General features: G+C 69.9%; 105 protein-coding genes, 1 tRNA gene and 1 pseudogene (2 of these 107 only partly in view). 75 read left to right on the top strand and 32 right to left on the bottom strand.

Going from position 1 to position 113,913, the window contains the following annotated elements; genetic code table 11:
• Positions 1-123, bottom strand: the beginning of a protein-coding gene (locus ABZW60_RS23060) for a hypothetical protein (protein WP_355479898.1). Its footprint begins 672 nt before the window's first position; the window shows 123 of its 795 coding nt (coding positions 1-123); it begins with the start codon at positions 121-123; its stop codon lies beyond the left edge, outside the window.
• Positions 124-374: 251 nt separating this feature from the next.
• On the opposite strand from ABZW60_RS23060, the gene recA reads away from it, so the two are divergent.
• The 7 genes from recA to ABZW60_RS23025 all read left to right on the top strand — a co-directional run bounded on the left by recA (position 375) and on the right by ABZW60_RS23025 (position 9,165).
• On the top strand, positions 375-1,448 hold the full coding sequence (recA, locus tag ABZW60_RS23055; protein WP_355479897.1) for a recombinase RecA: 1,074 nt from the start codon (positions 375-377) through the stop codon (positions 1,446-1,448).
• A 2,041-nt stretch (positions 1,449-3,489) separates the two neighbouring features.
• Positions 3,490-4,050, top strand: coding sequence for a regulatory protein RecX (locus tag ABZW60_RS23050; RefSeq protein WP_355479895.1), 561 nt, complete (start codon positions 3,490-3,492; stop codon positions 4,048-4,050).
• 383 nt (positions 4,051-4,433) lie between these two features.
• On the top strand, positions 4,434-4,763 hold the full coding sequence (locus ABZW60_RS23045; RefSeq protein ID WP_355479893.1) for a GNAT family N-acetyltransferase: 330 nt from the start codon (positions 4,434-4,436) through the stop codon (positions 4,761-4,763).
• A 10-nt stretch (positions 4,764-4,773) separates the two neighbouring features.
• Complete coding sequence (locus ABZW60_RS23040) at positions 4,774-5,166, top strand: MmcQ/YjbR family DNA-binding protein (RefSeq protein WP_355479891.1); 393 nt, start codon at positions 4,774-4,776, stop codon at positions 5,164-5,166.
• Between the two features lie 196 nt (positions 5,167-5,362).
• A complete protein-coding gene (locus tag ABZW60_RS23035; RefSeq protein ID WP_355479889.1) occupies positions 5,363-5,728 on the top strand; it encodes an antitoxin in 366 nt (121 codons plus the stop codon).
• Positions 5,729-7,012: 1,284 nt separating this feature from the next.
• The gene (gene rny / locus ABZW60_RS23030; protein WP_355479887.1) at positions 7,013-8,674 is read left to right on the top strand and encodes a ribonuclease Y; all 1,662 of its coding nucleotides are present in this window, start codon (positions 7,013-7,015) and stop codon (positions 8,672-8,674) included.
• Positions 8,675-8,709: 35 nt separating this feature from the next.
• A complete protein-coding gene (locus ABZW60_RS23025) occupies positions 8,710-9,165 on the top strand; it encodes a GNAT family N-acetyltransferase (protein ID WP_355479886.1) in 456 nt (151 codons plus the stop codon).
• On the opposite strand, the gene ABZW60_RS23020 is transcribed toward ABZW60_RS23025, so the two are convergent.
• The 5 genes from ABZW60_RS23020 to ABZW60_RS23000 all read right to left on the bottom strand — a co-directional run bounded on the left by ABZW60_RS23020 (position 9,162) and on the right by ABZW60_RS23000 (position 12,996).
• Entirely contained in the window at positions 9,162-10,100 is a 939-nt protein-coding gene (locus tag ABZW60_RS23020; protein ID WP_355479884.1) for a neutral zinc metallopeptidase, read from the bottom strand. The two genes, ABZW60_RS23025 and ABZW60_RS23020, sit on opposite strands and share 4 nt — an antisense overlap.
• A 38-nt stretch (positions 10,101-10,138) precedes the next feature.
• Positions 10,139-10,429, bottom strand: a complete 291-nt coding sequence (locus ABZW60_RS23015) for a hypothetical protein (RefSeq protein ID WP_355479882.1) — start codon at positions 10,427-10,429, stop codon at positions 10,139-10,141.
• A gap of 68 nt (positions 10,430-10,497) precedes the next feature.
• Positions 10,498-11,661 carry an acyl-CoA dehydrogenase family protein gene (locus ABZW60_RS23010; RefSeq protein ID WP_355479880.1) on the bottom strand — a complete coding sequence of 388 codons (1,164 nt, stop codon included), beginning with the start codon at positions 11,659-11,661 and terminating at the stop codon, positions 10,498-10,500.
• Positions 11,662-11,706: 45 nt separating this feature from the next.
• Positions 11,707-12,282, bottom strand: a complete 576-nt coding sequence (locus tag ABZW60_RS23005; protein WP_355479879.1) for a DUF1707 domain-containing protein — start codon at positions 12,280-12,282, stop codon at positions 11,707-11,709.
• Positions 12,283-12,303: 21 nt separating this feature from the next.
• The gene (locus ABZW60_RS23000) at positions 12,304-12,996 is read right to left on the bottom strand and encodes a type 1 glutamine amidotransferase (protein WP_355479877.1); all 693 of its coding nucleotides are present in this window, start codon (positions 12,994-12,996) and stop codon (positions 12,304-12,306) included.
• Here ABZW60_RS23000 and ABZW60_RS22995 point away from each other — a divergent pair.
• The 7 genes from ABZW60_RS22995 (at position 12,977) to trxA (ending at position 19,028) form a co-directional block, all read left to right on the top strand.
• Positions 12,977-13,912 (top strand): FHA domain-containing protein, encoded by a 936-nt coding sequence (locus ABZW60_RS22995; protein WP_355479875.1) that lies wholly within the window; start codon positions 12,977-12,979, stop codon positions 13,910-13,912. The two genes, ABZW60_RS23000 and ABZW60_RS22995, sit on opposite strands and share 20 nt — an antisense overlap.
• Positions 13,913-13,929: 17 nt before the next feature.
• Complete coding sequence (gene dxr / locus ABZW60_RS22990; RefSeq protein WP_355479873.1) at positions 13,930-15,141, top strand: 1-deoxy-D-xylulose-5-phosphate reductoisomerase; 1,212 nt, start codon at positions 13,930-13,932, stop codon at positions 15,139-15,141.
• On the top strand, positions 15,138-16,445 hold the full coding sequence (locus tag ABZW60_RS22985; RefSeq protein WP_355479871.1) for a M50 family metallopeptidase: 1,308 nt from the start codon (positions 15,138-15,140) through the stop codon (positions 16,443-16,445). Before dxr ends, ABZW60_RS22985 begins: the two co-directional genes overlap by 4 nt.
• A 30-nt stretch (positions 16,446-16,475) precedes the next feature.
• Positions 16,476-17,624: a flavodoxin-dependent (E)-4-hydroxy-3-methylbut-2-enyl-diphosphate synthase gene (ispG, locus tag ABZW60_RS22980; RefSeq protein ID WP_355479870.1), complete on the top strand. Its 1,149-nt coding sequence runs from the start codon at positions 16,476-16,478 to the stop codon at positions 17,622-17,624.
• A gap of 100 nt (positions 17,625-17,724) precedes the next feature.
• Entirely contained in the window at positions 17,725-18,282 is a 558-nt protein-coding gene (locus ABZW60_RS22975) for a nucleosidase (protein WP_355479868.1), read from the top strand.
• A 51-nt stretch (positions 18,283-18,333) separates the two neighbouring features.
• Complete coding sequence (locus ABZW60_RS22970; RefSeq protein WP_355479866.1) at positions 18,334-18,696, top strand: MerR family transcriptional regulator; 363 nt, start codon at positions 18,334-18,336, stop codon at positions 18,694-18,696.
• Positions 18,693-19,028: a thioredoxin gene (gene trxA / locus ABZW60_RS22965; protein ID WP_355479864.1), complete on the top strand. Its 336-nt coding sequence runs from the start codon at positions 18,693-18,695 to the stop codon at positions 19,026-19,028. Before ABZW60_RS22970 ends, trxA begins: the two co-directional genes overlap by 4 nt.
• Here the strand turns inward: trxA and ABZW60_RS22960 are convergent.
• On the bottom strand, positions 19,025-19,384 hold the full coding sequence (locus ABZW60_RS22960) for a nuclear transport factor 2 family protein (RefSeq protein WP_355479862.1): 360 nt from the start codon (positions 19,382-19,384) through the stop codon (positions 19,025-19,027). The genes trxA and ABZW60_RS22960 overlap by 4 nt on opposite strands.
• Before the next feature lie 118 nt (positions 19,385-19,502).
• Here ABZW60_RS22960 and ABZW60_RS22955 point away from each other — a divergent pair, with 118 nt between their 5' ends.
• The 7 genes from ABZW60_RS22955 (at position 19,503) to ABZW60_RS22925 (ending at position 26,256) form a co-directional block, all read left to right on the top strand.
• Positions 19,503-19,667, top strand: coding sequence for a CopG family transcriptional regulator (locus tag ABZW60_RS22955; protein WP_355479860.1), 165 nt, complete (start codon positions 19,503-19,505; stop codon positions 19,665-19,667).
• Positions 19,664-20,308: a VOC family protein gene (locus ABZW60_RS22950; RefSeq protein ID WP_355479858.1), complete on the top strand. Its 645-nt coding sequence runs from the start codon at positions 19,664-19,666 to the stop codon at positions 20,306-20,308. Before ABZW60_RS22955 ends, ABZW60_RS22950 begins: the two co-directional genes overlap by 4 nt.
• 59 nt (positions 20,309-20,367) lie before the next feature.
• Positions 20,368-21,609 (top strand): MFS transporter, encoded by a 1,242-nt coding sequence (locus ABZW60_RS22945; RefSeq protein ID WP_355479857.1) that lies wholly within the window; start codon positions 20,368-20,370, stop codon positions 21,607-21,609.
• 49 nt (positions 21,610-21,658) lie between these two features.
• Positions 21,659-22,483, top strand: a complete 825-nt coding sequence (locus tag ABZW60_RS22940; protein WP_355479855.1) for a GNAT family N-acetyltransferase — start codon at positions 21,659-21,661, stop codon at positions 22,481-22,483.
• Between the two features lie 10 nt (positions 22,484-22,493).
• A complete protein-coding gene (locus tag ABZW60_RS22935) occupies positions 22,494-22,853 on the top strand; it encodes a DoxX family protein (RefSeq protein ID WP_355479853.1) in 360 nt (119 codons plus the stop codon).
• 88 nt (positions 22,854-22,941) lie between these two features.
• Positions 22,942-24,705 (top strand): proline--tRNA ligase, encoded by a 1,764-nt coding sequence (locus ABZW60_RS22930; RefSeq protein ID WP_355479852.1) that lies wholly within the window; start codon positions 22,942-22,944, stop codon positions 24,703-24,705.
• Positions 24,706-24,861: 156 nt separating this feature from the next.
• Positions 24,862-26,256, top strand: coding sequence for an FAD-binding oxidoreductase (locus tag ABZW60_RS22925; RefSeq protein ID WP_355479850.1), 1,395 nt, complete (start codon positions 24,862-24,864; stop codon positions 26,254-26,256).
• Here the strand turns inward: ABZW60_RS22925 and ABZW60_RS22920 are convergent.
• From ABZW60_RS22920 to ABZW60_RS22910, 3 genes are read right to left on the bottom strand one after another with little or no spacing between them, the layout of a single operon-like run.
• Positions 26,220-27,443, bottom strand: coding sequence for a sigma-70 family RNA polymerase sigma factor (locus ABZW60_RS22920; protein ID WP_355479849.1), 1,224 nt, complete (start codon positions 27,441-27,443; stop codon positions 26,220-26,222). The two genes, ABZW60_RS22925 and ABZW60_RS22920, sit on opposite strands and share 37 nt — an antisense overlap.
• The gene (locus tag ABZW60_RS22915) at positions 27,440-27,829 is read right to left on the bottom strand and encodes a YciI family protein (protein WP_355479847.1); all 390 of its coding nucleotides are present in this window, start codon (positions 27,827-27,829) and stop codon (positions 27,440-27,442) included. Before ABZW60_RS22915 ends, ABZW60_RS22920 begins: the two co-directional genes overlap by 4 nt.
• 24 nt (positions 27,830-27,853) lie before the next feature.
• Complete coding sequence (locus tag ABZW60_RS22910) at positions 27,854-28,651, bottom strand: GNAT family N-acetyltransferase (RefSeq protein WP_355479846.1); 798 nt, start codon at positions 28,649-28,651, stop codon at positions 27,854-27,856.
• Between the two features lie 108 nt (positions 28,652-28,759).
• Here ABZW60_RS22910 and ABZW60_RS22905 point away from each other — a divergent pair, with 108 nt between their 5' ends.
• Positions 28,760-29,536 (top strand): TSUP family transporter, encoded by a 777-nt coding sequence (locus ABZW60_RS22905; protein WP_355479845.1) that lies wholly within the window; start codon positions 28,760-28,762, stop codon positions 29,534-29,536.
• Positions 29,537-29,538: 2 nt separating this feature from the next.
• On the opposite strand, the gene ABZW60_RS22900 is transcribed toward ABZW60_RS22905, so the two are convergent.
• Positions 29,539-30,027 (bottom strand): GAF domain-containing protein, encoded by a 489-nt coding sequence (locus ABZW60_RS22900; protein ID WP_355479843.1) that lies wholly within the window; start codon positions 30,025-30,027, stop codon positions 29,539-29,541.
• A gap of 100 nt (positions 30,028-30,127) precedes the next feature.
• Between ABZW60_RS22900 and ABZW60_RS22895 the strand changes: the two genes are divergently transcribed.
• Together ABZW60_RS22895 and ABZW60_RS22890 are read left to right on the top strand one after the other, a co-directional pair.
• Entirely contained in the window at positions 30,128-30,643 is a 516-nt protein-coding gene (locus ABZW60_RS22895) for a hypothetical protein (protein ID WP_355479841.1), read from the top strand.
• Between the two features lie 9 nt (positions 30,644-30,652).
• The gene (locus ABZW60_RS22890) at positions 30,653-31,411 is read left to right on the top strand and encodes a class I SAM-dependent methyltransferase (RefSeq protein ID WP_355479840.1); all 759 of its coding nucleotides are present in this window, start codon (positions 30,653-30,655) and stop codon (positions 31,409-31,411) included.
• Here ABZW60_RS22890 and ABZW60_RS22885 read toward each other — a convergent pair.
• Positions 31,395-32,513, bottom strand: coding sequence for a cytochrome P450 (locus ABZW60_RS22885; RefSeq protein ID WP_355479838.1), 1,119 nt, complete (start codon positions 32,511-32,513; stop codon positions 31,395-31,397). The genes ABZW60_RS22890 and ABZW60_RS22885 overlap by 17 nt on opposite strands.
• Positions 32,514-32,634: 121 nt before the next feature.
• On the opposite strand from ABZW60_RS22885, the gene priA reads away from it, so the two are divergent.
• From priA to ABZW60_RS22845, 8 genes are read left to right on the top strand one after another with little or no spacing between them, the layout of a single operon-like run.
• A complete protein-coding gene (gene priA, locus ABZW60_RS22880; protein WP_355479836.1) occupies positions 32,635-33,372 on the top strand; it encodes a bifunctional 1-(5-phosphoribosyl)-5-((5-phosphoribosylamino)methylideneamino)imidazole-4-carboxamide isomerase/phosphoribosylanthranilate isomerase PriA in 738 nt (245 codons plus the stop codon).
• Entirely contained in the window at positions 33,369-35,672 is a 2,304-nt protein-coding gene (locus ABZW60_RS22875; protein WP_355479834.1) for an HAD-IB family hydrolase, read from the top strand. The genes priA and ABZW60_RS22875 overlap by 4 nt, the downstream gene beginning before the upstream one ends.
• Positions 35,669-36,868, top strand: coding sequence for a zinc-binding dehydrogenase (locus ABZW60_RS22870; RefSeq protein WP_355479832.1), 1,200 nt, complete (start codon positions 35,669-35,671; stop codon positions 36,866-36,868). Before ABZW60_RS22875 ends, ABZW60_RS22870 begins: the two co-directional genes overlap by 4 nt.
• Positions 36,869-36,901: 33 nt before the next feature.
• Positions 36,902-38,482 carry a lactate racemase domain-containing protein gene (locus tag ABZW60_RS22865; protein WP_355479831.1) on the top strand — a complete coding sequence of 527 codons (1,581 nt, stop codon included), beginning with the start codon at positions 36,902-36,904 and terminating at the stop codon, positions 38,480-38,482.
• A complete protein-coding gene (locus tag ABZW60_RS22860) occupies positions 38,482-39,414 on the top strand; it encodes a lysophospholipid acyltransferase family protein (protein ID WP_355479829.1) in 933 nt (310 codons plus the stop codon). The genes ABZW60_RS22865 and ABZW60_RS22860 overlap by 1 nt, the downstream gene beginning before the upstream one ends.
• Positions 39,411-40,001: a hypothetical protein gene (locus tag ABZW60_RS22855; protein WP_355479828.1), complete on the top strand. Its 591-nt coding sequence runs from the start codon at positions 39,411-39,413 to the stop codon at positions 39,999-40,001. The genes ABZW60_RS22860 and ABZW60_RS22855 overlap by 4 nt, the downstream gene beginning before the upstream one ends.
• 46 nt (positions 40,002-40,047) lie before the next feature.
• Positions 40,048-40,809: an imidazole glycerol phosphate synthase subunit HisF gene (gene hisF, locus ABZW60_RS22850; RefSeq protein ID WP_355479826.1), complete on the top strand. Its 762-nt coding sequence runs from the start codon at positions 40,048-40,050 to the stop codon at positions 40,807-40,809.
• Between the two features lie 2 nt (positions 40,810-40,811).
• Complete coding sequence (locus ABZW60_RS22845; protein ID WP_355480501.1) at positions 40,812-41,348, top strand: MarR family transcriptional regulator; 537 nt, start codon at positions 40,812-40,814, stop codon at positions 41,346-41,348.
• 20 nt (positions 41,349-41,368) lie between these two features.
• On the opposite strand, the gene ABZW60_RS22840 is transcribed toward ABZW60_RS22845, so the two are convergent.
• From ABZW60_RS22840 to ABZW60_RS22830, 3 genes are read right to left on the bottom strand one after another with little or no spacing between them, the layout of a single operon-like run.
• Positions 41,369-42,922 (bottom strand): right-handed parallel beta-helix repeat-containing protein, encoded by a 1,554-nt coding sequence (locus tag ABZW60_RS22840; RefSeq protein WP_355479824.1) that lies wholly within the window; start codon positions 42,920-42,922, stop codon positions 41,369-41,371.
• Positions 42,919-44,292 carry an O-antigen ligase family protein gene (locus ABZW60_RS22835; RefSeq protein ID WP_355479822.1) on the bottom strand — a complete coding sequence of 458 codons (1,374 nt, stop codon included), beginning with the start codon at positions 44,290-44,292 and terminating at the stop codon, positions 42,919-42,921. Before ABZW60_RS22835 ends, ABZW60_RS22840 begins: the two co-directional genes overlap by 4 nt.
• Positions 44,293-44,296: 4 nt before the next feature.
• Positions 44,297-45,931, bottom strand: a complete 1,635-nt coding sequence (locus ABZW60_RS22830; protein WP_355479820.1) for a Wzz/FepE/Etk N-terminal domain-containing protein — start codon at positions 45,929-45,931, stop codon at positions 44,297-44,299.
• 163 nt (positions 45,932-46,094) lie between these two features.
• On the opposite strand from ABZW60_RS22830, the gene ABZW60_RS22825 reads away from it, so the two are divergent.
• Positions 46,095-46,601, top strand: coding sequence for a MarR family winged helix-turn-helix transcriptional regulator (locus ABZW60_RS22825; protein ID WP_355479818.1), 507 nt, complete (start codon positions 46,095-46,097; stop codon positions 46,599-46,601).
• Entirely contained in the window at positions 46,601-48,187 is a 1,587-nt protein-coding gene (locus ABZW60_RS22820; protein WP_355479817.1) for an MFS transporter, read from the top strand. Before ABZW60_RS22825 ends, ABZW60_RS22820 begins: the two co-directional genes overlap by 1 nt.
• On the opposite strand, the gene ABZW60_RS22815 is transcribed toward ABZW60_RS22820, so the two are convergent.
• From ABZW60_RS22815 to dacB, 5 genes are all read right to left on the bottom strand, one after another.
• Positions 48,184-49,440: an MFS transporter gene (locus tag ABZW60_RS22815; RefSeq protein WP_355479815.1), complete on the bottom strand. Its 1,257-nt coding sequence runs from the start codon at positions 49,438-49,440 to the stop codon at positions 48,184-48,186. The two genes, ABZW60_RS22820 and ABZW60_RS22815, sit on opposite strands and share 4 nt — an antisense overlap.
• Entirely contained in the window at positions 49,437-50,021 is a 585-nt protein-coding gene (locus ABZW60_RS22810; RefSeq protein WP_355479814.1) for a helix-turn-helix domain-containing protein, read from the bottom strand. Before ABZW60_RS22810 ends, ABZW60_RS22815 begins: the two co-directional genes overlap by 4 nt.
• 143 nt (positions 50,022-50,164) lie before the next feature.
• Positions 50,165-51,109, bottom strand: a complete 945-nt coding sequence (locus tag ABZW60_RS22805; protein ID WP_355479812.1) for a GNAT family N-acetyltransferase — start codon at positions 51,107-51,109, stop codon at positions 50,165-50,167.
• Positions 51,106-52,056, bottom strand: coding sequence for a GNAT family N-acetyltransferase (locus ABZW60_RS22800; RefSeq protein ID WP_355479810.1), 951 nt, complete (start codon positions 52,054-52,056; stop codon positions 51,106-51,108). The genes ABZW60_RS22805 and ABZW60_RS22800 overlap by 4 nt, the downstream gene beginning before the upstream one ends.
• 40 nt (positions 52,057-52,096) lie before the next feature.
• Positions 52,097-53,650 carry a D-alanyl-D-alanine carboxypeptidase/D-alanyl-D-alanine-endopeptidase gene (dacB, locus tag ABZW60_RS22795; RefSeq protein WP_355479808.1) on the bottom strand — a complete coding sequence of 518 codons (1,554 nt, stop codon included), beginning with the start codon at positions 53,648-53,650 and terminating at the stop codon, positions 52,097-52,099.
• A gap of 147 nt (positions 53,651-53,797) precedes the next feature.
• Between dacB and ABZW60_RS22790 the strand changes: the two genes are divergently transcribed.
• The 4 genes from ABZW60_RS22790 (at position 53,798) to ABZW60_RS22775 (ending at position 58,647) form a co-directional block, all read left to right on the top strand.
• Positions 53,798-55,096, top strand: a complete 1,299-nt coding sequence (locus ABZW60_RS22790) for a family 43 glycosylhydrolase (protein ID WP_355479806.1) — start codon at positions 53,798-53,800, stop codon at positions 55,094-55,096.
• Between the two features lie 80 nt (positions 55,097-55,176).
• Positions 55,177-57,282, top strand: coding sequence for an alkaline phosphatase family protein (locus tag ABZW60_RS22785; RefSeq protein ID WP_355479804.1), 2,106 nt, complete (start codon positions 55,177-55,179; stop codon positions 57,280-57,282).
• Between the two features lie 13 nt (positions 57,283-57,295).
• Positions 57,296-58,060, top strand: coding sequence for an MBL fold metallo-hydrolase (locus tag ABZW60_RS22780; protein WP_355479802.1), 765 nt, complete (start codon positions 57,296-57,298; stop codon positions 58,058-58,060).
• Complete coding sequence (locus ABZW60_RS22775) at positions 58,057-58,647, top strand: VTT domain-containing protein (RefSeq protein ID WP_355479800.1); 591 nt, start codon at positions 58,057-58,059, stop codon at positions 58,645-58,647. Before ABZW60_RS22780 ends, ABZW60_RS22775 begins: the two co-directional genes overlap by 4 nt.
• Here ABZW60_RS22775 and ABZW60_RS22770 read toward each other — a convergent pair.
• On the bottom strand, positions 58,633-59,274 hold the full coding sequence (locus tag ABZW60_RS22770) for a TIGR03085 family metal-binding protein (RefSeq protein WP_355479798.1): 642 nt from the start codon (positions 59,272-59,274) through the stop codon (positions 58,633-58,635). The two genes, ABZW60_RS22775 and ABZW60_RS22770, sit on opposite strands and share 15 nt — an antisense overlap.
• A 93-nt stretch (positions 59,275-59,367) precedes the next feature.
• On the opposite strand from ABZW60_RS22770, the gene ABZW60_RS22765 reads away from it, so the two are divergent.
• The gene (locus ABZW60_RS22765; RefSeq protein ID WP_355479796.1) at positions 59,368-61,224 is read left to right on the top strand and encodes an ABC transporter ATP-binding protein; all 1,857 of its coding nucleotides are present in this window, start codon (positions 59,368-59,370) and stop codon (positions 61,222-61,224) included.
• Positions 61,221-63,017, top strand: coding sequence for an ABC transporter ATP-binding protein (locus tag ABZW60_RS22760; RefSeq protein WP_355479794.1), 1,797 nt, complete (start codon positions 61,221-61,223; stop codon positions 63,015-63,017). Before ABZW60_RS22765 ends, ABZW60_RS22760 begins: the two co-directional genes overlap by 4 nt.
• A 64-nt stretch (positions 63,018-63,081) precedes the next feature.
• Here the strand turns inward: ABZW60_RS22760 and ABZW60_RS22755 are convergent, their stop codons facing one another.
• Positions 63,082-63,408 carry a Fe-S cluster assembly protein HesB gene (locus tag ABZW60_RS22755; RefSeq protein ID WP_355479792.1) on the bottom strand — a complete coding sequence of 109 codons (327 nt, stop codon included), beginning with the start codon at positions 63,406-63,408 and terminating at the stop codon, positions 63,082-63,084.
• Between the two features lie 92 nt (positions 63,409-63,500).
• Between ABZW60_RS22755 and ABZW60_RS22750 the strand changes: the two genes are divergently transcribed.
• Positions 63,501-64,367 carry a GNAT family N-acetyltransferase gene (locus ABZW60_RS22750; RefSeq protein ID WP_355479790.1) on the top strand — a complete coding sequence of 289 codons (867 nt, stop codon included), beginning with the start codon at positions 63,501-63,503 and terminating at the stop codon, positions 64,365-64,367.
• Here the strand turns inward: ABZW60_RS22750 and ABZW60_RS22745 are convergent.
• On the bottom strand, positions 64,364-65,449 hold the full coding sequence (locus ABZW60_RS22745) for a dipeptidase (RefSeq protein ID WP_355479788.1): 1,086 nt from the start codon (positions 65,447-65,449) through the stop codon (positions 64,364-64,366). The genes ABZW60_RS22750 and ABZW60_RS22745 overlap by 4 nt on opposite strands.
• A 60-nt stretch (positions 65,450-65,509) precedes the next feature.
• Between ABZW60_RS22745 and hisI the strand changes: the two genes are divergently transcribed.
• The 12 genes from hisI to ABZW60_RS22685 all read left to right on the top strand — a co-directional run bounded on the left by hisI (position 65,510) and on the right by ABZW60_RS22685 (position 74,773).
• Positions 65,510-65,842, top strand: a complete 333-nt coding sequence (gene hisI / locus ABZW60_RS22740) for a phosphoribosyl-AMP cyclohydrolase (RefSeq protein ID WP_355479787.1) — start codon at positions 65,510-65,512, stop codon at positions 65,840-65,842.
• Complete coding sequence (locus tag ABZW60_RS22735; RefSeq protein ID WP_355479785.1) at positions 65,839-67,329, top strand: anthranilate synthase component I; 1,491 nt, start codon at positions 65,839-65,841, stop codon at positions 67,327-67,329. The genes hisI and ABZW60_RS22735 overlap by 4 nt, the downstream gene beginning before the upstream one ends.
• Positions 67,326-67,856: a Trp biosynthesis-associated membrane protein gene (locus ABZW60_RS22730; protein ID WP_355479783.1), complete on the top strand. Its 531-nt coding sequence runs from the start codon at positions 67,326-67,328 to the stop codon at positions 67,854-67,856. The genes ABZW60_RS22735 and ABZW60_RS22730 overlap by 4 nt, the downstream gene beginning before the upstream one ends.
• Before the next feature lie 68 nt (positions 67,857-67,924).
• Positions 67,925-68,170 carry an HGxxPAAW family protein gene (locus ABZW60_RS22725; protein WP_355479781.1) on the top strand — a complete coding sequence of 82 codons (246 nt, stop codon included), beginning with the start codon at positions 67,925-67,927 and terminating at the stop codon, positions 68,168-68,170.
• Between the two features lie 13 nt (positions 68,171-68,183).
• Positions 68,184-68,990 carry an indole-3-glycerol phosphate synthase TrpC gene (gene trpC / locus ABZW60_RS22720; RefSeq protein WP_355479779.1) on the top strand — a complete coding sequence of 269 codons (807 nt, stop codon included), beginning with the start codon at positions 68,184-68,186 and terminating at the stop codon, positions 68,988-68,990.
• 76 nt (positions 68,991-69,066) lie between these two features.
• On the top strand, positions 69,067-70,278 hold the full coding sequence (gene trpB, locus ABZW60_RS22715) for a tryptophan synthase subunit beta (RefSeq protein ID WP_355479778.1): 1,212 nt from the start codon (positions 69,067-69,069) through the stop codon (positions 70,276-70,278).
• Entirely contained in the window at positions 70,271-71,095 is an 825-nt protein-coding gene (trpA, locus tag ABZW60_RS22710) for a tryptophan synthase subunit alpha (RefSeq protein ID WP_355479776.1), read from the top strand. The genes trpB and trpA overlap by 8 nt, the downstream gene beginning before the upstream one ends.
• Before the next feature lie 7 nt (positions 71,096-71,102).
• A complete protein-coding gene (locus ABZW60_RS22705) occupies positions 71,103-71,762 on the top strand; it encodes an SCO family protein (RefSeq protein ID WP_355479774.1) in 660 nt (219 codons plus the stop codon).
• Positions 71,759-72,232: a MauE/DoxX family redox-associated membrane protein gene (locus ABZW60_RS22700; RefSeq protein ID WP_355479773.1), complete on the top strand. Its 474-nt coding sequence runs from the start codon at positions 71,759-71,761 to the stop codon at positions 72,230-72,232. Before ABZW60_RS22705 ends, ABZW60_RS22700 begins: the two co-directional genes overlap by 4 nt.
• Positions 72,229-72,936, top strand: coding sequence for a thioredoxin domain-containing protein (locus ABZW60_RS22695; protein WP_355479771.1), 708 nt, complete (start codon positions 72,229-72,231; stop codon positions 72,934-72,936). Before ABZW60_RS22700 ends, ABZW60_RS22695 begins: the two co-directional genes overlap by 4 nt.
• Positions 72,937-72,987: 51 nt before the next feature.
• On the top strand, positions 72,988-74,055 hold the full coding sequence (gene lgt / locus ABZW60_RS22690; RefSeq protein WP_355479769.1) for a prolipoprotein diacylglyceryl transferase: 1,068 nt from the start codon (positions 72,988-72,990) through the stop codon (positions 74,053-74,055).
• The gene (locus ABZW60_RS22685) at positions 74,048-74,773 is read left to right on the top strand and encodes a VIT1/CCC1 transporter family protein (protein ID WP_355479768.1); all 726 of its coding nucleotides are present in this window, start codon (positions 74,048-74,050) and stop codon (positions 74,771-74,773) included. Before lgt ends, ABZW60_RS22685 begins: the two co-directional genes overlap by 8 nt.
• Here ABZW60_RS22685 and ABZW60_RS22680 read toward each other — a convergent pair.
• Positions 74,734-75,783: a 1-aminocyclopropane-1-carboxylate deaminase gene (locus ABZW60_RS22680; RefSeq protein ID WP_355479766.1), complete on the bottom strand. Its 1,050-nt coding sequence runs from the start codon at positions 75,781-75,783 to the stop codon at positions 74,734-74,736. The genes ABZW60_RS22685 and ABZW60_RS22680 overlap by 40 nt on opposite strands.
• A 25-nt stretch (positions 75,784-75,808) precedes the next feature.
• Between ABZW60_RS22680 and ABZW60_RS22675 the strand changes: the two genes are divergently transcribed.
• On the top strand, positions 75,809-76,549 hold the full coding sequence (locus ABZW60_RS22675) for a hypothetical protein (RefSeq protein ID WP_355479764.1): 741 nt from the start codon (positions 75,809-75,811) through the stop codon (positions 76,547-76,549).
• On the opposite strand, the gene ABZW60_RS22670 is transcribed toward ABZW60_RS22675, so the two are convergent.
• A complete protein-coding gene (locus ABZW60_RS22670; RefSeq protein ID WP_355479763.1) occupies positions 76,521-77,351 on the bottom strand; it encodes an aminoglycoside phosphotransferase family protein in 831 nt (276 codons plus the stop codon). The genes ABZW60_RS22675 and ABZW60_RS22670 overlap by 29 nt on opposite strands.
• A 240-nt stretch (positions 77,352-77,591) precedes the next feature.
• Here ABZW60_RS22670 and gltB point away from each other — a divergent pair, with 240 nt between their 5' ends.
• The 13 genes and pseudogenes from gltB to ABZW60_RS22605 all read left to right on the top strand — a co-directional run bounded on the left by gltB (position 77,592) and on the right by ABZW60_RS22605 (position 95,654).
• Entirely contained in the window at positions 77,592-82,115 is a 4,524-nt protein-coding gene (gltB, locus tag ABZW60_RS22665) for a glutamate synthase large subunit (RefSeq protein WP_355479761.1), read from the top strand.
• Entirely contained in the window at positions 82,115-83,581 is a 1,467-nt protein-coding gene (locus tag ABZW60_RS22660; RefSeq protein ID WP_355479759.1) for a glutamate synthase subunit beta, read from the top strand. Before gltB ends, ABZW60_RS22660 begins: the two co-directional genes overlap by 1 nt.
• A 93-nt stretch (positions 83,582-83,674) precedes the next feature.
• Positions 83,675-85,228, top strand: coding sequence for a metallophosphoesterase (locus ABZW60_RS22655; protein ID WP_355479758.1), 1,554 nt, complete (start codon positions 83,675-83,677; stop codon positions 85,226-85,228).
• Positions 85,229-85,339: 111 nt separating this feature from the next.
• Entirely contained in the window at positions 85,340-86,791 is a 1,452-nt protein-coding gene (gene pyk, locus ABZW60_RS22650) for a pyruvate kinase (protein ID WP_355479756.1), read from the top strand.
• Between the two features lie 1,129 nt (positions 86,792-87,920).
• A tRNA-Leu gene (locus ABZW60_RS22645) sits at positions 87,921-88,003 on the top strand.
• A 32-nt stretch (positions 88,004-88,035) separates the two neighbouring features.
• Complete coding sequence (locus ABZW60_RS22640; protein ID WP_355479754.1) at positions 88,036-88,809, top strand: helix-turn-helix domain-containing protein; 774 nt, start codon at positions 88,036-88,038, stop codon at positions 88,807-88,809.
• Positions 88,810-88,824: 15 nt separating this feature from the next.
• On the top strand, positions 88,825-89,412 hold the full coding sequence (locus ABZW60_RS22635; protein ID WP_344197031.1) for a response regulator: 588 nt from the start codon (positions 88,825-88,827) through the stop codon (positions 89,410-89,412).
• 337 nt (positions 89,413-89,749) lie between these two features.
• Positions 89,750-90,991, top strand: a complete 1,242-nt coding sequence (locus tag ABZW60_RS22630) for a branched-chain amino acid ABC transporter substrate-binding protein (RefSeq protein WP_355479752.1) — start codon at positions 89,750-89,752, stop codon at positions 90,989-90,991.
• An 85-nt stretch (positions 90,992-91,076) separates the two neighbouring features.
• Positions 91,077-91,430, top strand: a pseudogene (locus ABZW60_RS22625) (branched-chain amino acid ABC transporter permease); the annotation flags it as partial.
• Complete coding sequence (locus tag ABZW60_RS22620; RefSeq protein ID WP_355480500.1) at positions 91,404-92,393, top strand: branched-chain amino acid ABC transporter permease; 990 nt, start codon at positions 91,404-91,406, stop codon at positions 92,391-92,393. The pseudogene ABZW60_RS22625 and the gene ABZW60_RS22620, both read left to right, overlap by 27 nt.
• Entirely contained in the window at positions 92,390-94,105 is a 1,716-nt protein-coding gene (locus ABZW60_RS22615) for a branched-chain amino acid ABC transporter permease (RefSeq protein ID WP_355479751.1), read from the top strand. The genes ABZW60_RS22620 and ABZW60_RS22615 overlap by 4 nt, the downstream gene beginning before the upstream one ends.
• Positions 94,102-94,938, top strand: a complete 837-nt coding sequence (locus tag ABZW60_RS22610; protein WP_355479749.1) for an ABC transporter ATP-binding protein — start codon at positions 94,102-94,104, stop codon at positions 94,936-94,938. The genes ABZW60_RS22615 and ABZW60_RS22610 overlap by 4 nt, the downstream gene beginning before the upstream one ends.
• Positions 94,938-95,654: an ABC transporter ATP-binding protein gene (locus ABZW60_RS22605; protein WP_355479747.1), complete on the top strand. Its 717-nt coding sequence runs from the start codon at positions 94,938-94,940 to the stop codon at positions 95,652-95,654. Before ABZW60_RS22610 ends, ABZW60_RS22605 begins: the two co-directional genes overlap by 1 nt.
• Positions 95,655-95,681: 27 nt before the next feature.
• Here ABZW60_RS22605 and ABZW60_RS22600 read toward each other — a convergent pair whose 3' ends face one another.
• Positions 95,682-96,422: a DUF554 domain-containing protein gene (locus ABZW60_RS22600; protein WP_355479745.1), complete on the bottom strand. Its 741-nt coding sequence runs from the start codon at positions 96,420-96,422 to the stop codon at positions 95,682-95,684.
• Between the two features lie 124 nt (positions 96,423-96,546).
• Between ABZW60_RS22600 and ABZW60_RS22595 the strand changes: the two genes are divergently transcribed.
• The gene (locus ABZW60_RS22595) at positions 96,547-97,137 is read left to right on the top strand and encodes a GNAT family N-acetyltransferase (RefSeq protein WP_355479743.1); all 591 of its coding nucleotides are present in this window, start codon (positions 96,547-96,549) and stop codon (positions 97,135-97,137) included.
• Here ABZW60_RS22595 and ABZW60_RS22590 read toward each other — a convergent pair.
• A complete protein-coding gene (locus ABZW60_RS22590; protein WP_355479741.1) occupies positions 97,100-97,519 on the bottom strand; it encodes a hotdog fold thioesterase in 420 nt (139 codons plus the stop codon). The genes ABZW60_RS22595 and ABZW60_RS22590 overlap by 38 nt on opposite strands.
• Before the next feature lie 74 nt (positions 97,520-97,593).
• Between ABZW60_RS22590 and polA the strand changes: the two genes are divergently transcribed.
• A complete protein-coding gene (polA, locus tag ABZW60_RS22585; RefSeq protein ID WP_355480498.1) occupies positions 97,594-100,296 on the top strand; it encodes a DNA polymerase I in 2,703 nt (900 codons plus the stop codon).
• On the opposite strand, the gene ABZW60_RS22580 is transcribed toward polA, so the two are convergent.
• Positions 100,293-100,766: an NUDIX domain-containing protein gene (locus tag ABZW60_RS22580; RefSeq protein WP_355479739.1), complete on the bottom strand. Its 474-nt coding sequence runs from the start codon at positions 100,764-100,766 to the stop codon at positions 100,293-100,295. The two genes, polA and ABZW60_RS22580, sit on opposite strands and share 4 nt — an antisense overlap.
• 249 nt (positions 100,767-101,015) lie before the next feature.
• Between ABZW60_RS22580 and ABZW60_RS22575 the strand changes: the two genes are divergently transcribed.
• The 3 genes from ABZW60_RS22575 to ABZW60_RS22565 are packed head-to-tail and all read left to right on the top strand — an operon-like array spanning position 101,016 to position 104,690.
• Positions 101,016-102,767, top strand: coding sequence for an extracellular solute-binding protein (locus ABZW60_RS22575; RefSeq protein WP_355479737.1), 1,752 nt, complete (start codon positions 101,016-101,018; stop codon positions 102,765-102,767).
• On the top strand, positions 102,764-103,702 hold the full coding sequence (locus ABZW60_RS22570; RefSeq protein ID WP_355479735.1) for a carbohydrate ABC transporter permease: 939 nt from the start codon (positions 102,764-102,766) through the stop codon (positions 103,700-103,702). Before ABZW60_RS22575 ends, ABZW60_RS22570 begins: the two co-directional genes overlap by 4 nt.
• A 4-nt stretch (positions 103,703-103,706) precedes the next feature.
• A complete protein-coding gene (locus ABZW60_RS22565) occupies positions 103,707-104,690 on the top strand; it encodes an ABC transporter permease subunit (protein WP_355479733.1) in 984 nt (327 codons plus the stop codon).
• On the opposite strand, the gene ABZW60_RS22560 is transcribed toward ABZW60_RS22565, so the two are convergent.
• Complete coding sequence (locus ABZW60_RS22560; RefSeq protein ID WP_355479731.1) at positions 104,676-105,947, bottom strand: polysaccharide biosynthesis protein; 1,272 nt, start codon at positions 105,945-105,947, stop codon at positions 104,676-104,678. The two genes, ABZW60_RS22565 and ABZW60_RS22560, sit on opposite strands and share 15 nt — an antisense overlap.
• Positions 105,948-106,039: 92 nt before the next feature.
• Between ABZW60_RS22560 and ABZW60_RS22555 the strand changes: the two genes are divergently transcribed.
• Positions 106,040-108,730 carry an alpha-(1->3)-arabinofuranosyltransferase family protein gene (locus ABZW60_RS22555; protein WP_355479729.1) on the top strand — a complete coding sequence of 897 codons (2,691 nt, stop codon included), beginning with the start codon at positions 106,040-106,042 and terminating at the stop codon, positions 108,728-108,730.
• On the opposite strand, the gene ABZW60_RS22550 is transcribed toward ABZW60_RS22555, so the two are convergent.
• The gene (locus ABZW60_RS22550; protein WP_355479727.1) at positions 108,628-109,674 is read right to left on the bottom strand and encodes an acyltransferase; all 1,047 of its coding nucleotides are present in this window, start codon (positions 109,672-109,674) and stop codon (positions 108,628-108,630) included. The two genes, ABZW60_RS22555 and ABZW60_RS22550, sit on opposite strands and share 103 nt — an antisense overlap.
• A complete protein-coding gene (locus ABZW60_RS22545) occupies positions 109,671-110,471 on the bottom strand; it encodes a methyltransferase domain-containing protein (RefSeq protein ID WP_355479725.1) in 801 nt (266 codons plus the stop codon). The genes ABZW60_RS22550 and ABZW60_RS22545 overlap by 4 nt, the downstream gene beginning before the upstream one ends.
• Before the next feature lie 24 nt (positions 110,472-110,495).
• On the opposite strand from ABZW60_RS22545, the gene ABZW60_RS22540 reads away from it, so the two are divergent.
• Together ABZW60_RS22540 and rpsA are read left to right on the top strand one after the other, a co-directional pair.
• Positions 110,496-111,368: a phosphotransferase gene (locus ABZW60_RS22540; protein ID WP_355479723.1), complete on the top strand. Its 873-nt coding sequence runs from the start codon at positions 110,496-110,498 to the stop codon at positions 111,366-111,368.
• A gap of 252 nt (positions 111,369-111,620) precedes the next feature.
• Positions 111,621-113,099: a 30S ribosomal protein S1 gene (gene rpsA, locus ABZW60_RS22535; protein WP_355479721.1), complete on the top strand. Its 1,479-nt coding sequence runs from the start codon at positions 111,621-111,623 to the stop codon at positions 113,097-113,099.
• A gap of 65 nt (positions 113,100-113,164) precedes the next feature.
• Here the strand turns inward: rpsA and ABZW60_RS22530 are convergent, their stop codons facing one another.
• Positions 113,165-113,913, bottom strand: partial view of a BTAD domain-containing putative transcriptional regulator gene (locus ABZW60_RS22530; protein ID WP_355479719.1) — the 3' end only. It continues 1,996 nt past the right edge of the window; the window shows 749 of its 2,745 coding nt (coding positions 1,997-2,745); its start codon lies beyond the right edge, outside the window — the gene reads right to left on this strand; the stop codon is at positions 113,165-113,167.

Here is a 113,913-nt window from a genome sequence, read left to right as displayed (position 1 = left end):
GAAGCTGCGGATGCCGAACGGGTCCTGCGATTGGAGCGCGTCGAGCACGATGTCGATCCCGAGTTCCACCCGGCTGATCGCGAGGACCAGGGCGGAATCGGGTACGTCGGGACGGTCTGTCACGCCCGCAAGAGTAGGGATCGGCTGGGTCAGGACGGCTGCTCCGGCAGGTATCGGCGTGTCAGTTGTGATTCGAACACGTGTTCGGGATACTTTGGTGCTCGGAAGGTGGCTGGGGCGGCTGGGTTGTCCACAGATTCGAAGTGGCTGCGAAAACTGTCCGTGGTGCCGAATACCTTCTCTGGCGACAACGAAGTTCCTTCGGGCGGCCGGCCGGCGGCCCCGGATTATCAGATGGGTCAGGTGGCAGTCACATGGCGGGTGCAGCGAGTGCGGAGCGCGCGGTGGCCGATCGCGAGAAGGCGCTTGCGACCGCGCTGACGCAGATCGAGCGGCAGTGCGGCAAGGGTGCGGTGATGCGCCTGGGTGAGCAGGGCAAGGCGCCGATCGAGATCATTCCGACCGGCTCGATCGCGCTCGACATCGCGCTCGGGATCGGCGGTCTGCCACGCGGCCGCGTGGTGGAGATCTACGGCCCGGAATCCTCCGGTAAGACGACGGTCGCCCTGCACGCGGTCGCGAACGCGCAGCGGGCCGGCGGCATCGCGGCCTTCATCGACGCCGAGCACGCCCTCGACCCGGAGTATGCGCGAAAGCTCGGTGTCGACACCGACGCGCTGCTGGTCTCGCAGCCGGACTCCGGTGAGCAGGCCCTGGAGATCGCCGACATGCTGGTCCGCTCCGGCGCGATCGACATCGTCGTGATCGACTCCGTGGCCGCGCTGGTGCCGCGCGCCGAGATCGAGGGCGAGATGGGCGACAGCCACGTCGGTCTGCAGGCCCGGCTGATGAGCCAGGCGCTGCGGAAGATGACCGGTGCGGTCAACGGCACCGGGACGACGGCGATCTTCATCAACCAGCTGCGCGAGAAGATCGGCGTGATGTTCGGTTCGCCGGAGACCACGACCGGTGGTCGCGCGCTGAAGTTCTACGCGTCGGTGCGGCTGGACGTTCGCCGGATCGAGTCGCTGAAGGACGGCACCGACGTGGTCGGCAACCGGACCCGCGTCAAGGTCGTGAAGAACAAGGTGGCCCCGCCGTTCAAGCAGGCCGAGTTCGACATCATCTACGGCCAGGGCATCAGCCGCGAGGGCAGCCTGCTCGACCTCGGTGTGGAGCAGGGCTTCGTCCGCAAGGCCGGCGCCTGGTTCACCTACGAGAGCGACCAGCTCGGTCAGGGCCGGGAGAACGCGCGGAACTTCCTGCGCGACAACCCCGATCTGGCCAACGAGCTGGAGAAGAAGATCAAGGAGAAGATGGGCATCGGCCCGACCCTTGACCAGCCGGCCGACGAGGCCGCCAAGGCCGAGGTAGATGTCGACTTCTGATCGACCCTCCGCGGGCGGCAGCGTTCCCCGGCAGTCACAGACTGCCGACGACGCTGCCCCCGCGGCGCTGTCTCTACCCCACGACGAACGCCTCGCCCTGGCCCGTAAACTCCTGGCCGATGGCGTGACCGCGTCCGCGCAGACAGGTAGCTCCGCCGAGCGCGCGTCGTACCGGCGTACGTCGGCCCGCCGGGTGTCCGCGGAGCGTGACAGGTCGGAGCCTTCGCCGGACGATTCCCGGCCGGGCCGCGGCGGTGACACAGCAGCTGATGCAGGCGAATCCTCGTCCGCGAGCTCGAGGCGAGGGAACACACGTCGCACGCGCGGTCGTGGCGTGAGGTCTGCCAACGCGTGGGACGACTCCGACGACTTCCTCGACAGCGGCGAGACGGAACGCAGCACGGGCCGACGCACCGGCTCCATCAGGCGAACTGCCGGCACGGTCGACCCCTGGGACGAGCCCTCAACCACCGACTCCCGCGATTCAGGCGGACGGCGATCTCGCCAGCGATCCATCCAGCCGGAGTCCGAGGCTGAATCACCGGCCCGACGCGGTACGTCGCGGCCGGATTCCGAGCCGCAGCCTCCATCGCCGGCCCGACGCGGTTCGCTGCGGCGGTCTGCCGACCCGAATCCGATCGACCCATGGGGCGACGAAGACCAGCGCCCCGCTCAGACATTCAAGGCGCAGGCCGCCGCACGCCAGGCCGAAGCCCAAGCCTTCGCCGACGACACCCCGGCGCCCCAGCCACGCACCGCCCGCGAGACACCGACGCGGCCCAACACCGCCGAAGACCCAGCATCACCTCCGCCCCCGGACGAACTGTCGGCCCCAGCCTCCCGCAACAACCACGGGAAGCCCGCCGCCTTCGACCCCTGGGCAGACCCACCCGACAACACCACCCGAACCTCCGCCAACAACCACCCAGCACCACCCGACCCACCCGCCTCAGCCAAGCGAGACCCGAGTACGACGGACGCATCTGCGGTCGGGCGGAGCTCAGATATAGCGGATGCGCCTGCGGTCGGGCGAGGCTCGAGTGCGGCGGATGCACCCGCTGTCGGGCGAGGCTCGAGTACTGCGGATGCACCCGCTGTCGAGCGGGGCTCGAGTACTGCGGATGCACCCGCTGTCGAGCGGGGCTCGAGTACTGCGGATGCACCCGCTGTCGAGCGGGGCTCGAGTACTGCAGATGCATCTGTGGTCGGGCGGCGCTCGAGTACAGCGGACGCGCCTGCGGCCGAGCCGGAGTCAGAGGCGGCACCTGCAGGCGACCGTCTGTCGGGCTCAGTCGGTGCGCACGCTGAAGGTGTCGGGTCTGGCTCGGGCTATGACCCGTGGTCGGATCTGGCCGATGCCTCAGGTGAGGAGCGGCGTTCAGGCGGTACAGCTGCCGAATCTGTCCGGCGAGACTCGACCGACGGATCTGCTGATGATCCCTGGGCGGACCTGGCTGATGCGTCTGCTGGCGAGTCACCGACTGCCGCTGCGAACCCCGCATCGCGTGGTTCAACAGACCGTGCCGAGCGATCTCGCGCCAGCGGAGCCAGGGCGGTCAGCGCAGCCAGGGCGGCGTCTAGCGGGGTAGCCGACACATCCGGAAAGACGTCGACTGAGTCACGCCGCCAGGCATCGACCGAGTCGCGTGACCAGGCAGGTGTCGAGTCGGGTGACCAGGTGTCCGGCGGAGCGCATGGCCAGGGGGCTGCCGCGTCGCGTCGCGAGGCGGCTGTGGAGTCGCGTGACCGGGCGTCTGGCGGAGCGCGTGGCCAGGGGGCTGCTGGGGCGCGTCGTGAGGCGGCTGTTGAGGCGCGCGACCAGGTGCCCGGCGAAGAGCGTGATTGGGCGTCTGCTGGGTCGCGTCGCGAGGCAGGTGTCGAGGCGCGTGATCAGGTGTCCGGCGAGGCGGGCGATCAGGTATCTGCTGGGTCGCGGCGCCAGGCGCCGAACGCGGGGAGGCGTGAGGCGGGAGCCGGGGAGCGGCGGGGGTTGGCTCGGCGGCGGGTTGGTGGGGGGTTTGGGCGGCGGGGGAAGCGGTCTGTGGGGGACGAGCCTGAGGGGACGGGGGATCCGCAGCTTGATGGGGAGGCGGGGGATCCGTACTCGGTGGCGCGGACGATTTTGCTGGACAAGCTGACGGGGCAGCCGCGTACGCGAGCGGAGTTGGCCGATGTACTTGCTGAGCGGGACATTCCGGATGAGGTGGCCGATGAGGTGCTGGATCGGTTCACCGAGGTCGGGTTGATCGATGACGCGGCGTTCGCGAACGCGTGGGTGGAGTCGCGGCATCGCGGACGCGGGCTGGGGAAGCGCGCGCTGGCGCAGGAGCTGCGGCGGCGCGGGGTGGACGACCAGTTGGCGCGGGATGCGCTCGAGGAGCTGGATCCTGAGCAGGAGGAGCAGACGGCTCGCGAGCTGGTACGGCGGAAGCTGCGGTCGATGCGTTCGCTCGATCGGCAGGTGGCGATACGGCGGCTGGTCGGGATGCTTGCGCGCAAGGGGTATTCGGGCGGTCTCTCGATGAGCATCGTCAAACAAGAACTCGATGCCAGCCACGAGGAGTTCCCGCTCCTCGACTCCTCCGGCCTCGAACCCGAATAAGTCCGTCAAACGTGGGCCGGCTACCCAAGCTGCGCGGCACCTTCGTGGTCGACCCATCAAGCTCGCGACTCGGGGTGGGCAGCGGGTTGGGTGTGGGCGCGCGTTGTTGGATTGTCGGGACTGGGCTGGACTGGGCGGGACTGGGCTGGGTTGGGCTGGACTGGGCTGGGCTGGACTGGGTTGGGCTGGACTGGGTTGGGCTGGACTGGGTTGGGCTGGACTGGGTTGGGCTGGACTGGGTTGGGCTGGGGGCGGTGTGAGTGGTGGAGGTGTGGTGAATGGGTGCGTTGGGGCGTGGGGTGGTTGTCCGGGGTGGGGTCGCGGGAGATCAGGCGGGGATTCGGCGGTTGTTGGGGGAACTGCATGGCGAGGCAGCGGGCTCGGTGAGTTTGCCGGTTGTGCGGCAGGACGCGCGGACGTTTGTTGCTGTTGAGGGTGATGCGGTGGTCGGCGTCGTGGTGGGGACGTTCGTGGATTACGGGCACGAGCCGTACGGGATGGTTGAAGAGTTGGTCGTCGCGCCGGAGTGGCGTGGGGCGGGGACCGGTGCGGCATTGCTGGGTGAATGCCGGGAGTGGTTGGCAGCTTCGGGGGCGGAAGTGGTGTTCGTGTCGGCGGTCGATCAGGAGGCTGCCGAGTTCTACGTGCGGGCCGGGTTCAACCGGTGCGTCGGGCCGTGGTTGTGGGCCGGGAGCGGCACCGGGCGGGAGTAGCGTCGGCGGTATGACGAGCCTGGGTGATGTGGAGCGGTTGGTCTCGGCGCTGCCGGAGACCGAGGAGGCCACTCGGCATGGGATGCGGACGTGGAAGGTCGGGGGGAAGGCGTACGCGTGGGAGCGGCCGTTCAGCAAAGCGGACGTGAAGCGGTTCGGGGACGAGACGCCGCCGGACGGGCCGATTCTCGCGCTGGCCGTCGAGGATCTCGCGGAGAAGGAAGCCGTGCTCGCGGCGCGGGCGGGGGACGGGTTCTTCACGATTCCGCATTTCAACGGGTACGCCGCGGTGCTGGTGCAGCTGGAACGGGTGCCCGAGGCTGTGCTGGAGGAGGCGTTGCTGGACGCGTGGTTGGTGCATGCGCCGGCCGGGGTTGCCAAGGCCCATCTCGACGGTCGCTAGACGGCCGTACGGCGTTTGCGGGGTGTCGGGCGGGCCGGGTGTCACGGAGGGTGACGGGTGTTCCGGGGGTGGGCTGCGGCGAGGGGCGTTGACGGGTGCGGCGTGACGGTGTGTTATCCGAAGTAGGGCTGGTATTTGGGCCGGTCCGTAGGCTGGGATTTTCCGTCGATCCGCCCCAGACACCGCGGAGGGTGCAATGAACGATTTTCAGGAACAGGCGAAGAACTGGCTCCGGAATGTCGTCAAGCAGAACCCGGACAAGATCAAAGCCGGAGTTGAGAAAGCCGGCGATCTGATCGACAAGCAGACCGGCGGAAAGTACGCGGACAAGGTCGATTCGGTGCAGGAGAAGGTCGGCGGCTTCGTCGACAAGCAGAACGCCGGAGATGCGCCTGGTCAGGCGGAGTCCGCCGAGACTCCTCAGTCCACGTCGCAGGCTGAGACGGCGCCTGGATCTGCTCCCGGCACGTCGGCCGGGGCCTCGGCGGGCACTGCTGGGCCGTCAACAGCCGGCACGGCCGACGGCGCGACGGGCACCCAGCAGGGCGGCACCAACAGCTAACGAACGGCGCAGGCAGCGGGCCTAACGGCAGCACGGGACGCGCGTCCCCCGGCAACTTGAGCGGAAGCACCAGAAGCGTGCAGGGGGTAGCTCGCGCGCCGGGATCGAAAGCGTGCAGGCGGTAGGGCCCGCGGCCGCGACCTACAGTCGCGAAGCTGGCGACGCGAGGTCGCGCGGGGCGGGGTCAGGCCGGCGCGGGTGGGGGCCAGGCTGGCGGGGTGGTGCGGCCAGGCCGGCGCGGGTGGCGGGGCTTGTGTGCCTTTGCCTGGGGTGGCGGGGGTTTGGAGTGAGCGGGTGCGCCTGAGGACGCAGGCCAGCGGCCGTCCCAGTGGTTGCCTCTGCGCGCGGGCTAGCCATCTCCGCAGATGGCAAGGGCCCGCGCCCCCGACCTGCGGTCGCCGAGCAGACGACCTGTGGTTGGGAATCCAACGACCTGTGGTGAGGGCCTGGCCGACGTGTGGTGGGGGTGCGGCCGCGACCTGCGGTCGCGAAGCAGCCTGCCTGCGGTTGCTGAGTAGACGACCTGTGGGTCGGGAAGCCGACGGCCTGCGGTGAGGGCCTGGCCGGCCTGTGGTGGGGGCGTGGTTGGCGTGCGGTTGTGGAGTTGGTGGCTTGGGGGCGATTGGAGGTGGGGGCTGCGGTGGCGCGGGGTGGGGGGCTTGCCCGGTTAAGTGGGGAGGGGTAGACCACGGTGGGGAGTGGTCTGGGTGGGATCGGGGTGGGGGCGTGTGAGTGTCCGTCTTGACCGGCGTGGGGGGCGCGCCTAGCCTCGGCATCAGGAAGGGATGACACCACCGTCTTGGTGGCGGATATAAGAACGGCCGGCTGGTGGAAGTGCCGATCGGCCGGGAAAACGCAACCACGCTCGACCGAGCTGAAGGAAGGACGACGGCGTTGTGCAGCGCCGTCGCATAGGCGGCACCGCACGCAGCGGCCGGAACGGGATGCGAGCGGCGCCATCGTGGTCTCCGAGGTACAGACGGCGACGCACGGTGAGCAGGCGAACGCTGGAAGGCTGTGCAGGCAGCCTCCGGGCCGTCGGCGGACGGGGGTCCGCGGGCGCGCTGGGGCATTCGCCGGCGTTGGGCAGTGGATGACCAGCGGCTTCACCGTCGGCAGCGCCGGACAGGGCAGCACCGGTACCGCCTCAGCCGAGGTGGCGCCGGCACCGCCGTACCCCGGTGACGCCTTACCGAACGGCCGGCGGCCGGGCGACCGAGTGGCTGATCCCTTCGACCGATGGCCACAGTCCCGCGTGGGACTCGAAGGAGAGGGGAGACGCCGATGACCGCGATGTCGGTTGGCCTGGCCCTGATCGGATTGCTGATCGCCGGACTGCTGGCCTGGATCGGCCTCACCCTCTCCCGCCGGAAAGCCGTCGACACCGCCCGGCAGGAGGTCACCCAGCGCGAGGAGGCCGCGAGCGCCAAGGTCGCGGCGGACCTGGTCCGCCGGCAGGCCGAGGAGGACGCCGCCGTCCTGCGGGCGCGGGCCGAGGCCGCCGAGCAGCGCTCCGAGGAGATCCGCCGCGCCGCGGAGGACCGGGCGTCCGAGGTACGGCGGGACGCGGAGCAGCGCGCGTCCGACGTCCGCCGGGAGGCCGAGGCGGAGGCCCAGTCGATCCGCGACGACCTGCGTGAGCAGCGGCTCGAGATGGAGCGCCGCGAGCACCGGCTGACCGAGCGCGAGGAGCGGCTGGACGAGCAGCACCGCGGGATCGAGGAGCGCCAGCTCGAGCTCAACGCCCAGCTCACCGGGCTGGACCAGCGCAAGGCCGAGATCAAGGACCTCGAGGACGAGCGGCGACGGATCCTCGAAAGTGTCGCGAACCTGACCACCGAGCAGGCGAAGGCCGAGCTGGTCGCGGCGATCGAGGACGAGGCGAAGCGGCACGCGCACAGCATCGTCCGCGAGATCGAGCGGCAGGCGCTCGACGAGGGCGAGACGAAGGCGCGCAAGATCATCACCGGCGCGGTGCAACGACTGGCCTCGGAGCAGACCAGCGAGTCGGTCGTGTCGGTCGTGCATCTGCCCAGCGACGACATGAAGGGCCGGATCATCGGGCGCGAGGGCCGCAACATCCGGTCGTTCGAGCAGACCACCGGCGTCAACCTGATCATCGACGACACCCCGGAAGCGGTGCTGCTGTCCTGCTTCGACCCGGTCCGGCGGGAGACCGCGCGGCTGACCCTGGACTCGCTGGTGCTGGACGGCCGGATCCACCCGAGCCGGATCGAGGAGATCTACGAGCGCAGCAAGGGCGAGGTCGCCGAGTTGTGCGAGCGGGCCGCCGAGGACGCGATGGCGGACGTCGGGATCACCGACCTGCACCCGGAGCTGATCCGGACGATGGGACTGCTGCGCTACCGGACGTCGTACGGGCAGAACGTGCTGAAGCACCTGGTCGAGTCGGCGCACATCGCCGGGATGATGGCGGCCGAGCTCGGGCTGGATCCGAAGCTGTGCAAGCGCGGCGCGTTCCTGCACGACATCGGCAAGGCGCTCACGCACGAGTCCGAGGGCAGTCACGCGATCGTCGGCGCGGAGCTGGCCCGCAAGTACGGCGAGAACGACGACGTCGTGCACTGCATCGAGGCGCACCACAACGAGGTCGAGGTCCGGACTGTCGAGGCCGTGCTGACGCAGGCGGCGGACGCGGTGAGCGGCGGGCGGCCGGGTGCGCGGCGAGAGTCGCTGGAGGCGTACGTGCAGCGGCTCGAGCGGCTCGAGGAGATCGCGATGCACCACGACGGCGTCGAGAAGGTGTTCGCGATGCAGGCCGGCCGGGAGATCCGGGTGATGGTGCTGCCGGACGCGGTCGACGACATCGCGGCGCAGGTGATGGCCCGCGATATCGCGAAGCAGGTCGAGGAGGAGCTCACGTACCCGGGCCAGATCCGCGTGACGGTGGTCCGCGAGTCCCGGGCGACGGAGGTCGCGAAATAGTCATCGAGCCCGCGACGCGCGCCGACGTCGACCGGATGGTCGGCGCGCTGACGGGCGAGCCGGTCGCGCAGCACCACATCCGGGCTCGTTGGGACCTCCAACAGTCCGGCGACGCTGTCTACCTGCTGGCGCGGCGCGACGGCGAGATCGTCGGGCAGACGGTGCTGCTCCGGCACTCGAAATACGCGGAGGTCCGTGCCGACGCGGATCCGGCCGAGATCAACGCCCTGCACGCGTACGTGCCGCGGCAGGGCATCGGTACGGCGATCATCCGCGCCGCCGAGGAGATCGCCGCGGGGGAGTGGAAGCGCTCGGCGATCGGGCTCGGCGTCGGATTCGACAACGCCCCGGCCCGTGCGCTCTACAAGCGCCTCGGATACGAACCATGGTCGGGTCCGCAGGTGATCGACGAATGGACCGAGCAGGCCGCGGACGGCACCGTCGTACGGACGCACAGCGACCCGTGTGAGTACCTGCTGAAGACGTTCTAGGCGACGCTGACCGTTGACGCCGTGAAGGTGTTGCACGCCGACGGCGAGCCCGCGTCGAAGCCGCGACGGGTCCACCGGCTGTGGGACTTGGCGCTGCCGTGGTCGCGCTGCGTCCCCCACTCGTCGCCGCGATGGCTGATGGTCCACAGCCAGCGCTCCCGCCACGATCCGCTGACCGGGAAGAAGGTCTTGTCGGCGCCGAGGTAGGCGCCGCTCAGGCAGGACGCCTGGAGTTCGATCCGCCGGCTCTCCAGCAGCGGGGCGTCGACGCCGTTCAGGTACGCCGAACGCGTCGCGGAGGCGTCGCTGATACCGGCCAGATGCTGGATGTGGTGGCCGTACTCGTGGGCGACAAGGTGGGCCATCGTGGTCCGCGCCCACAGCTTGTTGTACTTGCGGTAGTTGTCGATATCGAAGGTCGCGTTCATCGAGATCACGCCGTTGCCGCAGTACGCCGCCGAGTCCTGCACGTCACACGCGGTGCGGGTCTTGCCGGTGAAGATGTCCAGGCGCGGCGACCGGAAAGTGAAGCCGGCCTTCTCGATCACGGGCTTCCAGACCTTGTCGAGGCAGAGGATGTAGTCCGCGTAGTACTTGCGCACGTTGGCCACCGAGGTCGGACGGATCGACGGTTCCTTGCACCGCGAGGCCGGGAGGCGGCCGACGCGGTAGAGCGGGTTCTGGGCAACGATCCGCTGCTTCGCCGCCAGCATCACCTTGGTCGAGTCGACGGTCGGCGTGGTCCGCGTCGGGCTCGAGGCTGTTGGAGTCGGAGTTGGAGCTGCAGTAGGGGTAGGTGATGGCGAAGGCGTCAGAGCCGCCAGCGTCCCACCGGCGCTCGGCAGGTCGTCACTTCCGCCCGCCTGCCGTACGACAACCACCGCGGCCGCCGCGACGACGACAACAGCAGCAACCAGCCCAACCCGCGCATTCACGGGCGGCAGCCTAGCTGCGGGCAGGGCTCAGTGTCGGATCAGTGACCCTGCTGATCCCGCAGATGCGACGGCGTCACGTCGATCGGGTCGTCGGCGACGCGCCGCGGCGGGTCGGTGCGGTACTGCCGTTCGACCTCCGGATCGATGACGGGACGTTCGCCGCGCGGACGCCGGTTGGCGAGGCGGTAGGACAGCCAGATCCCGGCCGCGCCGCCGAGCATGACGATGATGCCGAGCGCGGTCAGGTTGAACGTGTCGGACGTGTCCCGGACGGCGAACGCGATGACGGCGCCGATCACGACGAGTGCGATTCCGGCCCCGATCCGCATAACTGCTCCTTCCGAACAGGGAGTAACTGATCTCACTCCCTGTGCCCAGAGCGGGCGGGCGGTATGCGTCAGCGGAAGGCGGACTGGCCGGTCAGCGCTTGGCCGATGACGAGTTGGTGCACCTCGGAGGTGCCCTCGTAGGTGAGGACCGACTCCAGGTTGTTGGCGTGCCGCATGATCGGGTACTCGCCGCTGATCCCGTTGGCGGCCAGGATGGTGCGGCACTCGCGGGCGATCGCGATCGCCTCGCGGACGTTGTTCAGCTTGCCGACCGACACTTGCTCGGGCCGCAGCGTGCCCTTCTCCTTCAGCCGGCCGAGGTGGACGGCGAGCAGGACGCCCTTGTTCAGCTCGACGGCCATGTCGGCCAGCTTCGCCTGCGTCAGCTGGTACGCCGTCAGTGGCTTGTCGAACACGATCCGCTCGCCGGCGTACGCGACCGCGGTCTCCAGGCAGTCCCGGGCCGCGCCCATCGCGCCGAAGATGATCCCGAACCGGGCCTCGTTCAGGCAGCCGAGCGGGCCGGACAGGCCGCGGGCCTCCGGCAACATCGCGGACGCGGGCAGCCGGACGTCGTCCAGGACCAGCTCGGACGTGACGGACGCGCGCAGCGACATCTTCTGCTTGATCTCCGGCGCCGAGAAGCCGGGCGTCGAGGTCGGTACGACGAAGCCGCGGACACCGTCGTCGGTGCGGGCCCAGACCACCGCGACGTCGGCGACCGAGCCGTTGGTGATCCACATCTTCGAGCCGTTCAGGACCCAGTCGGCACCGTCGCGGCGGGCGGTGGTGCGCATACCGGCCGGATTCGAGCCGAAGTCGGGCTCGGTCAGGCCGAAGCAGCCGATCGCCACGCCCGCGGACATCCGGGGGAGCCACTCGGTCTTCTGCTCGTCGCTGCCGTACTTCCAGATCGCGTACATCGCCAGCGACCCCTGTACGGACACCAGCGACCGCATCCCCGAGTCGGCCGCCTCGATCTCGAGACACGCCAGCCCGTACGCGACCGGTCCGAGGCCGGCGCACCCGTACCCGGTCAGATGCATCCCGAGGAACCCGAGCGAGCCGAGCTCCTTGGCCAGGTCCCGTGCCGGGATCGACGCCGTCTCGAACCATTCCGGCAACGAAGGCCGCAACCGCTCGTCCGCGAACCGCCGAGCGGTCTCCCGGACGTCAACCTCCTCCGAGCTCAGCAGGGAGTCGACGTCCACCAGGTCCAACGAAGCAGGCATGTGCTCACGCTAGCCGCTCGAGCCCCCGGCAGGCTGTGCGTCGGCTCACTTGCGGTACCAGGGCCACCACCAGTGGCGTTTGCGGGGGTGGCGGACGACGACGCTGGCGTGGTGGGCCCTGCCGGTGACGTGGAGCCGGACACCGCCGGGGCGTGGGGCGACGGCCCGGTTCTTGGCGCTGCTGTGGTTGGCCTCGACCTGGTCGATGTCGACGCTCCACCCTTCGGGGATCACCATCACCACCGAGCTGTGGATCGCCTGCGCGTCGACGTAGATGTCGGACCAGTGCACGACGGCGTCGGTGAAGTCGAGCTTGACCGACGAGTGTTCCGCGATCGCGGTCAGCCGCTCGGGGACGACCCACGCGCCCTCGCGCTTCTGTGCGCTGTGCCTGGCCCGCAGCGTCAGCTCCTGCGAGCTGCCGTGCGCGACCGGGACCAGGTCCGCGGTCGCGTTGCGAAGCTCCAGCTGGGTCTTGGCCGAGTAGATCTGGGTCAGCCGTTCGTCCATCTCCTGGAAGTCCAGCCGCCCGTCGGAGTGGGCTTCCTGGACCACAGCGGCGGCGCGTTCACGGTCGTTGTCGGATGCCCGGTGGTTCGGCGGCGGCTGCTCCAGACTCATGCCCCATAAGGTAGCGCCGCATCAGCCGACGAGGGACAGGAACCGGCCGACCACCGCCGACCAGGTCTTCTCCAGTTCGACGGCGTACCGTTCCGCGTCCGCCACGACCGCGTCCCGGTCGAATCCGAGCGACCGCAGCCGCTCCGGGGTCCACCGCCGTACCCGCTCGGCCTCCACCTCCGGATGGAACTGCACACCCCAGCTCTGCCCGATCCGCAGCATCTGGTTCGTGCAGCGCTCACTGGACATCAGCAGCACCGCATCGTCCGGCAGCCGAGTGATCTGGTCCTGGTGGCTCTCGACCGCGCGGACCGTGGACGGCAGCCCGGCGAGCAGTACGTCGTCCGCAGCGGCCGGCAGCACCGTCAGGGACGTCACGCCCTTCTCCGGCTGCCCGTACTTCCCCTGCACCTCACCGCCGAACGTGTGTGCCAGCAGCTGCGCCCCCAGACAGATCCCGAGCACCGGCACCCGGCCGTGTGCCGCGCGCAGCAGCGCACGCTCGGCCGGCAGCCACGGCGACCGCTCGTCCTCGTCCGGGAGCATCCCGCCGCCGAGCAGGATCAGGACCGCATGTCCGTCGACGCTCGCGGGTACGGGTTCACCGTCCCACGCCCGGACGACGACCGGGGCGAGGTCGCGTTCGTCCAGCCAGTCGAGCAGCCGGCCCGGTCCGCTGTCACGGTCGTTCTCGATGATGAGTACAGAAGTCACGCCGCAACGGTACGGCGGCGGCACACCGGGCACCGCCGTCCCGGGGTGGCGATTCCTGGATACTGAAGCACTGGGGGTGCCGATGGAGCCGGTCAGTGGATTCGTGCGCGCTGTTGTCGGAGACGTGGCGTTCGTCTTCGGCAAGGGCATGGTCGGCGCGTACCTGCTCGCCCGCCGCAACGGATGCGCGCGGCCGCAGCTCGACCTCCTGGTGCGGTCGCACGGCCAGTACGTACCGCTGTCGGTCCCGACGGGCACGGTTCCCGTGGTCGGCCGCTTGGTCGGGCTGGACGAGATCCGCCCCGCCCCGATGATCACGGTCGAGTTCACCCCCGGCGATACCGGCGCCGAGGCGCACCTGGCGGCGAACAACCCGGTCCTCATCACGATCACCGACGTCAGCCACCGCGAGTACGACGCGGTCGTGCTGACCACGTCGCTCGGCGCGGCGGCGTACGCGCAGCTGCCGCCGGGGTACTACCACGTGTCCGCTGTCGTCATCGACGAGTACGGCGACCTGCTGCAGGGGTATGGCGCCCAGCACAACCTGCTCGTGGAGAAGGGCGACGACCTGATCGTCTCGCTGTCGATCCGGACCGCCGGTGTGGCGGAGATCGCAGCGGCGCTCGAGACCGGTCCGCAGCCCGCGCTGGTCGGCCAGGACGGCGACGTCGTACCGCTCCTGGACCTGGTCCGGATCGGCCGCGCGCCGGACTGTGACCTGATCCTCGACCGCCAGGAGATCAGCCGGCACCACGCCGAGCTGTTGCGGATCGACGCAGCCGGCTACGAGCTGCGGGACCTGGGGTCCACCAACGGCACGCAGGTGAACGGCGTACCCGTCGAGACGGCGATGGTCGTCCACGGCGACGAGATCCGGCTGGGGGCGCTCCCGTTCCGCATGCTGGTGTCCTGACCTGGAACAATGGCGCCGTGAACCCGCGTAGCGTCGTCATCCTCGGCTCGACCGGCTCGATCGGTACCCAGGCGCTCGAGCTGATCGGACGGAACCGGGACCGCTTCCGCGTGCTCGCCCTGTCCGCGGGCGGCGGCAACGTCGGGCTGCTCGCGGAGCAGGCGCTCGAGTTCGAGGTGGAGGTCGTGGCGGTGGCCAGGGCCACGGTCGCGCAGGACCTGCAGCTGGCGTTCTACGCGGAGGCGCAGCGGAAGGGCTACGCGCAGGGCGAGTTCCGGATCCCGAAGATCGTCACCGGGCCCGACGCCGCCGGCGAGCTCGCGGCGCTGCAGTGTGACGTAGTACTCAACGGCATCACCGGATCGGTCGGCCTGCACGCGACGCTGGCCGCGCTGGACGCCGGGAACACGCTGGCGCTGGCGAACAAGGAGTCGCTGGTGATCGGCGGCCCGATCGTCACCCGGCGGGCCAAGCCCGGGCAGATCGTCCCGGTCGACTCCGAGCACAGCGCGATCGCCCAGTGCCTGCGCGGCGGCTCTCCGGACGAGGTCCGCAACCTGCTGCTGACCGCGAGCGGCGGCCCGTTCCTGGGCCGGCCGCGCGCGGAGCTGGCGAACGTCTCGGTCGCGGAGGCCCTCGACCACCCGAACTTCGCGATGGGCCCGGTCGTCACGATCAACTCGGCCACGCTGGTCAACAAGGGCCTGGAGCTGATCGAGGCACACCTGCTGTTCGGGATCCCGATGGACCGGATCGACGTGGTCATCCACCGGCAGCAGGCGATCCACTCGATGGTCGAGTTCACCGACGGCGCCACGATCGCCCAGGTCGGCGTACCGACGATGACCGTGCCGATCGCGCTCGCGCTCGGCTGGCCTGACCGGATACCGGACGCCTCGCCGCCGTGGAGCTGGGCCGAGGCGGGGACCTGGACCTTCCAGCCGGTCGATCACGCAGAGTTCCCGTCGGTAGCACTGGCCCGCGAGGCGGGCACCCGGGGCGGGACCGCTCCGGCCGTGTTCAACGCCGCGAACGAGGTCTGCGTGCAGGCATTCCGGGACGGCCGGCTGCCGTTCCCGGCGATCGTCGACACGGTGGCCCGGGTGGTGACCGATCACGACGTACCCTCGTATGAGGAACTGTCCGTCGACGACGTGCTCGCCGCGGACGCGTGGGCCCGGCAGCGGGCCCGGGAGATCACCGGAGTACAGGAGAACCAGCAGGTATGAGCGTGCTTCTCACGACCCTCGGCATCGTGCTGTTCGTCGTCGGGGTGCTGATCTCCGTGGCGCTGCACGAGCTGGGCCACATGCTCCCGGCCAAGGCGTTCGGGATGAAGGTCACGCAGTTCTTCGTCGGCTTCGGGCGGACCCTGTGGTCGACCCGGCGCGGCGAGACCGAGTACGGCATCAAGGCGATCCCGGCCGGCGGTTTCGTCCGGATCATCGGCATGATGCCGCCCGCCAAGGGCCAGGACCCGACGAAGGTGCGCAAGGCCAACACCGGCCCGATCCAGTCGATGGTCGAGAACGCGCGCTCCGCGGAGTACGAGACGATCGCGCCCGAGGACAACGGCCGGCTCTTCTACCAGAAGGTGTGGTGGAAGAAGCTGATCGTGATGGCGTCCGGGCCGCTGGTCAACGTGCTGATCGCCGCCGTGCTGTTCACCGGCCTCTTCACGCTGTACGGCGCGAGGGTTCCGCAGACCACGATCTCCACCGTCACCGACTGCGTGATCCCCGCCGACCAGGCGTCCGCGGACCGCAAGTGCCAGGACGGGGACAAGGTGTCGCCGGCCAAGCAGGCCGGGTTCCAGGTCGGCGACCGGATCGTCGCGTTCAACGGCACCAAGATCGACAGCTGGGACCAGTTGACCCCGCTGATCCGGGCGAACACCGACAAGGCCGCCACGATCGTTGTCGAGCGCAACGGCCAGCAGCTGACCCTGCAGACCAGCACGATCGTCAACCAGGTGCTCGACAAGCCGGGCTCGGACAAGTACGTCTCGGTCGGCTTCCTCGGCGTCTCACCCGAGAACAAGCTCGAGCGGCAGAGCGTCGGCTACGCGTTCGACCAGATGGGCACCTACACGGTCGCCACGGTGCAGGCCCTCGGCCGGTTCCCGGAGAAGCTGGTCGGCGTCGCGAAGTCGATCGTCGGCGGCGAGCGCGACCAGGACAGCCCGATGAGCGTCGTCGGCGCCAGCCGGGTCGCGGGTGAGATCGCCTCCAGTGACCTCGACGTCGGCGCGAAGTTCGCGAGCCTGATCATGCTGCTCGCCTCGCTGAACCTGTTCCTCGCCCTGTTCAACTTCATCCCGCTGCTGCCGCTGGACGGCGGGCACATGATCGGCGCGATCTGGGAAGGGATCCGGCGCGGCTTCGCGAAGCTGTTCGGCCGGCCGGACCCGGGGTACGTCGACGTGGCCAAGCTGCTCCCGATCGCGTACGTCGCGGCCAGTGTGATCGTGGTGATGGGTGTGCTGCTCGTCATCGCCGACATCGTGAACCCCATCAAGCTGTTCAACGGTTAAGTCAACGGTCAAGTCAACGGTTAAGGACACATGAGCATCAACCTCGGTATGCCGGCACTGCCGCCACCGACCCTCGCACCGCGTCGCAAGACCCGTCAGATCAAGGTCGGCAGCGTGCTGGTCGGCGGTGACGCGCCGGTCTCGGTGCAGTCGATGACGACGACACCGACCAACGACGTCAACAAGACGCTGCAGCAGATCGCCGAGCTGACCGCGGCCGGCTGCGACATCGTCCGGGTCGCGTGCCCGCGGCAGGAGGACGCCGACGCGCTGAAGGAGATCGCGCAGCACTCGCAGATCCCGGTCATCGCCGACATCCACTTCCAGCCGGGCTACGTGTTCGCCGCGATCGAGGCTGGCTGTGCCGCCGTCCGGGTGAATCCGGGCAACATCCGCAAGTTCGACGACCAGGTCAAGGAGATCGCGCAGGCCGCGAAGGACCACGGGACGTCGCTGCGGATCGGCGTGAACGCGGGCTCGCTGGACAAGCGGCTGCTGGAGAAGTACGGCAAGGCGACGGCCGAGGCGCTCGTCGAGTCGGCCGTCTGGGAGGCGTCGCTGTTCGAGGAGCACGACTTCCACGACTTCAAGATCTCGGTCAAGCACAACGACCCGGTCGTGATGGTGCAGGCGTACGAGATGCTCGCCGAGCGCGGCGACTGGCCGCTGCACCTCGGCGTCACCGAGGCCGGGCCGGCGTTCCAGGGCACGATCAAGTCGTCGGTCGCGTTCGGCGCGCTGCTGTCGAAGGGCATCGGCGACACCATCCGGGTCTCGCTGTCCGCGCCGCCGGTCGAGGAGGTCAAGGTCGGCCTGCAGATCCTGCAGTCGCTGAACCTGCGCGAGCGCAAGCTCGAGATCGTCTCCTGCCCGTCCTGCGGTCGCGCGCAGGTGGACGTGTACACGCTCGCCGAGCAGGTGACCGCCGGCCTCGAGGGCATGGAGGTCCCGCTGCGGGTCGCGGTCATGGGCTGCGTCGTCAACGGCCCGGGCGAGGCCCGCGAGGCCGACCTCGGCGTCGCGTCCGGTAACGGCAAGGGCCAGATCTTCGTCAAGGGCGAGGTCATCAAGACGGTCCCCGAGTCCGCGATCGTGGAGACCCTGATCGAAGAGGCGATGCGCATCGCCGAGCAGATGGAGACCACGGAGCCCGGCGAGCCCACTGTCAGCGTGAGCTGACCGAAGGCGCCGCCCGGCGCTGCGAAGACCTCGTCCGCCCGGTCGTTCCTCGCACCGTACGTCAACCTTCCCTGAAGGGCCGCCGACTAGGCTTCGGCGGGTGACCAGTTACCTGATCGTCAGTGCGATCCGTGCCGAGGCTCGTTACGTCCCGGATCACCTGCCCGTCGTCACCACCGGCGTCGGGAAGACGGCTGCGGCCGTGGCGACCGCGCGGGCCTTGGCCGAGCGGGACACCACAGGGCTGGTGGTGTTGAACGTCGGTACGACGGGGGCGCTCCGGGACGGCCTGTCCGGGCTGTACCTGCCGAGCACGGTCATCAATCACGACGTCAACGCCGACGCGATCAGGGCAATCGGGCTGGACCCGCAGGACGAACTGCCCGTCGACGGCGGCGACGGGACGGTGCTGGCGTCGGGCGATGTCTTCGTCACCGACCCCGCCGTACGGGCGCGGTTGGCGGAGCGGGCACACCTGGTCGACATGGAGGCGTACGGCGTCGTCTACGCGTGCCGCGCGTACGGCGTACCGGTCCGGGTCGTCAAGCACGTCTCGGACTCGGCCGACGAGTCGGCCCTGGACTGGCCGACCCTCGTCGACGCCAGCGCCAAGGTCCTGGGGAAGTGGGTCACCGAGAACACCGGCCAATTATCCTGACTTGACCTTGACCCTGGGGGCAAGGTTTAGCGTCGGGGTGAAGGAGGCGGGATGCGGATCAGTGATCTGGCGGCCGAGGCCGGTGTGACGGTCAAGGCGGTTCGGTACTACGAGGCGCAGGGTCTGCTCAAGCCGCGGCGGGAGGCCAACGGGTACCGGTCGTACGACGCGGACGACGTGGTCGTGGTGCGCGAGGTGAAGGCGTTGCTGAGCCTCGGGCTGACCGCGGAGCAGACGTATCCGTTCATCGAGTGCCTGCGGGCCGGCAACGCTCGCGCGGACGTGTGCCCGGCGTCGCTGACGGCGTACCGGATGCGGATCGCGGACGTGGACCGGCGGATCGCCGAGCTGACCGATCTGCGGTCCCGGCTGACCGACCTCCTGACCGACGCCGAGAACTGGAGAACGCCATGAGCGACCTGCCTGCTGTTGACGAAGCCACCTTCGACGAGGTGGTGCTGCGGTCCGAGAAGCCCGTGCTGGTGGACTTCTGGGCGCAGTGGTGCCCGCCGTGCCACCAGATCGCCCCGGTCCTCGCGCAGATCGGTGCCGAGCGCAACGACCAGCTGACCGTGGTGAAACTGAACTCCGACGAGAACCCGGCCGTCTCGGCCCGCTACCGCGTGATGGCCCTGCCGACGCTGATCCTCTTCCACCGCGGCGAGATGATCTGGTCCGTCGTCGGCGCCCGCCCGAAGCACAAGCTCCTCAAGGAACTCGACGACGCCCTGCTCACCGCGGTCTAGAGCGCTGTCTGCTGGTGGAAGGCGACGCGCCAGTCGCCGTGGACGTCCGTCCAGACCGTGCTCGCGTACGCCGGCAGGTGCACCTCGCTGCCGTCGACCAGGGCCGTGACGTCGACGCGGTAGGTGACGATCGCGGTGTGCTCGTCCACCGCGATCACCTGCTCGTCGCTGCGGTCGGTCTTCACGAACGGGTTGTGGTTGATCCGGATCCCCGGCACGGCGGTCGCCTTGTCGATGATCCCGAACTTGGTCACGGCGACCGCGTCGTCCAGCAGGTACTTCTCGTAGAAATCCCCGTCACCTTCCCGGTTCGCCTTCCACAGCAGATCCTCGAGCTCCAGCAGCTTCTCTCTCATGTCATCCATGCTGCCGGCCCCCTAGGACACCTGCAGTCCTAGCTCGAGTAGACCTCGACAAGAATCCCGTGGGCTCCTCGATTGACTGGTAGCCGTCTAGGATGCTAGCAATATAGCCATGGCGGATGATGCAGGCAAGAAGGTGCAGTTCAACGTGTATCTGCCGCCGGAGCTGGTGCGGCGGGTGAAGCACAAGGCGATCGACGACGCGGCGAGTCTGTCCGCGCTGGTCGAGCAGGCGCTGTCGGAGTACCTCGACAACCATGGGGAGGCCCGGGGATGAACGACCCGAGCAACGCGGTGATCAGGCCGTTGCGGTTCACGACCGACGTGGAAGCGATGCGCGCCTTCCTGGAGACGCTCGGGCTGCGGTCCCGGATCGAGTCCGAGCGCGGCGGCTGGGTCGACATGCTCGCGGGCAGCGGCATGGTCGCGCTGCACGACGCGGCGTCGAGTTCGACGGGCGGGCGGCCGGGGCAGACGACGCTGTCGTTCGAGGCGGACAAGATCGACGAGCTGAAGGGCCGGCTGGAGCAGGTCGGGTTCGTCGACGCGACGGTCTTCGACGAGGCGTACGGGCGGGTGCTGTCGGTGACCGCCCCGGACGGCGTGGTGATCTGGGTCGACGAGCGCACCGACGACCTGTACGGCTACAGGCTGCACGATGCGCGCCCCGACGAGCGCTGGTCGGTCACGCCGTACCTCACCGGTGCCGAGGAGCCGTCCTGGCGACGTTTCCTGGACGGGGTCGGCGTCAGCCGGCAGGTCCGGTTCGGACCGCCCGACGGGGAGTTCACGGTGCGGCTCGAGCTGACCACGACCGAGGACCTGGCCGACGTCCAGGCGCGCGCCGGCGGCACCCGGACCGAGGCCGGCCTGGAGATCGTGGACCCGGACGGGCAGCTCGTCGTGGTCCGCGGATGATCTCGGTACGCCGGGCCGAGCTTGACCTCGACCGCACGTGAACAGGCAAGATGCCCGGCATGACTAGGCTGCGGGACGATCCGGACTTCCGGCGGTACTGGTCGGCGCGGGCGTTGTCGACGACCGGGTCGATGGTGACGGCGATCGCGCTGCCGGTGCTCGTGTACCGGCTGAGCGGGTCGACGGTGCTGACCGCCGTGGTGACGGCGCTGGAGTCGGCGCCGTACCTGCTGACTGGTCTGTTCGCCGGCGCGCTCGCGGATCGCTGGAACCGGCGCCACGTGATGGTGGCCGCGGACACGGTCAACGCGCTCCTGGTGGGGTCGGTTCCGCTGGCGCATCTGCTCGGGGTGCTCACCGTCGTGCAGGTCCTGATCGTCGCGTTCACCGTTCAGGCGGTGCACACGTTCTTCGACGGCGCGAACTTCGGTGCGCTCCCGGTGCTCGTCGGCCGGGCCCGGGTGGCCCAGGCGAACTCCGCGGTCTGGACGGCCTCCAGCCTGATCGAGCTGATGGTGCCACCGCTGACCGGGCTGCTGCTCGCCGTCCTCGATCCGGCCAGTCTGCTCACCCTCGACGCGCTCAGCTTCGCGGCCTCCGCGTTCGCGGTCCGCGGGATCACCAGGGCCTTGTCCGAGGCTCGCGAAGGGCGTCCGCCACTGCGGCCGCGCGTGGTCCTGAACGACATCGCTGACGGTCTGCGCTATCTGGTCCGGCATGCCGGCGTGCGTACGATGACGATCGTCGGCAGCGTGCAGTCCTTCGCCGGCGGCGGGTTCATGGCACTGATCGTGGTCTGGTGCGACCGCGTCCTGCACATCGGTACGTCGGGACTCCGCTTCGGCCTCGTCTGGGGCACGTGGGGGATCGGCGGGCTGATCGCCGCGCTCAGCCTCCCGCGGTTGCTGAAGCGGATGTCGCCCGCCGCGATCACGCTGTACGCGCTGCCGCTGTCGGCGCTGCTCGGCGTGCTGTCGCCGTTGTCGCCGCACTGGATCGTGGCCGCGCTGGCCCTGCTCGTCTGGGGTTCGGCGTACGTGCTGGTGATCGTGAACGCGATCTCGTACCGCCAGCAGGTGACGCCGGAGAACCTGCTCGGCCGGGTCAACACCGCGGGCCGGATGCTGTCCTGGGGTGTCGGGTGGACGCTCGGCTCGGTCGTCGGCGGCCTGCTCGGCACCGCGTTCGGGGCCCGCACCGGGATGGTGCTGATGGGACTGTTCGGCTGTGCCGGTGTGGTCATCGCCTGGACGTCGCCGCTGCGCAGGATCGCGGCCGACCACGAGTCGCAGGTGGCCTGAGGCGGCCCCGTTGCATACGAACGCGGCGAACATCCGCTAGGTTCTGCGCGTGGGAGTACGGGTTCTCGGTCCTCGTGACCTCGCGGCGGCACGCGCGGTCATCGCCCGTGATCCGGTGGTGAACGTGTTCGTCGACAGCCTCGTGCAGGCGTCCGGGCTGGACCCGCGGCGCGGCGCCGAGGTCTGGGGGTACGTCGAGAAGGGCGCGCTCGAGGCCCTGTGCCACGCCGGCGGGAACATGGTGCCGGTCGGCGCCGACGACGCGGCGCTGCGGGCGTTCGCGGCGTACGCGCTGCGCCGCGGCCGGAACTGCTTCCAGATCCTCGGCCAGGCGCGGGCGGTCGAGCAGCTGTGGCACATCCTCGAGCCGCACTGGGGACCGGCCCGCGAGGTGCGCGACGACCAGCCGTTCATGGTGATCGACGGGCCGCCGGCGATCGCGCCGGACCCGCTGGTGCGCGCGGTCGAGCCGGTCGAGCTGCCGATCCTGTACCCGGCGTGCGTGGCGATGTACACCGAGGAGGTCGGCGTACCACCGCAGACCGGGCCGGACGGGACGTTCTACCGCTCGCGGGTCGCGGAGCTGATCCGGGCCGGGCGGGCGTTCGCGCGGATCGAGGACGGCCGGGTCGTGTTCAAGGCCGAGGTCGGTTCGGTCGGGACCGGGGTGTGCCAGATCCAGGGCGTCTGGGTGGACCCGGAGTACCGGGGTCGCGGGCTCGCCGCGCCCGGGATGGCCGCGGTGGTCGAGCTGGCCCGGCAGATCGCGCCGGTCGTGACGCTCTACGTCAACGCGTTCAACCGGCCCGCGAGGGCGGCGTACGAGCGGGTCGGGTTCCGCACCGTCGAAACCTTCGCCACGATCCTGTTCTAAGCTCCGACGCATGGCATCGCGAAGCACCAAGGGTCTGGCCGCACTGTTCGGCGTGCTCGGGACGCTGCATTTCGTGAAACCGGCGCCGTTCGAGCAGATCGTGCCGAAGGTGCTGCCGCGGAAGAAGGAGCTCGTCTACGCGTCCGGGGTGGCGGAGCTGGCCTGCGCGGCCGGGCTGCTGCACCCGCGGACCCGGCGGCTGGCCGGGCTGGCGAGCGCCGGCCTGCTGGTCGCGGTGTTCCCGGCGAACGTCCAGATGGCCGCTGACCTGCGGACCAAGGGGTCGCGGACGGCCCAGACGATCGCGTATGCGCGGCTGCCGCTCCAGCTGCCGTTGATCCGGTGGGCGCTGAAAGCTGCCCGCGAGTGACCTGTGGACAACGTGGTGGGAGCATCACCACCGGACCGATATTCTCTCTGATGTCCTGTACTCGACTTTTGCACGCTTGGAGACTCCCGTGATTTTGCGTATGTCGTCGTTGTTCCTCCGCACCCTTCGCGAGGACCCGGCGGACGCGGAGGTCCCGAGCCACAAGCTGCTCGTCCGCGCCGGATACATCCGCCGCGCCGCGCCCGGCATCTACACCTGGCTGCCGCTCGGCCTGCGGGTGCTGCGCAACGTCGAGCGGATCGTCCGCGAGGAGATGGACGCGATCGGCGCGCAGGAGCTGGTGTTCCCGGCGCTGCTGCCCCGCGAGCCCTACGAGGCCACCGGCCGCTGGACGGAGTACGGGCCGAACATCTTCCGGCTGAAGGACCGCAAGGGCGCCGACATGCTGCTCGGCCCCACGCACGAGGAGATGTTCACGCTGGTCGTGAAGGACCTGTACTCGTCGTACAAGGACCTGCCGCTGTCGATCTACCAGATCCAGAACAAGTACCGCGACGAGGCGCGGCCGCGGGCCGGCGTGCTCCGCGGGCGCGAGTTCGTGATGAAGGACTCGTACTCGTTCGACGTCGACGACGACGGCCTCGCCGCGTCGTACGAGAAGCATCGCGACGCCTACATCAAGATCTTCGACCGGCTCGGCTTCGACTACGTGATCGTGCAGGCGATGTCCGGTGCGATGGGCGGATCGCGGTCCGAGGAGTTCCTCGCGATCGCGGAGAACGGCGAGGACACCTTCGTCCGCTCCCCGGGCGGCTACGCGGCGAACGTCGAGGCGGTCGTGGTGCCGCAGGCCGCGCCGGTCGACGCGTCCGGCGTGCCGGCCGCCGAGGTCGTGGACACGCCCGACACCCCGACGATCGACACGCTCGTGGACGCGCTGAACGCGAAGCACGCCCGGACCGACGGCCGCGAGTGGACCGCCGCGGACACGCTGAAGAACGTGCTCGTCATGCTGGTGCACCCCGACGGCAGCCGTGAGCCGCTGGCGATCGGCGTCCCCGGCGACCGCGCGATCGACGAGAAGCGGCTGGGCGCGCAGCTGGAGCCGGCCGAGGTGGTCGCCTTCGAGGAGGCGGACTTCGAGAAGTACCCGTCGCTCGCGAAGGGCTACATCGGCCCCGGCGTGCTCGGCAAGGAGAACGCGTCCGGCATCCGCTACCTGCTCGACCCGCGGGTCGCGGAAGGGTCGGCCTGGGTGACGGGTGCGGACAAGTCCGGCTTCCACGTCGTCAACCTGGTGCACGGCCGGGACTTCACCGCCGACGGGACGATCCAGGCCGCCGAGGTCCGTGACGGCGACCAGGCGCCGGACGGCTCCGGTGAGCTGGAGACCGCGCGCGGGATCGAGATGGGCCACATCTTCCAGCTCGGCCGGAAGTACGCCGACGCCCTCGACCTCAAGGTCCTCGACCAGAACGGCAAGCTCGTCACGGTCACCATGGGGTCGTACGGCGTGGGTGTCACCCGCGCGGTCGCCGCGATCGCCGAGGGCAACCACGACGAGCTCGGTCTGGTCTGGCCGCGGGAGATCGCGCCGGCCGACGTGCACCTGGTTGCCACCGGCAAGGACAAGGAGGTCTTCGAGAAGGCCGCCGAGATCGCCGCCGGGCTGGAGGCCCGCGGGCTGAGCGTCATCTACGACGACCGGGAGAAGGTCTCGCCGGGCGTGAAGTTCAAGGACGCCGAGCTGATCGGCATCCCGACCATCGCGGTCGTCGGCAAGGGCCTCGCCGACGGCACGATCGAGGTCAAGGACCGCCGCTCCGGCGACCGCGCCGACGTCCCGGTCGCGGACATCGTCGAGCACCTGGTCAGCACGGTCCGCGGCTGACCGACAGCCGACCGACCGGCCTCGCTCCCCAGCAGGGGAGCGAGGCCGGTTTCGCATTTCCCGGACTTTTTCCGGCGGGCATGTCGAGGAACGCCGATCGGCTCCGATCCCGGGGTGTGGCGCCTGAGGGGGCGTCCGGGAGTCAGGGAGTTGACGATGACGGAATCTGTAGTGGTGGGTCGGGGGATCGACGGGTTGCGGCAGGCCGTAGCCGGCGAGGTGCTGGTGGCCGGGGACCCGGGATACCCGGACGCCGGGCGCGTGGTGATGGCCGAGGGGCGGCCGCGGGTGATCGTGCGGTGCACGGGGGCGGGCGACGTGGTCGCGGCGCTGAAGTACGCCGAGACGCACGACCTGCCGATCGCGGTCCGCAGCGGCGGGCACCACGCGGCCGGGTTCGGCACCAACGACGGCGGTGTCGTGATCGACGTACGGCCGATGGACGAGGTCCGGCTGCTGCCCGACAACGTCGTGCGGATCGGCACCGGCGGCACCTGGGGCCGGGTCGCCGAGCGGCTCGGTAAGGCCGGGCTGGCGATCTCGTCCGGTGACACGGCCGGTGTCGGGGTCGGCGGGCTGATGGCCGGCGGCGGCATCGGCTGGATGGTCCGCAAGCACGGGCTGGCGATCGACAACGTGGTCGCCGCCGAGGTGGTGACCGCGGACGGCTCGATCCACCGGGTGGACGCCGCGACCGAGCCGGAGCTGTTCTGGGGACTGCGAGGCGCGGCGGGCAGCCTCGGCGTGGTCACCTCGTACGACATCGCGGCCACACCGCAGCCCACGGTGCACTTCGGCGCGCTGCTCTACCCCTGGGTGCAGGCGGCGCAGGTCCTCCAGGGGTGGGCGGAGTACATGGCGACCGCGCCCGAGGACCTGACGGCGTCCCTGCAGCTGGCGCCGACGATGATGGCCGACGGGCAGGTGCCGGTCGCGATCATGGTGTGCGTGGCGGGTGACGTCGCCGCGCGCGACGCGATCCTGGAGCCGCTGCGCACCCTCGGCACCTTGCTCACCGACAAGGTGACCGAGGTCCCGTACGCCGAGGTGTTCGCCGCCATGGAGATGCCGGCGGACTGGCGGCCCCGGATCCGCAACGGCTTCTTCGAGACGGTGCCGGCCGATCTGGGGGAGCGGCTGCTCGAGGCCCGCCGGCGGATCCCCGGGATGGCGATCGAGATCCGTGCGCTCGGCGGTGCCTTCGGCGCGATGCCGGCGGACGCGACCGCGTTCGCGCACCGCGACGCCCGGTTCCTGGTGAACTCGGTCGTGGTCGGATCGCCCGAGCAGCAGGGCTCGCAGCCCGCCGAGTTCGACGCCCTGTGGAAGACGCTGGAGCCCAACGGCGCCTACCTGAACTTCCTGTCGAACCCGACCGACGCCGACCTCGACCTCTGCTACCCGCCGGACCACCGCGCTCGGCTGGCCGCGCTCAAGCAGACGGTGGATCCGGGCCATGTGTTCCGCAGTGAGTTGAGCGTGCCGCCGCGCCCGGAGTGGACCGGTGGCCGCCGTCACCTGATGAGGTGGGCGATGCGGTCGCGCAGATAGTTCTGCTCGGCCGTGTTCCGGGTCCGCTCCAGCGCCGCGAGGTAGTTGGAGCGGGCCTGGTCCGGCCGGCCGGCGAGCTCGTGCAGGTGGGCGAGAACGGACAGCCGGCGGTGGTGGTCGCCGAGGTACCGGTCGGCGGCCAGCTCCTCGACGATCGCGATGCCGGCGTCCGGCCCGTCGGTCATCGCGACGGCCACGGCCGAGCCGAGCCGCACCATCGGGCTCGGGTCGACCTGCTCGAGGACGCGGTAGAGGCCGGCGATCTGTTCCCAGTCGGTCGACTCGACGGAGTCGGCCTCGCTGTGCACGGCCGCGATCGCCGCCTCCAGCTGGTACGGGCCGACGGCGCCGGTGCGTAGCGTCTCCTCGACGAGCCGCGTGCCCTCGGCGATCTCGCCGGCGTACCAGCGGGTGCGGTCCTGCCGGTCGGCGGGGACGAGGTCGCCGCCGGGCCCGGTCCGCGCGTCCCGGCGTGCGTGCGTGAGGATCATCAACGCCAGCAGACCGGTCACCTCGCCCGGACCGCCGACGGCCTGCTGCAGCAGGCGGGTGATCCGGAGCGCCTCTTCCGCCAGATCCACGCGCTGCAACGAGTCACCGGCGCTGGCGGTGTGTCCTTCGTTGAAGATCAGGTAGAGCACCTGCAGGACGGCACGGAGCCGCTCGTCGTACTCGTCGGCGGTCGGCAGTTCGAAGCGGGCGCCCGCGATCGTCTTCTTGGCCCGGCTGATCCGCTGCGCCACGGTCGTCTCGCTGACCAGCAGCGCGGCCGCCACCTCCGCTGTCGTGAGACCGCCGACCGAGCGCAGCGTGAGGGCGATCTGCGACGCCGGGGTCAGCGCCGGGTGGCAGCACAGCACCAGCAGCCGCACGGTGTCGTCGGAGTCCTCGTGGTAGTCGTCGGGATCCGGGTCCGCCGCGCGCAGGAAGTCGTTGAGTTCGCGCTGCCTGCGGGCGTTGTCCCGTCGCCACCCGTCCATCATCCGCCGCGTCGCGACGCTGATCAGCCAGCCGACGGGCTGCTCGGGGACGCCGTTGGCGCGCCACTGCACGAACGCCTCGAGCAGTGCCTCCTGCACCGCGTCCTCGCACTGGTCGAACACGCCGTACCGCCGGACCAACGTCGCCAGCGCCCGCGGAGCCGCAGCGCGGATCGCCGCCTCCAGGTCGGGCGCCGACGTCCTCACAGCTGGTCGAGCTCCGCGAGGAAGTCGTCCTGGTCCATCCGGATCTCACGGAGCTCGACGCGCCGGAACTGCGCCAGCGGGATCATCGCCGCGAGCTCGAGGGCCCGCTCCTGCGACGCGCAGTTCAGCACCAGTGCGCCGGCCAAGAACTCCTTGGTCTCCAGGAACGGCCGGTCCGAGATCACCGGCGTACCGGCGACCAGCTGGACGTCCTTGGTCTCGGCCGGCTCCGTGAGCGAAAGCACGGACACCAGCTCGCCGCTCTTCAGCAGCTTGCGCGCGAGCGTGGCGACGGCCTCGCGGCCACCGGCCAGCTCGGTCAGCTGGTGCTCGCTCAGCCCTTCGAGCGCCTCGAGGTTGTTGTGAACCAGCAGTAGGAACTTCACCCCGCCATTGTCCCGGACAAGGTGTCAGGACCGAACCCAGACGGTCCACCGCACCACACGCAGGTACCCCAGGCGTTGGTAGACGGGCTGTCCGTCGTCCGACGCGATCAGGCACGCCGGCTGATCGGCGTACGCCGTGGTCGCCGCCCAGGTCACCGCCGCGCCCGCACCGCGACCACGCGCGGCGGGCATCACCGCGACGTTCTCGACGACGGTGACCCCGGCGGCGCTGTGGGCCGTGGCGGTCGCCAGCGGTACGTCGCCGTCGTATCCGACCCAGACGGCCGAACCGTCGAGGAACGACGGCAAGTAGACGGTCCCTGGCTGGAACGGCTGGAACTCCGGCAACGGGTATCCCTCGACGAGGACCCGCTCGGCGTCGGCCAGGCCGGCGGCGTCCGTCACCCGGCGGACGTCGAGATCCGTCGTCGGGGGAGCGGTCGTCTGCGGAAGCCGGAGCATCAACGGCGGATGCCCTGCCAGCTCCAGGCCGGACGCGCGGAGGTCGCCGGTCGGCCACGCGCTGACGAACAGGTACGGCGCACGGCCGGGCAGCGTTTCGGCGACCTCGGCGACGATCCCGGCCGGATCGACCGGCTGTTTCGGGACGATCCAGTTCGTGAGCGCGCCGCGGCCGTCGAGGATCCCGCCGGCCCACCTGTCGCCGTCGTACCACGGTCTGCCGGCCCGCCGGGCGGCGTCGACGGCCCAGGACGCGTGCGCGAGCACGGCCTGGCGCATCAGCGAGTCGGCCGGCGCGAGGTCCGGCTCCCAGCCGGTGGCCAGGGTTTCGCCTTCCGGCGGCAGGATCGAGGACGACATGCGCACCATTCTCGCGGCGGCGACGTGGTGTGTCTCTCACTCGACGGTGTAAAGGTTGAGCGGTACTACGCCCTTACCGGATCATCGGGTCCGTGAGGACGTGCTGCTGTGCCTGATGTGTCGTTGCTGACGTTGGTGTTCCTGGTGATCGCGGCCTTCGCGGCCGGCTGGATCGACGCGGTGGTCGGGGGCGGTGGACTGCTGCAGCTGCCCGCGATGCTGCTCGGGCTGCCGAACGCGTCGCCCGCGCAGGTCCTGTCGACCAACAAGATCTCGTCGCTGTGCGGTACGACGACCAGCGCGGTCACGTTCGGTGTCAAGGTGCGCCCGGACCGTAAGACCGTGCTGCCGCTGGCGATTCTCGCCGGGCTCGGCGCCGCGGCCGGCGCGCTGGTGGCGACCAGGATCCCGATGTCCTGGTTCAAGCCGATCGTCCTGGTGCTGCTCGTGCTGGTGGCGATCTACACCGCGATGAAGCCGTCGCTGGGCGCCCGCACCGCGTTGCGGTTCGACGGTCGCGACCACTACCTCGCGGCGAGCGGCGTCGGCGTGCTGATCGGCTTCTACGACGGCGCGGTCGGACCGGGCACCGGGTCGTTCCTGATCTTCGCGCTGGTCGGCCTGCTCGGGTACAACTTCCTGCAGGCGAGTGCGAAGGCGAAGATCGCCAACGTGGCCACGAACCTGGGCGCGATCGCGGTGTTCGCGCTGAGCGGCGCACCGCTGTGGCGGCTCGGCCTGATCATGGGGGCCGCCAACATGTGCGGCGGTCTGCTCGGCGCCCGGACCGCGGTCGCCCGGGGCAGCCGGTTCGTCCGGGTGGTCTTCCTGGTCGTCGTCTCGGCGCTGATCCTGCGCCTGGCCTACGACGTGTTCTTCGCCTGACCTCAGCGACGGCTGAAGGTCGGGGCCCAGGGCGCGTTGTCCAGGCCGATCCGCTGGATGGCGGTAGCGGTCTGGGCGGCCAGGTCCTCGAGGGACGCGATCTCGTCCGGGGTGGCCCGGTAGCGGCGGGACCAGTAGGCGCCGATGGCGGCGACCGGCGTCGGTGAGCCGACCGGGACCATCAGCAGGCTCCGGACGAAGGTCGGCAGGTACGCCTCGAGCGGGATCCGGTCGTCGACGGAGATGTCGGGGACCACCGCGGTCTCGTCGTGCAGCATCGCCCAGCCGCTGATGCATGCGGTGATCGGGAACCGCTGGCCCTTCCAGAGCGGCGCGATCGCGTCCTCGTCGGCGTAGAAGCAACGATCCTCCTCGCGCAGGACGAACGTCGCTCCCTGTGCGCCCGTGACCCGGCGCGCCTCCTTGCGGACGATCTCCCCGACATGGTCGAGGCTCGTCGCCACCTCCAGGGCTGCCAGTTGCTCCGCCATGCCGCCATTGTGCACCCCGATCGCCCCCGGCCGATGTCAAAAGCGGCAATTCGGACGGCGGACGAGGCCTCCGCGCCTCGTTGCGACCTAGGGTCGCGCCATGGACACGGAGGTGTTGTTCGACGGGAAGATGAATCTGAGCTTCGGCCAGATCTACCTGATGAGCGGGGACACGGACTGGCCGGACTTCGACGACTCACGGCGGGGGCAGGCGAACGGCCTCTGCGGGGCCGCCGAACCCGGTCGGCTGCTGCTGGCGACCGGGCTGCACACCGGATACGTAGGGCTTCGGATCGAGCACTCCGAGCAAGAGCCTGCTCTGGATGACTCCTGGGAGGACATCGTCGAGGTCTCGTTCCTGCCCGCGGCCCCAGGCATCGAGGTGTACGGGCTGGACGGCTCGACGTCCGCGGAGTTCCGCCTGCCGGTGCGTAGCTATCGGGCCCGCTACAGCGCCAGCGGGATGGACGAGGGCCGGCGGGTCGACGTGGTCGGCGACGACGAGCCGGTCGTGGATCGGTACCTGCTCCAGTTCTGGCCGGCCGACGCCGCGACCGATGCCGTACGCAAGCAGACCAGCACTGTGGCCAAGCAGTGGCATCAGGAGTGGCGCTAGGGTCGCCTCATGGTCGACTACAACGGTCGGATGGGCAGGGTGTACGTCGCGGGCCGTGCGATGCCGCCGGCCGAGGTACGGCGCTGGACCGGGGCCTTCGCGCAGCACGTGCCGTCGGTGCGACCGCTGGACGTCCTTGATCTCGGCAGCGGCGTCGGCCGGCTGACTCCCGGGCTGGCCGAGGAGTTCCAGGGGCAGGCGTGGGGCGTGGAGCCGTCGGACCGGATGCGCGAGGCGGCCGAGCAGGCACCGCATCCGGACGTGACCTACCTGAAGGGCAGCGCCGAGGACATTCCGTTGCCTGAGGCATCGGTCGACGTGGTGCTGATGTTCCTGTCGTTCCATCATTTCCGGGATCAGCCGCAGGGGCTGCGGGAGGTGCGCCGGGTGCTGCGGCCCGGGGGAGTGGCGTTGTTGCGCACCCAGTTCACGGATCTGATGCCGGACCTGTTCTGGTACGAGTACTTCCCGTCCGCGCGGGAGATCGATGCGGCGATGTACAGGTCGCTCGCGGACACGAAGGCGCTGGCGGCCGAGGCGGGGCTGGTGCCGGCCGACGAGGTCGTCCGGCTCTCGGTCGAGACGCCGCGGACGTTGCGCGAGCGCTACGAGCGGCTGAGCCTGCGGGCGTTGTCGACGTTCGAGCATCTCCCGGCGGACGAGGTCGAGGCCGGGTTCGCCAGGTTCGCCGCGGACGCGGACCGGGACCCGGGGCGGTCGATGCCGGTGTACGACGCGACGATGCTGGTTCTCACGCGTCCCAGGTGACGTGCAGCGCCGGCGGTTTGCGGAAGACGAGACCGCGTGGCGCGGGGGAGTCCGGAGCCAGGCGGAGACCGGGCAGGCGCAGTACGGCCTCGAGTGCGGTCAGCGTTTCCAGGCGGGTCAGGTGCATGCCGAGGCAGATGTGCGGCCCGCTGGCGAAGGCGAGATGCCGGCGGGCGTTCGGGCGCCGGACGTCGAACGTGTCGGGGGCCGGGAACACCTCGGGATCCCGGCCGGCGCCGGCCAGCGAGACGGTGACCATGTCGCCGCGGCGGATCGCGGCGCCCGCGAGGTCGAGGTCGCGGGTGGCGTAGCGGTCGATGACGGCGGCCGCGGGTTCCAGGCGGAGTGACTCCTCCATCGCGTTCGGGAGCAGCGCGGGGTCGGCCAGGACCAGGTCGAGCTGGTCGCGGTGCGTGAGGAGGTGCCACAGGGCGTTGGTGATCATGCCCTCGGTGGTCTCGATCCCGCCGAACATGAACACCGCGGCGTTCGCGACCACCTCGTCGATCCCCAGCCCGGCGGCGGCCGCCACGGCGAGCAGCGAGTCGGCGGAGTCGATGCCGGAGGCAACATGCTTGTGCAGCTCGGCGAACGCCGCCGCACCGTCCGCGGTCGCCGGGCGGCCGGCCGAGATCCCGGAGACCGACGACGAGATCGCCGTGTACCAGTCGAGCACGGTGGACGCCGAGGCCGGCGGCAGCCCGAGCGACAGCGCGACAACGGCAACCGACAACGGCCCCGCAAGCGCCGTCCGAAGGTCGGCGGAATGCCGGGGGTGGAGCGTCGACATGAGGTCGTCAACTGTTTGTTGCACGGGCTGGGTGAAGCGGCGGCGGGTCTCCGCCAGGCCGAAGGGGGACTCGAAGGGGTCGCGGTGGGACTTGTGGTGGGCGCCGTCGAGGGACAGCATCGACGGGCCGACGACCTGCGCGGTCGAGAACCGAGGGTCGTCGACAGTGAACGTCGCCGGGTCGCGCAGTACCTGCACCGCGAGCGACCGACCGGTGACGAACCAGGCGTTCATGGACTCGATCCAGCCGATCGGCCGGATCCGCGCGAGCGCCGGATGCGGGTCGGTTTCGAGCTCGTCGACGGTCACCATCGGGCCAGCGTAACCATAGGACCAGTTATCATACTGGTATTGCTGAGACAGATCGGATTTAAACGACTCAGGAGGCCTCCGGGTTACGAATCCTGAACTCAGGCCCTCTAGGGTGTGGCCCATGTCAGAGAACCTGGTGCTCCTGCCTGCCGTCGATGTGGCGGACGGGCAGGCGGTCCGGCTGGTGCAGGGTGAGGCCGGCAGCGAGACGTCGTACGGCGACCCGCTGGCGGCGGCGATGGCGTGGCAGGAGGCCGGGGCGGAGTGGATCCACCTGGTCGACCTGGACGCGGCGTTCGGCCGTGGCAGCAACCGGGAGCTGCTCGCCGACGTCACCGGCACGCTGGACGTGCAGGTCGAGCTGTCCGGCGGCATCCGCGACGACGACTCGCTCGAGGCCGCGCTCGCGACCGGCGCCCGCCGGGTGAACATCGGCACCGCCGCGCTCGAGGACCCGGAGTGGTGCGACCGGATCATCCAGCAGTACGGCGACCGGGTCGCGATCGGCCTGGACGTCCGCGGCCGCACCCTGGCCGCCCGCGGCTGGACGAAGGAAGGCGGCGACCTGTACGAGGTGCTGGCCCGGCTGGAGACGGCCGGCTGCGAGCGCTACGTGGTCACCGACGTCACCAAGGACGGCATGCTCCAGGGCCCGAACCTGGACCTGTACCGCGACCTGTGCGCGCGCACCGACAAGCCGATCATCGCGTCCGGCGGCGTCTCCAGTCTCGACGACCTCGAGGCGCTCAGCACGCTAGTGAAGGACGGCGTCGAGGGCGTCATCGTCGGCAAGGCGCTGTACGCCGGCGCGTTCACCCTGACCGAGGCACTCGAGCTCACGCGTGGAGGCGACAAGTGAGTCTGGGCGGCAAGCTCAAGGACAAGCTCCAGGACAAGAAGGTCCTGGTCACCGGCGTCACCGGCTTCGTCGGTGAGGCGCTGCTGCACCGGATCATCGGCGAGCTCCCCGGCACCACCATCGCCGCGATCATCCGGCCGAAGGGGTCGCTGAGCGGCACCGACCGGATGGCGCAGCTGCTGAAGAAGGACATCTTCAAGCCGTTCTACGGCGAGGGCACGCCGTACGCCGACGCCGAAGCGCTGTCGGCCGCGCGGATCCAGGTGATCGACGGCGACCTGGCCGACGTACCGGAGCTGCCCAAGGATCTCGACATCGTCGTGCACTGCGCCGGCGACGTGAGCTTCGACCCGCCGATCCACGAGGCGTTCACGACGAACGTGCTCGGCACCAAGAGCCTGCTCGAGCGGATCGTCGAGACCGGCCGCCCGGTGCACTACGTACACATCTCCACGGCGTACACCGCCGGTCGCCGGCGCGGCGCGATCCCGGAGGCCCCGGTCGACCACTTCGTCGACTGGCGGACCGAGGCCGAGGCCGGGATGGCGATGAAGGCCCGGGTCGAGGAGCAGTCCCGGTCCGCGCCGATGCTGGCCAGGTTCCGCAAGGAGGCCGAGAAGCTGCACCGCCGCGCCGGGCACCTGACGGCCGCGGCCGACACCGAGCGCCGCCGGACCGAGTGGGTCGCGAAGCGGCTCGTCGAGACCGGCACCGAGCGGGCCCGCAGCCTCGGCTGGACCGACTGCTACACGTTCACCAAGGCGCTCGGCGAGCGCGTGGTGGAGGAGTTCGCGAGCACGCTGCCGACGTCGATCGTCCGGCCGGCCATCATCGAGTCCGCGGTGCAGAGCCCGCACCCGGGCTGGATCGAGGGCTTCAAGATGGCCGAGCCGCTGATCCTGGCCTACGGCCGCGGCGAGCTGCCCGAGTTCCCGGCGTCGCCGGACTCGGTGATCGAGATCATCCCGGTCGACCACGTGGTCGGCGCGATCTGCGCGGTGATGGCGACCGAGCCCGAGCTGAGCAAGCCGGAGTACTACCACATCGGCTCCGGCGCCCGGAACCCGCTGACCTTCGAGCAGCTCTACGCCGGTGTCCGGGAGTACTTCTCCAAGCACCCGTTCGACCTCGGCGAGCGCGGCGCGGTCCGGCTGCCGGTGTGGAAGTTCCCCGGCGGCGACTCGGTCGAGAGCATGCTGCGGTACGGCGAACGCGCGCACAAGATCGCCGACGCCGTCATCACCCGCGTGCCGCGCGGCGAGCGCACCCGCAAGTACGCCCGCGAGCTCGACGTCCAGAAGCGCCGGCTGGACTTCCTGCGCCGCTACATGGACCTGTACTCCGAGTACGCCCAGGCCGAGCTGCAATTCATCGACGACAACGTGCTCGCCCTGCACAACGCGCTCGAGGGCGACGACAAGGAGAAGTTCGCCTGCGACACCGCGGTCGTCGACTGGCAGTACTACCTGCAGGAGCTGCACTGCCCGAGCGTCACCGAGTCGATGCGCCGGCTGGACGTCGTCCGCAAGAAGCGGAACAAGGCGCTCGCCGAGTCGGCCGGCGTGCTGAAGAAGGTGCAGCCGCACGCGGACAGCCAGGTGATCGCGGCGTTCGACATGGACGGCACGCTGCTGTCGTCGAACGTGATCGAGACCTACCTGTGGATGCGGCTGCCCGAGCTGGACGGTCCGCAGCGGGCCGGCGAGATCGGCGCGATGCTGCGCAAGCTGCCGAAGCTGATCGCCGCCGAGCGCAAGGACCGCGGCACGTTCCTGCGGACCATCTACCGCCGCTACGCCGGTGCGGATCTGGAGCAGCTGAACCAGATCGTCGACGAGATCCTCGCCGAGCACGTGCTGGAGCGGCTGAGCGGCGCCGCCGTCCGCCGGATCCGCGAGCACCGCGCCGCCGGGCACAAGACGATCCTGATCACCGGCGCCGTCCGGCCGCTGACCCGGCCGCTGGAGCCGCTGTTCGACGAGATCGTCGCCGCCGAGCTGGCCGTCGACGACCGCGGCCGCTGCACCGGCTTCCTGTCCGGGCCGCCGCTGGTCGGTGAGTCGCGCGCCGCGTGGATCAAGCACCACGCGCGGCAGACCAACATCGACCTGTCCAAGTCGTACGCCTACGCCGACAGCCACTCGGACCTGCCGATGCTGTCGGTGGTCGGCAACCCGGTCGCCGTGTCGCCGGACGTGTCGCTGTTCCGGGCCGCCCGGGCCGCGCGCTGGCAGATCGTCGACTGGAAGACCTCGTCCACGCCGTCCCGTCTGGAGCTCCCTGGGGTGAACGCCCGATGATGCTGGCCCTCGAGATGTACCGGTCGCCGGCCAAGTACCTGGCGGCCAAGGCGGTCGGCGGCCGGATCCCCGGCATCCTGACCGGACCGGCCGCGCCGCTGCGCCTCGTCACCATCGACGAGCCGAAGGCCGAGCGGGCCGGCTGGGCGCGGATCCGGCCGATCCTGTCCGGCATCTGCGGCTCGGACCTCGGCATGGTCACCGGCGCCACCAAGCTGTACTTCTCCGCGGTCGTGTCGATGCCGTTCGTACCCGGCCACGAGGTGGTCGGCGAACTGCTCGACGACTGCGAGGACCTGCCCAAGGGCACGCGGGTGGTGATGGACAGCGTCCTCACCTGCGCCGCGCGCGGCGTCGAGCCGTGCGAGGGCTGCGTGTCCGGCAACACCAACCGGTGCGACCGGATCACGGTCGGCCATGTGGCGCCGGGCCTGCAGACCGGCTTCTGCCGCGACACCGGCGGCGGCTGGGGCAACCTGATGGTCGCGCACCGCAGCCAGCTGTACGCCGTACCGGACGGGATGTCCGACGAGCGCGCCGTCCTGGTCGAGCCGCTGGCGGGCGCGGTGCACGCCGCCCTGCGCGCCAAGGTCGAGCCGGGGCAGTCGGTGCTGGTCAGCGGCGCCGGTGCGGTCGGGCTGTTCGCGACGCTCGCCCTGCGTGAGCTGACCCAGGCCGGACGGATCACCGTCGTCGCCAAGCACGCGAGGCAGCGGGAGCTGGCGCGCGCGTTCGGCGCCAGCGACGTGGTCGCGCCGGACGAGGTGTTCCGCGGCGTCCGCCGCTCGACCGGCGCGTTCCGGCTGAAGCAGGACTTCAGCGGCGGCGAGTTCCTGCTCGGCGGCGTCGACGTCGCGGTCGACGCGGTCGGCAGCAAGGACTCGATCGACACCGTGCTGCGGGTCACCAAGGCCGGCGGCCGGGTGGTGCTGTCCGGGATGCCGGCCAGCGGCGCCGACCTGTCGCCGGTGTGGTTCCGCGAGCTCGAGGTCACCGGCACGTACGCCTCCGCGCGGGAGGAACCGAACGGCCGCCCGGCGTTCGAGACCGCGCTGGAACTCGCCGGCCGCGCCCCGCTGGACGGGATCGTCGGGGCCCGCTACCCGCTCTACCGCTGGCGTGAGGCGCTGGACCACGCGCACTCCGCCGGCCGACTGGGAACAGTCAAGGTCGCATTCGATGTGAGGGCCTCATGAGGGCGCTGAACGTACGACGAGAGAGGTTCTGACATGTCTCGGCCAGGTTTCGTGCTTGAGGTGGACGACCGGACGCCGCCGCTGCTCGTGCACAACGGTGAGGGCTTCCTGCTGGAGCGGTTCCCGCAGGGCACCCGGGTGGTGTACCCGCCGGAGGCGCTGCCCGCGGTCCGCGACGTCGACGAGGCGATCCAGAACGCGCTGCTGAACCCGATCGAGTCCGAGCCGCTGCCGGAGCTGCTGCGCCCGGGGATGCGGCTGACGATCGCGTTCGACGACATCTCGCTGCCGCTGCCGCCGATGAAGAAGCCGGACATCCGGCAGCGCGTCATCGAGGCCGTGCTGGAGCTGGCCGCGCAGGCCGGCGTCGACGACGTCGAGCTGATCTCGGCGAACGCGCTGCACCGCCGGCTGACCCCGAACGAGCTGCGCGAGATCGTCGGCGAGCGGGTCTTCCGGTCGTTCTTCCCGGACGGGAAGCTCTACAACTTCGACGCCGAGGACGCCGACAACCTGACCCACCTGGGCCAGACCCGGCACGGCGAGGACGTGGAGATCTCCAAGCGGGCGGCCGAGTCCGACCTGCTGGTCTACGTGAACGTGAACCTGGTGGCGATGGACGGCGGCCACAAGTCCACCTCGATCGGCCTGGCGTCGTACAAGTCGCTGAAGCACCACCACAACAGCCACACGATGATCCACTCGCGGTCGTTCATGGACCACAAGGCCTCGAAGATGCACCACTCCGCCTGGCGGATGGGTGAGGTGCTGACCCAGCACGTCAAGGTGTTCCAGATCGAGACCACGCTGAACAACGACATCTTCGGCGGTCCGCTGGAGTTCCTGCAGAAGCGCGAGTGGGAGTGGTCGATCAAGGACCAGGCCTCGATGCTCGGCACCAAGCGCGCCCTCGCGGCCGCGCCGGCCCGGCTGCGGCACAAGATCTTCACCGACGTCCGCTCGAACTACGGCCTGACCGGGATCAACGCCGGCTCCATCGAGCCGGTGCACGAGAAGACCATCGAGGCGGTGCACCGCCAGCACCTGGTCGAGGTCCAGGGCCAGTCCGACGTCGCGATCATGGGCGTGCCGTTCGTCGGCCCGTACAACGTGAACTCGGTGATGAACCCGATCCTCGCCGCCTGCATGGGCCTCGGGTACTACTTCAACTCGTACCGGGGCAACCCGGTCGTCCGCAAGGACGGCGCGGTGATCCTCTATCACCCGGTCGACTACGAGTTCAGCCAGCTGCACCACCCGTCGTACGTCGACTTCTTCGAGGAGGTGCTCTCGGAGAGCACCGACCCGGCGACGATCGAGGCGAAGTTCGAGAAGCAGTACGCCGAGGACCCGTGGTACATCCACCTGTACCGGACGTCGTACGCGTACCACGGCGTGCACCCGTTCTACATGTGGTACTGGATCTCCCACGCCCTGGACCACTGCGGCGACATCGTCTGGGTCGGTGCGAACCGCAAGACCGTCGAGCGGATGGGCTTCCGGTCCGCGTCGACGCTGCAGGACGCGCTCGAGATGGTCAGCCACTCGGTCGGCCGGTCGCCGTCGATCACCTACCTGCACAACCCGCCGCACCTGCTCGCGGACGTGCGCTGATGGGTACCGGCCTGGTGAAGTTCAGCCGGGACACCGCGCGGGACGTGAAGCAGGTCGCGCGCGGGTGGCGCTGGGGCCGGCGGGCGCAGGTGCCGCGCTCGGCCGAGCCGTACGTGATCCCCAAGGAGACCACGGTCTTCCCGACCAAGTGGGCCCGGACGCCGGCCGCGATCGCGGTCCGCGACCTGATCCAGAAGGGCCCGCTGAACGCGGTCCTGAACTTCGAGGTCAGCCCGCAGGTCAGCGGGCTGGACTCGCTGCTCAAGCTGGACGGCCCGGCGATCATCGTCGCGAACCACTCCTCGCACCTCGACACCCCGTTGCTGCTGCTGTCGCTGCCGGACGCGATGCGCCGCAAGACGGCGTTCGCGGCCGCGGCCGACTACTTCTTCGACACCTGGTGGCGGGCGGCCGGGTCGGCGATCGTGTTCAACACGTTCCCGATCGAGCGCCGCGGCGGCAAGATGAGCGCCACGCCGGGCGACCTGCTCGCCGACGGCTGGAACGTCGTCGTCTTCCCGGAGGGCACCCGCTCGCCGGACGGCTGGGTGCAGCGGTTCCGGATGGGCGCGGCGTACCTGGCCGTCGAGCACGACGTGCCGATCATCCCGGTCGGCATCAAGGGTTCGTTCGCCGCGATGCCGCGCGGCCGCGGCTGGCCGATCCCGGGCCGTCCCGCGGTCCACGTCCGGTACGGCGACCCGCTGCGCCCGTCGGACGGCGAGAGCGCCCGCGACTTCGCGCCCCGGATCGCCGCCGCGGTGTCGGCGCTCCTCGACGAGGAGTCGACCACTTGGTACGAGTCCCGCCGCCGCGCCGCCATCGGCGCGTCCCCGTCCCAGACCGGCCCCGACGCCGCGCACTGGCGCCGGGTCTGGGAGTCGACCCGGCCCATGCGGTCCACCGACAACCGCCGTCGCGCCTGGAAGTGACGACTGTCGAGATCCGGCCGCGCTTCGGCGCGGCCGGACGCCCGTTCTGGATCCTCGCCGCCTCCTACCTGGTCCTGCCGGCGGTGCTGTGCGCGTCGCTCGCGACCTGGGCCCTCAGCTGGGCGGCCGCTGCCGGGCTGTTCGTCGTGCTCGTCGCCGTCCTGACGGCGCTGTTCTGGCTGGCGATTCGCGGCGCCCGGATCTGGGTCAGCGCGGACGCGGTCGCCTACAGGTCGACCGCCTGGGCGCCGACGAAGGCGCTGCCGCGCGCCGAGCTGGTGCGGGTCCTCCGGATCGGGCGCGTCAAGGGCTCCATCCCGATGGGACTGCTGGCGGTCCTCGCGGCCGACGGCACCCGCATCGGCGTGGCCCGCTGGCTCTGGACCGACGCCGACCTGCACACCATGACGACGGCGATCGGTCTCCCGGTGGAGCACCGCGCGAAGGTGGGCCAGCTGGAACTGGTCCGGGAACTCGGCGTCGATCCGGCGTTCAAGCGCAACCCGGTGCACCTGCTGACCCTCGTGGGTGCCGCGGCGGTCGGAGTGCTGATCGCCTGGCCGATCGTCCGCGCGCTGCTGCTCTGAGACGGCTTCACCTGGTCGAGACATGCGGCTCGGTACGCTTGGCCGCGTGAGTCTTGCTGTGCGGGTCATTCCCTGTCTCGACGTCGACGCCGGCCGGGTGGTCAAGGGCGTCAACTTCGCGGATCTGCGCGACGCCGGTGATCCGGTCGAGATGGCGCAGGTGTACGACGCGGAGGGTGCCGACGAGCTCACCTTCCTCGACATCACCGCGTCGTCGGGATCGCGCGAGACGACGTACGACGTGGTGCGCCGGACCGCCGAGCAGGTGTTCATCCCGCTGACCGTCGGCGGCGGGGTGCGCGAGGCGACCGACGTGGACCGGCTGCTGCGGGCCGGCGCGGACAAGGTCGGGATCAACACCGGGGCGATCGCGCGCCCGGACGTGATCCGCGAGATCGCGCACCGGTTCGGCAACCAGGTCCTGGTGCTGTCCCTCGACGTCCGGCGGTCCGCGGAGCAGCCGAGCGGGTTCGAGGTCACCACGCACGGCGGCCGGAAGTCCGCCGGGCTGGACGCGATCGAGTGGGCGCAGCGCGGGTGCGAGCTCGGCGCCGGCGAGATCCTGCTGAACTCGATGGACGCCGACGGCACCAAACAGGGGTTCGACCTCGAGCTGATCAAGGCGGTCCGCGCGGTGGTCGACGTACCGCTGATCGCCAGCGGGGGAGCGGGGGCGCCGGAACACTTCCCGCCCGCGGTCCAGGCCGGCGCGGACGCCGTGCTCGCCGCGAGCGTGTTCCACTTCGGCGACTTCCGCATCGCCGATGTGAAGAAGGCGCTCCGCGACGCCGGAATCGTGGTCCGGTGACCATGCAGACCGAGAACCAGCCGACGCCGGACGAGCCGGCGTCGGACGGACCGGACTCGGACGGAGTGGATTCGGGCGAACTGGATTCGGGGGAGCGGTCGGAGGTGCTGGTCGCGGCGATCGAGCAGGAGCTGTCCGCGCTGTTCCGCCGGTCGCGCTCCGCGTCGCTCCGGCTGGCACGCCGCGTGCACCCCGACATGGACGCCGCCGGGTACGCCCTGATCTCGCAGATCGAGCTCGGCACCGGCAGCGGCGCCGGGGTCCGCGCCTCCGACGTCGCGCAGGTCCTCGGCCTCGACAAGTCGACCGTCAGCCGCGGCATCACCCAGCTGGAGAACCTCGGCCTGATCGAGCGCGTCGGCGACCCGGACGACGGCCGCGCCCGCCTGCTCCGTCTCACCGACACCGGCGCCGAGCGCTACGAGGCCATGCGCACCCAACGCCAGACCGAGTTCCGCGCCATCCTCGACCGCTGGAATCCCACCGACCTGGCCGACCTCGGCCGCCTCCTCAGCCGCCTGAACACCGACCTGGGCTGACCGGGCACGGCTCGCACGGATCAGCGGGTCCGCGTGACCGTGCTGCCGGCGTCCTGCCCCTGGGCGCGCCATCCGGCCCAGTCGAGCTCGGTGTCGTTCCAGGCGAAGTACGCCGCAGTCCTGGAGGCCAGGCGATACGTGTTCTTCTCGAAGCGGTTGTTCCGGTCGCGGTAGATCGCCGGATCGCCGATGTCCTGCACGGCTCCAGTGAGCTGACCGTCCGTCAGCGTGATCCGGTTGTCGTGGACCGAGACGTTGCGGACGATGTGCGGCCCGTGCGGCGCGGGTGCTTCGCCGGCCCGGCCGCCGCTGTCGATCAGCGTGATCGCGTTGGCGTTGCCGCGGACGACGTTGCCGGTGATCTCGATCCGCCCGGTCCCGCCGGACGACTGGATCTGGATACCCGCGTCCCAGGCCCAGCCCTTGGGCCGCCGGCCGTTGCCGGTGATCTCGTTGTCCTCGATGGTGGCGTCGTAGCTGATCTCGTACTGGATGCCGGCGCCCCAGTTGCCGGAGATCCGGTTGGCGGCGTACCGGGTGCGGATGTTCCCGCCGTCGGACCACAAGCCCGGGCCGGCGTTGTCGTGGACGTAGTTGTGGGTGACGGATTGACCGTCGGTCAGCCAGCTCTTGACGCCGCCCGCCTCCCAGTCCGGCGAGTAGCCGGCGACGCCGTTGGACGAGATCTCGTTGCCGTCGACGACTGACCCGGTGCCCCAGGCACCGACGCCGAGTTGGCCTTGGTCGTGCACGAAGTTGCCGGACACGACGGCGCCGTCGGCGATCCCGAGCCCGGCGCCGTGGTTCAGCCGCACCTCGTTGTGCAGGATGTGCCAACCGGACCCTGCCTGCTGCGGTGTCACCTGACGGCTCTCCACGGCGGCGGTCTGGGCTTCGTTGGCGGCCTGCTCGAACACCAGGTTCGCCAGGGTGACGTCGTCGGCCGTCGTGCGAACGAGGCTCGGGGCGACGGCCTGCTCGAGCAGGTGCTGTGCAGGATCGTCCCCGATCGTGATCGTGTTCGTGGCGTAGTCGGCATGGAAGGTGCCGCCGATGACGTCGGCCGGCGAGCTCACCCGGGTCAGCCGCTGCTTGTCGGCGAAGATGTCCTCGGTCGCGCCGCACAGCGGCATGCCCGCCCGGCACTCGCCGTGGGTGCCTGGAGCGGCTGGGAGAAATCCCGTCGTCGACCATCCACGATCGCCGCGCCGCCAGCCGGTGAGGACCTTTGATCCACTGACGACCGCGCCGGCCCGGCCGATCAGCGCGTCGCCGGACTTCGGCCGGAGCGGCTCCACCAACCGATACGTCCCGGCCGAGAAGCAGTACGCCGTCCCCGGCGCGTGCGCGTCGATGATCCGCTGGAGATCGTCGGAGGGCCGCAGCGGCACGCCGTCGCAGGCCCGCTCGACCGGTCCGACCGGTCCGTCGGGTCCGGCCCCGGCGATCGCCGGATTCCCGGCAGCTTCGCCGGCCGGGCGCCGGACCAGCGAGGCCGTCAGAGCCGTGGACAGCACCGCTGCCAGCGCGCAGCCCGCAGCGATCCACCGGCGAAGCACCGGGCGCGATGTCACGACGGCTTCTCGTCCCGGCCGGTGATGGTGAGCGGCCGGGCAGGCTCGGCGGCGAGGCCGGAGAACCACGGCTTCCGGGTCGTGACCGCGATCCCGACGCCATACATCGTCCAGAGCACGGCCGCGATCTGCGGTCCTTCCAGTTGCGGGTCGAACAGGCACGACACCAGGACCGAGGTGCACACGCTCATCATCAGGACGGCGAGCTGGCGGGTCCGGTACCGCCCGGCCCGGGCCAGCCGCCGGCAGCCGGCGATCAGCCGCCAGTACCAGACTGCCCACAGCGCGACCCAGAACGAGAAGCCGACGACGCCCATCCTGGCCAGGATGTGCAGGTGCGAGTTGTGCGGGCTGCGCAACGTCTCCTTGCCCTCGTCGTACACGCCGACCTCGGCGGCCAGGTTCTGCCCGAAGCCGGAGCCGTCGACCAGGTGACCGTCGGACACCTGCTTGTCGAGGATGCGGGTCCACAGCTCCTCGCGGCCCTCGACGGTGCCACCCAGGTTCCCGGGGGAGTCCTTGCCGCTGAGACTCACCACGTTCGCGACCAGTTGCGACGCGGAGAACTCCCTGCCCTGGACGCCGGCCAGCGGCACCTTGAGCGACAGCAGCGACGCCACGCCGAGGCCGATCACCATGACGAGTACGACGCGCGCGGCAAGGCGCACCGGGTGACGCACGAAGAAGAGCGCGACCGCGCCACCGGCCATCACCCCGAGCAGACCACCACGGTTCTGCGTCGCGGCGAGCGCGATCACCAGCAGCGCGGGCAGGCTCAAGAGCGCCCGGCTCCGTGCGCTGCGCTTGCCCGGCAGGAGCCACAGGAGTCCGAGAACGAGCAACGCTGCGACGGCGGCGCTGCCTGGCTTTCGTGAGAGCACGGAAACGGTCGAGAACGGGACTCGTGGGGCGCTGTCGGCCAGCGGCGCGAGCACCAGCGCGGGCGGCAACCATGCCAGCAGCCAGGGTGTCAGCCGCTCGAGGCCCGCCATCCAACGGTCGAGGAGCCCCGGGTACGAGGCGATCGCGGCCGGCAGCAGCAAGGCGAACAGGGAGTAGTACCAGAGCGCGGCGTCGCGCACCGCGTCGAGGTGATACGTGCCCAGTCCCGGCACGGTCCGGATCAGGCCCCACCCGGCGAAGGCGAGCACCAGAGCCAGCACGGGCTCGTCCCGGATCGGCCCGACGAAGTACCGAGTGGCTGCCAGGGCGGCCACGACGCCAAGGCCCAGGACCATCTCGCCGACGAACAGCGGACTGCCGGGCAGGTGCAGGTACGCGAAAGCCCGGTCGAACAGCAGGTAACCGGCAAGCAGGATCCCGAGCGCGCGCCCGTACAGCACGAACAGCCGTCCCGGGTCCGGCGGCATCGCTTCAGCCTCGCGGTGCGCGTGCCGACTCGCGGGCGCTCTTGGCCGACGGGAACGCGAAAACGGTCGCGGCCGGCCGGTCGACGAGTCCGGTACGGCGGCCCGTCCGCACGCCGGTCCGCCGCCAGACCCGCCGTACGAACCGCTGCCAGCGGCCCTCACGGCGGTAGACGTAGCCGACGACGTCGGAATCGACCTGATCGAGCCGTTCGACCACGGTGACGTGGTCCTGCACCAGTTCGCCGGGCCCGAGGACGACGACCGCCGCGTCGGAGTCCTGCACGAGATCGACCGCGTTCGCGGCGCGCAGCACGGCCGGACCGTCGATCAGCACGAGCTCGAACGACTCCTTGGCCTCGGTGATCAGACCCGCCACCGCCTTCGCGTAGGCCGTGCCGGACGTCGGCCGCAGCCGCGCGTACCCGGCGGGCAGGACGGCGACAGCCGAGTTCAGCGGGCTCGTCTCGACACAGTCGGACACCCCGCACCGCCCGGCCACGACCTGCTCGAAACCGTCGGTGGGTGGACTGCCCGGAAGGAGAAGGTCCGTCAGGACGCCCTGTCCGGTGTCGGCATCCACCACGAGCACCGTCGTACCGCTCTCGGCGACGGCGAGCGCGACGTTGGCCACGACCGTGCTCCGGCGGGAGTCGCTGTCCGCCGATACGAACGACACGGCCAGCCGCTGGTCCCGGGCGGTGCGGATCCGCTCGACCGAGCCCGCCGTGAAGCGGAACGCCTCGGCCGCCGGTGAGCGCGGATCGGCGGCGACCGGCAGGGGATCGGCGGCGGGTGCGCGGCCGGGAAGGATCCCGGCGCCGGCCGGCGGAATGTCGCCGATCAGCGGTACGTCGTAGATCGCCGCCGGGTCGAGCCGGTCGTCCAGGCAGCGCCGCCGGCTGGCCCGGACGTATGCGAGACCGGCGCCCAGGACGAGACCGGCGACCAGCCCGATGGCACCGGTGCGCTTGGAGTTGCCGTTGATCGGTGTCTGCGGTTCCGGGGCCCACCGGACGGTGGGATGGGTGGCGAGATCCACCTGCAGGTTGACGAGGGTCGTGGCCCGCTGCTTCAGCAGCTCGGCAACCTGGCCCTTGGTCCGGGCATCGCGGATCGCGCGCTCGACCGCGGCGACCGATGCCGTGCCCTGCGCGGCGATGGTGCCGGCCCGGACGTCGTCGAAGGCCATCAGCGCGGCATTGACGCCGGCCTGCGCCACGTCGGCGTCGGGCCAGGTGAACGCGACAGCGACGATGCTCGACCCGAAGCCGCCCGGGGTGGCCCGCTCGGGCGGGGTGATCTCCAGCGAGCTGTTCTGGCCGCTGAAGTCGCCTGTCGACAGCAGGTTCCGGTTCAGGTTCGCGTTCGCGATCCGGGCCGCCTCTTCCGCGACCTCCTGGGACTGCATCAGCAGCACCTGGCTGTCGAAGTACTGGTCGCGGGCGTCGCGCTGGGCGAGGGTGCTCAGCGGCACGGTGACCGTCGCCTCGGCACGGTAGACCTCGCGTTGCAGCAGTGAGTAGGCCACCGCGGCGGACGTCACCAGCACGGTGACGACCAGGACCATGACGCGGTAGCGCCGCACCGCTCCGAAGACGGTCGGCTCGAATTTGCCGTGCTGGATGTCGCTGGCCCTCATCGGCACCACCTCAGTCGCTCCCCTGACTGCGGCGCACCACCGTAGCGGCGTACCCCCTTGCCGGGGATCATACCTCTGCGTGACAACCATGACTCTGAGTGACAAGATGAGCGCTGAGTGCCGATGGTTGCAGAAACCAACTATTTAGGTATATAGTTGGGTTATGCAACTAGCTCAGCAGCCCCTTGTCCCGGGGGTAGAGCGGGATGCGGCGGCCCAGGAACTGCTCGAAGGGGTCAGTTCACTGGTGCGGGCCGTGCGCTGTATCGAGCACCGGCACCTGACGAACGACGGCGGTCTGCGCCGGTCGGACGCGAGTGTGCTCAAGGTGCTGATGAAGGACGGTGAGCAGCGCGGCGGCGAGATCGCCGGGAAGCTCGGTGTCGACGCGTCGGTGGTGAGCCGGCAGCTGACCGCGCTGGAGGCCGACGGACTGGTGAGCCGTCGGCCGGACCCGGCCGACGCCCGCGTCGGGCTGGTCAGCCTGTCGGCCCACGGCAAGGCCCAGCTCGAAGCGCTCTACTCCTCCTACACCCGGCAACTGAGAACCGCCTTGGCGGACCTCGACGACGACGCGCTGGTCGCGGCCGCTGCCACCATGCAGCGGGTCGCGGTCGCGATCACCGAGGCCAACAAGGTCGTGAGGCGAAACCCCAAGACTGGAGACTGATGACTGTCACCGAGACCCGGCAGCTGCCCACGCCCGCCGCGCCGGAACTCACCCACAAGGAGATCCTCGAGATCCTGATCGGCCTGCTCGCCGCGCTGTTCACGGCGATGCTGAGCTCGACGATCGTCAGCAACGCGCTGCCGACGATCATCGCCGACCTCGAGGGCACCCAGACGCAGTACACCTGGGTGCTCACGGCGAGCCTGCTGGCCACCACCGTGTCCACCCCGATCTGGGGCAAGCTCGCCGACCTGATGAGCAAGAAACTGCTCGTCCAGGTGGCGATCTCGGTCTTCGTGATCGGGTCGGCGCTGGCCGGCCTGTCCCACAACGTGCCGTTCCTGATCGGCGCCCGCGTGCTGCAGGGCCTGGCGATGGGCGGTCTGATGGCACTGGCCCAGGCCATCATCGGCGCCGCCATCCCACCCCGGTCCCGGGGGCGGTACTCCGGCTACATGGGCGCCGTGATGGCGGTCGCGACCGTCAGCGGCCCGCTGATCGGCGGCGTCATCGTCGACACCTCGTGGCTCGGCTGGCGCTGGTGTTTCTATGTCTGCGTCCCGCTGGCCGTGGTCAGCCTGGTGATCCTGCAGAAGTACCTGCACCTGCCGGTGCTCAAGCGTGAGGTCCGCATCGACTACCTCGGCGCGGTGCTGATCAGCATCGCGGCCGGCCTGCCGCTGCTGTGGGTCACCTTCGCGGGCACGGACTTCGCCTGGATGTCCTGGCAGTCCGCGCTGTTCGTCGGCGGCACGCTGCTGGTCGGCTTCCTCGCCGTCGTGGTGGAGAACCGGGTGGCCGAGCCGCTGGTCCCGCTGAAGGTCGTCCGGGAGCGCACCACGGCGCTGGCGATCGTCGCCAGCCTCGCGGTCGGTGTCGCGATGTTCGGCAGCGCGCTGTTCCTCGGGCAGTACTTCCAGATCGCCCGCGGCTACAGTCCGACCGAGGCCGGCCTGCTGACGATCCCGATGATGCTCGGTTCGTTCGTCGGCTCGGCGGGCTCCGGCCAGCTGATCACCCGCTACGGCAAGTGGAAGCGATACCTGGTGTCCGGCGGCGTCCTGCTGCTCGGCGGCCTGCTGATCCTCGGCACGATCGACCACGCCACGCCGTACTGGCTCGTCGGGCTCGGCATGCTCGCGCTCGGTCTCGGGACCGGTATGACGATGCAGAACCTGGTGCTCGCGGTCCAGAACACCGTCGACGTCTCCCAGATCGGCGCGTCCTCCGCGACCGTCGCGTTCTTCCGCAGCCTGGGCGGTGCGGTCGGCGTCTCGGCGCTCGGTGCGGTGCTCGCGGCCCGGGTGAAGGACCTGATCGTCGCCGGCGTCCTGTCCGGCCCGAACGGCACCGAGGCCGCCCGCAAGCTGCAGGAGGGCGGCTCCGGCGAGACCAGCCTGCTGGACGTCAACCACCTGCCGCCGCAGCTGGCCGAACTGGTCCGGCACGCGTACGGCGACGCCACCGGGCGGATCTTCCTGATCGCCGCGGCCTGTGCCGTGGTCAGCCTGGTCGCGGTCGTGCTCATCAAGGAAGTCCCGCTGCGCACGACCGTCGCCAAGGTGGACGTCGCGGAAGACCTCTAGAGCGCGGGCGGTTCCAGGCCGGTCAGTTCGCGGGTGCGGATGATCGGCGAGCCGATCAGCCACAGGACGGCGAGCAGGCCGCCGGCGGCGGAGACGAGGAGGGTTTCGCGGACACCGATCCAGGTGCCGAGGAACCCTCCGACGACCGCGCCGAGCGGCCTGATGCCGTAGTTGATGCTGCTGAACGCTCCCGCGACCCGGCTGCGCATGTGGTCGTGGACGACCGCCGCCTGCAACGAGTTCAGCGGTACGTCGAAGCACATCACCGCGAACGCCCCGACGAACTCGGCCACGGCCAGCGCGACCGCCTTGGTCCAGGTCGGGCCGCCGGCGAGCGCGGCGATCGCGATCGAGCCGGGGAACACGACCGCGCCGACCGCGATCACCGGCCCGGCGCCGAACCGCTTGCTCAACGGGGACGCGGTGACGGCGCCCAGCAGCCCGCCGATCGAGCCGACGCCGAGGGCGACACCGATGACACCGGCCGACAGGCCGAGGTTCCGGCTCGCGAACAGCACCAGCAGCGCGATGCTCATCAGGTTGAAGAAGTTCACCGTGGTGGCGCAGCCCAGGCTGCGGCTCAGGTACGGATGCTTGAGCACGTACCGCATCCCCGCACCGGCCCGGCGCAGCAGCGGCTCGGTCGACTCTTCGGCGACCCCCGGCTCCACCTTCAGCCGGCTGATCTGGACGGCCGAGAACACGAACGTGAGCGCGTCGACGACGATCGCGACCGGCGCGGTCAGCCACTGCACCAGCAGACCGCCGACGGCCGGTCCGCCCATGAACGAGATCGACCGGGTCGCGGACAGTTTGCTGTTCGCCTCGAGGTACTGGTCGCGATCGACGAGCCGGACGAAGAACGACGCGTACGCCGTGTTGAACACGACATGCGCCGTCCCGGCGAGGACCGCGATCACGTACAGGTGGGTGAGACCCAGCAGATCCAGCCAGTACGCGACCGGCAGGGTGAGCAGCAGGAGCGTCCGGGCCAGGTCCGCGGCGATCATCAGCGGCCGCTTGTCGCGGCGGTGGTCGACCCAGGTGCCGATGAACAGCGACGCGATGTTCGGCAGCCACACCGCCGCGGTCAGGAACCCGACCTGGCTGGGGGAGGCGTCGAGCAGCGTGACCGCGATCAGCGGCAGGGCGAGCTCGGTGATCCGGTCGCCGAACTCGGAGACCGTCTGCGCGGACCAGAACGTCCGGAACCGCTGGACGCGCCACAGGCTGGTGGCGGGCCGGGTCTTCATGTTGCCTCCGGCAAGGAGATGCGCAGGTGCCGGACCGGGCGGGCGTCGTCCGGTACGTCGCCGGCGTCACGGCGCTGGACGTACGGCGCGAGCAGTTCCTCGATCGCGGACTCGATCGCCTCGGCCTCGGCGAGGGTGAGCATCAGCAGCGTGTTGGCGGATCCGGCCAGCCGGCTCCACTCCGGGTCCAGGTCCGGCTCGGTCTCGACCAGCCACTGCTGGGCCGCTTCGAGTGCCTGGTTCATCATCTCGGTCCGCAGCAGCCGGCCGGCCTCGGTGCCCTCCGGGGTCTCCGGCATCTCGTACCGGAACCCGCGGGCGGCCGCGTCCCACCAGCGCTGCCGGCGGTCCGTCCCGCTCGGCGGCGGGACGTCGACCACCAGCCCGAACTCGGCCAGGTGCCGCAGGTGCCAGCTGGTCACCGAGGGGGAGGCGCCGACGTGTTCGGACAACTGCGTGGCCGTGGCCGGCCCGTTCTTCTGCAGGTAGCTGAGTGCGGCGAGCCGGACCGGATGCGCCAACGCACGCATCGCCTGCGGGTCGGTGATCTCGAAATCGCCGTACGGATTTCTGAGAGACATGTTTCGAGAGTAATCTCTCAGATCTGCCGGGGGCAAGAGTCGGCAGCTCGACAGGAGGTGTCGGCCAACGGCGGCGGATCGCCGGCGTGCTCAGGCGGGCGCTCGCCGGCAGTGGGCGTATACGTACTGTCGAGCTGCCGGAGTCAGGCGCGGACGGTCTTGGTCCAGATGTCGCTGACCAGGTCCGGGCGCATGCCGGCGCCGGTGTAGAGGGCGACGGCCGGGGTGGGATTGCTCGTGTCCACGTGCAGGATGGTGCCGCCGCGGCCGGCGGCGGAGTCGACCGCGAAGGCGTTCCGGAGCAGGAACTTGGCCAGGCCGCGGCCGCGCGCGGACGGGACGACGCCGAGCCGCCCGACGTACCCGCAGTTGTCGGTGCTGACGAAGTTGTCGTTGCACTCGGTCATCCCGGCCGCCTGCCCGTCGACCTCGGCGATCGTCACCTGCGACCAGTCGAACGTCGACCGGCTCTCCCGCGACGCGGCCCACTCCTCGAACGGCCGCGGCTGCGTCCCGGGCTGCGCCTCGAACGCCGCCATCAGTACGGCGTGCGCCGCCCGGCGGCTGGCTTCGTCCGGTGCACCCCGCCGTACGACGACCCCGTCAGGTACGGCGGGTGCCGGGACCGGGCCGTCGAAGGTGATCCGCATCCGGTGCGTCGACGTACCGACCGCGAACCCGTGTGCGGCGACCGCCGCCGCGAGTCGCTCGTCCTGGCCGATGACACCCAGCCGGACCACGACCTCGCGATCGGTCCGCGAGCCGACCTCCGCGGCGCGGCGCTCGATCTGGTCCAGCAGCCAGCCGAGGATCGCGGGGTCCTCGCTCAGGATGTCGACGTTCAGGTGGGTGCCGCCGGTGATCGCGACCGCGGTGGCCGAGCCGGCGAACTCGCCGCCCGGTCCGGTCACCACCCACCCGTCCGTCGCGAGGTTCATCCCCGGATCCCGTAGGTAGTTCGCGACGTCCTCCGGGCTGTGCTTCGGGAAGCCCAGCAGCGCCGACGTGTAGGCCCCGGACCGCTCCGCGATCACCGCGGCGTCCTCCTGCCGCATCGGGCGCACGGTGTGACCGGCGGGGAGGTTCACGCGCTCACCTCGCGCCGCCAGACCTCCATCACCAGCACCGGCTGCATGCCGACCGACAGGTACACGCCGAGTGCCGGGGTCGGGTTGTTGGTGTCGACGTGCAGGATCGTGCCGGTGCGCCCGGCGGCCGCGTCGAGCGCGAACTGGTCGCGCAGCAGGAACTTCGCCAGACCCTTCCCGCGGGCCTTCTCGAGAACGCCGAGGCGCCCGACGTAGCCGCAGTTCTCGTCCTCGACGAACTGGTCGTTGGACAGCCGCAGCCCGACGGTCTCGCCGTCGAGCTCCAGCAAGGTCAGTTGCGACCAGTCGAATGCCGAGTGGTTCTCCTGCGCCGCGTGCCACTCCTCGAACGAGCGCGGTGAGAAGCCGAACTGCCCCTCGAAGCTCGCGTTCAGTACGTCGTGGGCCGCGCGTCTGGTGGCCTCGTCGGGGGCACCGCGGCGGATCGTGATCCCCTCGGGAATCTCCGGCGCCGGGACGGGTCCGTCGTGGTCGATGCGCATCCGGTGGAACGTCGTGCCGGGCCGGAAGCCGTAGTTCGCCAGGCGTTCCGCGCGGGCGCTGTCGGCGCGGTAGTTCACCGCGTCCAGCTGGACAGCCGCATGCCCGTAGGCCCGGGCGAACTCCTCTGCGCGCGTGACGACCCGCTGCAGAAGGTACGTCTCGACGGTCAGGTCCGCGGTCACCACGTCCAGGTCGAGCTGGCCGTGGTCACCCTTGCCGAAGATCGAGCCGTAGCCCACGAGGCGCTCGCCGTCGAAGACCAGCCAACCGTCGGTCTCCGGCTCGAAGCCGGGCTCGGTGAGTTCGTCCTCGGCGTCCTCGAGGGTGTAGTCGGCGAAACCGACCACCGAGGTGTTGTAGGCCGACACCAGCTCGAGGACCGCCTGCGCGTCCTCCTTCGACGGCGGACGGACGGTGTACGACGATGGCAGTACGGCGGTCATTCCCACATGGTGGTGAACGACCGCCGTACTGGCCACTCAATTAGCAGGCCTTGTCCCACTCCAGGTCACAGGTGGTCTGGGCGGTGCGCAGGCTCGACGTCGCGGCCGGCGGCGCCTGGTCCGACCACGAGGCGAGCGTGACGCCGACGGCGTCCTCGATCGAGCGCGGGCTGACCAGGTAGTTGTTGCTGATCATCGAGAACACCAGCTTGCGGCCGTCCTTGGTCGTCACGTAGCCGGACAGCGACGTGACGCCGGTGAGCGAGCCGGTCTTGCCGTGCAGGTTGTTGGCGGCCGGCGTGTTCTGCATCCGGCTGCGCAGCGTGCCGCCGACGAACCGGTCCGGGTTGCCGGCGATCGGCAGCGCGTCGTACCACTGCTGCCACCACGGCTCCTTCTGGGCGCCGATCAGGACGTCGGTGATCGCGTCGGCGGTGACATTCACCTTGCGCGACAGGCCGGAGCCGTCGGACAGGCGGATCCGGCTGGTGTCGACGCCGATGCTCTTGGCGTAGTCGGTGACGACGCCGAGCCCGGCCGGCCAGCTGCCTTCCGCGTCGACGACCGCGCCCATCGCCTTCACGAGGGTCTCGGCGTGCATGTTGTTCGACAGCTTCAGGAACGGCGTCATCAGCTCGCCGACGGTCATCGACTCGTCTCGCGCCAGCCGCGCCGCGGTCGCCGGGGTCGCCGCGTTCTTGATCCGGCCGCTCACCGTGATGCCCTGCGCGGCCAGCGCGCGCCGGAACACGTCGGCGGCGTACAGCTCGGGCTCCCAGACCGTCACCCACTCCTGGCCGACCGACGCGCCCAGCGGCACCGAGCCGGTCACGCGGACGACGTTGGTGCCGTGGTCACGCTCGATGTTCAGGGTGTTCGACGAGCCGGCCGCGCCGGTCGTGGCGGTGTTGACGAGGGTGATCGCGCCGTTCGCCGGGACCAGGTTCAGACGCACGGGCGTACCGGCCGCGGTGCCCGGGCGGCTCTCGACGATCGCCGTGCCGGAGTCGTAGTCCGTGTTCGGGGCGAGCGTGAGCGCGGAGATCTGGGCGTTGTAGTAGAACGGCTCGTCGTCCCAGGCCCAGCTGTCACCGAGGCGGACGTGGTCGAAGTACGTGTCGTCCGCGATCAGGTCGCCGTACACCCGCCGGACGCCGGACGCCTTGAGTTGCTTGGCCAGGCCCGCGTAGTCGGACTCGAGCGCGGTCGGGTCGCCGTACCCCTTCAGGTAGAGATTGCCGAGCAGCTGTCCACCGCGGACGGGTGCGGTGGCGAGGACGTCGGTGTGGAAGCGGTACGACGGGCCGAGCACGTGCATCGCGGCCGTCGAGCTGAACAGCTTGGTGTTCGAGGCGGGCAGCATCCGCTGGCCGCCGTCGCGGTCGTACAGCGTCTCGCCGGTGGCCGCGTCGCGGACCACCAGCGCGACCTGCGAACCGTCGTACCGGCTGTCGTTCAGCAGACCGTCCAGGCGCTGCTGCAAAGCAGTCGCTTGGACGGCGGTAGGCGCCGCGACCGACTGGGTGACGACCCCACCCACCGCTGCTGCGACCGCCGCGACCGCGGCGACCATCCCTCTCGGTAAACGACTCACGAGGCACTCCCTCAAACCAGGCGGAAACCAACTAGCGGGAGTCTCCACCCCCGAAACCCCAGGGTCCAGGGATTGGGGCCTCGCGTTTCAGGTGAATCGATGTAAAAGTGAAAGCCACAGGTATCCGCCCCACCTGAGGAGTCACCCATGAAACGACTTCTGGTAGCGTTGCTCGCTGTCTTCAGCCTCTCCGCCGTCCTGTCACCCACGGTCCACGCCGCCACCACGGCGGCGGTCTTCCCGGGTGAGATCATCGGCGAGAACTTCCCCGACCCGGACGTCTTCGAGCAGAACGGCACCTGGTACGCGTACGCGACCAACGGCAGCCGCGGCACCGTCCCGGTCGCGACCGCGCCGAGCGCCAACGGGCCCTGGACGGTCCGCGGCGACGCGATGCCCGGTGGTCCGTCGAGCGCCTGGGCCCAGCCCGGCCGCACCTGGGCGCCGGACGTCCACCCGAACCCCGACGGGACCTACACGCTCACCTACACCGCCTGGCACAAGGCCTCCGGACGGCAGTGCGTCGGCGTCGCCACCGCCACGAATCCGCTCGGCCCGTTCCAGCCGGTCGGTACGGCGCCGCTGATCTGCCCGCTCAACCTCGGCGGCGCGATCGACGCGAACACGTTCGTGGCCGACGACGGCACCCGCTACCTGGTCTGGAAGAACGACGGCAACGCGATCGGCCAGCCGTCGACGCTCTGGCTGACCCGGACCGCGGACAACGGCCGGACGCTGGTCGGCGGCAACACCGCGATGCTCACGTCGAGCGGTGTGATCGAGGCGCCCGACCTCGTGCAGCGCGGCAGTCAGTTCGTGCTGTTCTTCTCCGGCGGCGGCTACGCCGACTGCAACTACCTGACGTCGTACGCGACCTCGAAGACGCTGAGCGGTCCGTGGACGACGGCGTACCGGCCGCTGATGACGACCGCGACGTTCGACAACCACGTCTGCGGTCCCGGCGGCGCCGACGTCGTCGGGGGCAAGGTGTTCGTCCACGGATGGGTGAACGGCGGCCGGCACCTGTACGTCGCCGACATCGGGTACGCCAACGACTACCCGGTGGTACGCGGCAGCCGGGTCCGGTACGAGGCGGAGCGCGGGACGCTGAACCACTGCGTCGTCCGGTCCAACGCGGCCGGCGCCTCGGACGGGAAGGTCGTCGCGTACATCGACTACGCCGACTCCTGGGTGGAGAACTCGGTGTACGCACCGGTTGCGGGCGGTTACACACTGCACGTCGGGTACGCCAACGGCTCCGCGTCCACCGCCAGCCACGGTCTCGTTGTCAACGGCAACAACGCGGGGTCGGTCAGCTACCCCGTCACCGGCTGGGACAACTGGCAGCAGAGCTCGGTCCCCGTCACGCTGAACGCCGGCTGGAACACGATCCGGCTGACCAAGGGCACCTTGTACACGGAGGTCGACTACCTCGAGGTGCAGTAGCTCCGTCCGCCTGACCCCGTACTCTCGTACTGCACGCAGTGAGCACGGTGTGAGCACGGACGGGGAGCACGAAGCAGGCGATGGCGAAACCACCAGAACAGGTGTCGAAGGGCCGGCGTGGACGTCCGGTGTGGCTCGACCTGCGCCGCACCGGACGTGGCCTGCAGGCGATGCTGGTCGGCGGCCTGCTGTCGCTGATCTCGCTGGTGATCACGTTCTGGCTGCTGCCGCAGATCAGCAGCGACGGCCGGCTGCCGATCCTGCGGCTGGTCGTCCTGCTGGCGGTCTTCTCGGTGCTGATGCGCTGGGTGCTGGCCGGGGTCGCGGTGCTGATCGGGTCGATCGGCGTCCTGGTCGGCGGCCTGCTGTCACAGTTCGCGGTCGTCTACCTGGGCATCACCGCGGACCCCGGTGTGGACCTGCACGGCGGCGTCGAGGCGCCGCTGCTGGTCGCGATCGTGATGTCCACGGTGAGCGCCTTCGTCGGCTGGGTCGCGTACGCGGGCAGTGACGACGCGTACGTGGCGGAGGTGATGCGGGTCGTGCACCGGCGCGCCCGGCGGATCGAGCCGGCGCCGAAGACCGGGATGCTGATCATCCAGATCGACGGCCTGTCCGCGCCGCTGCTGAACTGGATGGTGCTGGCCGGCAACCTGCCGAACCTCGGCGGCTGGATCCGGGACGGCCGGCACTCGATGCTCGCCTGGCACACCGGCGTACCGGCCACCACGCCGGCCAGCCAGGCCGGGATCCTGCACGGCGGCTCCCGGCACATCCCGGCGTTCCGGTGGTACGAGAAGGAGACCGGCCGGGTGATGGTCACCAACCGCGGCCGGGACGCGGCGGAGATCGAGGCCCGGATGTCCACCGGGCGCGGCCTGCTCGCCGACGGCGGCGTCAGCATCAGCAACAACTGGTCCGGCGACGCGAACAAGTGCGAGCTGGTGTTCAGCCGCGCCGGCCTGCCGAACAGCCGCAGCCGCGGGTACGTCCGGTTCTTCTCCAGCCCGCAGGGCGCCGCGCGCGGGCTGGTGCTGTGCGTGGCGGAGATGATCAAGGAGCTGCACCAGGCCCGCCGGCAGCGCGCCCGGCACCTGGTCCCGCGGGTGAAGCGCGGCGGCGCATACATCTTCCTGCGGGCCGTCACCAACGTGCTGCTCCGCGACCTGAACGTCTCGCTGATCACCGACGAACTGGTGCAGGGCACCCCGGTGATCTACTGCGACTTCGTCGACTACGACGAGGTCGCGCACCACGCCGGCCCGACCCGGCCCGAGTCGCTGCAGACGCTCGAGGGCCTGGACCGGGTGCTCGGCGCGTTGCAGCGGATCATCGAGATCCTCCCGCACTCGTACGAGATCGTCGTGCTGTCGGACCACGGCCAGAGCCAGGGCTCGACGTTCCTGCAGCGCTACGGACGCACCCTCGCGGAGGTCGTCGACGACCTGGTCGACACCACCAAGGAGCCGGTCCAGGCGGTCGGCAAGTCGGAGGGCTGGGGCCCGGTGAACGCGTTCCTCACCGAGCTGAGCATGCGCCGCAGTGTCGCCGGCACGGTGACCCGGCGGGCACTGCACGCGAAGTCCGGCGAGGTCGAGCTCGGCCCGAAGGACTGCGAGTCGCAGGTCGCGGCGGACGAGCAGATGGTCGTGACGGCGTCCGGCAACCTGGCGCTGATCTACCTCGCGACGACGCCCGGCCGGGTGCCGCTGGAGGAGATCGAGCTGCTGCACCCGAAGCTGATCCCGGGCCTCGCGACCCATCCCGGGATCGGGTTCGTCGTGGTCGACTCGCTGGCCGAGGGCCCGGTGGCGATCGGTAGCGCCGGGGTCCGGGTGCTGCGGTCCGGCCGGATCGAGGGCGAGGACCCGCTGGCGCCGTACGGCGACCTGGCCGCCGCGTCGATGCTCCGGCAGGCGGAGATGCCGCACAACGGCGACCTCGTGGTGGTCAGCCGGCTCGACGACTACACCCATGAGGTCGCGGCGTTCGAGGAACTGGTCGGGTGCCACGGCGGGATCGGCGGCTGGCAGACCGAGGCGGTGCTGGTGCACCCGAGTCGCTGGGTGCTGAACGAGCCTCCCGTAGGCTCCGACGAGGTGCACGAGGTGCTGATCGGCTGGCTGGACAAGCTCGGGCAGCGCAAGGACGTCGAGGAGCCGGTCGAGTCGAAGGTGGAGGCCTGAGCGTGCGAGTGACATGCGCGTGACATGGTGGGGGCACGCGACCACCACGATCGAGGCGAACGGCACGCGGCTGCTGACGGATCCGGTGCTGACGTCGCGGATCGCCCACCTGCGCCGCCGCCGCGGTCCGGCCCCGGCACGGGAGGCGGGGCGCTGTGACGCGGTGCTGATCTCGCACCTGCACGCCGATCACCTGCACCTGACCTCGCTGCCGCTGGTCGCGCCGGACGCCGCGCTGATCGTGCCGCGCGGCGCGGCGAAGCTCATCCACGCCGACAGCGGCCCGGCGTACTCGGACCGCTGCATCGAGGTCGAGCCGGGCAACCAGGTCCGGATCGGGTCGCTGGACATCACCGCGGTCACCGCGCACCACGACGGGCGCCGGCTGCCGTGGTCGTCGTACTCCGCGCAGGCGCTCGGGTACCGGGTCGACGGCTCACCGAGTGTCTGGTTCGCGGGGGACACCGACCTGTACGACGGGCTCGCGGCCGAGACCGGGTCGATCGACGTCGCGCTGGTCCCGGTCGGCGGCTGGGGGCCGTCGCTCGGCCCGGGCCACCTGGACCCGGTCCGGGCCGCCGAGGCAGTCCGGCGGGTCGGCGCGTCGACGGCGGTGCCGGTACATTTCGGGACGTTCTGGCCGATCGGCTGTGACTGGATCAAGCCGGAGTTGTTCCTGCCACCGGGGGAGAGGTTCAAGACCGCGATGACCGAGGTCGACCCCGCGGTGAAGGTCCGGGTGCTGGCGCCCGGCGAGTCGATCGAGGTGCCCGCGTGACAGGGGATACCAAGTTCGACCTCTGGTACCTGTTCGCGTTGGCCGGCGCTGTGCTCCTCGGTGCGGTGCTGCCCGTGCTGCCGACGGGAGCCGCGGTGTCGGCGGGCGCCGTTCTGGCCTCGCACAGCAACAGCAACCCGATCGGGCTGGTCGGGGTCCTGATCGCGGGCGCCGCCGGGGCGTACGTGGGGGACCTGATCGTGTACGCCGGGTGCCGGTTCGGCGGTGAGCGGTTGGCGAAACGGGTCGGGTGGCTGCGCAACAACGGGTCGCTGGACTCGCTCCGGATGCGCCTGGGCGAGCACGAGATCGGTGTGCTGCTCACGTCCCGGCTGATCCCGGGCGGCCGGGTGCCGGTGCTGCTGGCGGCCGGTCTGGCCGGCTACAAGTGGGAGCGGTTCGCGATCGTCGACCTGGCGGCGTCGTCGCTGTGGGCGGCGGTCTACATGGCCATCGGCCTGCTCGGCTACGCGCTCTTCGACGAGCCGTGGCAGGGCGTGCTGGCGGCGATCGTCCTGGTCATCCTGACCACGGTGGTGAGCGGCATGGTCCAGCGAGCGCGCCGCAAGCGGTCACACGCCGAATGACGCGTTGCGGAGCCGCTCGACCGTCTCCGCGTCACCGTCCAGCTGGACGTCGGCCACCTGCTGGCGCCCGAAGCAGAACAGCACCAGCTCGGCGGGCTCGCCGGTCACGGTGACCGAGCCGTGCTCGTTCGGCCGCTTCGCGACGGACGTCGTCCCGTCGGGCCGCCGCAGCACCAGGCCGCTCGGCGACTTGCGGGTCATCGATTTCGCGGCCAGCCGGACCGCCTTCCACAGGCCGTCCTGCTGCTCGGCGGGCAGTTCGCGGACGTCGTACGCCGGTTGGGCGCGGCGCACGTCCTCGTGGTGGACGAAGTACTCGGTCGTGTTGAGCTGGGGCCCGAGCTTCGGCAGCGCGTAGATCGAGACCGGTGGCGGGCCGTTGCGGACCTTGCCGACCACCTCGGCGAAGCCGTAGCGGTCCTTGACCCGCCGCATCCGCCGCTCGGTGGTGTCGGCGAGCGCCGGGATCATGATCCCCGGCCCGGCCATCGGATCGGCCTCGCGGACGTACAGATGGACCGCCAGGTCATAGGCGTCCCAGCCCTCGCACAGGGTCGGCGCGGCGGGTCCGACCTGGTCGAACAGGTCACACAAAGCGAGTCGTCCTACCCGGCTGTAGTCGGTCACAACTCGATCGTAGTTGTCCGCGGCGAGTGGCAGAATGTCAATCGTTGTCATGTCTGAGTCCCATTGATGCACCTGACTGCCCTGGAGCGTGTCTTGCCTGTCCCGAAAGTCCCGGAAAAGGGCAGCGTCACCCGCCGGGGGTTCGCCGTTCTGCGGGTGGCGATCTGGGAGGAGCCGGGGATCTTCGCGCTGTCCGTGCTCGCCGCGATGCTGTACGGCGCGATGACGGTGGCGGGCGGCTGGGCCCTCGGCTGGGCGACGGACCACGTGCTGCGGCCCGCGTTCGAGACCGGTGAGACCACGGCCGGCGCGATCGGGTCGCTGATCGGCCTGTTCATCGGCATCGCGATCCTGAACGCGATCGGTGTCGTCGGGCGGCGGCTAGGCGCCGGTGTGATGCAGTTCCGGCTGCAGGCGACGTACCGCCGGCGCGTCACCCGGCAGTACCTGAAGCTCCCGCTGGAGTGGCACCACCAGCACTCGACCGGCATGTTGCTGTCGAACGCCAACGCCGACGTCGAGTCGACCTGGTTCGTGATCGCGCCGCTGCCGATGGCGATCGGCGTGATCGCGATGCTGGTGTTCGCGACCGTCGCGATGTTCGCCGCCGACGTCTGGCTGGCGCTGGTCGGCTGCCTGGTGTTCCCGCTGGTCTTCGTCGCGAACGTGATCTTCCAGCGGTACCTGCAGCCGCTCGCGACCCGGGCGCAGCAGCTCCGCGCGGACGTCTCCGAGGTCGCGCACGAGTCGTTCGACGGCGCGCTGGTGGTGAAGACGCTGGGCCGGGAGGCGGCCGAGACCGAGCGCTTCCGCGGCCCGACGTACGCGCTGCGCGACGCCAACATCGCGGTGAACAAGGCCCGCGGCCTGTTCGACCCGGTGATCGACGGCCTGCCCCGGCTCGGGGTGCTCGCGGTGCTGCTGGTCGGCGTCGCGCGGGTAAGTTCCGGCGGCGCGGACGCGGGCGACGTGGTGCAGGTCGCCTTCTTGTTCACGCTGATCGGGTTCCCGATCCGCGCGCTCGGCTGGGTCCTCGGCGAGCTGCCGCGGTCGGTGGTCGGCTGGGACCGCATCCAGCGGGTGCTGACGGCCGAGGGCGGCACGGAGTACGGCGAGGAGCGGCTGACCTCGACGAAGGCGGCCCGGCTGCAGGTGGCCGGCGTCCGGTTCGGATACCTGCCGGATCGGGACGTGCTCGCCGGGGTGGACTTCACGGTCGAGCCCGGCCGGACGGTCGCGGTCGTCGGCCCGACGGGCGCCGGGAAGTCGACGATGACCACGCTGCTGACGCGGCTCGTCGACCCGGAGCAGGGTTCGGTCGAGATCGACGGGATCGACCTGCGGGCCCTGGCGCGGGACGAGCTGGCCGGATCGGTCGCGCTGGTGGCGCAGACCGCCTTCCTGTTCGACGACACGATCCGCGGCAACATCACACTCGGTGGCGCAGACAGCGACGACGACGTCTGGGACGCGCTGCGGGTCGCGCAGGGCGACGGCTTCGTGAAGGCGCTCCCGGACGGGCTGGACACCAAGGTCGGCGAGCGCGGCACCACGCTGTCCGGCGGGCAGCGGCAGCGGATCGCGCTGGCCCGGGCGCTCGTCCGGCGGCCACGGCTGCTGATCCTGGACGACGCGACGAGCGCGGTCGACCCGCAGGTCGAGGCGCGGATCCTCGCCGGGCTGCGGTCGGCCGTCCAGGAGGACTCCGGCGCGGCGACGACCGTCCTGGTGATCGCGTACCGGAAGGCGACGATCTCGCTCGCCGACGAGGTGCTGTTCCTGGACGAGGGCCGGATCCTCGCCCACGGCACGCATACCGAACTGCAGTCGTCCACGCCCGCCTACCGGGACCTGGTCGACGCCTACGAGAAGGACGCCGAGCGCCGCGAGGAAGAGGCGGAGCTCGCCGCGGACATCGACGACCTCGACGCGGAAGGGGCATCGGCGTGAGTGCCGCGGAAACCAGTCGCTTGGATCATGGTGACAACGCCGGTGGGCTGCAGACCCTGAAGGAAGGGCTGAAGGTCTCGCCCGAGCTCGGGCGCGGGTGGGGGGTGACCGGGATCCTCGCGCTGACGATGACCGCCGGCCGGATCGTCGTACCGATCGCGGTGCAGCAGACGATCGACAAGGGCCTGTCCGGTCCGGAGGGCCCGGACATGTCGTACGTCGCGTGGATGTGTCTCGTCTGCGCGCTGGGTGTGATCCTGACGGCCGGCGCGTCGTACCTGACGACCGTGCGGCTCGCGGTCAACTCCGAGCACGGCCTGGCCACGATGCGGATCAAGGCGTTCCGGCACGTGCACGACCTGCCGGTGCTGACGCAGAGCACCGAGCGCCGCGGCGCGCTGGTCAGCCGGGTCACCTCGGACGTGGACACGGTGTCGCAGTTCCTGCAGTTCGGCGGGTTCATCTTCCTGGTCAGCCTCGGGCAGATGCTGCTCGCGACGATCGTGATGTTCATCTACTCCTGGCAGCTCGCGCTCGTCGTGCTGCTGTGCTTCATCCCGCTGTTCGCGAGCCTGAAGTACCTGCAGCGCGCGATGTCCGCGGCGTACGGCATCGTGCGGGCGAAGGTCGGCGAGATGCTGTCCGCGATCGCCGAGCCGGTCGTCGGCGCGCAGGTGGTCCGCTCGTACGCGATCGAGCAGCGCACCCAGGACCGGATCGACGCGTCGATCGAGGACTACCGCAAGACCGCGACCAGGGCGCAGGCGCTCACCGGTCTGACGTTCTCGATCGGCGGCCTGGCCGCCGGCCTGGCGAACGCCGGCGTTCTGACGGTCGGCGTGCTGCTCGGCGTGGACAAGCAGGCCACGCTGGGTGAGCTGCTCGCCTTCATGTTCCTGGTGGCCCTGTTCTCGGACCCGGTGCAGATCGCGACCCAGGTGCTGACCGACGCCCAGAGCGCGTTCGCGGGCTGGCGCCGGGTGCTCGGGGTGATCGCCACGCCGGCCGATGTCGCGGACCCGGGCGAGGACGGCGTGAAGCAGGCGCGCGGACCGATCACGGTCGAGTTCGCCGACGTCGATTTCGCTTATCCCGAAGGCGAACTCGTGCTGCGCGACGTCGACGTACGGATCGCGCCGCACCGGCGGGTCGCGGTGGTCGGCGAGACCGGGTCGGGCAAGACGACGTTCGCGAAGCTGCTGACCCGGTTGATGGACCCGACGTCCGGGGCGGTGAAGCTGGACGGCGTCGACGCGCGGGAGATCTCGTTCGAGTCGCTGCGGGAGCGGGTCGTGATGGTGCCTCAGGACGGGTACCTGTTCGACGCGTCGCTGGCGGAGAACGTGCGCTTCGGGCGCCCGGAGGTGACGGACGCCGAGCTGCTCACGGCGTTCGACTCGCTCGGGCTCACGGACTGGCTGGAGTCGTTGCCGGACGGGCTGGAGTCACCGGTCGGGCAACGCGGCGAGTCGCTGTCGGCGGGGGAGCGGCAGCTGGTGGCGCTGGTCCGCGCGAACATCGCCGACCCGGACCTGCTGGTGCTCGACGAGGCGACCTCGGCGGTCGACCCCGGCACCGAGGTGCGGGTGAACGCGGCGCTCGAGCGGCTGATGTCCGGGCGTACGTCGGTCACGATCGCGCACCGGCTGTCGACGGCGGAGGCCGCCGACGAGGTGCTGGTGTTCGACGAGGGCGAGATCGTGGAGCGCGGCCCGCACGCCGAGCTGGTCGGCGCGGGAGGCGTCTACACCCGGCTGCACGACAGCTGGATCGCGCAACGCAGCGCGGTGTGACGCCCTGAGACGACAGCACGCCGGCCGGGGCTCATGGTTCCCGGCCGGCGTGCGGATCAATGGGTCAGGGGGTCGGCGCGGCGCCGTTGCTCGGGCCCGGCTGGGGCACCAGCAGGAACTCGACACCGCCCTTGTCGTCGACCGCCGCGTCCAGGATCTTGTCGTCCAGTGCGTGCGCCGCGTTCTCCTCCAGGAAGACCCGCGCACCTGCCTCCTCGACCACCTGGTCGCCCGGTTGCGGAGCCTCCGTGGTCGTCACCGCGAGTGCCGGATCCGCCGGGTTGTCCTGCGAGATCCGCACCCCGGCGCCCTCCGGCGCGCCCTCGACCCCGGTGATGCTCTTGATCACCAGTGTCGCGTTCTCAGTCAGGGTCAGCACAGCCCACTCCATCCGTCGATTGTCACTAGCCCTCGCCCCGTGCCCGACCACCGGAATCACAAACCTGTGTGCGGACGGCCGGGGGGATGGTGTGTGATCGGGGGATGGGTATCGAGTTGACCATGCCGGGGATCGGCGAGCTGGGGGAAGTCGTGGCGGTGCTGCGGGAGTGGCAGCGGGAGGATGTGCCGCTGCAGTTGCACCCGGGGGACCTCGGCTGGTTCTGGCGGTTCGGGGAGGACCGGACGGCGGCGGCGACGCGGGTCTGGCGCCGGGGCGGGCAGATCGTCGCGATCGGGATGCTCGACGAGCCGGACTGGTTGCGGATGTCGATCGCGCCGGACGCGCAGCGCGACGAGGAGCTCGCGCAGCGGATCGTCGAGGACGTGTCCGCGCCGGCGACCGGCGTCCTGATCGAGGGCAAGGTGTACGTCGAGACACCGATGGGCGCGCTGGTCCAGGACCTGCTGTTCAAGGACGGCTGGAACGCCGACGCGCCGTGGGTGCCGCTGCGCCGCGACCTGACCGACCCGGTGCCGGACCCCGGCGTCCGCGTCGACGTGATCGGCGCCGAGGAGGCCCACGAGCGGACCGCCGTCCAGCGGGCGTCGTTCGACGGGTCGACGTTCACCGACGCGCGCTGGTTCGCGATGTCCGACGGCCTGCCGTACGCCGACGCACGCTGCCTGGTGCTCCGCAACAAGCTCGGCGAGTCGGTGGCCGCGGCGACCGTGTGGTCGGCCGGCGAGGGACGCCCCGGCTACATCGAGCCGATGGGCGTCCACAGCCTGCACCGCGGCCGCGGGTACGGCACCGCGATGGTCGTCGCCTGCGCGCGGCACCTGCGGGAGATGGGCTCGTCGAGCATCTACACCGTCACGCCGGGCACCAACGTCGCCGCGATCGCGACGTACCAGGCCGCCGGGATGCAGGCGCTGGACGAGGTCCGCTCCCAGTACCGGGAGGCCTAGTCTGCGACGTCGTCCGCGGCCCGGAGCACCCGCAGGATGTTGCCTCCAGCAAGTTTGTGGAGATCCTCGGCGCTCCAGCCGCGGCCGGCCAGCGCCTCGAACAGCACCGGGTACGACGCCACGTCGGGCAGCTCCACCGGGAACTCCGGGCACCCGTCGTAGTCGCCGCCCAGCCCGACGTGGTCGACGCCGGCCACCTCGCGGACGTGTTCGACGTGCGCGACCACGTCCGCCAGCCGGGTCTCCGGCTTCGGCCGGTCGTAGAGCTCGGCGAGCTTCGCCTGGTCCGCCGGGTTCAGCGGGTTCAGGCCCTGGTCCTGCGCCGCGGCCCGGGCCCCGGCGACCCAGTCGACGTACGCCTGCGAGGTGAAGTACGGCACGAAGGTGACCATGCAGACGCCGTCGTTGCCGGCCAGCGTCTCGAGGACGTCGTCCGGCGCGTTCCGCGGGACGTCGCAGACCGCGCGCGCCGACGAGTGGCTGAAGATCACCGGCGCGCTCGTCACCCGGAGCGCGTGCCGCATGGTGTCGGCGGAGACGTGCGAGAGGTCGACCAGCATGCCGATCCGGTTCATCTCCCGGACGACCTCCTCGCCGAACTCGTTCAGCCCGCCGAGCACCGGCTCGTCGGTGGCCGAGTCGGCCCAGGACACGTTGTTGTTGTGGGTCAGCGTCATGTACCGCACGCCGAGCGCCCGCATCACCCGCAGGACGCCGAGCGACTCGCCGATCGAGTGGCCGCCCTCCATGCCCATCAGCGACGCGACCCGGCCGGCCTTGATCGCCGCCTCGACCTCGTCGGCGGTGTCGGTGAGCTCCAGATCCGCGGGGAAGCGCCGGACCAGCCGCCGGACGAAGTCCAGCTGCTCGAAGGTCCGCCGGACCGCGTGCTCGTCCTGCGGCACCCACAGGGACCAGAACTGCCCGCCGACCTGACCGGCCCGCAGCCGGGGCAGGTCCGTGTTCAGCGACGGCACCGAACCGCCCAGGTCGTAGGCGTCCAGGTCGTAACCGCACAGTTCGTAGAAAGCGATCGGCAGGTCGTTGTGCCCGTCGATCACCCGGTATTCGCTCAGCGTCATCCGGACACCTTCATCCGGACCGTGGTCAGAAGGCAACCCCGGATCGGGGACAATGGGTGGGTGACTATCGACGAGTTGACCTTCGACGCGGCCGGGCTGATCCCGGCGGTGGTGCAGCAGTACGACACGCGCGAGGTCCTGATGGTGGGCTGGATGAACGCCGAGGCGGTGCGCCGGACGGCGCAGACCGGGCGCAGCACGTTCTGGTCGCGCAGCCGGCAGGAGTACTGGGTGAAGGGCGAGACCAGCGGCCATCGTCAGCACGTGAAGCAGCTCCTCGTCGACTGCGACGCCGACACCCTGCTCGTGCTCGTCGACCAGGAGGGGCCGGCCTGTCACACCGGCACCCGCAGCTGCTTCGAGCACGGCGAGATCGAGGTGACGGCAGCGTGACCGCCCCGGCGCTGGAGACCTTCCGCGAGTACGCCAAGGACCGCCGGGTGATCCCGGTGACGCGCCGGCTGCTGGCCGACGCCGAGACGCCGATCGGGGTGTACGGCAAGCTCGCCGCCGAGCGCGAGGGCACGTTCCTGCTGGAGTCGGCGGAGAACGGCGGCGTCTGGTCGCGGTACTCGTTCATCGGCGTCCGCTCGGCCGCGACGCTCACCGAGCGCAACGGTGAGGCCGTCTGGACGGGCAACCCGCCGGTCGGCCTGCCGCAGCACGGCGATCCATTGCGGGCGCTGCGCGAGACGCTGGAGATCCTGCACACGCCGCGGCTGCCGGACCTGCCGCCGCTGACCGGCGGCATGGTCGGCTTCCTCGGGTACGACGCGGTGCGCCGCCTGGAGCGGTTGCCGGACACAACCACCGACGACCTCGGCCTGCCCGAGCTGACGTTCCTGTTCGCGACCGACCTGGCCGCCCTCGACCACGAGACCGGCGAGATCTGGCTGATCGCGAACGCGGTCAACTGGGACGACTCCGACGAACGCGTCGACGAGGCGTACGCGGACGCGGTCCGCCGCCTCGACGCGATGGAGCGCGACCTCGCGCAGCCGACCCCGTCGTACGTCGTGCGCGCCGACCGGCACGCCCAGCCGGAGCCGCACCGGCAGCGCTCCAGCGCGGAGTACCGGCAGGCCGTCGAGCACGCGAAGGAGGAGATCCGCGCGGGCGAGGCGTTCCAGATCGTCGTCTCGCAGCGCTTCGAGCTGCAGAGCAGCGCCTCCGCGCTGGACATCTACCGGGTGCTCCGCCGCTCGAACCCGAGCCCGTACATGTACCTCGTCCGCCTGGACGGCTTCGACATCGTCGGCTCCAGCCCGGAGGCCCTGGTCAAGGTCACCGAGAACAAGGTGATCCTGCACCCGATCGCCGGCACCCGCCGCCGCGGCGCGACGCCCGAGGAGGACCACGCGCTCGAGGAGGAGCTGCGCGCCGACGTGAAGGAACGCGCCGAGCACCTGATGCTCGTCGACCTCGGCCGCAACGACGTCGGCAAGGTCTGCGCGCCGGGCACGGTCGAGGTGGTCGACTTCATGGACGTGCGGCGCTACAGCCACGTCATGCACCTGGAGTCGACGGTCACCGGCCGGCTGAAGGCCGGGATGACGGCGTTCGACGCGCTCACCGCCGCGTTCCCGGCGGGCACGCTGTCCGGGGCGCCGAAGCCGCGGGCGATGGAGATCATCGACAAGCTCGAGATCACCCGCCGTGGCGTGTACGGCGGCGTCGTCGGCTACCTGGACTTCGCCGGTGACGCCGACACCGCGATCGCGATCCGCACCGCGGTGCTCCGCGGCGGGACGGCGTACGTGCAGGCCGGGGCCGGCATCGTCGCGGACTCGGATCCGGCCGCGGAGGACGCCGAGTGCCGGACCAAGGCGGCCGCCGTGCTCAACGCGATCGCGGTCGCGGGAACGTTCAGCGAAGTATGAGGCCGCAACGTCTGGTCGACCTGCTCGCCGTCGTGGCGCTGGTGCTGCTCGGCCTGTCGGCGTACCTGACGTGGGTGTCGGCCGATCCGGGGAACGGCCGGCCGGTGGTGCATTTCAACGGCTACACGATCACCAAGGCGCCCGTGACGCTCGCGCTGGCCGCGGTGGTGGCTGTCGTGGTGATGAAGCTCGCGGGAACGCTGCTGCGCAGGGTGCTGGGCGCTCTGGTGGTGCTGCTGGGGTTCGCGGCGATCGCCGTCTCGTTGAGCGTCCGCCCCGAGGGCCCCGAACTGAGCAGGCTGCGGCCCGAGTTGAGCGACGTGATCGCCGACCAGGTGACGCAGTCGCTCGGGGTGGCGCCGTGGTTCGCGCTGGCCGGTGGCGGGGCACTGGTCGGGGCGGGGTTGCTCGCCCTGCTGACGGCGCACCGCTGGCGCCGGGCGACCCAGCGTTATGAGCGTGATCCGGCCGCCTCACCGGCCGATCAGTGGAAGGCGATCGACGCCGGGGAGGACCCGACTCTCTGATCGCGGCGGGCTACCGCCACAATAGGACGGGACGACGAGGAGGAGTGGCGCCAATTATGGACAATACGGTGGCCGATCAAGGGGCGAGCCGGATCGAGGACGAGGCTCCGCACGATCTGCACGGCAACAGCCCGGCGGCGTGGACGGCGGTGGCGATCGTGCTGGTCGCGTTCACCCTCGGCGCCATCGCGATGGTGCTCGGGCCGAACTGGGTGCTGTTCTGGATCTCCGTCGGGATCGCGGTGCTGGGGGCGCTGGCCGGCAAGGTGCTGCAGCTGCTGGGCTTCGGGGTCCCCACCGACGGCGACCACTGAAGGGCGGACGGACATGACTGTGCTTGACGACATTCTCGCCGGGGTCAAGGCCGACCTCGCGGAGCGCCAGGCGCGGGTCAGCCTGGACGACCTGAAGCTCGAGGCCCAGCGCAAGCCCGACGCCAAGGACCCGATGCCGGTGTTCCGCGGCGACGGGATCGCGGTGATCGCGGAGGTGAAGCGGTCCAGCCCGTCCAAGGGCGAGCTGGCCGAGATCACCGACCCGGCCGCCCTGGCGGGGGAGTACGAGCAGGGCGGCGCCGCGGCGATCTCGGTGCTGACCGAGGAGCGCCGGTTCAACGGCAGCCTGGACGACCTGCGCGCGGTCCGCGGCCGGGTCGACGTGCCGGTGCTGCGCAAGGACTTCATCGTCTCGTCGTACCAGCTCTGGGAGGCCCGGGCGGCCGGCGCCGACATGGTGCTGCTGATCGTCGCCGCGCTCGAGCAGGAGGCGCTGGTCTCGCTGATCGAGCGGGCCCAGTCGATCGGCCTGTGCCCGCTGGTCGAGGTGCACGACGAGGAGGAGACCCGGCGTGCGGTGGACGCCGGTGCCCAGCTCATCGGCGTCAACAACCGCAACCTGAAGACCCTCGAGGTCGACCGGGAGACCTTCGCCCGGGTCGCGCCGACGATCCCGACCGAGCTCGTGCGCGTGGCCGAGTCCGGGGTCCGCGGCCCGCATGATGTAATCGAGTTCGCGCGCGCCGGGGCCGATGTCGTCCTCGTCGGTGAAACCCTGGTGACCGGCCGCGATCCTCGCGCCTCGGTCGCCGACCTCGTCGCCGCCGGATCGCACCCCGCCATCCAGCAGCGGCACTAGAACCGCCCGCCCGGTCCAAACGGCGCGGGACCGTAACTCTCCCGCGCCGTAGTGCCGGGTCGGAAGGTTTTGTCGGATGAGTACTGTGCTGCCCGACCAGTTCGGGCACTTCGGCCGTTTCGGCGGCAGGTTCATGCCGGAGGCGCTGATCGCGCCGCTCGACGAGCTCACCCAGGCCTGGCGCGAAGCCATGGCCGACCCGGAGTTCACCGGTGAGTTCGAGCGGATGCTGCGCGAGTACATCGGCGCCCCGAGCCTGCTGTACGACGCGACCCGGCTGTCGGACGTCGCCGGTGCGCGGATCCTGCTGAAGCGCGAGGACCTGAACCACACCGGCGCGCACAAGATCCGGAACGCGATCGGCCAGGCGCTGCTCACCAAGCGGATGGGCAAGCCGCGGGTGATCGCGGAGACCGGCGCCGGGCAGCACGGCGTCGCGACCGCGACCGCCTGTGCGTACCTCGGCCTGGAGTGCGTCGTCTACATGGGCGAGGTCGACACCGAGCGCCAGGCGCTGAACGTGGCCCGGATGCGGCTGCTCGGCGCCGAGGTGATCTCGGTCAAGACCGGAAGCCGGACCCTGAAGGACGCGATCAACGAGGCGCTCCGCGACTGGGTCGCCAGCGTCGACAAGACGCACTACATCCTCGGCACGGCGGCCGGTTCGCACCCGTTCCCGGCGATGGTCCGCGACTTCGTCCGCGGGATCGGTGACGAGGCCCGCGAGCAGTCGCTCGCACTGCTCGGCAAGCTGCCGGACGCCGCGGTCGCGTCGGTGGGCGGCGGCTCGAACGCGATCGGCCTGTTCACCGCGTTCATCGGCGACCAGGACGTGAAGCTGTACGGCGTCGAGCCGGGCGGCGACGGGTTCGAGACCGGCCGGCACGCGGCCACGATCAGCGCCGGGCAGGTCGGCGTACTGCACGGTGCGCGGTCGTTCCTGCTGCAGGACGAGGACGGGCAGACGATCGAGTCGCACTCGATCTCCGCCGGGCTGGACTACCCGGGCGTCGGCCCGGAGCACGCGTGGCTGGCCGAGACCGGCCGGGCGACGTACCGGCCGATCACCGACGCCGAGGCGATGGACGCGTTCCGCCTGCTGTCGCGGACCGAAGGCATCATCCCGGCGATCGAGTCCGCGCACGCGGTCGCCGGAGCACTCGACATCGCCAAGGAACTGGGGCCGGATGCAACCATCCTGGTGAACCTGTCGGGCCGTGGCGACAAGGACATGGACACGGCCGCGACCTGGTTCGGCCTGGGCGAGGAAGGATCCGGCCGTGAGTGAGCTCGTTGCCCTGGGCAAGGCCGGGGCCGCGATCCGGAAGGCGAACGACGCGGGCCGCGCGGCCCTGGTCGGCTACCTGCCGGCCGGCTTCCCGACGTACGAGGGCGGTGTCGACGCGATCAAGGCGCTGGTCGACGGCGGCTGCGACGTCCTCGAGATCGGCCTGCCGTACAGCGACCCGGTGATGGACGGTGTCACGATCCAGCGCGCCACCGAGATCGCCCGCGCCGGCGGGCTGCAGACCCGCGACGTGCTCAGCACGGTCGAGAAGGTCGCCGCCTACTCCGACGTGCCGGTGCTCGTGATGACGTACTGGAACCCGATCGAGCGGTACGGCGTGGACCGGTTCGCGGCGGACTTCGCCGGGATCGGGGGAGCGGGCCTGATCACGCCCGACCTGATCCCCGACGAGGGCGCGGAGTGGATCGCGGCCGCGGACAAGAACGAGCTGGACAAGGTGTTCCTGGTCTCGCCGTCGTCGACCGACGAGCGGATCGCGATGACCACGGCCGCCTGCCGCGGGTTCGTGTACGCGACCGCTGTGATGGGTGTCACCGGCGCCCGGGACAAGCCGTCGGACCTCGCGGCGCCGCTGGTGGCGCGGACCAAGGCGGCCACCGGCCTGCCGGTCGGTGTCGGCCTCGGCATCTCCAACGGCGACCAGGCGGCCGGTGTGGCGGCGTTCGCGGACGCGGTGATCGTTGGCGCGGCCCTGGTCAGGTCTCTCGAGGAGGGCGGCCCGGCCGGGGTCCGCGCGCTCGCCGAGGAGCTGTCCGAGGGCGTCCGGCGGGAACCCCGCGCGGCCGTTGCTCGTTAGTACCGCCGTGAGTCGAACCAGGAACACCGCCGTCCTGCTCCTGACGGCGGTGGCCCTGCTTGCCCTGGTGGGCTGCAGCGGCAAGGAAGAGAAGCCGGACAATCCGGGCGGCGCGATCATCCGCAGCAGTCAGGACCCGAACGGGTTGCGCGGCGCGACGCTCGACCGGCCGTACTCGATGCCCGCGGCCACCCTGACCGACACCGGCGGGAACCCGTTCAACCTGGTCACCTCGACCAAGAAGCCGGTCACGCTGGTGTTCTTCGGGTACACCAACTGCCCGGACGTGTGCCCGACCGTGATGGCCGACGTGGCGTCCGCGCTGACCAAGCTCGACCAGCAGGTGCAGGACCAGATCCAGATGCTGTTCATCACCACGGACCCGGCCCGGGACACCGGGCCGGTGATCCGCAAGTACCTGGACCGGTTCGACCCGTCGTTCGTCGGGCTGACCGGCTCGCTGACGTCGATCAAGGACATCGCGAAGGCCGTCGGCGTCCCGGTGGAAGGGATGCAGAAGCTCCCCTCCGGCGGGTACGAGGTCGGTCACGGAGCGCAGGTGATCGGCTTCGGGAAGAACGACAAGGCGACCGTGCTGTGGTTGTCGAACGCCGCCATCGGCGACCTCGCGCACGACTTCGGGAAGCTGGTGGAGGCCAACCGGTGAAGCCCTGGGTGTCGCTGGTGGCACGGCTCGTGCTCGGCGGCGTGATGCTGGTGGCCGGCGCGCTGAAGGTCACCGACCCGGAGACCGCCGCCCAGGCGGTCCGGGCGTACGAGCTGCTCCCGTCGGCGCTGGTGGAGCCGGTCGGCTGGGGCCTGCCGTTCCTGGAGATCGCGATCGGGTTGCTGTTGATCGTCGGCTTCGGTGTCCGCGCGTCGGCGGTCGCGGCCGGTGTTTTCCTGGTCGTGTTCATCGCGGCGGTGTCGTCCGCCTGGGCCCGTGGCCTGTCGATCGACTGCGGCTGCTTCGGCGGCGGCGGTCAGGTCGCCCCGGGACAGACGAAGTACCTGCAGGAGATCCTCCGGGACGCCGGCCTGCTCGTGCTGGCCGGCTGGCTGTGGCTGAACCCCGTGAGCAAGTTCGCTGTCGTATCGGAACCGGACCCAGAACCGCAAGGAGTCACCGCGCCGTGAGCAAGACCAATGCCCCCGTGAATCCGCTGCTGCAGCAGCAGAAGCGCCGGATCACGCCCGGGATCATCGTGGTGATCGTCCTGGTGCTGGCGCTCGGCGCCGGTGTCGGCGTGCAGTACTACCGCGGTCACTCGAAGGTCGAGGTCAGCTCGAACGGCCGTCCCGAGCCCACCGTCGTCACCGGCCCCGGTACGTCCGGCAAGGGCGTCACGGTCGGGACGAGCGGCGCGAAGGTGAACATCGACCTGTACCTGGACTTCCGCTGCCCGCACTGCGCGGAGTTCGAGGAGAAGACCGGCGCCACGATCGACAAGCTCGTCCAGGCCGGTACGGCGACGCTGACGTACTGGCCGCTGCAGTTCGTGAACCCGGACGCCTCACCGCGGCTGGCGAACGCGTTCGCCGCGGCGGCCGCGAACGGCAAGGCGCTGAGCTTCGTCGACGAGCTGTACGGCGACTTCTCGAAGTCCTGGACCACCGACCAGCTGATCGAGCTCGGCAAGCAGCTCGGGGTCGGCGACGCGAAGTACCAGCAGGCGCTGCAGAACGACACGTACGCGAGCTGGCTGGAGTCCGTCGGCAAGGCCGCCGACGACCGGGGCGTGACCGGTACGCCGACCGTCTACGTCAACGGCAAGCAGCTGCCTGCGGACCAGTTGACCGCCGACGGCCTGCAGCAGGCCGTGGACGGGATCGCATCGTGACCCTGCGTTCCTGGCCGTGGTCTGACGGGTCGAGTAGCGTCTCTGTTTGCCATGTCTAGTCTGAGTTCCGCCGTGATGATTCCGGCGTCCATCCCCAGTCCCAGCCAGGGTGTCTGGCACCTCGGGCCGCTGCCGATCCGTGCGTACGCGCTGTGCATCCTGGCCGGCATCTTCGTCGGTTACTGGCTCGGCCGCCGGCGCTGGGTGGCGCGCGGCGGATCGGCGCCGGTGCTCGCCGACATCATGTTCTGGGCGATCCCGTTCGGGCTCGTCGGCGCGCGGATCTACCACGTGATCACCGACGCCGAGCTGTACTTCGGCCCGGGCAAGAGCCCGCTCGACGCGCTGAAGATCTGGCACGGCGGGCTGGGCATCTGGGGCGCGGTCGGCTTCGGCGCGCTCGGCGCGTGGATCGCCTGCCGGCGCGCGAAGGTGCCGTTCCTGGCGGTCGCGGACGTGATGGCGCCGGGGATCGCGCTGGCGCAGATCTTCGGCCGGTTCGGGAACTACTTCAACCAGGAGCTCTTCGGCCGGCCCACCAGCAAGCCGTGGGGCCTGGAGATCGCCTTCGACAACCGTCCCGCCGGGTACAAGGACTTCGCCACGTTCCACCCGACGTTCCTCTACGAAGCCGTCTGGAACCTCGGCGTGGTCGCGCTGGTCCTGCTCGCCGACCGCCGCTTCAAGCTCGGCCACGGCCGCGCGTTCTTCCTGTACGTCGCGGCGTACACCGCGGGCCGCGCGTGGATCGAGAACATGCGCATCGACACCGTGAACCACTTCCTCGGCCTGCGCCTGAACGTCTGGACCGCGATCATCCTGTTCGTCCTCGCCGTCATCGCCTTCATCATCAGCGCCAAGCGCTACCCCGGCCAGGAAGACATCAGCACCGGCCCCGCCGCCGGCAAGCCCACCGCAGAGGCGACCGACACCAAGCAGGACGACGCCCAGCCGAGCGAAGCGAAGGCGGACGCCGACGCGGCGCCGGATGGAGGCACGCCCGGGACCTCGACCACTGGGGAAGGGGCTGGTGATGCGCCACCCGCCTCGGCGGGGCCGGCCGGAGGGCCGGCTGCCGAGGCGACCACCGCGAGCAAGAGCGAAGGGTCTCGTGACTGAGACGCCTGACGTCTCGGCCGAGCATCACGGTGACCACACTCACCGTGATGTGAACGGCGGCTGGCTGCGTCCGGCCGTGTTCGGCGCGATGGACGGGCTGGTCTCGAACTTCGCCCTGATCGCCGGCATGGACGGCGGCACCGACTCGGGCTCGAAGTTCATCGTGCTGGCCGGCCTCGCGGGCCTCGCCGCGGGCGCGTTCTCGATGGCGGCGGGGGAGTACACCTCCGTCGCCTCCCAACGCGAACTCGCGCACGCCGAGATCGAGGTCGAACGCGCCGAGATCAAGAAACACCCGATCGACGAGGAGATCGAGCTCGCCGAGACCTACCGCGCGAAGGGCCTCGACCCGGACCTGGCCAGCAAGGTCGCCAAGCAGTTCCACGCCGACCCGGACCAGGCCCTCGAGGAGCACGTCCGCGAGGAGCTGGGCATCGACCCCGGCGACCTCCCGAACCCGGTCATCGCGGCCGCCTCGTCGTTCATCTGCTTCGCCGTCGGCGCCTTCATCCCGCTGGCGCCGTACCTGCTCGGCGCCGGCAGCGTCATCCCCGCCCTGATCCTCTCCCTGACCGCCCTGTTCGCCTGCGGCGCCATCGTCTCCCGGGTCACGAGCCGCTCCTGGTGGTACTCCGGCCTGCGCCAACTCCTCCTCGGCGGCGCCGCGGCAGCCCTGACCTACTTCGTCGGCACGCTCGTCGGCCCCGGCATCGGTTGAGTGTGGGTGAACAGCCCGCTGTAGGCGTTCAGGGCCGGCTGTCCACCCAGGTGGGCGTACAGGACGGTTGAGTCCGGGCCGATGTCGCCGCTCCGGATCAGGTCGATCAGCCCGGCCATCGACTTCCCTTCGTACACCGGATCGATGATCACGCCCTCGAGCCGGCCGGTCAGGCGGATCGCGTCGAGCGTGGACTGCACGGGGACGCCGTACTCGTCGCCGGCCCAGCCCTCGAGGACGGTGATCTCGTCGTCGCGGAGCGCGCGGCCGAGGCCGATCAGTTCGGCGGTGTTCCGGGCGATGCGTTCGACCTGGTCGCGGGTCTCCTGGAGCTTGGCGCTGGCATCGATCCCGATCACCCGGCGCGGGCGGTTCTGGCCCGCGAACCCGGCGATCATCCCGGCGTGCGTCGAGCCGGTCACCGAGCAGACCACGATCGTGTCGAAGAAGACGCCGAGCTCCTGCTCCTGCTGCTGCACCTCGTACGCCCACTGGGCGAACCCGAGCCCGCCGAGCCGGTGGTCCGAGGCGCCGGCCGGGATCGCGTACGGCGTACCGCCGCGGGCCTCGACGTCCGCGAGCGCCTGTTTCCAGCTGTCCTTGAAGCCGATCCCGAACCCGGCCGGGTCGAGCCGCACCTCGGCGCCCATGATCCGGCTGAGCAGGATGTTGCCGACCCGGTCGTTGAGCGCGTCCGGCCAGTCGACCCAGTTCTCCTGGACCAGCACGGCCTTCAACCCGACCTTGGCCGCCACTGCTGCCACCTGGCGCGTGTGGTTCGACTGGTAGCCGCCGATCGAGACCAGCGTGTCGGCGCCCTGCGCGAGGGCGTCCGGGATCAGGTACTCCAGCTTGCGCGTCTTGTTCCCGCCGTACGCGAGACCGGAGTTGCAGTCCTCGCGTTTCGCCCAGATCTTCGCCCCGCCCAGGTACGCCGACAGCCGCTCCAGCGGGTGCACCGGGCTCGGTCCGAACAGCAACGGATACCGCGGAAAATCGCTCAGCCCCATCAGGTCCTCCACTAGGCTCGGTCGGATGTTCCCTGGCGCGATCGACGTCCTTCCGGCCACCTACCTCGACCAGCTAGGCACCATCTTCGCGCGCTTCACCACCCAGGACTCCGGCAACATCTCGTACGGCGTGGAGTCCGCCGGCACCCGGTACTTCGTCAAGACCGCCGGTGATCCCGCGGACACGCAGCCGTACCTGGACTTCGACGGCCGCGTCGCCCTGCTCCGGACCGCGGCCGAGCTGGTGCGATCGGTCAGCCACCCCACGCTGCCCCGGCTGCACGCCGTGATCGAGTCACCCGCCGGGCCGCTGCTCGTGTACGACTGGCGCGACGGCGACCTGCTGCACGACCCCGTGACCCGCGAGCGTTTCCGGGCGCTGCCCGCCGCGGAGATCCTGGCCGCGCTCGACGCTCTGTACGAGCTGCACGCCGCGCTGGACGCCGCCGGGTGGGTCGAGGGGGACTTCTACGACGGCGCGATGATGTACGACTTCGCCACGCGCCGGCTGACGGTGATGGACCTGGACATGTACCACCGCGGCCCGCACCACAACACGATGGGCCGCATGTTCGGCTCCGAGCGCTTCATGGCCCCCGAGCAACTCACCCTCGGAGCCCCCGTCGACACCCGCACGACGGCGTACGTCATGGCCGCACCGCCCTGGTCCTGCTACCCGAGCCCCCACCGACCCTCCAAGCAGTACTCCTCGAAGCCACAACCACCCGCTTCCCCAACTACCAAGCCTTCCACGAGGCGTGGCTGACCGCTTCGTCGACGACCGCCGACAGCTTGGCCAACCGCTCGACGTGATCGCCGGGATCAGGCTGTCCCAGCGCCCAGGCGGCCCGCGAGACCCCGGTGTACGCCGCCACCAGCACCGCCCCGCGCCGGGCACTCCCGCTCTGACCGTCGAGGAGATCGTCCAGCGGGACTTCCGTGGCCAGGAGCAGGTAGCCGAGGTCGAAGCCGGCCGGGCCGAGACCGAACTGCTCCCAGTCGATGGCGACGACATCGGCACCGTCGCGGCCGAGCAGATTCACCGGATGAGCGTCGCCGTGGGTCGGCACCCGCGGAAGCTCGTCGAGCACCGCCAGTGCGGACTCGCGCCGCGCCCAAAGCTCCTCGATCGCGACTGACGCCAACCCGGCGCCCGACAACGCAGACCACCCGCCTCGTCCCTCCGCAGTCCGCAGGCGATCCCGCAATACGTCGCGGGCACCCCAGGCAGGCTCACCCAGGGAACAAGCTCCGAACCGCCCCAGAGCCGCAGCCAACGTCTCCGGAGCCCAGTCGACAGGCGACGTGTACGCCGTCCGCAGCGTGATGCCTTCCTCGTCCCGCTCGACGCCCAGGCAAGCAGGCGCACGAAGCCCCGCCGTACCGGCGACGACACCGGACTCGGCCACCAGCGCCTGCCGCTCCCAGAAGGCGTGATGACGATGGTCGGTCACTCCCGGAACGAGACGCTTCACCACCTGGCCGTCGGGCGTCAGCCAGACCCCACCGGTCGCCTGTCCGGTGCCGCTGGTGAGCGGTTTCCAGTCGCGAGAGGGCTGCCACGGCATAGGAACGCTCTATCAGTCTCAGCAAGTGAATTTCCGGTGTTGTGGGTGGTCGGCGGAGCGGTCGGCTGGGAAGATAGGGGGCTAGTAGTGAGCGCTTGCTTACACAGGGTTACCAGGGCGTTTCGCGGTGGACACGAAGTCCATCTGGCGGGCGTCATGAGGTAGTCTCGGGACTCCCGGCTTGGGCCAGTGTTGTCCCGCGGCCAGTTGTGTTGACCGTAGGACGACGGGAGCTCCTGAATGTTTGGTAGCCCGCCATTCCCGAGCGAGGGTCTCTACGACGGACAGCACGAGCACGACGCTTGTGGTGTTGCTTTCGTCGCGACCCTGACCGGTGAACCGAGCCACGACATCGTGGCCAAGGCATTGACCGCCCTGCGGAACCTCGAGCACCGTGGTGCGTCCGGTGCCGAACCCGATTCCGGCGACGGCGCCGGCATCCTGATCCAGGTTCCGGACGCCTTCTACCGCAAGGTGTGCGAGTTCGAGCTGCCCGCGCCGCACAGCTACGCGACCGGTATCGCGTTCCTGCCGGCCGAGGCCGACGACGCCGCGAAGGCGATCGCCCGGATCGAGGAGCTGGCGGCCGAGGAGCAGCTGACGGTGGTCGGCTGGCGGGACGTCCCGACCACGCCGGAACTGCTCGGCGCGACCGCGCGCTCGGTGATGCCGACCTTCAAGCAGCTGTTCGTGACCGCGAAGGCGGGCCGGGTGCTCGGCCTGGCGCTGGAGCGGATGGCCTTCCGGCTGCGCAAGCGCGCCGAGAAGGAGACCGAGACCTACTTCCCGTCGCTGTCCGGCCGGACCGTCACCTACAAGGGGATGCTGACCACCGACCAGCTGGACAAGTTCTTCCCCGAGCTGACCGACCCCGATCTCGCGTCGGCGATCGGCATCGTGCACAGCAGGTTCTCGACGAACACGTTCCCGTCCTGGCCGCTGGCGCACCCGTACCGGTACATCGCCCACAACGGTGAGATCAACACCGTCCAGGGCAACCGGAACTGGATGCGGGCCCGCGAGGCCCTGCTGTCCAGCGACCTGATCCCGGGCGACCTGGAGCAGCTCTACCCGATCTGTACGCCGGGCGCGTCCGACTCCGCGTCCTTCGACGAGGTCCTGGAGCTCCTGCACCTGGGCGGCCGTTCGCTGCCGCACGCGATGCTGATGATGATCCCGGAGGCCTGGGAGAACGCCGCCACGATGGACCCGCGGCGGCGCGCGTTCTACGAGTTCCACTCGACGCTGATGGAGCCGTGGGACGGCCCGGCGTCGGTGGTCTTCTCCGACGGTACGAAGGTCGGCGCGGTCCTGGACCGCAACGGCCTGCGCCCGTCGCGCTACTGGGTGACCGACGACGGCCTCGTCGTGCTCGCCTCCGAGGCCGGCGTGCTGGACATCGACCCGGCCACCGTGACCGAGAAGGGCCGTCTCGAGCCCGGCCGGATCTTCCTGGTCGACGTCGACGCGCACCGGATCATCACCGACGCCGAGGTGAAGAACGCCCTCGCCGCCGAGCACCCGTACGACGAGTGGCTGCACGCCGGCCTGATCCGCTTCGAGGACCTCCACGAGCGCGAGCACGTCGTCCACAGCCATGCCTCGGTCACCCGGCGCCAGCAGGTCTTCGGGTACACCGAGGAGGAGCTGCGCGTCATCCTGACGCCGATGGCGAAGTCCGGCGCGGAGCCGATCGGCTCGATGGGCACCGACACGCCGATCGCGGTGCTGAGCGACCGCCCGCGGCTGCTGTTCGACTACTTCGCGCAGCTGTTCGCGCAGGTCACGAACCCGCCGCTGGACGCGATCCGCGAGGAGCTGGTGACCTCGCTGTCGTCCAGCCTCGGCCCGGAGTCGAACCTGCTGAACCCGAGCCCGGCGTCCTGCCGTCAGGTGGTGATCCCGTTCCCGGTGATCACCAACGACGAGCTCGCGAAGCTCCGGCACATCAACCTCGACGGCGACATGCCGGGCCTGGCCACCACGGTCCTGCGCGGTGTGTACGACGTGGAGGGCGGCGGCGAGGCGCTGAAGGCCCGGCTCGACGAGCTGTGCGCCGAGGCGAGCGCCGCGATCAACGACGGCGCCCGCATCCTGGTGCTGTCCGACCGGCACTCGAACGCCGACAGCGCGCCGATCCCGTCGCTGCTGCTCACCGCCGCGGTGCACCACCACCTGGTCCGGGAGAAGACCCGCACCCAGGTCGGCCTGGTCGTCGAGGCCGGTGACGTCCGCGAGGTCCACCACGTCGCGCTCCTGATGGGGTACGGCGCGGCCGCGATCAACCCGTACCTGGCGCTGGAGTCCGTCGAGGACCTGTGCCGCCAGGGCACGTACCTGCCGGGCGTCGAGCCCGAGCAGGCGATCCGCAACGTGGTGAAGTCGCTCGGCAAGGGCGTCCTCAAGGTGATGTCGAAGATGGGTGTCTCGACGGTCGCGTCGTACACCGGCGCCCAGATCTTCGAGGCGACCGGCCTGTCCCCGGAGCTGGTGGACCAGTACTTCACCGGTACGTCGTCCAAGCTCGGCGGGATCGGCCTGGACACGCTCGCCGAGGAGGTCCGGCGCCGCCACCTGCGCGCGTACCCGGCCGACGGCATCCTGCCGGCGCACCGCAAGCTGGAGATCGGCGGCGAGTACCAGTGGCGCCGCGAGGGCGAGCCGCACCTGTTCGACCCGGACACGGTGTTCCGGCTGCAGCACAGCACCCGGACCGGGCGCTACGACATCTTCAAGCAGTACACGTCGAAGGTCGACGAGCAGTCCGAGCGGCTGATGACGCTGCGCGGCCTGTTCGGGTTCAAGAGCGACCGGCAGCCGATCCCGCTCGACGAGGTCGAGCCGGTCAGCGCGATCGTGAAGCGGTTCTCGACGGGTGCGATGAGCTACGGCTCGATCAGCGCCGAGGCGCACACCACGCTGGCGATCGCGATGAACCGGCTCGGCGGCAAGTCGAACACCGGTGAGGGCGGCGAGGACGCCGAGCGGCTGTACGACCCGGCGCGGCGGAGCTCGATCAAGCAGGTCGCGTCCGGCCGGTTCGGTGTCACCGCGGAGTACCTGACGAACTCCGACGACATCCAGATCAAGATGGCGCAGGGCGCGAAGCCCGGCGAGGGCGGGCAGCTGCCCGGCCCGAAGGTGTACCCGTGGGTCGCCGGCACCCGGCACTCGACGCCGGGCGTCGGCCTGATCTCGCCGCCGCCGCACCACGACATCTACTCGATCGAGGATCTGGCGCAGCTGATCCACGACCTGAAGAACGCCAACCCGGCCGCCCGCATCCACGTGAAGCTGGTGTCCGAGGTCGGGGTCGGCACGATCGCCGCGGGTGTCTCCAAGGCGCACGCGGACGTCGTCCTGATCTCCGGCCACGACGGCGGGACCGGTGCGGCGCCGCTGACCTCGCTGAAGCACGCGGGCGGTCCGTGGGAGCTCGGCCTCGCCGAGACCCAGCAGACCCTGCTGCTGAACGGGCTGCGCGACCGCATCGTCGTCCAGACCGACGGCCAGCTGAAGACCGGCCGGGACGTCGTCATCGCCGCGCTGCTCGGCGCGGAGGAGTACGGTTTCGCGACCGCGCCGCTGGTGGTGTCGGGCTGCATCATGATGCGGGTCTGTCACCTGGACACCTGCCCGGTCGGCGTCGCCACCCAGAACCCGGTGCTGCGCGAGCGGTTCTCCGGCAAGCCGGAGTTCGTGGTGAACTTCTTCGAGTTCATCGCCGAGGAGGTCCGCGAGTACCTGGCCGAGCTCGGCTTCCGCACGCTGGACGAGGCGATCGGGCACGCCGAGGTCCTCGACATCGAGCGCGCGGTCGACCACTGGAAGGCCGACGGGCTCGACCTGACGCCGATCCTGCACGTGCCGGCGCTGCCCGAGGGCGCGTCGCGGCACCGGACCATCGAGCAGAACCACGGCTTGGACAAGGCACTCGACAACGAGCTGATCCGGATCTGCCGGCCGGCGCTCGAGAACGGCGAACCGGTCCGCGCGCAGCTCGCGATCCGCAACGTCAACCGGACCGTCGGGACGATGCTCGGCCACGAGATCACCAAGCGGTACCGGGCGGCCGGGCTGGCAGACGGCACCATCGACCTGACCTTCACCGGGTCGGCCGGCAACTCGTTCGCCGCGTTCGTGCCGCGCGGGGTCACCCTGCGCCTCGAGGGCGACGCCAACGACTACGTCGGCAAGGGCCTGTCCGGCGGCCGGGTCGTGATCCGGCCGGACCGGCACGCCCGGTTCGACGCCGCCGACCAGATCATCGCCGGCAACGTGATCGCGTACGGCGCCACGTCCGGCGAGCTGTTCATCAGCGGCGGCGCCGGGCAGCGGTTCTGCGTCCGGAACTCCGGCGCGACCGCGGTCGTCGAGGCGGTCGGCGACCACGCGTGCGAGTACATGACCGGTGGGCGCGTCGTCGTGCTCGGCGCCGTCGGCCGGAACTTCGCCGCGGGCATGTCGGGCGGCGTGGCCCACGTGCTCGACCTGGACCGCGCCCTGGTGAACCCGGAGCTGGTGGACCTGCTCCCGCTCACCGAGGCCGAGTCCGACCTGTTGCAGGACCTGGTCCGGCGGCACCACGAGGAGACCGCTTCGGAACGGGCGGCCAAGCTGCTCGCCGACTGGCCCGCCGCGGCCGCCAGGTTCACCACGGTGATGCCCCGCGACTATGCCCGGGTGCTGGCGGCCAAGGCGGCCGCCGAGCGCGACGGCCTGGACGCGGACGCCACCACGCGAGCGATGATGGAGGCCATCTGATGGCTGACCCCAAGGGATTCCTGACCACCGGGCGGGAGGTCGCCGACCGGCGGCCGGTCGCCGAGCGCGTGCAGGACTGGAAAGAGGTCTACCCCGGCGGGCCCGGCAAGGCGCTGCTGCCGATCATCACCAAGCAGGCCGGCCGCTGCATGGACTGCGGCATCCCGTTCTGCCACAGCGGCTGCCCGCTGGGCAACCTGATCCCGGAGTGGAACGACCTGGTCTGGCGGGACGACTGGTCGAGCGCGATCGAGCGGTTGCACGCGACCAACAACTTCCCGGAGTTCACCGGCCGGCTCTGCCCGGCGCCGTGTGAGACCGCGTGCGTGCTGGGGATCAACCAGGACCCGGTGACGATCAAGAACGTCGAGGTCGCGATCATCGACAAGGCCTGGGAGACCGGTGACGTCAAGCCGCAGCCGCCGGAGTGGCTGACCGGCAAGACGATCGCGGTCGTCGGCTCCGGCCCGGCCGGCCTGGCCGCCGCGCAGCAGCTGACCCGCGCGGGGCACACGGTCGCGGTGTACGAGCGCGCCGACGCCCCCGGCGGCCTGCTGCGCTACGGCATCCCCGAGTTCAAGATGGAGAAGGAACAGGTCGACCGCCGGATCCAGCAGATGAAGGAGGAGGGCACCGTCTTCCGCTCCGGCGTCAACGTCGGCGTGGACGTCACCGGTACCCAGCTCAAGCAGCGGTACGACGCGGTCGTGATCGCGACCGGCGCCACCGCGGCCCGCGACCTGCCGGTGCCCGGCCGTGAGTACGGCGGCATCCACCAGGCGATGGAGTACCTGCCGCAGGCCAACCGGGTCGCGCTCGGCCGGACCGTCGAGGACCAGATCGTTGCGACCGGCAAGGACGTGGTGATCATCGGCGGCGGCGACACCGGCGCCGACTGCCTGGGGACGGCGCACCGCCAGGGGGCCCGGTCCGTCACGCAGCTGGAGATCATGCCGCGGCCCGGTGACGACCGGCCGGGGCACCAGCCGTGGCCGACGTACCCGATGATCTACCGGGTCGCCTCCGCCCACGAGGAGGGCGGCGACCGGGTGTACGCGGTCTCCACGGTGAACTTCGAGGCCGATGCCGACGGCAACGTGTCCGGGCTGAACCTGGTCGAGGTCGAGTTCAAGGACGGGAAGTTCACCCCGGTCGAGGGCTCGGAGCGGACCATCCCGGCGCAGCTGGTGCTGCTCGCGATGGGCTTCGTCGGCCCCGAGCGCGAGGGCTTCCTCGAGCAGCTCGGCGTCGAGCTCGACGAGCGCGGCAACGTGAAGCGGGACAAGAACTACCACACGTCGGTCGAGGGCGTCTTCGCCTGCGGTGACGCCGGCCGCGGCCAGTCGCTGATCGTCTGGGCGATCGCCGAGGGCCGCTCGTGCGCCAACGGGGTCGACACCCTCCTCACCGGCTCGTCCACCCTGCCCACCCCGATCCCGCCGACCGCCCGCCCGCTGGCGGTCTGACCGAGCGCCACCCCGGGGCATCCGCCAGTGACGAATCGCCGTCGGGCGTGGTCGGTGGATGCTCCGGGTGGTGGGTCTCGATAGGTTGGGAGTGTGGCAACGCGCCTGGTGACGAAGGCCCGGCTCCGCGCGATCGCGCCGTGGGCCACCCTCGTCGTGCTCTGGCTGCTCACCTCGGTCACGATCGGCATGGTCGCGTTCGCCAACGACTCCGAGCGCGTCACCATCGGTGCCCACGCGGCGACCGTCTCGCCGACGTTCGACGGGCACGCGACAGTCGACCTCGGCGCCGTACTGCCGCGGCTGCGGATCGCCAGCGACAACCCGCTGGGGCTCGGCGTCAACGTCGACATCCAGGAGACCGACGCCGCGAACCTCACCGACCTGATCAACCGGGACGCCCTGATCGCCGCCCAGCCCGACGGTGAGATCGGGCGGATCCAGCAGGTCGTCCAGGAGATGGCCGTCGACGACGCGCTCGCCGGGGCCGGCTCCGGCCTGCTGGTGGTCGTCGTCGTGACGACCGTCTGGGCGATGATCGGCGTCCGCCGCCGCCGCGAGCTGTGGCACCTCGTGCACCGCCACGAGCGCCGGCTCGAGCACCGGGCGATCGTCGTCCTGGTCGCGATGCTGATCACCATCGCCTCGATCTTCGGCCCGGGACGGATGCGGCCCGTCGACGTACCGCCGACCGAGTGGAAGCCGCTCGCCGAGCTGCTGCCGGAGATCCCGCTCGACGAGCAGTTGCAGGGCGTCGAGGTCGCCTCCGGGTTCTCCACCACGGGCGGCGTCGGGGTGATCCGGACGGCGGTCGAGACGTACCAGCGGTCGTCCCGGTTCTACGGCCGGCTCAAGGACTCGGTGGCTGATGTCGCGAGCCAGATCCACCAGCCCGCCGAAGGGCAGAAGGTCGCGCTGCAGGTCAACGACCGGCACGACAACATCGGGATCGACGGCTTCGCGGCCGAGGTGGCGAAGGTCGGCGGGGCGAAGATCCTCATCGACGCCGGTGACGACACGTCGTCGGGGCAGGGCTGGGAGGTCTTCAGCATCCACTCGCTGCGGCAGCACTTCAAGGACCTCAAGGTGGTCGCGGTGGCCGGCAACCACGACGCCGGCGGCCACATCGAGGACGCCATGCGCAAGAACGGCTTCACGGTGCTGGACAGCAAGCCGGTCGAGGTGGAGGGGATCCGGTTCCTCGGCGACAGCGATCCGACCAAGACCGGTCTCGGGAGCGCTGACAGCCCCGGCGACGAGACCATCGAGCACCAGTCCGAGCGACTCGCCGACGTCGCCTGCGAGCAGCCCGAGAACAAGCGGATCTCGACGTTCGTGGTCCACGACCCGGCGTCGGGCGCCGACACGGCTGCCCGCGGGTGCGCGCGGCTCGTCCTGTCCGGTCACCTGCACCGCCAGGTGGGGCCGGAGAGCCGGGTGGTCGACGGGCGGTCGGTGACGACGTACACCAACGGCACGACCGGGGGAGCGGCGTACGCCTTCGCGCTGGGGTACACGCTGCGCCGGCCCGGGCAGGTCACGCTGATCACCTACGACAAGGAAGGGCAGCCGATCGGCCTGCAGAGCGTCACCGCCGAGCTGACCGGGGCCATCACGGTCGGGGCCTACACCCCCTTGCCTTCTTGACGATTCAGGCGCTTCGTCAGGCGCTGTCCCCGATTGTCTTCTACTGTTAACTGTCCAGTAACGGGGGCGGACCAGCAGGCCCAGTGGTTTGCAGGAGTAGGGTTTTGTGACGTGCGTCGCGCAAAGATCGTTTGTACGCTCGGCCCGGCTACGGCCGCCCCGGAGCGCATCACAGAACTCGTCCAAGCAGGCATGGACGTCGCAAGGCTCAACCTGAGCCATGGTGCCCATGCCGAGCATGAGCGCATCTACCAGCGGATCCGCACCGCCGCGGCGGAGACCGGGAGCAACGTCGGCATCCTGGTCGACCTGCAGGGCCCGAAGATCCGGCTGGCCGAGTTCGCCGAGGGGAAGGCAACGCTCACCTACGGCGAGCGCTTCACGATCACCACCCGGGAGGTGCCGGGCGACCAGACCATCTGCGGTACGACGTACGACGGCCTGCCGGGTGACGTGAAGCCGGGTGACCAGCTGCTGATCGACGACGGCCGGATCGCCCTGGTCGCCGAGGAGGTCACCGAGACCGACGTGGTCTGCCGGGTGACCGTCGGCGGGCCGGTCTCCAACCACAAGGGCATCAACCTGCCCGGCGTCTCGGTCAGCGTGCCCGCACTGTCCGAGAAGGACGCCGAGGACCTGCGCTGGGCGCTGCACCTGCCGGCCGACATGATCGCGCTGTCGTTCGTCCGGGACGCGGCCGACATCCAGCTGGTGCACAAGATCATGGACGAGGAGGGTCTGCGGATCCCGGTCGTCGCGAAGATCGAGAAGCCGCAGGCGGTCGCCAACCTCGACGAGATCATCGAGGCCTTCGACGGGTTCATGGTGGCCCGCGGCGACCTCGGCGTGGAGCTCCCGCTCGAGGACGTCCCGCTGGTGCAGAAGCTGATCATCGACCAGGCCCGCCTGAACGCGAAGCCGGTGATCGTCGCCACCCAGATGCTGGAGTCGATGATCTCCGCGCCGCGGCCGACCCGGGCCGAGGCGTCCGACGTCGCCAACGCCGTCCTCGACGGCGCCGACGCGGTCATGCTGTCCGGCGAGACCAGCGTCGGGCGGTTCCCGATCGAGACCGTCAAGACGATGGCCCGGATCGTCGAGGCCACCGAGGAGCAGGGCCTCAGCCGGGTCCACGAGATCGACTGGGAGCCGAAGACCAAGGGCGGCGTGATCGCCCGCGCGGCCGCGGACGTCGCGGAGCGGCTGGACGCGAAGTACCTGATCGCGTTCACCCAGTCCGGCGACACCGCGCTGCGGCTGGCCCGGTACCGCACCGAGGTCCCGCTGCTCGCCTTCACCCCCGTCCCGTCGGTCAGCTCCTGGCTGAGCGTGGTCTGGGGTATCGAGACCCACATCGTCCCGACCGTCGACCACACCGACGAGATGGTCCGCCAGGTCGACCAGCGCCTCCTCGAACTCGGCAAACTCAGCAAGGGCGACCTGGTAGTCATCGTCGCCGGCTCCCCACCCAGCATCCCCGGCTCCACCAACGCCCTCCGAGTCCACCGCATGGGCGACGCCATCGAAGGCATCGCCCCCGCCTACCGAAGCCCCAACCCGTAACCACCGGAGCACGGGCAGGACGGGTAGCAAGACAAAGAAGAGCACTTAGAGATGTGCTTGAGGCGGCCGGTCACTGACCGTCCGCCTCAACCACGTTCGAGGCAAAGAAAAGATTCGGGATGTGGCTGGGGCCGGCGGGTGGCTGAGGGTCGGCCGTCGGGAAGGAAGAGATTGAGGGGTGTGGTCGAGGCGGGTGGCGGGGTGGTGGTCCGCGTCGGTCATGTTCAGGGCGAAGAACAGATTTGGGGAGTGGCTGCGGCCGGCGGGTAGCTGACGGTCGGCCGTCGGGTGCCCTTGCCGAAGGGCTTGGCGGCGGCCGTGTCCCGCTGGCTTCAGCGCAGACCGAACCGTCGTCGTGGTTTCGAGCTGCTGGTTATGACTTTGGGCCGATGAAGGTGTCTAGGGTGGCGACGGCCTCGTGGCGGGCTACGGAGAGGGCGTTGGGGCGGGGCATGCGCCAGGGGATGGTGAGGCGGTCGAGGGTCTGCTGGCAGATGCGCATGATGTCGGGGGACTCATTGGAGAACATGTAGCGCGGGTACTCGTAGCGCTAAAGTCGGCTGGCGACTGGCCGGGTAGTCCAGTTGCTGACCTGGCGGCCGTCGGAGTTGAAGCGGCTGCGGAGGAAGAGCTCGGGGTGCTCGGCAACGATCTTCTGCTGCCAGCTGGCCAGCGCGATGGTATGCCTGTGTTTCAAACCCGGTCGGTGCTTCGGGACGGACACGGCCAGTGCTTCCAGTACGAAACAACCGACGTACACCCAACCGCCGGTACCCGATGCACTGGCCGACTTGGACGAACGGCACGTACGGCGCGGACAGACAGCCGTGGCCCAGGTAGAAGGCGGAAGGTGCTCGTACGGCGCCAGCGAGAGCGTCCAGCCTCCACGACGCGTACCCGTGACGATCCCTGCTCCCGCAGCGCCGCCCGGGTCATTCCGAGCCGCCGCCTGACCGAGCTCAGACTCTCGCCCGCCGTGCCTGCCCGAAGCTCGGGCTCCCTGGCCCGCTTGTCGTGCACAGCACGAGCTTCCGGTGGGCCACCGACGGATTCGTCGACCGCCGTGTGGCGCGGGTGGGGCCGAAACGCATCAGGCCGCAGAGGGGTTACAGTATTCCCTGCAACCAGAGCCGGGTTGGTGGAATGGCAGACACGACGGACTCAAAATCCGTTGCTCGCAAGGGCGTGTGGGTTCGAATCCCACACCCGGCACAAATTGTCGGTGGCTTTCGGGACCCTGTGGCATGGGTCACTTCAGGTCGCGGGAGACGGTTGAGTCGGCGTTGCGGATGTCCGATGACGGCGTGCCGGATCGCGTCAATGCCGAGATCCATGGAGTTGCCGTACGGACGATCAGGACCTGGCGTCGTCGGTACCAGAAGGAAGGTCGCACGCGGACCGGTGGCGGCTATCCGGCGACGCCCTGCCCACGGTGCGACGGTGCCGAGTTGGATGAGGCGGCGTATGCGCTGCTTCTCGGGTGGTATCTGGGGGACGGCTCCATCGCGAAGGCGAGGCGTGGTGTGTTCACGCTGCAGATCGTCAATGACGCGCGGTATGCCGAGCTGAATCAGGAGATCGCGGAGACCGTCAAGCGGGTCAAGCCGAACGCCAGTCCGTGTCTGCGGGGCGGGGGCGGCGCGATTCGGGTCGAGGCGCGGTGGAAGCACTGGCCTTGTGTGTTTCCGCAGCACGGACCAGGGCGGAAGCATTTGCGGAAGATCGAGCTGGAGGGTTGGCAGCGGGAGATTGTTGCCGAGTACCCCGAACAGTTGGTGCGTGGGCTGTTCCACTCGGACGGGTGCCGGTTCGTGAACTGGGCGAGTAAGCCGGACGGCAAGCGGTACTACTACGTGCGGTACATGTTCTCCAACGAGTCCGGGGACATCCGGAAGATACTGACCGACGCGCTCGATCAGTTGGGGATCAAGTGGCGGCAACCGCGACGGAACGCGATCGCGGTGAGCCGGAAGGAAGCGGTTGCCGTGTTGGACGGGTTCGTGGGGCCGAAGTCGTGAGGGGGGATCGATAAGGTGTCGGGTGTGACTGCTAAGCGTGTGGTGATCGCTGAGGACGAGGCTCTGATTCGGATGGATCTGGCTGAGATGCTCGCGGAAGAGGGGTATGACGTCGTCGGGCAGGCGGGGGACGGCGAGGAGGCGATTCGGCTGGCGATCGAGCAGCGGCCGGATCTGGTGATCCTCGACGTGAAGATGCCGAAGCTGGACGGGCTGAGTGCGGCGGAGAAGATCGCGGGGGAGCGGATCGCGCCGGTGCTGATGCTGACCGCGTTCTCGCAGCGGGAGCTGGTCGAGCGGGCCCGGGACGCGGGCGCGATGGCGTACCTGGTGAAGCCGTTCTCCAAGGCCGACCTGCTGCCCGCGATCGAGATCGCCGCGTCCCGGTACGTCGAACTCGCCGAGCTGGAGCGGGAGGTCGCGGACCTGGCTGAGCGGCTCGAGACCCGCAAGCTGGTGGACCGCGCGAAGTCGATCCTGCAGACCAAGTTCGGGCTGTCCGAGCCGGACTCGTTCCGGTGGATCCAGAAGACCGCGATGGACAAGCGGGTCTCGATGCGGCAGGTCGCCGAGCTGGTCGTCAACGAGGCCGGCGATTCCTGATCGGGCAGCCACCGCTGCCGTCCGGTGAGGAAGTTACGGAACCTGTCTACGTTTCCGGCGTGTCGTAACGTCTGGTGAACGTCGGCGGGCATTGGTGACGAACCGTGGCGGCCGTCTCGGTCGCCGAGAGCGATTCTCACCGAACAAAGCCAGTCGCTGACGCTATGTCACCACCGGACCGGTCCGGACAGTAATCAGGTCAACGAACGATGCTTACCGGGGTAACGACCTCACAACACAGCCGATGTGCTGTTCGCTTGGAACCATCGCGGGGTCTAACCTGCCGGTGCTCGCGGCAAATGCGCGAGAGTCCCGGATTCGCTGGGACTATCCAGACATGGGAGGAACAGTGCACCAGCGTTCCGTAGTACGGGTCGGCGCGTCGCTGATCGTTGCGTCGTTGGCCTTGACTGCCTGCGGCTCACGCAGTGGCAACGACTCCGGGGGGGACTCCGGAGGCTCGACCAAGACCGCGAAGATCGGCGTCATCGCGCCGCTGTCCGGAGACTTGTCGGCCCTGGGTCTGGGTATCCAGCACTCCGTCGAGCTGGCCGTGAAGCAGGCCAACGACTCCAACGCGATCCCGGGCTGGAAGCTCGAGGTGGATGCGAAGGACGACGAGGCCAAGACCGAGCCGGGCAAGAACGCCGCCACGGCCCTGGCCAGTGACAAGGACGTGATCGGCGTGGTCGGCACGCTGAACACCAGCGTCAGCCAGCAGGTCCAGCCGGTGCTCGCGCCGAAGAACATCGTCCAGGTCTCGCCGGCCAACACCGGCCCGGGCCTGACCCAGGGCGCGAAGTGGCAGACGGACCCGAAGCGTCCGTACCCGACCTACTTCCGGACCTGCACGACGGACGCCGTCCAGGGTCCGTTCGCGGCGCGGTACCTGTACGAGACCGCGAAGATCACCAAGGTCGCCACGATCCACGACAAGAAGGCGTACGGCCAGGGTCTGGTCGGCACCTTCACCGAGGAGTTCAAGAAGCTCGGCGGTCAGGTCGTCACGGCGCAGACCATCAACCCGGACGACTCGAACTACCAGGCCGTCATCTCCGCGGTGAAGCCGTCCAACCCGCAGGCCGTCTACTACGGCGGTGAGTACCCGAACGCGGGTCCGCTGTCGCAGCAGATGAAGGCCGCCGGCCTGAACGTCCCGCTGATGGGCGGCGACGGCATCTTCGACCCGAAGTACATCACGCTGGCCGGCAAGACCAGCGACGGTGACCTGGCCACCTCGGTCGGTGCGCCGGTCGACAGCCTCGAGTCGGCGAAGAAGTTCGTCGCGGACTACAACGCGCAGAAGTACAAGGAGCCGTACGCCGCGTACGGCGGCTACTCCTACGACGCCGCGAACGCCATCATCGAGGCGCTGAAGGTGTCGCTGAAGGACGCCAAGGACGTCGAGTCCGCCCGGCAGGCGACGGTCGATGCCATGAGCAAGGTCTCCTTCGACGGTGTGACCGGCAAGGTCGCCTTCGACCAGTACGGTGACACCACCTCCAAGGTGCTGACCGTCTACAAGGTCGGCGGCGGCAAGTGGGCCACCGTGGAGACCAAGGACTTCGAGAGCAAGTAAGCAGAGTCGACCTCATGTCTCGGGGGTGGGAGCGATCCTCCCACCCCCGTGGCGTGTCATAAACCGAGGCAGATGGGAGGTCGACGTGGACCAGTTCTTGCAGCAGCTCGTCAACGGGTTGACCTTGGGCTCGCTGTACGCCCTGATCGCGGTCGGGTACACCGTCGTGTACGGCATCGTGCAGCTCATCAACTTCGCCCACGGCGAGGTGTTCATGATCGGTGCGTTCGGCGCACTGACGACGTATCTGTTGTTCTTCAACGGTGATACCAGCGTCTGGATCCTGCCGGTGATGATCGTCGGCGCCATGATCGCGTCCGTCGGCACCGCCGTGGCGATGGAGCGTGTCGCGTACCGTCCCCTGCGGAACGCGCCACGACTCGCACCGCTGATCACGGCGATCGGTATCTCCGTGTTCCTGCAGGAGTTCGTCCGGCTGTTCTACGACCAGCCCGAGTGGACGGTCGTGGTGCTCACGGGTCTGGCGATCGGCATCGGTTACCTGATCGGCGGGCGGGTGGCCGGGATCGACCTGAACCACCCGGTCTCCAAGTGGTTCGACCGCGCTCCGCTGCTCGGTGCCGCCGGCGGCGCTGTCGCGGTGTGGGTCGTCGTACGGCTGGTCGACCCCGACCTGAACGCCCTGCTGATCATCGGGGTGGTCGTGCTCGGCGCCCTGGTCGGTACCGCGATCGGGTGGTTGGCCGGCGCGGCCGTACGGCGTCGCGTCCGGAGCCAGACGCCGGTACCGGCGATCGCCGCTGCTGCTGCCGGCGCGGTCGTGGTCGCGGAAGTCAGCTGGGTGCTCTACGCGAAGCTGATCAGCACCGTCGACTGGCCGAGCGCCAAGCTGCGCATCCCGTTCCCGCAGATCGATGTGGTGACCGGCACGGCGCTGCAGGTCGGCGGTGTGACCATCCAGCGGTCCGCGATCTTCACGATCGGGGCGCTCGCGGTCTGTTCCGTCCTGCTCTGGTTCTTCGTCAACCGGACCCGGATGGGCCGCGGTATGCAGGCCGTGTCGCAGGACCCGGACACCGCGCGGCTGATGGGGATCAACGTCGACCGGATCATCGTCGTCGCGTTCGCACTCGGTGCGGTGCTGGCGGCGATCGCCGGTGTATCGCAAGGGCTGCAGAACACCAACATCGAGTTCCGGATGGGCTTCCTGGCCGGTCTGAAGGCGTTCACCGCCGCGGTGCTGGGCGGTATCGGCAACATCTTCGGCGCCGTCGTCGGTGGTCTGGTGCTCGGCGTCATCGAGGCGATGGCCACCCAGTACATCCCCGGCCAGTTCGGCGGTAGTACCTGGAAGGACGTCTGGGCCTTCGTCATCCTGATCCTGGTTCTGGTGTTCAGGCCGCAGGGCCTGCTGGGCGCGAGGGTGGTGGACCGCGCATGACCGACGTACAGGCTCCTGTCGACGACGTCGCCGAAGCACCGGTGGCGAAGCCGGGCAAGCCGATCGCATGGCCGCTGGGCCTGGTCGGCGTGGCACTGGTGATCGTCGGATCGTTCCTGTCGTGGAGCTACGACGGGTCGATCCTGAACGACCTCTCGATCAACTTCTACCCGGGCGGCCTGCAGATCCTCGCGATCATCGTCGCCGTGCTCTCGCTGGTGCTGCTGCTGGCGGAGCGGGGCCCGCTGACCAAGCTGGGCTCCTGGCTGGACGCGACGCTCGGCCTGCGGGCCTTCGGCGTCGGCCTCACGCTGTACATGGTGCTGGTCATCGTCGCGATCTCGGTGGAGTCCGACGGCCTGATCAACGTCAACCCCGGTGCGTACGTCACGCTCGCCGGTGCCGCGTTGATCGCGGTCTCGGCGTACCTGCTGCCGCTGCACCAGTTGCGGGACATGAGCCACGCGCGCCTGCCGGACTGGCTGGAGATCTTCCTGATCTCCGCGATGATGGCGGTGGTGCTCTTCCTCGCGGCGTACGCGCTCGGGCTGGGCGACGCGTGGTCGTTCATCCTGTGCCTGGTGTTCGTCGCGACCGGCGCGACCGGGCTGTTCCGGACCGGTGCGATGACCTTCATGTCGCACGCCGGGCAGCGGCACCGCAAGGTGCTCACGCTGGCGGCGTTCGCGGCGGCGTTCCTGTTCCCGTTCACGCAGAACGGCTCGGACGCGAACATGTCGATCGCGGGCTCGGTGCTGGTCTTCAGCGCGACCGCGATGGGCCTGAACATCGTGGTCGGCCTGGCCGGCCTGCTGGACCTCGGGTACATCGCGTTCCTGGGCTCCGGTGCGTATGTCGCCGCGACGTTGTCGACGTCGGCGTTCGCCACCATCAACTGGAAGCCGCCGTTCCTGCTGGTCATGCTGATCGGCGCCGGTGTGGCGGCCCTGCTGGGCCTGATCATCGGGTCGCCGACACTGCGGGTCTCGGGTGACTACCTGGCGATCGTGACGCTCGGGTTCGGTGAGATCTTCCGGTTCTCGATGTTCAACCTGGACGGCAACAACGGCCCGAACCTGACCAACGGGCCGAACGGTATCCCCGGCATCCCTGACCTGGAACTGTTCGGGTTCAACTTCGGCGACGCGCACACGGTCGCCGGCATCGAGCTCGGCCGGTTCTCGAACTACTACTTCCTGCTGCTGCTCCTGCTCGGCTTCGTCATCCTGACGTTCGCCCGGCTGAACAACAGCCGGATCGGGCGTGGCTGGGTGGCGATCCGGGAGGACGAGAAGGCCGCCGAGGCGATGGGCGTGAACGTCTTCGGGCTGAAGCTGCTCGCGTTCGCGGTCGGCGCCTTCCTGGCCGGTCTGGCCGGCACCATCAAGGCCCACCAGGACGGCGCGGTCAGTCCGGACCAGTTCATCTTCCTGGAGTCGGCGTTCCTGCTCGCCGCGATCGTGCTCGGCGGTATGGGCACCATCGCCGGTGTGCTGCTCGGTGCGACGATCCTGAAGCTGCTGCCGGAGAAGCTGCGGTTCTTCTCGGAGTACCGGCTGTTCCTGTTCGGCATCCTGCTGGTCCTGATGATGCGGTTCCGTCCCGAGGGCCTGGTGGCGAGCAAGCGGCGCCAGCTCGAGTTCCACGAGGAAGACGAGGCGTTGGCCGTCGAGGTCGAAGAGGAACGGCTCGCTGTCGAGGAGGCGAAATGACGGTGACCGACACCCAGGACACGGCCGAGCGTTCGATCGGCGCCCCGGTTCTGGAGGCCTCCGGCGTGACCATGCGGTTCGGTGGTCTGCTGGCGGTGAACGACGTCAACCTGACGGTGCGCGAAGGGGAGATCGTCGGCCTGATCGGTCCGAACGGGGCCGGCAAGACGACGTTCTTCAACTGCCTCACCGGGCTCTACAAGCCGACCAGCGGGCAGGTCCGGTTCTCCGGTACGCCGTTGCCGCCCAAGCCCCGGGCCGTGGTCCGGGCCGGGATGGCGCGGACGTTCCAGAACATCCGGCTGTTCGCGAACATGACCGCGCTGGAGAACGTGATGGTCGGGCGCTACTGCCGGACCAGCTCGGGCGCGATCACCTCGGTGCTCCACGGCCCGAAGTTCCGCCGCGAGGAGGCGGCCTCCCGGGCCCGGGCCCAGGAGCTGCTCGATTTCGTCGGACTCGGCAAGTTCACCGAGCACCTGGCCCGGAACATGCCGTACGGCGACCAGCGCCGGCTCGAGATCGCGCGGGCGCTGGCCACCGACCCGAAGCTCATCCTGCTGGACGAGCCGACGGCCGGTATGAACCCGCAGGAGACCCGGCAGGCCAGTGACCTGATCTTCAAGATCCGGGACTCCGGCCTGTCGGTCGTGGTGATCGAGCACGACATGCGGTTCATCTTCAACCTCTGCGACCGGGTGCTCTGCCTGGTCCAGGGCCAGACCCTGATCGAGGGCACGCCCGACGAGGTGCAGTCCGACCCGCGGGTCATCGAGGCCTACATCGGCACCGGCGAGGACGAAGAGGACGAGGTACCCGGAGGGGAGGTCTGATGGCCGCGATGCTCGAGGTCAAGGACCTGGAAGTTGCCTACGGCAAGATCCGGGCCGTGAAGAAGATCAGCTTCAGCGTGGAGCAGGGGCAGGTGGTGTCGCTGATCGGCACCAACGGCGCCGGCAAGACCACCACGCTGAAGACGATCTCCGGCCTGCTCCGGCCGACCGGCGGCGAGATCTGGTTCCAGGGCGAGCGGATCGACCACGTGGCGGCGCACGACATCGTCACCCGCGGTCTGGCGCACTCGCCCGAGGGCCGGCGGATCTTCCCGCGGCTGTCGGTCGAGGAGAACCTGATGCTCGGCGCGTTCGCCCGCAGGGACCCGGGGGGTGTGCGGACCGACCTGCAGGCGGCGTACGACCTGTTCCCGATCCTGGGGGAGCGGCGCAAGCAGCCGGCCGGCACGTTCTCCGGCGGTGAGCAGCAGATGCTGGCGATGGGCCGGGCGATGATGAGCCGGCCGAAGCTGCTGATGCTGGACGAGCCGTCGATGGGTCTGTCACCGATCATGATGAAGCGGATCATGACCACGGTGACCGAGTTGCAGGAGCAGGGCACGACGATCCTGCTCGTCGAGCAGAACGCCCAGGCCGCGCTGAAGCGGGCCGACTACGGGTACGTGCTCGAGGTCGGGAAGATCGTGCTGTCCGGCACCGGCCGCGACCTGCTGGTGAACGACTCGGTCCGCAAGGCCTACCTGGGCGAGGACTGACCCGGGACCGACGCGGGCGTTGCTGGTTCAGTTGCGGATGACAACGAGCAGCTGAACCAGCAACGGCGCGACGAGCAGTGCGGGCAGCAGGTCGGCCACGGCGACCTGCTTGAGCTTCAGAAGTCTGAGCGCGACACCGATGAGCATCACGCCGCCGGTCGCGCCGAGCGCGGTCACATGGGCGTCGGGCAGGACGTCGCCGAGGATCGCCCCGACCGCGGTCATCGATCCCTGGACCACCAGGACGACCAGCGCGGACGCCGCCACGCCCCAGCCGAACGACGCGGCGAAGGCGATCGACGCGAAGCCGTCGAGCACCGCCTTGAGGAACAGTTGGTCGGCGCCGCGGCCGAGCCCGTCGGACAACGAGCCGAGGAACGTGAGCGGGCCGACGCAGAACACCATCGAGGCGGACACGAACCCCTCGACGAAGGTGCTGCGGCCCTCGCCGCGGTCGAACCGGCGCTGCAGCCAACCGCCGAAGTCCTCCAGCCGTTGCTCGATCCGCAGCAGCGAGCCGATGATCCCGCCGATCAGCATCGCGCCGAGCACGATCAGGATCGGCGCGCTGTCGCCGACGGCGTCGCTGAGCACGTCGTCGCTCACCGTCAGTGCCCCACTGATCGCGATCAGGAGCGTGACCAGGCCGAGCGCGTCGGTGACCAGGTCGCGGGTGCGGTGACTGAGGCGGTGTCCGACGAGTACGCCGAGTACCGAACCGACGAGCACCGTCGCGACGTTCACGACGGTCCCGATTCCGATGAACAAACTGGTCTCCAGTCAGAGGTCGTCAGCTTTGCATGTGACCCCCGAGGGCCTACTGTTGCGCGAGGACGAGCGTATCGGCCCGTCTGTTCACCTCGGGGGTGGACCGGACCGGGAGGTCGCTGTGGTGGCTGCCGTCGAGGTGAGGGACGCCCGGCCGGAGGACGCCGGTGCCCTGGTGGCGATGTGGCGTGAGCTCAGCACCGCCGCGGGTCTGCCGTCCCGGCTCCCGGCCCCGCCGTCGGTGGCCGCCGCGGAGGTTGCCGTCAGCAAGAACCTGGACGATCCGTTCGGCCGGTTGCTCGTGGGCGAGCTCGACGGCGAGGTGCACGGGATGGCCTACCTGCGCCGGACCGCGATCAGCCCGCTGCACGACGACACCACGGTCACGATCGAGTACCTGCACGTCAGCGACACGTCCCGGCGGCACGGCCTCGGCAAGGCGCTGATCGCGGAGGCGGTCTCCTGGGCCGAGCACGAGAGCTGCCTGCACCTGGCCGTGGTCGCGCCCGCGATCGCCCGTGAGGCGAACCGGTTCCTGGCACGGCTCGGGCTCGGGCAGGCCGGCGTCCTGCGGTTCGCGAACACGCACACCGTGCGCCGCCGGCTGAACGCCGAGCACGCGCCGAACCTGCTCGCCCTGCTGTCGTCGCGGCGCTCGGCGATCGCCCGCCGCGCGGTCAGCTCCCGGGCGGAGCCTGAATCAGCTGGCAAGTGATCCGGGCGGTGCAGACCCGCTTGTCCCGCTCGTCGGTGACGATCACCTCGTACGACGTGGTCGTGCGGCCGAGGTAGATCGGGGTCGCGACGCCGGTGACCACCCCGTCGCGGACCGCGCGGTGGTGGGTCGCGTTGATGTCCACACCGACCGCGACCTTGCCGTACGTCGCCGCGTGCAGGGCGGACCCGATCGAGCCGAGGCTCTCCGCGAGCACGCAGGACGCGCCGCCGTGCAGCAGCCCGTACGGCTGGGTGTTGCCTTTCACCGGCATGGTCGCGACCACCCGCTCCGCTGTCGCCTCGGCGACAACGATTCCCATTGTCTGCAGGAGGGTGCCCTCCAGGCTCATACCCGGTCCGAGGTTCGATTCATCTGTCACGGAAGCAGTGTGTCAGAACTGTCCCCGGGAACCACTAGAGTCGGTATGTGGCTGCAGAGACGGATACGACGACGATGACCAAGGATTCGGCGACCCCCGGTGCGGGGCGACCGCGGATCCTGCTGCTGGACGGGCATTCGCTGGCCTACCGGGCGTTCTACGCGCTCCCGGTGGAGAACTTCTCCACCACCACCGGCCAGCACACCAACGCGGTGTACGGGTTCACCTCGATGCTGATCAACATGCTCCGTGACGAGCAGCCCACGCACGTCTGTGTCGCGTTCGATGTCTCCCGCAAGACCTTCCGCACCGAGCAGTACGCGGAGTACAAGGCCGGCCGCTCGAAGTCGCCGGACGAGTTCAGCGGCCAGATCTCGCTGGTCAAGGAGGTGCTGGAGGCGCTCCGGATCCCGACCACGGAGATCGACGGCTGGGAGGCCGACGACATCATCGCGACGCTCGCCACCCAGGCGTCCGAGCAGGGCTTCGAGGTGCTGATCAGCAGCGGTGACCGGGACGCGTTCCAGCTGGTCAGCGAGGACGTCACGGTGCTGTACCCGAAGCGCGGCGTGTCCGAGATCGCCCGGATGGACCCGGCCGCGATCGAGGAGAAGTACGGCGTCGGCCCCCGGCTGTATCCGGATCTCGCCGCGCTGGTGGGGGAGCAGAGCGACAACCTGCCCGGCGTGCCCGGTGTCGGCCCGAAGACGGCGGCCAAATGGCTGAACCAGTTCGGCTCGCTGAACGACGTGGTCGACCGGGTGAACGAGATCAAGGGCAAGGCCGGCGAGTCCCTGCGTGAGCACCTCGCCGACGTGATCCGGAACCGGCAGATCAACGAGCTGGTCCGCGACCTGACCCTGGACGTCGCGGTCGACGACCTGGCCCGGGTGCCGTGGGACCGGGAGAAGGTGCACACGCTGTTCGACAGCCTCGAGTTCCGGGTGCTGCGCGAGCGGCTGGTCGCCGAGCACGAGGAGGTCGACGCGACCGTCGACCACGGGTTCGAGCTGGACGGTGCGCAGCTGAAGCCGGGCGAGGTCGGGGCCTGGCTCAAGGAGCACGTGAGCACCGGCGAGCGCGTCGGTGTCGCGGTGCAGGGCAGCTGGGGCGGCGGCACCGGTCAGATCACCGGGCTGGCGCTGGCGAACACGTCCGGCGCGGCGGCCTGGTTCGACCCGACGACGATGACGCCGGACGACGACTCGGCGTGGCAGGCCTGGCTGGCCGACGAGAAGCAGCCGAAGGCGCTGCACGACGTGAACGGCCCGCTGCTCGGGTTCCTGGAGCGCGGCTGGACGCTGGCCGGCCTGAGCTCGGACACGCAGCTGAGCGCGTATCTGGTCCGCCCGGACCAGCGGGCGTACGACCTGGCCGACCTGACGGTCCGCTACCTCAAGCGCGAGCTGCGCAACGAGGAGGCGGAGAACGGCCAGCTCAGCTTCGACGACGTCGAGGGCGGTCCGGCCGCCGACCACACGATGCTGCGCGCCCGCGCGATCGCGGATCTCGCCGACACCCTCGACGCCGAGCTCGAGAAGCAGGCCGGCACGGCGCTGCTGGCCGACGTCGAGCTGCCGCTGATCCAGGTCATCGCCGGGATGGAGCGCGACGGGATCGCGGTCGACCGGCCGTACCTGGAGGAGCTCGAGAACCGGTTCGCGACCGGCGTCCGGGAAGCGGCCACGGCGGCGTACGAGGTGATCGGCAAGGAGATCAACCTCGGGTCGCCGAAGCAGCTGCAGGTGGTGCTGTTCGACGAGCTGCAGATGCCGAAGACCAAGCGCACCAAGACCGGCTACACCACGGACGCCGACTCGCTGCAGGCGCTGTTCGAGAAGACCGAGCACCCGTTCCTGGCGTACCTGCTGGCGCACCGGGACGCGACCCGGCTGCGGCAGACCGTCGAGGGGCTGCTGAAGACGATCAGCCCGCGCGACGGCCGGATCCACACCACGTTCAACCAGACCATCGCGGCGACCGGGCGGCTGAGCTCCACGGAGCCGAACCTGCAGAACATCCCGATCCGCACCGAGGAGGGCCGCCGGATCCGGCAGGCGTTCGTGGTCGGCGACGGCAACGAGTCGCTGATGTCGGCGGACTACAGCCAGATCGAGATGCGGATCATGGCTCATGTGTCGCAGGACCAGGGTCTGATCGACGCGTTCAACTCCGGGATGGACTTCCACTCGGTGACCGCGTCCCGGGTGTTCTCGGTCGAGCCGTCGGCGGTGACCCAGGAGCAGCGCGCGAAGATCAAGGCGATGAACTACGGCCTGGCGTACGGCCTGTCGGCGTACGGGTTGAGCCAGCAGCTGAAGATCGGCGTCGACGAGGCCAAGGGCCTGATGGACGAGTACTTCGAGGGCTTCGGCGGGGTCCGGGACTACCTGCGGTCGATCGTGATCGACGCCGGCAAGACCGGCTACACCGAGACCATCCTGGGCCGCCGGCGCTACCTGCCGGACCTGACCAGCGACAACCGTCAGCGCCGTGAGATGGCCGAGCGGATGGCGCTGAACGCGCCGATCCAGGGCTCGGCCGCCGACGTCATCAAGATGGCGATGCTCAAGGTCGACCGCTCACTGCGCGAGTCCGGCCTGAAATCGCGGATGCTCCTCCAGGTCCACGACGAACTCGTCTTCGAGATCGCCCCCGGCGAGCGCGAGTCACTCGAGGAACTCGTCCGCCACGACATGGGCCACGCCGTCGACATGGCCGTCCCCCTCGACGTCTCGGTCGGCGTCGGCCGCACCTGGCACGAGGCCGCGCACTAAGAGGTCGCGAAGACCGGGGCCGGGCCGGGGGAGAGGGCGTTCTCGATGCAGATCCGGTCCCGGTCCGGTAGGTCCGGGAGGTTGTTCAGCGGCCACCAGCGGACGTCGAGGGACTCGTCGTCGTTCACGCGGGGCTCGCCGGCCACGGCGCGGCAGCGGAAGCAGAGGTCGAGGAACTGGACCTGGTCGCCGTTCGGGTAGCTGCTGGGCGGCAGTGACTCGAGGCTGACCAGGCGCTCGACGACGGCCTCGACCGCGGTCTCCTCCTGGATCTCGCGCACCAGCCCGACGGCCGGCTGCTCGCCCGGCTCGAGGATGCCGGCGACCAGGCTCCACCGGCCGTTGTCGGCGCGCCTGACCAGCAGGACCTCGCCGCGGCCGTTCAGCACCACCCCGCTGATCCCGGTCAGCCACAGCAGGTCGTTCCCGATCTTCTGGCGCAACTCGAGGATGAACTTCGGCGTCGGCATGCCCAGCACCCTACCCAGGCCGGTCCAGGGACCTTTCTTCAGCGCAAGGAATTTGGGTGACCACACGTAAGCGGTAACCGCTTGCCGCGCAAGATGCGAACAGTGATCGATCGATTCCTTTCAGTGGCGGCGAGCTCTTCCGTAGCGTCCTGATCTATGTCATTCTCCCGGGCAAAGATCCGAGATCCTATTGGATATCCGTATCGGATCTCGTATCGACCTCGTTCCGACCAGCCGCCAGGAGGAACCATGCCGAACGACGACGCGCGCAAGGGGCTCAGCCGTCGATCACTCATCGCGGGGGCGATCGGACTGACCGCGGCGACAGCCGGCGGCGGTCTGCTCAGCGGATGCAGCGGCTCGAGCAGCGCGAGCAGTGGCACCGGCGGCGCGGGGCAGGCCGCGCCCAGCGTCACTCTCGGCCCGAAGCTGACGACCGTGCAGTACCCGGAGGGGTACGTCGGCCCGGTCGCCCGCGAGCTCAAGCCGATCTCCTCGGAGAAGGTCACGTTCAAGATCGTCGTACCGCAGGACGTCACGATCGGCGACTGGCGGACCAACGCGTTCACGAAGTGGCTCGAGCAGAAGACCAACATCCACATCGAGTGGAACCAGATCGGCGGTACCGACGACGACATCATGACCAAGGTGAACGCGATGATCGCCGCCGGCGACATCCCGGACGCCTTCATGGGGATCCACTTCACCCGGTCGCAGCTGTTCCTGTACGGCCAGCAGGGCCTGTTCACCGACGTCGACCAGTACATCGGCTCGTACGCGCTGAACCTGCAGCAGGCGATGAAGGACTACCCGGATGCCCGCAAGCTGGTCCAGGCGCCGGACAAGAAGATCTACTCGTTCCCGAACGTCAACGACTGCTACCACTGCCGGGCGAGCAACGGGCGCACGTTCCTGAACACCGATTGGATCGAGCAGGTCGGGCTGGGCGTCCCGGAGACCACCGACGAGTTCGTCGAGCTGCTGCGCGCGTTCAAGAAGGCCGACCTCGGCGGCAACGGCCGGACGATCCCGTTCTGCGGCTACAAGGACGCGCCGCTGGACACGTTCTTCATGAACTCGTTCCTCTACAACCCCGGCGATCCGTGGCTGGTGGTGAACGACGGCAAGGTCGACGTGAGCTTCACCAAGGACGAGTGGCGCGAGGGCCTGAAGTTCATCCACGGGATGTACGCCGAGGGCCTGATCAACAAGGACGTGTTCACGGCCGACCAGGACCAGATGGACCGCTACGGCAACGCGCCGGGCAAGCCGATCATCGGCGGCGCCCGCTCGTACTACTGGGGCGGCTTCCTGGACATCGACCAGAAGGACCCGAACGCCCGCTGGCGCAAGTATCTCGCGATCCCGCCGCTGAAGGGGCCGAACGGCGTCCGGTACGCCGCCTGGAACTACCTCGGCGTCGGCGTCGAGGTGGCGAAGCTGGTGATCACCAAGAAGTGCGCGAAGCCGGAACTGCTGGTCCAGTGGGCCGACGCGCAGATGGAGCTGGAGGCGATCCTGCGCGGGTACGGCGGCCCGAAGTTCGAGTGGGCCAAGAAGGGTGAGCTCGGGATCAACGGCAAGCAGGCGGTCTACGGCTTCTCGGCGACCTGGAACACCGAGAAGAACATCAGCTGGAGCCAGGACAACACCATGTACCGCTCGCAGGACTTCCGGCTCGCCGAGCGGGTCAACCCGAAGGACCTGACCTTCGAGAAGCCGCTCTACCAGCAGACCGTGGACAACTACTTCCCCTACAAGCAGCCGCAGGAGATGCAGTTCCCGCCGGTCACGCTGGACCAGGACCAGGCCGCGCAGGAAGCGGAGCTGAAGACGAATCTGAAGAGCGAGGTCAACCTGTCGTTCTCGAAGTTCGTCACCGGACAGCTGGACCCGAACGACGACGGCGCCTGGAACGACTTCAAGGACCGGGTCGAGAAGATCGGCGTGAAACCGTACCTGGACCTGCAGCAGGCCGCCTACGAGACCTACAACGGATGAGTGCCGCCGGGACCCTGCCGCCGGACGAGCGGCGGCTGGGCGGAGGCGCGCCGATCCAGGACACCCGCGGCGACAAGATCGCTCTCGCCTGTATCTACACGGCCCTCGGCCTGTTCTGCCTCGCGATCCTGTACCCGATCGTCTACGTACTCAGCGCCTCGGTCAGCAACACCAAGAAGGTGTCTGCCGGCGAGGTGTGGCTGTGGCCGGTCGGCTTCACGCTGGACGCGTACAAGGCGATCTTCGACTACGACTCGATCGTCAGCAGCTTCGGCAACTCGGTGTTCTACGCGGTCGCTGGCTCCTGTGTCGCCACGGTCCTCACGCTGCTCGCGGCGTACCCCCTGTCCCGGAAGGGGTTGCCGGGCAAGGGGCTGATCATGGCGGCGTTCGTGTTCACGATGATGTTCAGCGGCGGGCTGATCCCGACGTACCTGGTCGTGGATCAGCTCGGCCTGCTGAACACCCGCTGGGCGATGATCCTGCCGACCGCGATGGCGGTCTGGAACGTGATCATCACCCGGACCTACTTCATGGTGACGATCCCGGAGGAGCTGGTCGAGGCCGGGCGGGTGGACGGCTGCAGCGACTTCGGGTTCTTCTGGCGGATCGTGCTGCCGCTGAGCAAACCGATCATCGCGGTGAATCTGCTCTTCTACGCCGTCGGCCAGTGGAACACGTTCTTCAACGCGCTGATCTACCTGACCAACGAGCATCTGTTCCCGCTGCAGGTGGTGCTGCGGCAGATCCTCATCCAGAGCAAGGTCGACCCGTCGCAGATGCCCGACACGAGCAAGCTCGCGCAGCTGAAGGAACTCCAGCAGCAGCTCAAGTACTCGCTGATCGTGATCGGCATGATCCCGCCGTTGCTGGTCTATCCGTTCGTGCAGAAGCACTTCGTCAAGGGGGCCATGGTCGGCTCGCTGAAGGGATGAGCACATGACGACCTCGACACAAGCCCGTCCGACGGTCCGTGACGCCGCCCACAAGCGGACCCGTTCGGCGAAGTCCTCCGTCGGACTCGGACTCCGGATGCGGCGGCACTGGCAGCTGTACGTGATGCTCGCGCTGCCGCTGATCTGGCTGGCGATCTTCGCCTACTGGCCGATGTACGGCGTGGTCATCGCCTTCAAGGACTACAACGTCGTGTCCGGGATCCTCGGCAGCCCGTGGGTGGGACTCAAGCACTTCGACCGGTTCGTGGAGTCGTACCAGTTCTGGCGGCTGATCCGGAACACGGTGTTCCTGCACGTGTACGAGCTGGTCGCGACGTTCCCGTTGCCGATCGTCCTGGCGCTGTGCCTGAACACGGTGCGCAAGAAGTGGTTCAGCCGGTCGGCGCAGCTGATCACCTACGCGCCGCACTTCATCTCGACCGTGGTCGTGGTGGGTCTCATCGTCGTCCTGACGAACCCGAGCACCGGCGTGGCGAACAGGATCATCGGTCTGTTCGGACTCGGCCCGGTCGACTTCCTCGGTGATGCCGGGCTGTTCCGGCATCTCTACGTCTGGTCGGGCGCCTGGCAGACCATGGGATTCGCGGCGATCATCTACCTGGCCGCCTTGACCAGTGTGCCGCCGGAACTGCACGAGGCGGCGATCGTGGACGGGGCGTCGCGGCTGCGGCGGATGTGGCACATCGACCTGCCCGCGATCGTGCCGGTGGCGGTGATCCTGCTGATCCTGAACATCGGCTCGATCCTGTCCGTCGGGTTCGAGAAGGTGCTGCTGATGCAGAACAACCTGAACCTCGACACCGCCGAGGTGATCGACACCTACGTGTACAAGATCGGTCTGGCGTCCGCGGTTCCGCAGTTCAGCTACGCCACCGCCATCGGCCTGTTCCGATCGGTGATCGGGCTGGTGCTGCTGGTCGTGGCGAACACCTTCGCCCGGCGGTTCGCCAAGTCAAGCTTGTGGTGAGTCGGTGGCCTGGCGGTGGAGTCCCGCCGCCAGGACCGCCGACAGCAGCAGCGCGCAGGTGCTGGTCATCGCGGCCAGCACCTTCACGCCGTTCAGGCCGGTGGCGATCCCGGTGCCGAGCACGATGCCGGCGGCCGCCGCGAACACCACCAGGCCGATCCAGATCACCAGCGCGGCGCGCTTCTCCTGCTGCGCGATCGCGGCGTACACGACGAGCTGCAGGACGGCGTACGCGGAGCCGGAGACCGCGAACAGCCAGGTGTACGGGCCGAGCGGCGCGTACTTGTCCTCGCCGCCGATGATCGCGACGACGAGGTCGGGAAGGATCAGCGTGCCGACGACCGTGCACACACCGAGCCCCGCGACCGCCGCGATCGCCTTGCGCAGCCGCTGGGTGTCGCCCGGTGACTGCGCGAGCGTCGGGAACACCAGCACGATGACGAACTGCGGGAGGAACAGGCAGGCCTTCGCGATGATCACGCCGGCCGCGTAGTAGCCGCTGTCCGTGCCGTCGAGCAGGGCGCGGGCGAACAGCACGTCGGCGTTGGCGATGACGAAGAACGCGAGCAGCGTGTGGGTGCCGAACCCCGCTTCCCGCAGCACGGTCCTGACCTGCCCCTTGGTCGCACCGCTCGAGCCGCGGAGCGCGAAGTGGCCGATGACGATGGGTACGGCGGCGCCGAGCGCGAGACCGATCATCGCCGCGTCGAGCGTCGGGCGCAGCAGCAACGCGCCGCCGCCGAGGACGAGCCGGCCGACACCTGTCGAGGTGTAGACCCCGGCCAGCTCGGTCCAGCGTTTGCTGCCCTGGAGGACGCCGAGCTGGGCCCCCATCACCGTCAGGCAGCCGAGCGTCGGGGCGAGCAGCAGGATCGAGACCACCGAGTCGATGTGCAGCAGCCACATCAGCACCGGCGTGAGCGCGAGACAGATCACGGTCAGCCCGAGTGCCGCGCGATTGCCCGCCTTGAGCATCGCGTCCGCCAACTCTCGGGCGCCGGCACCGGAGTGCGTCGCGAGCTGCCGGGCCCCCGCCGCCTGCAGGCCGAGCGAGGCGACATTGCCGATCAGCAACAGCCCCAGCAAAGCCGTCAGAGCACCGAACTGCTCCGGCGCCAGCCGGTGCGTGCCGATCAGCGTGAAACCGTAAGCGGCCACGTTCATGATCGCCATCGCCACGGCGACCACGGTGGCCCGCCGCAGGAAGGCCAGCCGCTTGGCCTTCGGTGCACTGGCGGGAGTGGTGCCAAACGTCATTCGCGCTGCCTCGGATCGTGTGAGATTTGCCGGACCTCACGGTACGGCAACGATGCCGCCCGCGAGCCGCCGGATCCGTTAATGTCCCGCCGGTGAGGAGGTTGCGGGCGGGTAGTTCGGAGCAGGTTGTCTGGCGGGCGCGGCTCGTGCTGGGGTGCCTGGGGCTGGTTGCTCTGTGCTTTCAGCATGCTCCTGGTCAGATCGTTCCGGACAGCAGGCTGGAGTTGACCGCCGGGCCGGGTGGGTTTCTGTTGCGGGCGCTGCATCTGTGGGATCCGCACAGTCCGTTCGGTCAGCTGCAGACCGACGCTTACGGCTACCTGTTTCCGATCGGGCCGTTTCACTGGTTGCTGAACGCGCTGTCGGTGCCGGACTGGGTTACCCAGCGGCTGTGGTGGTCGCTGGTCCTGTGTGTTGCCTTCCTCGGCATCTGGAAGCTCTGCAACGTCCTGCAGTACGGCGTGCCGTGGACGCGTCTCGCGGTCGCGCTGCTGTATGCGCTGGTGCCGCGGGCGTTCGGTGAGCTCCCCACCGAGGTGTGGCCGATGGCTGTGGCCCCGTGGATACTCCTGCCGCTGGTGTCGCCACGGGTCCGCTCCGGTTGGTGGCGCGCCAGTTGGTCGGCTGTCGCGTTCGCGCTGATCGGTGCGGCCAACCCGGTCGCGGGCGCAGCGACCCTCGTCGTACCGGCGATCTGGCTGCTGGCCCGCGTCAGAGTGAAGCTGGCTGCTGTCTGGCTGGGCTTCGTCGTCGCGGTGTCGATCTGGTGGCTGGTCCCGCTGCTGATGCTGCTCCGGTACGGCGCTACGCCGCCAGGACCGCGCTGGGCGCCGGTGGCGGGCGTGGCGGTCGGCGTACCGCTCGCACTCGCTGTTGCGCACTACCTGCGTCGCTTGACGAACCTGACCGTGTCGCGAGGTGTCCACCGCCGCGTCGTACCCGTGCTGGCTACCTGCCTTGCGGTCGCTGCCGCGCTGCCTGTGCTGCTCACTCGACCGGACGGGGCCTTCGCTGCGATCCCGGCGCACTGGGAGGACGCGGCCAACTGGCTGGACGAGCAGACCGCTCCTGGCAGCGTGCTCGTGCTGTCCGACTCCAACGAGCCGCTCGCCGCCCTGGTGAAGCGACCGCTGGCTGCGCTCACGGACGACGTGCGGAACCGTGTCGACTCCGGTGTCGCTGACCAGGCGCTGCGGCAGCAGCTGACCCGCGACGGTGTCCGCTACGTCGTGGTGCGCAACGACCAGCAGGACGGTACGCCGGCGCTGGCGATCCACGAGAGCCTGGCCGACGCCGGTATCGGACGGGTCGCGTACTTCGGTCCGGCCGGAGAGACCCGCCTGCCGTATCCGAGCGTGGAGATCTACGACGTCGGAGCGACCACGCCGGGGCGGCTGATCCCACGGTCCCGGCTCGTAGCGGTCGGCGGCACCGCTGACGATGTACCGACGGTCGTGACCGCGCTCGGCGGTCAGGGCGCCGCAGTGCTCGACGCGGACGCGAAGGGCAAGCTGGACGGCCTACCGTTCATAGCGACCAGCGGTCGGCAGGCGGAGCGGCAGCCGAGTGCGGTCGTACTCCGGAACGCGCAGGTCGGCCGGTCGGCCTGTCTGCACGTCGGTATGCGGGCCCTGTGCAGCCAGGACCAGGCCAAGGACTCCGCCGAGCCGAACGGCCTGTCCCGGAGCGTCCAGCTCCCGCAGGCGGCGACGTACCAACTGCGGGGAACAGCCCTGCCGCAGGAGGGCGAAGCGCTCGAGCGGCTGCTGTCGGTGCCGGGAGCGATCACCGCGACGGCCTCGTCGCGCGCGGTCGCCGCGCCGGAGGGCCGGCCGGATGCCGCGGTCGACCGTGACCCCGGAACCGGGTGGCTGGCGGCGCCGGACGATCCGGCGCCGAGCCTGACCCTCAAGTTGCCTGCGGCAAGGGATGTGCGAGGCCTACGGTTCCTTGCCGACTCGTACGTGAGCGGTTCGCGGCCCGCCGACGTCGTCCTGCACTTCGACGGCGGCGCGCCGCTTCCCGCCACGGTCGATGCGGCCGGGTACGTCCGGTTCGCGGCGAGACACGCGCGGACCGTCAGGATCGAATTCACCGCGACGAAGCCGCTACAGGATGCTCGGACAAGCCCCGTCGGCGTGGCGGAGGTCGAGGTACTCGGCGCGGACGAGTTGCGGAAGGCGGTCGATCCGCAGCGCCGGGTGCCGGCGTACTGCGGGAACGGGCCGGCGGTCACCATCGACGGCGTACCGGCGCGGACGCAGATCGCACCGACTCTGCGGGACCTGCAGCAGCGGCGGCCGATCGCGTTCAGCCTGTGCGGACAGATGTCGAGCATCCCTCTGCGGTCCGGCCTCCACCAGCTGGAGGTCCAGGCGAACGGCGGCGTCGTGCCGGTCGAGACCACGCTGGCGAAGGCAGGGTTCGGCGACGTGTCCGTGACGCCGGTGCAGGGCGTGGACGTGTGGCGTCCGAATCCCACTGAGCTCACGGTCGAGGTGCCGGCTGCGGACGGCCAATCCGTGCTCACGGTCGCGCAGAACTACAGCGAGGGCTGGGAGGCGTACGACGGCACCGGCCAGAAGCTCACGCCGATCCGGATCGGTGGCTGGCAGCAGGGCTGGGTGCTGCCGGCCGGACCGGAGCAGGTGGTCACGGCCCGCTTCATGCCGGACCGGACCTATCGCGCCGGGCTGCTGCTCGGACTGGTCGCCCTGCTGGGGATCTTGGCCGTCGCGGTCTTCTTGCCGAAGCGCATGACAGGACGCTCGAGCAGGCGGTAACTGACAGCTGCCAGCACAACCGAGACCAGCAGCGTCAGCGGCAGCTGAACGGCGAACGGGCCGTCGATCAGCCCGAGTACGACGAACTGGTACGCCACCACGCCGTACGAGAGCGGTGCGGCGAGTCGCGCCGCCCGACCTCCCAGCACGCGGACCGTCCGGGCGGTTGGGGTCAGGACCGGGAAGAGCGCACAGGCGACGACCACGGTGTAGATCAAGTTCTTGAGCAGTGCCTGCGCCGGAGTGGGCACGGAGTGGTCGTACGGTCCGGCAAGCGGGGTCGCGGTGATCAGCAGGAGCGCCGCGGCGATTCCCCACAGCGTTGCGGGGACCCTGGTCAGCGTGTCGAGTGTTGACGGGCCGAGCCGGCCGGTGGCGCGGGCGACCTGCCACAGCGCCATCCCCATGCCGACGGCGAACCAGCCGAGGTATCCGGGCAGCCAAAGGCCCGCGTCCGGGTGACCTGTTGCGATGACGGCAGCCATCCAGACCGGTCCGAGGACGGTCAGGGCGACCAGAACAAGGAGCCGCCAGCGCACACTGCGGCGGGTGGGACGCTCGTACCCGGTCAGCAGTCGCCCTAGTCCAGGCAGCAACAAGTAGAACGGCAGCGGCGTCAGTACGGCCCAGCGAAGGTAAGTCGTCGCAGGGTCCGGGACCAGGACGATCGATAGCACCACGGCGACCAGGAGCACTGGGAGGATGCGCAGCGCCCGGCCGCGCAGGTACGGGAGGGTCAGCGGCGGCACAGTGCCCGAGAACCACGCCAGCACGTGTGGCCGGTAGAGCAGGAACCCGGACAGGGCACAGAAGACCGCCCAGCCGACGTCCAGCCGGGAGACGACACCGGCGTACGGCGCCTGGGTGTGCAGGCCGACCTGTGACACGACCACTGCGAGCGCGGCGATCACCCGCAGTCCGTCTACTGCCGGGAACCGGGTCATGCGCGCTGTCCCTTGTGTGCGGTCCAGATGGCGGTGCCGGGGACGAGAGGGCCGCGTTCGGGTCCCCAGCCGCCCCAGACGAGCTGGTGGCCGGCAGGCCATTCCGGCTCGAGCAGGTCGTCGACGACGAACCCGGCGCCGGTGAGCTCGCGGATCCAGTCGCCCGTCGTGCGGTGGTGTTCGGCGTACACCGGCGTACCGGCGGCGTCGACCTCGACGTACGGCGTCCGGTCGAAGTAGGAGTGGGTGATCCGCAACCCGGCGGCGGTCGGGTCGTCGGGCATCGTCCAGCGGAACGGGTGGGTCACCGAGAACACCAGCAGGCCGCCCGGTTTCAGGACCCGCGCGAGCTCGCGGAACGCCGTACCGGCGTCGGCCACGAACGGCAGCGCGCCGAAAGCCGAACAGGCGATGTCGAAGGTGGTGTCGCGGTAGGGGAGTGCCACGGCGTCGGCCGCCACCGTGCGGACCGCGGTGCCGGTGCGTACGTCGAGCTGCCGCGCCAGCCGGAGTTGCTCGATCGAGATGTCGAAGGCAACCACGTCGGCGCCCTGACCGGCGAGCCATCGCGAGCACTGGGCCGCGCCGCAACCGACCTCCAGGACCCGCTTGCCACGGACGGGCCCGAGCAGCTGGGCAGCCTCCTCGTCGACACCCTCCGGGCACCACACGAACCGGTCGTCCCCGAGGAAGTCACCGTGCTCGGCCAGGTACTCCGCGGCCGCCGAGTTCCAGTACGCCCGGCTGGCACGCGACGTCTGAGCCTCGGTCAGCTCTTCCCGTACCGGCCTGTTCACGCCGGACACTCTAGTGTCAGACGCATGAGTGACTTCGCGGGTACGGCGGTGCCGCTCGCCGGTGGGTACGGCGGGCAGACCTTCGCGGTCAGCGCCGGCGGTGAGGACGCCGTGATCAAGTTCTACGCGCGGGACCCCGAGCGGGCCGCCGTCGACGCCGCGCTGCTCGACCTGGTGCGCGGACTGCTGCCTGTCCCGCGGGTGCTCGACCTCAAGCGCGAGGGGTCGTACGAGGAGCCGCCGTACCTGCTGACCGAGCGCCTGCCGGGCGTCAACCTGCAGCTGTTCCTGGAGACGGCTACCGAGGAACAGCGCAGGACGGCCGGGGCGCAGCTGGGGGAGCTGTTGGCGCGGCTGAGCGGGATGCCGTTCCTGCACGCGGGGATGTTCCGCGACGGGGAGCTGACGGTCGAGCCGTTCGGCCTCGGCGACCTGACCGAGTACGTCGCTGGCCTCGCCCTGGAGCTGGGAGACGGGTTCGCGGCCGTGATCGACGAGGCGGAGGACCTGCTCGCCGCCGGCGCGGACCGGGTCTGCCTCGTGCACAGCGACTTCAACCCGAAGAACCTGCTGGTCGACCCGGACACCGCGCGAATCACCGGCCTGATCGACTGGGAATTCGCCCATAGCGGATCGCCGTACGCCGATCTCGGCAACCTGCTCCGCTTCGCCGAGGACCCGGTCCTGGCCGCGGCGGTGCTGGAGCCGCTCCGCGGAATGGGCCTCGGGGAGCGCCTGGTGGAGCTGGGCCGGGCGGCCGATCTGTGGGCGTTGCTGGACCTCGCGCAGCGGGCCGCCGAGCACGAGATCGCGGCCGCCGCGCACCGTTTGGTCTCCCGGATGGCGGACACCGGCACGCTGGCCGGCGGCCGTTCCGGCCTCGGCGTCGTACATTGAGAGCAATGGCACGTCGGGAGACCTCGGCGGGCGCCCGGTAGGCACCGGGTGCCCCAGGTTGTGCTGTCTTCGTCAAGACCGGTATTCTGTGAGTTGCGCTATGGGCCCGCGCGACCTCGGACGGAGCAGGCTCGTGCTCGCAGCAGTCGGTGGTGAATCTGTCGTCGTCAGGCAATCCCCGCGGTTTGGTGCGATCCAAAGGACCATGGGCGCAACCGCACGACACCACCAGTCCACGGAGCAACCCACCACATGACGGCCAGCATCGAGGCTCCCCTCGACCCCGCAGTGCGCAACACCCCGCAGGTAGCGGTCAATGACATCGGGTCGGAGGAAGACTTCCTCGCGGCGATCGATCAGACCATCAAGTACTTCAACGACGGCGACATCGTCGAGGGCACCATCGTCAAGGTCGACCGGGACGAGGTCCTGCTCGACATCGGTTACAAGACCGAAGGCGTGATCCCCTCCCGCGAGCTGTCGATCAAGCACGACGTCGACCCGAACGAGGTCGTCAACGTCGGCGACCACGTCGAGGCCCTGGTTCTCCAGAAGGAGGACAAGGAAGGCCGCCTGATCCTGTCCAAGAAGCGCGCTCAGTACGAGAAGGCGTGGGGCACGATCGAGAAGATCAAGGAAGAGGACGGCGTCGTCACCGGCACCGTCATCGAGGTCGTCAAGGGTGGTCTCATCCTGGACATCGGCCTCCGCGGCTTCCTGCCGGCCTCGCTCGTCGAGATGCGCCGGGTCCGCGACCTCCAGCCGTATGTCGGCCAGGAGATCGAGGCCAAGATCATCGAGCTGGACAAGAACCGCAACAACGTGGTCCTGTCCCGCCGGGCGTGGCTGGAGCAGACGCAGTCCGAGGTGCGGATGAACTTCCTCACCCAGCTGCAGAAGGGCCAGATCCGCAAGGGTGTCGTCTCCTCGATCGTCAACTTCGGTGCGTTCGTGGACCTCGGCGGCGTCGACGGTCTGGTGCACGTGTCGGAGCTGTCCTGGAAGCACATCGACCACCCGACCGAGGTCGTCGAGGTCGGCCAGGAGGTCACCGTCGAGGTGCTGGACGTCGACATGGACCGCGAGCGCGTCTCGCTGTCGCTGAAGGCGACCCAGGAAGACCCGTGGCAGCAGTTCGCCCGGACCCACCAGATGGGCCAGATCGTGCCCGGCAAGGTCACCAAGCTGGTTCCGTTCGGTGCGTTCGTCCGCGTGGAGGAGGGCATCGAGGGTCTGGTGCACATCTCCGAGCTGGCCGAGCGGCACGTCGAGATCCCGGAGCAGGTCGTCCAGGTCAACGACGACGTCATGGTCAAGATCATCGACATCGACCTCGAGCGGCGCCGGATCTCGCTGTCGCTCAAGCAGGCCAACGAGGGTGTCGACCCGGTCTCGGACGACTTCGACCCGACGCTCTACGGCATGACGGCGACGTACGACGACCAGGGCAACTACATCTACCCGGAGGGCTTCGACCCGGAGACCGGGGAGTGGCTCGAGGGCTTCGACGCGCAGCGCGAGGAGTGGGAGCGGCAGTACGCCGAGGCCCACACGCGCTGGGAGGCCCACAAGAAGCAGATCGAGGACGCCAAGACGGCGGACGTCGAGGCCGGCGAGGCTTCGTCGTACTCCTCGGCCGCTGCCCCGAAGGACGACGCTCCCGCCGAGGGTGCGCTCGCTTCCGACGAGGCGCTCCAGGCTCTCCGCGAGAAGCTGACCGGCCAGGGCTGATCCTGACCCGGTAGCCGTAGCACCCGAGACCCCCGCACCCGACTGGGTGCGGGGGTCTCGTGCGTTCAGCCGGCGAGCAGCTGGATCAGCGTCGTGCGGTTCAGGTTGTCCGAGCCCGGCATCCCGGTCTCGTCCAGCACGTCCAGTGCGCGTCGCCAGTGCCGGTGTGCCGCCGAGAGATCGCCGCCGGCCCGGAGGGCACGGCCGAGGTGCGTCAGCGCACAGACCTCCGACCAGCGGTCGTCGAGATCGCGGCTGAGCTCCAGGGCCTCCTCGGCGGTTCGGCGGGCGTCGGCGTGCTCGCCGCGGCCGAGCAGCGCGGCGGCGAGGGTTTCGAGGGCGAACGCCTCGGCGCGCCGCTCGCCGGCGATCCGGTTCAGTGTGACCGCCTCCCGCGCTGCCTCGACCGCCTCGGGGTGCCGATCGGCCAGGAGGTAGGTGTCGGCGATGTTCGCGTGGTTCCGGGCGATCCCGACCGTGTCGTCCAGCCGCGCGAGCACCTCGATCGCCGCGTGGTGGTGGCGGACAGCGGCATCGGTGTTGCCCCAGCGCCGGTACAGCCGGCCCAGGTCGGTCAGAACCGAGCCCCGGCCGTAGTCGTCGCCCAGCAACTCGAAGAGCCGCAACGCCTCGTCGAGGTGCTTGCAGGCCTGGTCCAGGTCGGGCCGGAACAAGTACGCGCGACCGACGGCGTGTGTCGTCACGGCCTCGGCGGCGCCGTCCCCGGTCCGCCGGGCGGCGTCGAGTGCGAGGCACTGGATCTCGAACAGGTCGTCGAGCGCGCGCAGGTACATGAAGTAGGGCCAGAGCGCGT

The organism is Kribbella sp. NPDC003557, assembly GCF_040610805.1.
Classification (GTDB): domain Bacteria; phylum Actinomycetota; class Actinomycetes; order Propionibacteriales; family Kribbellaceae; genus Kribbella.
Note: the sequence above shows the minus strand (reverse complement) of the source record. Positions and strands in the feature narration are given on the sequence as shown.

What these genes read in the sequence shown, in the direction of transcription:
- recA (WP_355479897.1), top strand. Translation starts at nt 375, where the DNA reads ATGGCGGGTGCAGCGAGTGCGGAGCGCGCGGTGGCCGATCGCGAGAAG.
- ABZW60_RS23040 (WP_355479891.1), top strand. Translation starts at nt 4,774, where the DNA reads ATGACGAGCCTGGGTGATGTGGAGCGGTTGGTCTCGGCGCTGCCGGAG.
- ABZW60_RS23035 (WP_355479889.1), top strand. Translation starts at nt 5,363, where the DNA reads ATGAACGATTTTCAGGAACAGGCGAAGAACTGGCTCCGGAATGTCGTC.
- rny (WP_355479887.1), top strand. Translation starts at nt 7,013, where the DNA reads ATGACCGCGATGTCGGTTGGCCTGGCCCTGATCGGATTGCTGATCGCC.
- ABZW60_RS23025 (WP_355479886.1), top strand. Translation starts at nt 8,710, where the DNA reads ATGGTCGGCGCGCTGACGGGCGAGCCGGTCGCGCAGCACCACATCCGG.
- ABZW60_RS23015 (WP_355479882.1), bottom strand. Translation starts at nt 10,429, where the DNA reads ATGCGGATCGGGGCCGGAATCGCACTCGTCGTGATCGGCGCCGTCATC.
- ABZW60_RS23010 (WP_355479880.1), bottom strand. Translation starts at nt 11,661, where the DNA reads ATGCCTGCTTCGTTGGACCTGGTGGACGTCGACTCCCTGCTGAGCTCG.
- ABZW60_RS23005 (WP_355479879.1), bottom strand. Translation starts at nt 12,282, where the DNA reads ATGAGTCTGGAGCAGCCGCCGCCGAACCACCGGGCATCCGACAACGAC.
- ABZW60_RS22995 (WP_355479875.1), top strand. Translation starts at nt 12,977, where the DNA reads ATGATGAGTACAGAAGTCACGCCGCAACGGTACGGCGGCGGCACACCG.
- ABZW60_RS22985 (WP_355479871.1), top strand. Translation starts at nt 15,138, where the DNA reads ATGAGCGTGCTTCTCACGACCCTCGGCATCGTGCTGTTCGTCGTCGGG.
- ispG (WP_355479870.1), top strand. Translation starts at nt 16,476, where the DNA reads ATGAGCATCAACCTCGGTATGCCGGCACTGCCGCCACCGACCCTCGCA.
- ABZW60_RS22970 (WP_355479866.1), top strand. Translation starts at nt 18,334, where the DNA reads ATGCGGATCAGTGATCTGGCGGCCGAGGCCGGTGTGACGGTCAAGGCG.
- trxA (WP_355479864.1), top strand. Translation starts at nt 18,693, where the DNA reads ATGAGCGACCTGCCTGCTGTTGACGAAGCCACCTTCGACGAGGTGGTG.
- ABZW60_RS22960 (WP_355479862.1), bottom strand. Translation starts at nt 19,384, where the DNA reads ATGAGAGAGAAGCTGCTGGAGCTCGAGGATCTGCTGTGGAAGGCGAAC.
- ABZW60_RS22955 (WP_355479860.1), top strand. Translation starts at nt 19,503, where the DNA reads ATGGCGGATGATGCAGGCAAGAAGGTGCAGTTCAACGTGTATCTGCCG.
- ABZW60_RS22950 (WP_355479858.1), top strand. Translation starts at nt 19,664, where the DNA reads ATGAACGACCCGAGCAACGCGGTGATCAGGCCGTTGCGGTTCACGACC.
- ABZW60_RS22945 (WP_355479857.1), top strand. Translation starts at nt 20,368, where the DNA reads ATGACTAGGCTGCGGGACGATCCGGACTTCCGGCGGTACTGGTCGGCG.
- ABZW60_RS22935 (WP_355479853.1), top strand. Translation starts at nt 22,494, where the DNA reads ATGGCATCGCGAAGCACCAAGGGTCTGGCCGCACTGTTCGGCGTGCTC.
- ABZW60_RS22925 (WP_355479850.1), top strand. Translation starts at nt 24,862, where the DNA reads ATGACGGAATCTGTAGTGGTGGGTCGGGGGATCGACGGGTTGCGGCAG.
- ABZW60_RS22910 (WP_355479846.1), bottom strand. Translation starts at nt 28,651, where the DNA reads ATGTCGTCCTCGATCCTGCCGCCGGAAGGCGAAACCCTGGCCACCGGC.
- ABZW60_RS22900 (WP_355479843.1), bottom strand. Translation starts at nt 30,027, where the DNA reads ATGGCGGAGCAACTGGCAGCCCTGGAGGTGGCGACGAGCCTCGACCAT.
- ABZW60_RS22895 (WP_355479841.1), top strand. Translation starts at nt 30,128, where the DNA reads ATGGACACGGAGGTGTTGTTCGACGGGAAGATGAATCTGAGCTTCGGC.
- ABZW60_RS22890 (WP_355479840.1), top strand. Translation starts at nt 30,653, where the DNA reads ATGGTCGACTACAACGGTCGGATGGGCAGGGTGTACGTCGCGGGCCGT.
- ABZW60_RS22885 (WP_355479838.1), bottom strand. Translation starts at nt 32,513, where the DNA reads ATGGTGACCGTCGACGAGCTCGAAACCGACCCGCATCCGGCGCTCGCG.
- priA (WP_355479836.1), top strand. Translation starts at nt 32,635, where the DNA reads ATGTCAGAGAACCTGGTGCTCCTGCCTGCCGTCGATGTGGCGGACGGG.
- ABZW60_RS22870 (WP_355479832.1), top strand. Translation starts at nt 35,669, where the DNA reads ATGATGCTGGCCCTCGAGATGTACCGGTCGCCGGCCAAGTACCTGGCG.
- ABZW60_RS22865 (WP_355479831.1), top strand. Translation starts at nt 36,902, where the DNA reads ATGTCTCGGCCAGGTTTCGTGCTTGAGGTGGACGACCGGACGCCGCCG.
- ABZW60_RS22860 (WP_355479829.1), top strand. Translation starts at nt 38,482, where the DNA reads ATGGGTACCGGCCTGGTGAAGTTCAGCCGGGACACCGCGCGGGACGTG.
- ABZW60_RS22845 (WP_355480501.1), top strand. Translation starts at nt 40,812, where the DNA reads ATGCAGACCGAGAACCAGCCGACGCCGGACGAGCCGGCGTCGGACGGA.
- ABZW60_RS22835 (WP_355479822.1), bottom strand. Translation starts at nt 44,292, where the DNA reads ATGCCGCCGGACCCGGGACGGCTGTTCGTGCTGTACGGGCGCGCGCTC.
- ABZW60_RS22830 (WP_355479820.1), bottom strand. Translation starts at nt 45,931, where the DNA reads ATGAGGGCCAGCGACATCCAGCACGGCAAATTCGAGCCGACCGTCTTC.
- ABZW60_RS22825 (WP_355479818.1), top strand. Translation starts at nt 46,095, where the DNA reads ATGCAACTAGCTCAGCAGCCCCTTGTCCCGGGGGTAGAGCGGGATGCG.
- ABZW60_RS22820 (WP_355479817.1), top strand. Translation starts at nt 46,601, where the DNA reads ATGACTGTCACCGAGACCCGGCAGCTGCCCACGCCCGCCGCGCCGGAA.
- ABZW60_RS22815 (WP_355479815.1), bottom strand. Translation starts at nt 49,440, where the DNA reads ATGAAGACCCGGCCCGCCACCAGCCTGTGGCGCGTCCAGCGGTTCCGG.
- ABZW60_RS22810 (WP_355479814.1), bottom strand. Translation starts at nt 50,021, where the DNA reads ATGTCTCTCAGAAATCCGTACGGCGATTTCGAGATCACCGACCCGCAG.
- ABZW60_RS22800 (WP_355479810.1), bottom strand. Translation starts at nt 52,056, where the DNA reads ATGACCGCCGTACTGCCATCGTCGTACACCGTCCGTCCGCCGTCGAAG.
- ABZW60_RS22790 (WP_355479806.1), top strand. Translation starts at nt 53,798, where the DNA reads ATGAAACGACTTCTGGTAGCGTTGCTCGCTGTCTTCAGCCTCTCCGCC.
- ABZW60_RS22785 (WP_355479804.1), top strand. Translation starts at nt 55,177, where the DNA reads ATGGCGAAACCACCAGAACAGGTGTCGAAGGGCCGGCGTGGACGTCCG.
- ABZW60_RS22780 (WP_355479802.1), top strand. Translation starts at nt 57,296, where the DNA reads ATGCGCGTGACATGGTGGGGGCACGCGACCACCACGATCGAGGCGAAC.
- ABZW60_RS22755 (WP_355479792.1), bottom strand. Translation starts at nt 63,408, where the DNA reads ATGGAGTGGGCTGTGCTGACCCTGACTGAGAACGCGACACTGGTGATC.
- ABZW60_RS22750 (WP_355479790.1), top strand. Translation starts at nt 63,501, where the DNA reads ATGGGTATCGAGTTGACCATGCCGGGGATCGGCGAGCTGGGGGAAGTC.
- ABZW60_RS22745 (WP_355479788.1), bottom strand. Translation starts at nt 65,449, where the DNA reads ATGACGCTGAGCGAATACCGGGTGATCGACGGGCACAACGACCTGCCG.
- ABZW60_RS22730 (WP_355479783.1), top strand. Translation starts at nt 67,326, where the DNA reads ATGAGGCCGCAACGTCTGGTCGACCTGCTCGCCGTCGTGGCGCTGGTG.
- trpC (WP_355479779.1), top strand. Translation starts at nt 68,184, where the DNA reads ATGACTGTGCTTGACGACATTCTCGCCGGGGTCAAGGCCGACCTCGCG.
- trpB (WP_355479778.1), top strand. Translation starts at nt 69,067, where the DNA reads ATGAGTACTGTGCTGCCCGACCAGTTCGGGCACTTCGGCCGTTTCGGC.
- lgt (WP_355479769.1), top strand. Translation starts at nt 72,988, where the DNA reads ATGTCTAGTCTGAGTTCCGCCGTGATGATTCCGGCGTCCATCCCCAGT.
- ABZW60_RS22680 (WP_355479766.1), bottom strand. Translation starts at nt 75,783, where the DNA reads ATGGGGCTGAGCGATTTTCCGCGGTATCCGTTGCTGTTCGGACCGAGC.
- ABZW60_RS22675 (WP_355479764.1), top strand. Translation starts at nt 75,809, where the DNA reads ATGTTCCCTGGCGCGATCGACGTCCTTCCGGCCACCTACCTCGACCAG.
- ABZW60_RS22670 (WP_355479763.1), bottom strand. Translation starts at nt 77,351, where the DNA reads ATGCCGTGGCAGCCCTCTCGCGACTGGAAACCGCTCACCAGCGGCACC.
- gltB (WP_355479761.1), top strand. Translation starts at nt 77,592, where the DNA reads ATGTTTGGTAGCCCGCCATTCCCGAGCGAGGGTCTCTACGACGGACAG.
- ABZW60_RS22660 (WP_355479759.1), top strand. Translation starts at nt 82,115, where the DNA reads ATGGCTGACCCCAAGGGATTCCTGACCACCGGGCGGGAGGTCGCCGAC.
- ABZW60_RS22640 (WP_355479754.1), top strand. Translation starts at nt 88,036, where the DNA reads ATGGGTCACTTCAGGTCGCGGGAGACGGTTGAGTCGGCGTTGCGGATG.
- ABZW60_RS22630 (WP_355479752.1), top strand. Translation starts at nt 89,750, where the DNA reads ATGGGAGGAACAGTGCACCAGCGTTCCGTAGTACGGGTCGGCGCGTCG.
- ABZW60_RS22615 (WP_355479751.1), top strand. Translation starts at nt 92,390, where the DNA reads ATGACCGACGTACAGGCTCCTGTCGACGACGTCGCCGAAGCACCGGTG.
- ABZW60_RS22610 (WP_355479749.1), top strand. Translation starts at nt 94,102, where the DNA reads ATGACGGTGACCGACACCCAGGACACGGCCGAGCGTTCGATCGGCGCC.
- ABZW60_RS22605 (WP_355479747.1), top strand. Translation starts at nt 94,938, where the DNA reads ATGGCCGCGATGCTCGAGGTCAAGGACCTGGAAGTTGCCTACGGCAAG.
- polA (WP_355480498.1), top strand. Translation starts at nt 97,594, where the DNA reads ATGACCAAGGATTCGGCGACCCCCGGTGCGGGGCGACCGCGGATCCTG.
- ABZW60_RS22580 (WP_355479739.1), bottom strand. Translation starts at nt 100,766, where the DNA reads ATGCCGACGCCGAAGTTCATCCTCGAGTTGCGCCAGAAGATCGGGAAC.
- ABZW60_RS22575 (WP_355479737.1), top strand. Translation starts at nt 101,016, where the DNA reads ATGCCGAACGACGACGCGCGCAAGGGGCTCAGCCGTCGATCACTCATC.
- ABZW60_RS22570 (WP_355479735.1), top strand. Translation starts at nt 102,764, where the DNA reads ATGAGTGCCGCCGGGACCCTGCCGCCGGACGAGCGGCGGCTGGGCGGA.
- ABZW60_RS22565 (WP_355479733.1), top strand. Translation starts at nt 103,707, where the DNA reads ATGACGACCTCGACACAAGCCCGTCCGACGGTCCGTGACGCCGCCCAC.
- ABZW60_RS22560 (WP_355479731.1), bottom strand. Translation starts at nt 105,947, where the DNA reads ATGACGTTTGGCACCACTCCCGCCAGTGCACCGAAGGCCAAGCGGCTG.
- ABZW60_RS22550 (WP_355479727.1), bottom strand. Translation starts at nt 109,674, where the DNA reads ATGACCCGGTTCCCGGCAGTAGACGGACTGCGGGTGATCGCCGCGCTC.
- ABZW60_RS22540 (WP_355479723.1), top strand. Translation starts at nt 110,496, where the DNA reads ATGAGTGACTTCGCGGGTACGGCGGTGCCGCTCGCCGGTGGGTACGGC.
- rpsA (WP_355479721.1), top strand. Translation starts at nt 111,621, where the DNA reads ATGACGGCCAGCATCGAGGCTCCCCTCGACCCCGCAGTGCGCAACACC.